At 74.6% G+C, this 113000-nt stretch carries 100 protein-coding genes and 1 tRNA gene (2 of these 101 cut by a window edge); 53 read left to right on the forward strand and 48 right to left on the reverse strand.

Annotation, left to right across the window (positions count from 1 at the left end; translation table 11 throughout):
* The 3 genes from ACFQH9_RS03240 to ACFQH9_RS03250 all read left to right on the forward strand — a co-directional run.
* Positions 1-554: the 3' portion of a TetR/AcrR family transcriptional regulator gene (locus tag ACFQH9_RS03240; RefSeq protein ID WP_379564002.1), read on the forward strand. Its footprint begins 115 nt before the window's first position; 554 of the gene's 669 nt are visible here — the last part of the coding sequence; its start codon lies beyond the left edge, outside the window; the stop codon is at positions 552-554.
* A 172-nt stretch (positions 555-726) separates the two neighbouring features.
* A complete protein-coding gene (locus ACFQH9_RS03245; protein ID WP_379564004.1) occupies positions 727-2082 on the forward strand; it encodes an MFS transporter in 1356 nt (451 codons plus the stop codon).
* 153 nt (positions 2083-2235) lie between these two features.
* Positions 2236-3318 carry an NADH:flavin oxidoreductase/NADH oxidase gene (locus ACFQH9_RS03250; RefSeq protein WP_379564006.1) on the forward strand — a complete coding sequence of 361 codons (1083 nt, stop codon included), beginning with the start codon at positions 2236-2238 and terminating at the stop codon, positions 3316-3318.
* 9 nt (positions 3319-3327) lie between these two features.
* Here ACFQH9_RS03250 and ACFQH9_RS03255 read toward each other — a convergent pair whose 3' ends face one another.
* Positions 3328-5283 (reverse strand): APC family permease, encoded by a 1956-nt coding sequence (locus tag ACFQH9_RS03255; protein ID WP_379564008.1) that lies wholly within the window; start codon positions 5281-5283, stop codon positions 3328-3330.
* Between the two features lie 822 nt (positions 5284-6105).
* Here ACFQH9_RS03255 and ACFQH9_RS03260 point away from each other — a divergent pair.
* Entirely contained in the window at positions 6106-7383 is a 1278-nt protein-coding gene (locus ACFQH9_RS03260) for an erythromycin esterase family protein (protein WP_379564010.1), read from the forward strand.
* A gap of 178 nt (positions 7384-7561) precedes the next feature.
* Here the strand turns inward: ACFQH9_RS03260 and ACFQH9_RS03265 are convergent, their stop codons facing one another.
* Positions 7562-8341 carry an SDR family NAD(P)-dependent oxidoreductase gene (locus ACFQH9_RS03265; RefSeq protein WP_379564012.1) on the reverse strand — a complete coding sequence of 260 codons (780 nt, stop codon included), beginning with the start codon at positions 8339-8341 and terminating at the stop codon, positions 7562-7564.
* Positions 8342-8555: 214 nt separating this feature from the next.
* Between ACFQH9_RS03265 and ACFQH9_RS03270 the strand changes: the two genes are divergently transcribed.
* Both ACFQH9_RS03270 and ACFQH9_RS03275 read left to right on the forward strand, forming a co-directional pair.
* Positions 8556-9575 carry an LLM class flavin-dependent oxidoreductase gene (locus ACFQH9_RS03270; RefSeq protein WP_379564014.1) on the forward strand — a complete coding sequence of 340 codons (1020 nt, stop codon included), beginning with the start codon at positions 8556-8558 and terminating at the stop codon, positions 9573-9575.
* A 28-nt stretch (positions 9576-9603) separates the two neighbouring features.
* Entirely contained in the window at positions 9604-10401 is a 798-nt protein-coding gene (locus ACFQH9_RS03275) for an alpha/beta fold hydrolase (protein ID WP_379564016.1), read from the forward strand.
* Here ACFQH9_RS03275 and ACFQH9_RS03280 read toward each other — a convergent pair.
* On the reverse strand, positions 10368-11042 hold the full coding sequence (locus ACFQH9_RS03280; RefSeq protein WP_379564018.1) for a TetR/AcrR family transcriptional regulator: 675 nt from the start codon (positions 11040-11042) through the stop codon (positions 10368-10370). The genes ACFQH9_RS03275 and ACFQH9_RS03280 overlap by 34 nt on opposite strands.
* Positions 11043-11112: 70 nt before the next feature.
* On the reverse strand, positions 11113-12744 hold the full coding sequence (locus ACFQH9_RS03285) for a PucR family transcriptional regulator (protein ID WP_379564020.1): 1632 nt from the start codon (positions 12742-12744) through the stop codon (positions 11113-11115).
* Between the two features lie 115 nt (positions 12745-12859).
* Between ACFQH9_RS03285 and ACFQH9_RS03290 the strand changes: the two genes are divergently transcribed.
* Positions 12860-13951 carry an LLM class flavin-dependent oxidoreductase gene (locus tag ACFQH9_RS03290; protein WP_379564022.1) on the forward strand — a complete coding sequence of 364 codons (1092 nt, stop codon included), beginning with the start codon at positions 12860-12862 and terminating at the stop codon, positions 13949-13951.
* Position 13952: 1 nt separating this feature from the next.
* The gene (locus ACFQH9_RS03295) at positions 13953-14360 is read left to right on the forward strand and encodes a nuclear transport factor 2 family protein (protein WP_379564024.1); all 408 of its coding nucleotides are present in this window, start codon (positions 13953-13955) and stop codon (positions 14358-14360) included.
* Between the two features lie 74 nt (positions 14361-14434).
* Here ACFQH9_RS03295 and ACFQH9_RS03300 read toward each other — a convergent pair whose 3' ends face one another.
* Entirely contained in the window at positions 14435-15991 is a 1557-nt protein-coding gene (locus ACFQH9_RS03300) for a long-chain-fatty-acid--CoA ligase (RefSeq protein WP_379564026.1), read from the reverse strand.
* Between the two features lie 91 nt (positions 15992-16082).
* Positions 16083-16586 (reverse strand): carboxymuconolactone decarboxylase family protein, encoded by a 504-nt coding sequence (locus ACFQH9_RS03305; protein ID WP_379564028.1) that lies wholly within the window; start codon positions 16584-16586, stop codon positions 16083-16085.
* A 50-nt stretch (positions 16587-16636) separates the two neighbouring features.
* Here ACFQH9_RS03305 and pdxR point away from each other — a divergent pair, with 50 nt between their 5' ends.
* Positions 16637-18058, forward strand: coding sequence for a MocR-like pyridoxine biosynthesis transcription factor PdxR (gene pdxR, locus ACFQH9_RS03310; protein WP_379564030.1), 1422 nt, complete (start codon positions 16637-16639; stop codon positions 18056-18058).
* A gap of 39 nt (positions 18059-18097) precedes the next feature.
* Here pdxR and ACFQH9_RS03315 read toward each other — a convergent pair whose 3' ends face one another.
* Entirely contained in the window at positions 18098-18571 is a 474-nt protein-coding gene (locus ACFQH9_RS03315; RefSeq protein ID WP_379564032.1) for a DoxX family protein, read from the reverse strand.
* A 111-nt stretch (positions 18572-18682) separates the two neighbouring features.
* Here ACFQH9_RS03315 and ACFQH9_RS03320 point away from each other — a divergent pair, with 111 nt between their 5' ends.
* From ACFQH9_RS03320 to ACFQH9_RS03330, 3 genes are all read left to right on the forward strand, one after another.
* Positions 18683-19615, forward strand: coding sequence for a DMT family transporter (locus ACFQH9_RS03320; RefSeq protein WP_379564034.1), 933 nt, complete (start codon positions 18683-18685; stop codon positions 19613-19615).
* 137 nt (positions 19616-19752) lie between these two features.
* Entirely contained in the window at positions 19753-19974 is a 222-nt protein-coding gene (locus ACFQH9_RS03325; RefSeq protein ID WP_379564036.1) for a hypothetical protein, read from the forward strand.
* A gap of 358 nt (positions 19975-20332) precedes the next feature.
* The gene (locus ACFQH9_RS03330; protein ID WP_379564038.1) at positions 20333-21430 is read left to right on the forward strand and encodes an LLM class flavin-dependent oxidoreductase; all 1098 of its coding nucleotides are present in this window, start codon (positions 20333-20335) and stop codon (positions 21428-21430) included.
* A gap of 4 nt (positions 21431-21434) precedes the next feature.
* On the opposite strand, the gene ACFQH9_RS03335 is transcribed toward ACFQH9_RS03330, so the two are convergent.
* From ACFQH9_RS03335 to ACFQH9_RS03345, 3 genes are all read right to left on the reverse strand, one after another.
* Positions 21435-22970 carry an FAD-dependent oxidoreductase gene (locus ACFQH9_RS03335; protein ID WP_379564040.1) on the reverse strand — a complete coding sequence of 512 codons (1536 nt, stop codon included), beginning with the start codon at positions 22968-22970 and terminating at the stop codon, positions 21435-21437.
* A gap of 93 nt (positions 22971-23063) precedes the next feature.
* Positions 23064-24014 (reverse strand): AurF N-oxygenase family protein, encoded by a 951-nt coding sequence (locus tag ACFQH9_RS03340; RefSeq protein ID WP_379564042.1) that lies wholly within the window; start codon positions 24012-24014, stop codon positions 23064-23066.
* 84 nt (positions 24015-24098) lie between these two features.
* Positions 24099-25253 carry a glycosyltransferase family 9 protein gene (locus tag ACFQH9_RS03345; protein WP_379564044.1) on the reverse strand — a complete coding sequence of 385 codons (1155 nt, stop codon included), beginning with the start codon at positions 25251-25253 and terminating at the stop codon, positions 24099-24101.
* 103 nt (positions 25254-25356) lie between these two features.
* Between ACFQH9_RS03345 and ACFQH9_RS03350 the strand changes: the two genes are divergently transcribed.
* Positions 25357-26880 carry an SIR2 family protein gene (locus tag ACFQH9_RS03350; protein WP_379564046.1) on the forward strand — a complete coding sequence of 508 codons (1524 nt, stop codon included), beginning with the start codon at positions 25357-25359 and terminating at the stop codon, positions 26878-26880.
* Positions 26881-27157: 277 nt separating this feature from the next.
* On the forward strand, positions 27158-27361 hold the full coding sequence (locus ACFQH9_RS03355; protein ID WP_379564048.1) for a hypothetical protein: 204 nt from the start codon (positions 27158-27160) through the stop codon (positions 27359-27361).
* Positions 27362-27476: 115 nt separating this feature from the next.
* Here ACFQH9_RS03355 and ACFQH9_RS03360 read toward each other — a convergent pair whose 3' ends face one another.
* The 6 genes from ACFQH9_RS03360 to ACFQH9_RS03385 form a co-directional block, all read right to left on the reverse strand.
* Entirely contained in the window at positions 27477-29081 is a 1605-nt protein-coding gene (locus ACFQH9_RS03360; protein WP_379564050.1) for an alpha/beta fold hydrolase, read from the reverse strand.
* 97 nt (positions 29082-29178) lie between these two features.
* Complete coding sequence (gene fahA, locus ACFQH9_RS03365; protein ID WP_379564052.1) at positions 29179-30375, reverse strand: fumarylacetoacetase; 1197 nt, start codon at positions 30373-30375, stop codon at positions 29179-29181.
* Positions 30372-31271 (reverse strand): hypothetical protein, encoded by a 900-nt coding sequence (locus ACFQH9_RS03370; protein WP_379564054.1) that lies wholly within the window; start codon positions 31269-31271, stop codon positions 30372-30374. The genes fahA and ACFQH9_RS03370 overlap by 4 nt, the downstream gene beginning before the upstream one ends.
* Complete coding sequence (locus ACFQH9_RS03375; protein ID WP_379564056.1) at positions 31268-32464, reverse strand: homogentisate 1,2-dioxygenase; 1197 nt, start codon at positions 32462-32464, stop codon at positions 31268-31270. The genes ACFQH9_RS03370 and ACFQH9_RS03375 overlap by 4 nt, the downstream gene beginning before the upstream one ends.
* Positions 32439-34112, reverse strand: coding sequence for an FAD-dependent monooxygenase (locus ACFQH9_RS03380; protein ID WP_379564058.1), 1674 nt, complete (start codon positions 34110-34112; stop codon positions 32439-32441). Before ACFQH9_RS03380 ends, ACFQH9_RS03375 begins: the two co-directional genes overlap by 26 nt.
* Before the next feature lie 32 nt (positions 34113-34144).
* Positions 34145-35104, reverse strand: a complete 960-nt coding sequence (locus ACFQH9_RS03385; RefSeq protein WP_379564060.1) for an MBL fold metallo-hydrolase — start codon at positions 35102-35104, stop codon at positions 34145-34147.
* Between the two features lie 776 nt (positions 35105-35880).
* Between ACFQH9_RS03385 and ACFQH9_RS03390 the strand changes: the two genes are divergently transcribed.
* Positions 35881-36060: a zinc transporter Slc39a7 gene (locus ACFQH9_RS03390; RefSeq protein WP_379564062.1), complete on the forward strand. Its 180-nt coding sequence runs from the start codon at positions 35881-35883 to the stop codon at positions 36058-36060.
* A gap of 33 nt (positions 36061-36093) precedes the next feature.
* Here the strand turns inward: ACFQH9_RS03390 and ACFQH9_RS03395 are convergent, their stop codons facing one another.
* Positions 36094-36492, reverse strand: a complete 399-nt coding sequence (locus ACFQH9_RS03395) for a DUF5313 family protein (protein ID WP_379564064.1) — start codon at positions 36490-36492, stop codon at positions 36094-36096.
* Positions 36493-36539: 47 nt separating this feature from the next.
* Between ACFQH9_RS03395 and ACFQH9_RS03400 the strand changes: the two genes are divergently transcribed.
* From ACFQH9_RS03400 to ACFQH9_RS03420, 5 genes are all read left to right on the forward strand, one after another.
* On the forward strand, positions 36540-37031 hold the full coding sequence (locus tag ACFQH9_RS03400; RefSeq protein WP_379564066.1) for a MarR family winged helix-turn-helix transcriptional regulator: 492 nt from the start codon (positions 36540-36542) through the stop codon (positions 37029-37031).
* 192 nt (positions 37032-37223) lie between these two features.
* Positions 37224-37982, forward strand: a complete 759-nt coding sequence (locus tag ACFQH9_RS03405) for an energy-coupling factor ABC transporter permease (protein ID WP_379564068.1) — start codon at positions 37224-37226, stop codon at positions 37980-37982.
* Entirely contained in the window at positions 37979-38302 is a 324-nt protein-coding gene (locus tag ACFQH9_RS03410) for an energy-coupling factor ABC transporter substrate-binding protein (RefSeq protein ID WP_379564070.1), read from the forward strand. The genes ACFQH9_RS03405 and ACFQH9_RS03410 overlap by 4 nt, the downstream gene beginning before the upstream one ends.
* Positions 38302-39042, forward strand: a complete 741-nt coding sequence (gene cbiQ / locus ACFQH9_RS03415; protein ID WP_379564072.1) for a cobalt ECF transporter T component CbiQ — start codon at positions 38302-38304, stop codon at positions 39040-39042. The genes ACFQH9_RS03410 and cbiQ overlap by 1 nt, the downstream gene beginning before the upstream one ends.
* Positions 39039-39902: an energy-coupling factor ABC transporter ATP-binding protein gene (locus ACFQH9_RS03420; RefSeq protein ID WP_379564074.1), complete on the forward strand. Its 864-nt coding sequence runs from the start codon at positions 39039-39041 to the stop codon at positions 39900-39902. Before cbiQ ends, ACFQH9_RS03420 begins: the two co-directional genes overlap by 4 nt.
* Positions 39903-40250: 348 nt before the next feature.
* Here ACFQH9_RS03420 and ACFQH9_RS03425 read toward each other — a convergent pair whose 3' ends face one another.
* The 4 genes from ACFQH9_RS03425 to ACFQH9_RS03440 all read right to left on the reverse strand — a co-directional run bounded on the left by ACFQH9_RS03425 (position 40251) and on the right by ACFQH9_RS03440 (position 44388).
* Positions 40251-41522 (reverse strand): MFS transporter, encoded by a 1272-nt coding sequence (locus ACFQH9_RS03425; RefSeq protein WP_379564076.1) that lies wholly within the window; start codon positions 41520-41522, stop codon positions 40251-40253.
* A 97-nt stretch (positions 41523-41619) separates the two neighbouring features.
* On the reverse strand, positions 41620-42993 hold the full coding sequence (locus ACFQH9_RS03430) for a sensor histidine kinase (RefSeq protein WP_379564078.1): 1374 nt from the start codon (positions 42991-42993) through the stop codon (positions 41620-41622).
* A gap of 88 nt (positions 42994-43081) precedes the next feature.
* Positions 43082-43780, reverse strand: a complete 699-nt coding sequence (locus tag ACFQH9_RS03435) for a response regulator transcription factor (protein ID WP_379564080.1) — start codon at positions 43778-43780, stop codon at positions 43082-43084.
* A 245-nt stretch (positions 43781-44025) separates the two neighbouring features.
* A complete protein-coding gene (locus ACFQH9_RS03440) occupies positions 44026-44388 on the reverse strand; it encodes a DUF1330 domain-containing protein (protein ID WP_379564082.1) in 363 nt (120 codons plus the stop codon).
* A 110-nt stretch (positions 44389-44498) separates the two neighbouring features.
* On the opposite strand from ACFQH9_RS03440, the gene ACFQH9_RS03445 reads away from it, so the two are divergent.
* The gene (locus tag ACFQH9_RS03445; RefSeq protein WP_379564084.1) at positions 44499-45242 is read left to right on the forward strand and encodes a GAF and ANTAR domain-containing protein; all 744 of its coding nucleotides are present in this window, start codon (positions 44499-44501) and stop codon (positions 45240-45242) included.
* 13 nt (positions 45243-45255) lie between these two features.
* On the opposite strand, the gene ACFQH9_RS03450 is transcribed toward ACFQH9_RS03445, so the two are convergent.
* Positions 45256-46257, reverse strand: coding sequence for a zinc-dependent alcohol dehydrogenase family protein (locus ACFQH9_RS03450; protein ID WP_379564086.1), 1002 nt, complete (start codon positions 46255-46257; stop codon positions 45256-45258).
* An 81-nt stretch (positions 46258-46338) separates the two neighbouring features.
* Positions 46339-47682, reverse strand: coding sequence for a PQQ-dependent sugar dehydrogenase (locus tag ACFQH9_RS03455; RefSeq protein ID WP_379564088.1), 1344 nt, complete (start codon positions 47680-47682; stop codon positions 46339-46341).
* Between the two features lie 123 nt (positions 47683-47805).
* Between ACFQH9_RS03455 and ACFQH9_RS03460 the strand changes: the two genes are divergently transcribed.
* Complete coding sequence (locus tag ACFQH9_RS03460) at positions 47806-50238, forward strand: HAD-IC family P-type ATPase (protein ID WP_379564090.1); 2433 nt, start codon at positions 47806-47808, stop codon at positions 50236-50238.
* A gap of 85 nt (positions 50239-50323) precedes the next feature.
* A complete protein-coding gene (locus tag ACFQH9_RS03465; RefSeq protein WP_379564092.1) occupies positions 50324-50794 on the forward strand; it encodes an amphi-Trp domain-containing protein in 471 nt (156 codons plus the stop codon).
* A 63-nt stretch (positions 50795-50857) separates the two neighbouring features.
* Here the strand turns inward: ACFQH9_RS03465 and ACFQH9_RS03470 are convergent, their stop codons facing one another.
* On the reverse strand, positions 50858-52168 hold the full coding sequence (locus ACFQH9_RS03470; RefSeq protein ID WP_379564094.1) for an acyl-CoA dehydrogenase family protein: 1311 nt from the start codon (positions 52166-52168) through the stop codon (positions 50858-50860).
* Positions 52169-52335: 167 nt separating this feature from the next.
* Here ACFQH9_RS03470 and ACFQH9_RS03475 point away from each other — a divergent pair, with 167 nt between their 5' ends.
* Together ACFQH9_RS03475 and rox are read left to right on the forward strand one after the other, a co-directional pair.
* Entirely contained in the window at positions 52336-53457 is a 1122-nt protein-coding gene (locus ACFQH9_RS03475) for an NAD(P)/FAD-dependent oxidoreductase (protein ID WP_379564096.1), read from the forward strand.
* A gap of 188 nt (positions 53458-53645) precedes the next feature.
* The gene (gene rox / locus ACFQH9_RS03480; protein WP_379564098.1) at positions 53646-55184 is read left to right on the forward strand and encodes a rifampin monooxygenase; all 1539 of its coding nucleotides are present in this window, start codon (positions 53646-53648) and stop codon (positions 55182-55184) included.
* Here rox and ACFQH9_RS03485 read toward each other — a convergent pair.
* Positions 55105-55722 carry a hypothetical protein gene (locus ACFQH9_RS03485; RefSeq protein ID WP_379564100.1) on the reverse strand — a complete coding sequence of 206 codons (618 nt, stop codon included), beginning with the start codon at positions 55720-55722 and terminating at the stop codon, positions 55105-55107. The two genes, rox and ACFQH9_RS03485, sit on opposite strands and share 80 nt — an antisense overlap.
* A 329-nt stretch (positions 55723-56051) precedes the next feature.
* Between ACFQH9_RS03485 and ACFQH9_RS03490 the strand changes: the two genes are divergently transcribed.
* On the forward strand, positions 56052-56411 hold the full coding sequence (locus ACFQH9_RS03490; RefSeq protein ID WP_379564102.1) for a carboxymuconolactone decarboxylase family protein: 360 nt from the start codon (positions 56052-56054) through the stop codon (positions 56409-56411).
* 414 nt (positions 56412-56825) lie between these two features.
* Positions 56826-57212, forward strand: a complete 387-nt coding sequence (locus ACFQH9_RS03495) for a VOC family protein (RefSeq protein ID WP_379564104.1) — start codon at positions 56826-56828, stop codon at positions 57210-57212.
* Positions 57213-57226: 14 nt separating this feature from the next.
* Here the strand turns inward: ACFQH9_RS03495 and ACFQH9_RS03500 are convergent, their stop codons facing one another.
* Together ACFQH9_RS03500 and ACFQH9_RS03505 are read right to left on the reverse strand one after the other, a co-directional pair.
* On the reverse strand, positions 57227-57781 hold the full coding sequence (locus ACFQH9_RS03500) for a dihydrofolate reductase family protein (protein WP_379564106.1): 555 nt from the start codon (positions 57779-57781) through the stop codon (positions 57227-57229).
* Positions 57782-57969: 188 nt separating this feature from the next.
* Positions 57970-58806, reverse strand: a complete 837-nt coding sequence (locus ACFQH9_RS03505; protein WP_379564108.1) for a LysR family transcriptional regulator — start codon at positions 58804-58806, stop codon at positions 57970-57972.
* A gap of 426 nt (positions 58807-59232) precedes the next feature.
* On the opposite strand from ACFQH9_RS03505, the gene ACFQH9_RS03510 reads away from it, so the two are divergent.
* From ACFQH9_RS03510 to ACFQH9_RS03540, 7 genes are read left to right on the forward strand one after another with little or no spacing between them, the layout of a single operon-like run.
* A complete protein-coding gene (locus tag ACFQH9_RS03510) occupies positions 59233-60606 on the forward strand; it encodes an LLM class flavin-dependent oxidoreductase (protein ID WP_379564110.1) in 1374 nt (457 codons plus the stop codon).
* 18 nt (positions 60607-60624) lie between these two features.
* A complete protein-coding gene (locus ACFQH9_RS03515; protein WP_379564112.1) occupies positions 60625-62157 on the forward strand; it encodes an ABC transporter substrate-binding protein in 1533 nt (510 codons plus the stop codon).
* Positions 62154-63197, forward strand: coding sequence for an ABC transporter permease (locus ACFQH9_RS03520; RefSeq protein WP_379564114.1), 1044 nt, complete (start codon positions 62154-62156; stop codon positions 63195-63197). The genes ACFQH9_RS03515 and ACFQH9_RS03520 overlap by 4 nt, the downstream gene beginning before the upstream one ends.
* On the forward strand, positions 63197-64045 hold the full coding sequence (locus tag ACFQH9_RS03525; RefSeq protein WP_379564116.1) for an ABC transporter permease: 849 nt from the start codon (positions 63197-63199) through the stop codon (positions 64043-64045). The genes ACFQH9_RS03520 and ACFQH9_RS03525 overlap by 1 nt, the downstream gene beginning before the upstream one ends.
* Positions 64032-64850: an ABC transporter ATP-binding protein gene (locus ACFQH9_RS03530; protein WP_379564119.1), complete on the forward strand. Its 819-nt coding sequence runs from the start codon at positions 64032-64034 to the stop codon at positions 64848-64850. Before ACFQH9_RS03525 ends, ACFQH9_RS03530 begins: the two co-directional genes overlap by 14 nt.
* Positions 64843-65700 (forward strand): ABC transporter ATP-binding protein, encoded by an 858-nt coding sequence (locus ACFQH9_RS03535; RefSeq protein ID WP_379564121.1) that lies wholly within the window; start codon positions 64843-64845, stop codon positions 65698-65700. Before ACFQH9_RS03530 ends, ACFQH9_RS03535 begins: the two co-directional genes overlap by 8 nt.
* A gap of 11 nt (positions 65701-65711) precedes the next feature.
* Positions 65712-66449, forward strand: a complete 738-nt coding sequence (locus ACFQH9_RS03540) for an alpha/beta hydrolase (protein ID WP_379564123.1) — start codon at positions 65712-65714, stop codon at positions 66447-66449.
* A gap of 20 nt (positions 66450-66469) precedes the next feature.
* Here ACFQH9_RS03540 and ACFQH9_RS03545 read toward each other — a convergent pair.
* Positions 66470-66544 (reverse strand) — tRNA-Ile (locus ACFQH9_RS03545).
* Between the two features lie 114 nt (positions 66545-66658).
* Here ACFQH9_RS03545 and ACFQH9_RS03550 point away from each other — a divergent pair.
* Positions 66659-67105: a YceI family protein gene (locus tag ACFQH9_RS03550; RefSeq protein WP_379564125.1), complete on the forward strand. Its 447-nt coding sequence runs from the start codon at positions 66659-66661 to the stop codon at positions 67103-67105.
* Here ACFQH9_RS03550 and ACFQH9_RS03555 read toward each other — a convergent pair whose 3' ends face one another.
* From ACFQH9_RS03555 to ACFQH9_RS03575, 5 genes are all read right to left on the reverse strand, one after another.
* Positions 67106-67543 (reverse strand): SRPBCC family protein, encoded by a 438-nt coding sequence (locus tag ACFQH9_RS03555; RefSeq protein WP_379564127.1) that lies wholly within the window; start codon positions 67541-67543, stop codon positions 67106-67108.
* A 15-nt stretch (positions 67544-67558) separates the two neighbouring features.
* Positions 67559-68383 (reverse strand): phosphoenolpyruvate hydrolase family protein, encoded by an 825-nt coding sequence (locus tag ACFQH9_RS03560; RefSeq protein WP_379564129.1) that lies wholly within the window; start codon positions 68381-68383, stop codon positions 67559-67561.
* The gene (locus ACFQH9_RS03565) at positions 68380-69576 is read right to left on the reverse strand and encodes a Tm-1-like ATP-binding domain-containing protein (RefSeq protein WP_379564131.1); all 1197 of its coding nucleotides are present in this window, start codon (positions 69574-69576) and stop codon (positions 68380-68382) included. The genes ACFQH9_RS03560 and ACFQH9_RS03565 overlap by 4 nt, the downstream gene beginning before the upstream one ends.
* Before the next feature lie 21 nt (positions 69577-69597).
* A complete protein-coding gene (locus ACFQH9_RS03570) occupies positions 69598-69861 on the reverse strand; it encodes a hypothetical protein (protein ID WP_232870221.1) in 264 nt (87 codons plus the stop codon).
* A gap of 220 nt (positions 69862-70081) precedes the next feature.
* Positions 70082-71344, reverse strand: a complete 1263-nt coding sequence (locus tag ACFQH9_RS03575; protein WP_379564133.1) for a DoxX family protein — start codon at positions 71342-71344, stop codon at positions 70082-70084.
* A gap of 101 nt (positions 71345-71445) precedes the next feature.
* Here ACFQH9_RS03575 and ACFQH9_RS03580 point away from each other — a divergent pair, with 101 nt between their 5' ends.
* Genes ACFQH9_RS03580 through ACFQH9_RS03590 form a run of 3 tightly spaced genes read left to right on the forward strand, consistent with a single transcriptional unit; the run spans position 71446 to position 74642 of the window.
* Positions 71446-72411: an ROK family protein gene (locus ACFQH9_RS03580; RefSeq protein WP_379564135.1), complete on the forward strand. Its 966-nt coding sequence runs from the start codon at positions 71446-71448 to the stop codon at positions 72409-72411.
* A 9-nt stretch (positions 72412-72420) separates the two neighbouring features.
* Positions 72421-74079 (forward strand): alkaline phosphatase D family protein, encoded by a 1659-nt coding sequence (locus ACFQH9_RS03585; RefSeq protein ID WP_379564137.1) that lies wholly within the window; start codon positions 72421-72423, stop codon positions 74077-74079.
* Entirely contained in the window at positions 74076-74642 is a 567-nt protein-coding gene (locus tag ACFQH9_RS03590) for a GNAT family N-acetyltransferase (RefSeq protein ID WP_379564139.1), read from the forward strand. Before ACFQH9_RS03585 ends, ACFQH9_RS03590 begins: the two co-directional genes overlap by 4 nt.
* On the opposite strand, the gene ACFQH9_RS03595 is transcribed toward ACFQH9_RS03590, so the two are convergent.
* Both ACFQH9_RS03595 and ACFQH9_RS03600 read right to left on the reverse strand, forming a co-directional pair.
* Positions 74614-75333: a TetR/AcrR family transcriptional regulator gene (locus ACFQH9_RS03595; RefSeq protein WP_379564141.1), complete on the reverse strand. Its 720-nt coding sequence runs from the start codon at positions 75331-75333 to the stop codon at positions 74614-74616. The two genes, ACFQH9_RS03590 and ACFQH9_RS03595, sit on opposite strands and share 29 nt — an antisense overlap.
* 366 nt (positions 75334-75699) lie before the next feature.
* The gene (locus ACFQH9_RS03600) at positions 75700-76488 is read right to left on the reverse strand and encodes a maleylpyruvate isomerase family mycothiol-dependent enzyme (protein WP_379564143.1); all 789 of its coding nucleotides are present in this window, start codon (positions 76486-76488) and stop codon (positions 75700-75702) included.
* Between the two features lie 89 nt (positions 76489-76577).
* Between ACFQH9_RS03600 and ACFQH9_RS03605 the strand changes: the two genes are divergently transcribed.
* The 5 genes from ACFQH9_RS03605 to icmF all read left to right on the forward strand — a co-directional run bounded on the left by ACFQH9_RS03605 (position 76578) and on the right by icmF (position 84999).
* On the forward strand, positions 76578-76964 hold the full coding sequence (locus ACFQH9_RS03605; protein WP_379564145.1) for a hypothetical protein: 387 nt from the start codon (positions 76578-76580) through the stop codon (positions 76962-76964).
* 320 nt (positions 76965-77284) lie between these two features.
* Positions 77285-77413, forward strand: coding sequence for a hypothetical protein (locus ACFQH9_RS03610; protein WP_379564147.1), 129 nt, complete (start codon positions 77285-77287; stop codon positions 77411-77413).
* A 233-nt stretch (positions 77414-77646) separates the two neighbouring features.
* Positions 77647-80457: an ABC transporter ATP-binding protein gene (locus tag ACFQH9_RS03615; protein WP_379564149.1), complete on the forward strand. Its 2811-nt coding sequence runs from the start codon at positions 77647-77649 to the stop codon at positions 80455-80457.
* Between the two features lie 73 nt (positions 80458-80530).
* Positions 80531-81634: a serine/threonine-protein kinase gene (locus ACFQH9_RS03620; RefSeq protein ID WP_379564151.1), complete on the forward strand. Its 1104-nt coding sequence runs from the start codon at positions 80531-80533 to the stop codon at positions 81632-81634.
* Between the two features lie 143 nt (positions 81635-81777).
* Positions 81778-84999 (forward strand): fused isobutyryl-CoA mutase/GTPase IcmF, encoded by a 3222-nt coding sequence (gene icmF, locus ACFQH9_RS03625; RefSeq protein ID WP_379564153.1) that lies wholly within the window; start codon positions 81778-81780, stop codon positions 84997-84999.
* 141 nt (positions 85000-85140) lie between these two features.
* Here the strand turns inward: icmF and ACFQH9_RS03630 are convergent, their stop codons facing one another.
* Positions 85141-85584 (reverse strand): MarR family winged helix-turn-helix transcriptional regulator, encoded by a 444-nt coding sequence (locus ACFQH9_RS03630; RefSeq protein ID WP_379564155.1) that lies wholly within the window; start codon positions 85582-85584, stop codon positions 85141-85143.
* Between the two features lie 79 nt (positions 85585-85663).
* Here ACFQH9_RS03630 and ACFQH9_RS03635 point away from each other — a divergent pair, with 79 nt between their 5' ends.
* Both ACFQH9_RS03635 and ACFQH9_RS03640 read left to right on the forward strand, forming a co-directional pair.
* Entirely contained in the window at positions 85664-86290 is a 627-nt protein-coding gene (locus ACFQH9_RS03635) for an FMN-dependent NADH-azoreductase (protein ID WP_379564157.1), read from the forward strand.
* Between the two features lie 79 nt (positions 86291-86369).
* A complete protein-coding gene (locus tag ACFQH9_RS03640) occupies positions 86370-87776 on the forward strand; it encodes an NAD(P)/FAD-dependent oxidoreductase (RefSeq protein WP_379564159.1) in 1407 nt (468 codons plus the stop codon).
* Here the strand turns inward: ACFQH9_RS03640 and ACFQH9_RS03645 are convergent.
* Positions 87745-88980, reverse strand: coding sequence for an MFS transporter (locus tag ACFQH9_RS03645; protein ID WP_379564161.1), 1236 nt, complete (start codon positions 88978-88980; stop codon positions 87745-87747). The genes ACFQH9_RS03640 and ACFQH9_RS03645 overlap by 32 nt on opposite strands.
* 67 nt (positions 88981-89047) lie before the next feature.
* On the opposite strand from ACFQH9_RS03645, the gene ACFQH9_RS03650 reads away from it, so the two are divergent.
* Positions 89048-89965 (forward strand): LysR family transcriptional regulator, encoded by a 918-nt coding sequence (locus ACFQH9_RS03650; RefSeq protein ID WP_379564163.1) that lies wholly within the window; start codon positions 89048-89050, stop codon positions 89963-89965.
* Positions 89966-89977: 12 nt separating this feature from the next.
* The gene (locus ACFQH9_RS03655) at positions 89978-90739 is read left to right on the forward strand and encodes a helical backbone metal receptor (protein ID WP_379564165.1); all 762 of its coding nucleotides are present in this window, start codon (positions 89978-89980) and stop codon (positions 90737-90739) included.
* On the opposite strand, the gene ACFQH9_RS03660 is transcribed toward ACFQH9_RS03655, so the two are convergent.
* Positions 90736-92193, reverse strand: coding sequence for an AMP-binding protein (locus tag ACFQH9_RS03660; protein WP_379564167.1), 1458 nt, complete (start codon positions 92191-92193; stop codon positions 90736-90738). The genes ACFQH9_RS03655 and ACFQH9_RS03660 overlap by 4 nt on opposite strands.
* Positions 92194-92542: 349 nt before the next feature.
* Here ACFQH9_RS03660 and ACFQH9_RS03665 point away from each other — a divergent pair, with 349 nt between their 5' ends.
* Entirely contained in the window at positions 92543-92959 is a 417-nt protein-coding gene (locus tag ACFQH9_RS03665) for an ester cyclase (protein ID WP_379564169.1), read from the forward strand.
* 70 nt (positions 92960-93029) lie between these two features.
* Here the strand turns inward: ACFQH9_RS03665 and ACFQH9_RS03670 are convergent, their stop codons facing one another.
* From ACFQH9_RS03670 to ACFQH9_RS03680, 3 genes are read right to left on the reverse strand one after another with little or no spacing between them, the layout of a single operon-like run.
* The gene (locus ACFQH9_RS03670) at positions 93030-94652 is read right to left on the reverse strand and encodes a GMC family oxidoreductase (RefSeq protein WP_379564171.1); all 1623 of its coding nucleotides are present in this window, start codon (positions 94650-94652) and stop codon (positions 93030-93032) included.
* Positions 94649-96187: an APC family permease gene (locus tag ACFQH9_RS03675; protein ID WP_379564173.1), complete on the reverse strand. Its 1539-nt coding sequence runs from the start codon at positions 96185-96187 to the stop codon at positions 94649-94651. Before ACFQH9_RS03675 ends, ACFQH9_RS03670 begins: the two co-directional genes overlap by 4 nt.
* Positions 96188-96203: 16 nt before the next feature.
* Positions 96204-97676 carry an aldehyde dehydrogenase family protein gene (locus ACFQH9_RS03680; RefSeq protein ID WP_379564175.1) on the reverse strand — a complete coding sequence of 491 codons (1473 nt, stop codon included), beginning with the start codon at positions 97674-97676 and terminating at the stop codon, positions 96204-96206.
* Between the two features lie 70 nt (positions 97677-97746).
* On the opposite strand from ACFQH9_RS03680, the gene ACFQH9_RS03685 reads away from it, so the two are divergent.
* Complete coding sequence (locus ACFQH9_RS03685; protein ID WP_379564177.1) at positions 97747-98532, forward strand: IclR family transcriptional regulator; 786 nt, start codon at positions 97747-97749, stop codon at positions 98530-98532.
* Between the two features lie 377 nt (positions 98533-98909).
* Here ACFQH9_RS03685 and ACFQH9_RS03690 read toward each other — a convergent pair whose 3' ends face one another.
* Complete coding sequence (locus ACFQH9_RS03690) at positions 98910-101345, reverse strand: GcvT family protein (protein WP_379564179.1); 2436 nt, start codon at positions 101343-101345, stop codon at positions 98910-98912.
* 8 nt (positions 101346-101353) lie between these two features.
* Complete coding sequence (locus ACFQH9_RS03695; protein ID WP_379564181.1) at positions 101354-101713, reverse strand: bifunctional 3-phenylpropionate/cinnamic acid dioxygenase ferredoxin subunit; 360 nt, start codon at positions 101711-101713, stop codon at positions 101354-101356.
* A gap of 839 nt (positions 101714-102552) precedes the next feature.
* Between ACFQH9_RS03695 and ACFQH9_RS03700 the strand changes: the two genes are divergently transcribed.
* A complete protein-coding gene (locus ACFQH9_RS03700) occupies positions 102553-103050 on the forward strand; it encodes an NADPH-dependent FMN reductase (RefSeq protein ID WP_379564183.1) in 498 nt (165 codons plus the stop codon).
* Complete coding sequence (locus ACFQH9_RS03705) at positions 103047-103433, forward strand: hypothetical protein (protein ID WP_379564185.1); 387 nt, start codon at positions 103047-103049, stop codon at positions 103431-103433. Before ACFQH9_RS03700 ends, ACFQH9_RS03705 begins: the two co-directional genes overlap by 4 nt.
* Here the strand turns inward: ACFQH9_RS03705 and ACFQH9_RS03710 are convergent.
* The 4 genes from ACFQH9_RS03710 to ACFQH9_RS03725 form a co-directional block, all read right to left on the reverse strand.
* Positions 103417-104085, reverse strand: a complete 669-nt coding sequence (locus ACFQH9_RS03710; protein ID WP_379564187.1) for a pentapeptide repeat-containing protein — start codon at positions 104083-104085, stop codon at positions 103417-103419. The genes ACFQH9_RS03705 and ACFQH9_RS03710 overlap by 17 nt on opposite strands.
* 569 nt (positions 104086-104654) lie before the next feature.
* Entirely contained in the window at positions 104655-104939 is a 285-nt protein-coding gene (locus tag ACFQH9_RS03715; protein WP_379564189.1) for a hypothetical protein, read from the reverse strand.
* A 61-nt stretch (positions 104940-105000) separates the two neighbouring features.
* Entirely contained in the window at positions 105001-106302 is a 1302-nt protein-coding gene (locus ACFQH9_RS03720; protein WP_379564191.1) for a D-arabinono-1,4-lactone oxidase, read from the reverse strand.
* Between the two features lie 6 nt (positions 106303-106308).
* Positions 106309-107913, reverse strand: coding sequence for a peptide chain release factor 3 (locus tag ACFQH9_RS03725; RefSeq protein ID WP_379564193.1), 1605 nt, complete (start codon positions 107911-107913; stop codon positions 106309-106311).
* A gap of 278 nt (positions 107914-108191) precedes the next feature.
* On the opposite strand from ACFQH9_RS03725, the gene ACFQH9_RS03730 reads away from it, so the two are divergent.
* Positions 108192-109772, forward strand: a complete 1581-nt coding sequence (locus tag ACFQH9_RS03730; RefSeq protein ID WP_379564195.1) for an AMP-binding protein — start codon at positions 108192-108194, stop codon at positions 109770-109772.
* Positions 109769-112978, forward strand: coding sequence for an acetyl-CoA carboxylase family protein (locus tag ACFQH9_RS03735; protein ID WP_379564197.1), 3210 nt, complete (start codon positions 109769-109771; stop codon positions 112976-112978). The genes ACFQH9_RS03730 and ACFQH9_RS03735 overlap by 4 nt, the downstream gene beginning before the upstream one ends.
* A gap of 13 nt (positions 112979-112991) precedes the next feature.
* Here the strand turns inward: ACFQH9_RS03735 and ACFQH9_RS03740 are convergent, their stop codons facing one another.
* On the reverse strand, positions 112992-113000 hold the end of the coding sequence (locus ACFQH9_RS03740; protein WP_379564199.1) for a uroporphyrinogen-III synthase. It continues 837 nt past the right edge of the window; only the last 9 of its 846 coding nucleotides appear in the window; its start codon lies off the right edge, out of view — the gene reads right to left on this strand; the stop codon is at positions 112992-112994.

Below are 113000 nucleotides of genomic sequence, written 5' to 3' on the forward strand. Positions count from 1 at the left end.
CGGGCGCACGGGTCGACGAGATCGCCGCCCGCACCCGCACGACCAAGCGGATGCTCTACTACTACTTCGGCAGCAAGGAAGGCCTCTACGTGGCCGTCCTGGAGCGCGCCTACCAGGGCATCCGCGCCCTGGAGCAGCAGCTCGACGTCGACCACCTCGACCCCGCCCGGGCGATGCGCGCGCTCGCCGAGCTGACCTTCGACCACCACGAGTCGCACCCCGCCTTCATCCGGCTGGTCAGCATCGAGAACATCCACCACGCCGAACACCTGCGGACCTCGCCGATCCTGCCCGGGCTGGCCGCACCCGCGGTCGACGTGCTCGGCGGGATCCTCGCGCGCGGACGCCGGGCCGGCCTGTTCCGCGAGGACGTCGACGCGCTCGACGTGCACATGGTGATCAGCGCGTTCTGCGTCTTCCGCACCGCGAACCGGCACACCTTCCAGGCCATCTTCGACCGCGACCTCCTGGATCCCGACCGGCGCGACCACTACCGGCGCATGCTCGGCGACCTCGTCCTGGAGTACCTCACCGCGCACGTCGGCAGGGCCTGACACGGGCTCGGCGCCGGCCCGGGAGACGCCCGCGCGACCGCCGGATGGGCCGTCAGGGGTTGACACCGCCGTGGAGCTAACTCACTATCCGGTACGTAACCAGGCGGTACATAAGCCGTCGCGACCGGTCCCGCTGTGTCGTGCATCGGAGCAACACTCCAGGGAGCCCCACGTGTCCTCACCGACCCTCGCCGCCCCGGCGGCCCAGCCGCGCAAGGCGGCGCTCGCCGCCTGGATCGGCAGCGCGCTCGAGTACTACGACTTCTTCATCTACGGCACCGCCGCGGCGCTCGTGTTCAACAAGGTGTTCTTCCCGGCCGAGAACCCGGCGACGGGCACCCTCCTGGCGCTGGCGACGTTCGGCGTCGGCTACGTGGCCCGCCCGGTCGGCGCGGTCATCCTCGGCCACATCGGGGACCGCTTCGGGCGCAAGCGCGTGCTGATCTGGACGCTGCTGCTCATGGGGCTGTCCACGATGGCGATTGGCTGCCTCCCGTCCTACGCCCAGGCCGGCACCGTCGCGCCCGTCCTGCTCGTGGCCTGCCGGCTGCTCCAGGGCCTCTCCGCCGCGGGTGAGCAGGCCGGCGCCAACTCGATGAGCCTCGAGCACGCCCCGGAGGGCCGGCGCGCCTTCTTCACCAGCTTCACCCTCGGCGGCACCCAGGCCGGGTTCATCATCGCCACGGCCGTGTTCCTGCCGATCGCGGCGCTGCCCGAGCCGGCCCTGCTGAGCTGGGGCTGGCGGGTGCCGTTCCTCGCGAGCGTGGTGGTCGTGGCGTTCGGCCTGGTCATCCGGCGTTCGCTGCACGAGACCCCGGTCTTCGAGACCGAGGTCGCGGACGGCGCGAGCGCCGCGAAGCCCGATGTGCCGCTCGTCGTCCTCTTCCGCGACCACTGGCGCGGCGTGGTGCGCGTCGTGTTCGCCTCCACGGTCGCCTCGGTGAGCACGCTGTTCAGCGTCTGGGCGCTGTCCTTCGCGGTGAACACCGTGGAGCTGCCGCGCACGGCCATGCTGTGGGTCGGCGTGCTGGCCAACGTCGTCGCCCTCGCGGCCATCCCGCTGCTGGCCGCCCTGGCCGACCGCGTCGGGCGCAAGCCGGTCTTCATCGCCGGCGCCCTCGGCAGCGGCCTGCTGCTCGCCGGGTACCTGTGGGCGATCTCGACCGGCTCGCTGGTCGCCGTGTTCGTGACGGGCATCGCGCTCTCCGGGGTCGTCTACAGCGCCGCCAACGGGGTGTGGCCCTCCTTCTACGCCGAGATGTTCCCGACGCGGGTGCGGCTGTCCGGCATGGCGATCGGCACCCAGATCGGCTTCGCGATCGGGGGCTTCTCCCCCACCATCGCCGCCGCGGTGGCGGGTCCGGGCGTGTCCGGGTGGGTCCCGGTCGCCGTCCTGGGCGGGGGGCTGTGCGTCGTCTCGGCCCTCGCCGCGGCGACCGCGCGGGAGACCTTCCGGGTCCCGACCCGCGAGCTCGGGCGCACGTCCCGCACCACCGGCGCCGGCGCCGCACGGGCCGCCACGGTCTGACCGCCCCCGCGTCGACGGGCCCGGATGCACCCGCGTCCGGGCCCGTTCCCCTGTGGTGCCCCTCGCAGTCGGGATCACGGCCACCGTCCCGGGGGTTGTGCGGCAGTGGCGGCCGCACCGGCCGTCGTCACCCCGCTCCCCCGGAGGTTCCTCGTGCCGTCCCTGTTCGACCCGATCACGCTGCGCGGGGTCACCGCGCCCAACCGCATCTGGCTGGCGCCCATGTGTCAGTACTCGATCGAGGCGCGCGACGGCATCCCCACCGACTGGCACCTCGTCCACCTGGGCGCCCGGGCCACCGGCGGCTTCGGGCTGGTGCTCACCGAGGCCTCCGCCGTCACCCCGGAGGGCCGGATCAGCCCGCAGGACGCCGGCATCTGGAACGACGACCAGGCCGCGGCCTGGGAGCGCATCACCGGCTTCCTGCACGCGCAGGGTGCCGCGACGGGCGTCCAGCTCGCGCACTCCGGCCGCAAGGGCTCGACCTCCGCGCCGTGGCGGGGTGAGGGGCCGATCGGCCCCGAGGACGGCGGCTGGACCGCGGTGGCGCCGTCGGCCGTCGCCTACCAGGGCTACGCCACCCCGCGCGCCCTGACCACGGACGAGATCGCCGAGACCGTGCAGGCCTTCGCCGCGGCCGCCCGCCGCGCCGACGCCGCCGGCTTCGACGTCGTCGAGGTCCACGCCGCCCACGGCTACCTGCTGCACCAGTTCCTTTCCCCGCTCGCCAACCTGCGCACGGACGCCTACGGCGGCTCCTTCGAGAACCGCATCCGGCTCGTCCTCGAGGTGGTCGACGCCGTCCGCGCCGCGCTGCCGGAGCGGAAGGCGTTGCTCGTGCGGCTCTCCGCGACCGACTGGGTCGACGGCGGCTGGACGGCCGAGGAGACCGTCGAGCTCTCCGCGCGTCTGGCCGCGCACGGCGTGGACCTCGTCGACGTCAGCTCCGGCGGCCTCGACGCCCGCCAGGACATCCCGGTCGGACCCGGCTACCAGGTCCCCTTCGCCCGCGACGTCCGCACGAAGGCCGGGATCGCCACCGGCGCCGTCGGCCTGATCACCGACCCCGGGGCCGCGCAGGCCGTGCTCGACGAGGAGGCGGCCGACGTCGTCCTGCTCGCCCGCGCCGCCCTGCGCGAGCCCGCCTGGCCGCTGCGCGCCGCCCACGAGCTCGGCCTCCCGGCCGCCGACGCGCCGTACCCGGCGCAGTACGCCCGGGGCGCCTGGCGGGCCTGATCCCCCCGCTCACCCCACGTGCACCGCGGGCCGGCGGCGCAGGTCGGGTTCGGCCTCGCGGAGGATCTCGCGGGTCACCGGCGCGACCTCGCCCTGGCCCGTGAAGAGGTAGCGGAGCAGGTGCAGCACGGGGTTGCCCTCGGTCCAGTCGAAGTAGACGTGCGGGGGCTTCCCGGTGACGTCGCGGAGGTGCAGCAGGAGGGCCGCGATCGCGTTCGGCGCGGACGGGGCCTCGGTGCACAGCACCCGGTACGGCCCGCGCTGCTCCCCGATCACGGACAGGGACGTCTCGAACTCCGACGGGTCGGTGATCCGGACCTCGACCAGCAGCACCTTCTCGGGGTCGGGGATGTTGTGGTCCTCGCGCTCCTCGGCGAGCTTCGCCCGGTACTCCTCGTCCCGGGCGGGGCTGGCGGCCTCGCCCGGGCGCGGCTCGTGCGCGACGAGCCGGACCGGGCCGGGGGCGCAGGAGTCGAGGAAGCCGCGGGCGGTGTCGTCGAGCGTGACCCCCGTGACCCGGAGCTCGAACGCGCGCACGACCCGGGAGGCGAACGAGACCACGATGATGCCGGCGATGAAGCAGGCGGCGATCTTCACGCCCTCCGGTCGCTCCACGACGTTGAGCAGGGTCGTGTAGACGAAGACCAGCGACACCACCGCGAAGCCGACGACGACGCGCCGGCGGCTCCTGCGCCGCGCCGAGAGCGTCACCGCGATGGCGGCCGAGGTCATCAGGACCAGGACGCCGGTGGCGTAGGCGCCGCCCTGGGCGTCGACGTCGGCGTCGAAGATCACGGTGACCAGGAACGCGATCGCGGTGATCACCAGGACCAGCGGCCGCACCGCCCGCGCCCAGTGCGGCGCCATGCCGTAGCGCGGGAGGTAGCGCGGCACGAGGTTGAGCAGGCCCGCCATCGCGGAGGCACCGGCGAACCAGAGGATCACGATCGTCGACAGGTCGTACACCGTGCCGAAGGCCGCGCCGAGGTCCTCGTGCGCGAGATAGGCCAGGGCGCGGCCGTTCGCCGCGCCGCCGGGGGCGAGCTCCGGGGCGGGGACGAGGAGCGTCACGACGACGCTCGACGTCACCAGGAACGTGCTCATCGTCAGCGCGGCGGTGGTGAGCAGCCGGCGGGCGCCGGCGATCCGGCCGGCCGGGCGCTGCTCCGTGTCGTCCGGCCCGCCCTTGATCAGCGGCATCACGGAGACCCCGGTCTCGAAGCCGGACAGGCCCAGCGCGAGCTTGGGGAACACGACCAGCGCCACCGCGACGGCCAGGAACGGGTTCGGGTACTGCACCGCGAGCAGGCGCGTCCAGTCGGCGACCAGGTGGGGTTCGGTCGCGATCCGCCGCAGCCCGTCGACGACCACGACGGCGTTGAGCCCCAGGTAGGCCGCCACCAGCACGACGGCGATCCGGATCGCCTCGCCGAAGCCGGCCAGGAAGACCACGCCCAGCAGGGCGAGCAGGAAGAGCGTGATCCCTACGTTGTGGCCGTCGAGGAGGTGGGCGACGAGCGGGTTCTCGACGACGTGCGCGGTCGCGTCGGCGGCCGACAGCGTCATCGTGATGAGGAAGTCCGTGGCGGCGAACCCGAGCAGGACCAGGACGAAGATCTTCCCGCGCCAGAAGGGCAGCAGCCGCTCGAGCATGGCGATCGAGCCCTCGCCGCGGGGGCTCTCCCGGGCCACGCGGCGGTAGACCGGCAACGCCCCGAGCAGCGTGACCAGCACCAGCACGACGGTCGCCAGCGGGCTCAGCACGCCCGCCGCCAGGACCGCGATCCCGGGCTGGTAGCCGAGCGTCGAGAAGTAGTCCACGCCGGTGAGGCACATGACCTTCCACCAGGGGTGCCGCTTCTCCGGCTCGGGCGGGTGGGTGTGCGGGCCCGGCCGGGAGGGCCGGGCCTCGCCCTGCAGCAACCAGCCGCCGACGCGGTGCCGGCCGCTCTCGATCACGCCCACGCCCGCAGCATCCCGTGGATCGGGGCACCGGGCCAGCGGGTCGACGATTCGTCCCGTTCCTGCGCGCGGATCGGACCAGGAGGCGAGGCCGACCTGCCGCACGCCTGAGGCTCACCCGCTCGACGCACTCGTCCGTTCGCCGAGGCCGGACGCGGCTCGGGTCACTCGTCGTCCGCATCCGGGACGCGCCCGGGCTCCGCACCCTCGCCCGCGCGTCGGCGGGCCACCAGGATGCTGCCGACGAGCAGGTCGTAGGCGCAGATGCCCACCACCCCACCGGTCAGCGGGCCGACGATCGGGATCCACCAGTACTGGTCGAAGTACGTTCCAGGGCCAGGGTGGGCGGTCGCAGCCGGGGTGGGCGCAGCCGCGGTCGCGGGCGGTGACCGCGCAGCGGAGCCCGTCGGGCAGGGTGCGGGTGAGCCGGCCGACGTCGAGGGGTTGACCGGCCCCGTCGAGCACGACCGGGACCACCCCGCAGTCGCAGGCCAGGTGGCGCAGCGCGGCCGGGCTCAGTGGCCCGGCGAACTCCAGCATCCCGGCCCGGGCGCGGGTTTCGAGGTCCCCGTGGGAACACGGCGGCCCCACCGCCCTGAACAACCTGGTCATGCTGTGCAAGGCCCACCACCGCCAGATCCACACCACCGACTGGGCGGTGCGACGCACTCCTTGCGGTGCGCGGAGCCGACCACCTGGCTTCGCCTCGGGAGTTGAAGGCTCTCACGCACTCCACCAGGCATACAGAGGACAACCCTCAATATCGAGGTTCAACGATACGGTTGAGGTGGTCGAGCGCTCCACCGCAACCCGGAAGGACCACGCATGACCACCGGCATCCCCGCCCCTCTCGCCGGCGCGGACAGCGACGACCACGCCGCCCTCGCCGACGCGGTCGCCGCACAGATCGCCGACCTGCCCCACGCGCCCCGGCTGCTCGGGCTCGGAGAGCCGCTGCACGGCGAGGAGGAGTTCGGCCTCCTCCGCAATGCCCTCTTCGGCGCGCTCGTCGAGCGGGCCGGCTTCACCACGATCGCCCTCGAGTCCGGCGCGTGGCACGGCCGGCTCGTCGACGGCTGGATCAACGGGGCGGAGGGCTCGGAGGACGACGTCCTGGCCGCGGGCTTCACCCACGGCTTCGGCGCCTTCCCCGCCAACCGCCTGCTGATCCGCTGGATGCGGGAGCAGAACCGGCACCGCCCGGCCACCGCTCGCCTCCGGTTCGCGGGCTTCGACGCGCCCACCGAGATGATGTCCGCGCCGAGCCCGCGCTCCCCGCTCCGCGTGCTGCACGGCTTCCTGCGCACCCACCTCGGTGGCGCCGACCTGCCGTCCTGGGACGGCCTGGACCGGCTGCTCGGTGCCGACGAGCCCTGGGAGAACGAGGACGCGGCGATGGACCCCGCCCGCTCGGTCGGTGACGAACCCCGGGTGCGGGACCTGCGGGCGACCACCGACGACCTCCGTCGGACGCTCGCCGGCGAGGTCCCCCGCCTCCGCCCCGAGGTCACGCCGGACGAGCTCGAGGAAGCCCTCCTCGCCGGTCGCACCGCCGCGGGCCTGCTCGCCTACCACCGGGCGATGGCGCGGCGCACCGACCACCCCGAGCAGCGCTGGGACCGCCTCGCCGCCCTCCGCGACACGATGATGGCCGAGAACCTGTTCGCGATCGCCGAGCACGGGCCGGCCCTCGTGTTCGGCCACAACCAGCACCTGCGGACCGGGACCACGGGGTTGACCCTCGGCCCGATGACGTTGCGCTGGCAACCCGTCGGGGCCCACCTCGCCGACCGGTACGGCAGGGGCTACCGGGTGATCGCCTGCGCCCTGGGCGAGGCCGCGCACCAGGGCGTCCCGGCGCCGCCGCCGGACACCGTCGAGGGCGCCCTCCACCGCGCACTGCCGCCCGGCCACCACCTCCTGGACGCGCCGGCGCTCCCGCGGGCCTCCGCGACCCGCCGCAGCGACAACCCGGCCTACGTCCCGCTCGACGACACCCTCCTCGACCACGTCGACCAGCTCCTGTTCCTCCACACCGTCGGCCCGCGCACCCCCACGCCCGGCAGCACGCCCCACCCCGAACCCGGGGGCGTGCTGCGGTGATCGAGGCCGGCACCGGCCCTGGCGTCCGCAGCAGGAGGCGGGTGGTGCTGGTGGCGGCCGTGGTCCTGGGGCCGTACCTGATCGGCCGGGGTGCTGGCCGTGCATTGCGGGCCCGGGCTCGTCGCGCTTGCGCTGGTGGTCGCGGCCGTGCGTCGACGCGTCCGGCACCGGGCGGATGTCAGTAGTTGCCCTTGGCCGACCACCCGCCGTCGACCGGGTAGACCTGCCCGGTCACGAACCGGCCCTCCCGGAACAGGTACGCCACCATCGACGCGATCTCCTCGGGCAGGCCGAGCCGGTCGATGATGTGCGCGCGGGCGTTGGCGGCCTTCATCTCCGGGGTGATGTCGCCGAGGATCGGGGTGTCGATCGTGCCCGGCGCGATGGCGTTGACCAGGACGTTGCGCGGGCCGTACTCGAACGCGGCCTGCTGGGTCAGCCCGATGACGCCGCCCTTCGCGGCCGAGTAGGAGGCGAGGTTCGGCAGCCCGCGCAGCGCGGCCAACGAGCTGATGTTCACGATCCGTCCGCCGCCGGCCTCGATCATCGACGGGATCACCGCCCGCATCCCGAGCCAGATGCCCTTGAGGTCGGTCGCGAGGACGTTGTCCCAGGCCTCCTCGGTCAGCCCGACGACGGTGTCCTCGCTCTGCATGTTCACGATGCCCGCGACGTTGGCCAGCAGGTCGACGCGGCCGTGCCGCTCCAGCACGCCGGCGATCCCGGCCTCCCAGTCGGCGGCGACCCGCACGTCGAGCTCGACGCCGACCGCCTGCCCGCCCTCCTTCTCCGCGAGGGCGACCGTCTCGCGGGTGTCCTTGATGTCCGCGCACGTCACCAGCGCGCCCTCGGCGGCCAGCCGCAGCGCGGTCGCGCGGCCGATGCCCTGCGCGGCGCCGGTGACGACGGCGACCTTGTCGCGCAGCGTGGCCTCCTGCAGCGGCGGAAGATCCGACACGACCTGCTCCCTTCGACGACCTCGTGATGACGACGGCGCCCGACGGTAGGAACCGCCGCGCGCGGCCGACAGGGCGGCGCCGCGGAGGTGTTGGGAGAGTCCACAGGACCCGTCCGGCCCGGTTGGGAACGTCGACAACGCCACGCGCACGAGGGGGATGACACCCCCGCCCCGCCCCGGGACGCTGCCCCGGCAGCCGACGAAGGGGGCACAGGTGGACGGGACGGGACCGGTCTTCGGGCTCTGGTACGACTTCCGCAACCCGGATCCGGAGCGGCCGTTCGGCTCCTTCTACCGCGAGGTCCTGGAGCAGATCGGCTGGGCGGAGCACAAGGGCCTGGGCTCGGTCTGGCTGACCGAGCACCACTTCTGCGCGGACGGGTACAGTCCCTCGCCCTTCGTGCTGGCGTCGGCGATCGGCGAGCGCACCGCGAACCTGCGGATCGGCACCAACCTGATCGTCTCCCCGCTGCACAACCCCGTGCGGCTCGCCGAGGACGCCGCCACCCTCTCGCTGCTCACCGGTGGCCGGTTCGACCTCGGCGTCGGGCAGGGCTACTGGGAGCGCGAGTTCGCGGCGTTCGGGCAGACCGTGCGCAACCGCCCGAGCCTGCTCGAGGAGGGCGTCGAGATCATCCGCCGGGCGTGGGCCGGGGACGACTCCGGCTTCGCCGGCAAGCGGTACAGCCTGCCCGCGGGGCTGGCGGTGACCCCGCAGCCCGAGACCGTGCCCCAACTCCTGGTCGGGGCCATGGCCGAGCCCGCGATCGCCCGCGCGGCCCGCATCGCCGACGGCTTCCTCTCCACCCAGAACGCCCACCAGCAGGCCTACCTCGACGCCGTCGCCGCGCTCGGCCGTCCGGTCGAGGAGGCCCGGATCTACGCCGGCCAGTGGGCGATCATCGCCGAGGACCCGGAGCGGACCTGGGCGCGGATCGGCGAGCACGCCCTCTACCAGCTCAACGAGTACATCTCCTGGGGCGCGTTCGGCCCGCCCGACGCGACCCCGCGCTTCACCGACCCGCAGCAGATCCTCGACGCGGGCGCCTACCAGCTGTGGGACGCCGACATCGCCGTCACCGAGCTGACCGCGCTGCTGCGCGAGCGCCCGCAGATCCGCGACGTGCACTTCTGGGCCCAGCTGCCCGGCGAGCCCGTCGACAGCGGCACCGAACGCATCGAGTACCTGGCCACGAAGGTGATGCCGCGGGTCCGCGAGCGCCTCGCGGGCTGAGCCCCCCGACCCCCGAGAAGGAGACGACATGGCGTACCTGGAGCGCGACGGCAAGCAGGTCTACTACGAGCACCACCGCGGCTCGGGCGGGCGCCCGGTCGTGCTGGTGCACGGCTGGGGTGCGACGAGCGAGTGCTGGGACACCACGCTGCTCGCGCTGCTCGACGCCGGCCGCGAGGTCGCGCTGATCGAGCACCGCGCCTGCGGGCGCTCGGACAAGGACTTCGACGACGTCTCCGTGGACGCCATCGCCTCGGACGTCGTCGCCCTGGTCCGGCACCTCGGCCTGGACCGCCCGGTGCTCAACGGCTGGTCGCTGGGCGGGGCGGTCGTGGTCGCCGCGGCGGCGGAGCTGGGCGACGAGATCTCCGGCGTGGTCCTGACCGGCGGGGCGAGCCCGCGGTACACCGCGACGGACGGCTGGCCGCACGGCGGCGCGCCCGCCGACACCGAGGCCGTGCTCGCCGGGCTGGCCGTGGATCGGCCGTCGACCTTCCGCGGCATCGCCTCGGCGGTGTGCGCCAAGCCGGTGCCCGACGACGTGCTGCAGGCCATCTGGCTGCAGTTCATGCAGACCGGCGCGCGGGCCGCCGACACGATGCGGGGGCTGATCGACCTCGACCAGCGCGAGCTGCTCGCCGGCCTGTCGGTGCCCGTGCTGTCGCTGCACGGCACGGACGACGCCTTCGTGTCGTTCTCGGGCGCGAAGGCGGGCATCGAGCTCTGCCGCGACGGCCGGCTCGTCGAGTTCGCCGGCGTCGGCCACGCGCCGTTCCTGGAGGACCCGGAGACCTACCGGGCCGAGCTCCTGCGCTTCCTGGCCTGAGCGGGGGCCGGAACCCCCGCCTCGCCCCCCACCAGCCGCAGTGCCAGCGCGGCGTACCGGGCGGCCAGCTCGTCGATGGCGAGCCGGCCGGCCGGTTCCCACCACTCGTTCGGCCCGTTGATCATGTCCAGCACGGCCAGCGCGGACAGCCGCGCGTCCTCGCAGGCGAACTCCCCCGCCGCGGTGCCCGCGGCCAGGAAGTCCCCGAGGGCGTGCTGGTAGCGGCGCCGGTAGACCTGCACCTCGTCGAGCTTCTCCGGTGACAGCGCACGCAGCTCGCGCCCGGCCACCCACCAGGCGTCCCGGTTGGCGCCGATGTGCCCCACGTGCCCGCGGACCAGCCGGGCGAGCCGCTCCCGGTACGTGCCCTCGGCCTCCAGGATGGGCAGCTGGTCCGCCACCAGGTCGCGGTCGACCACGTAGATCGACTCGAGGAGCAGCTCCTCCTTGCTCGCGAAGTGGTGGTAGAGCGAGGCGGCCTGGATGTCGGCCGCCTCGGCGATCGCGCGCATCCCCACGCCGTGGTAGCCGCGCTCGCGGAACAGCCGGCTCGCCACCGCCACCAGCTCGGCCCGCCGCGCGGCGGACCGCGGCCCGCGCGGACGGCCCGCCTGCGCCCGGGCCGCCTGTGCCTGGGTCACCGTGGATCCCTCCCCGTTCGGCCCCGCACCGGCGATCGGACCACGGGGGACCGGACCACGGCCCGGCGGATCACGCGCCCCCGCCCCGCGCCAGGTCGTCGACCTGCAGGGCGAGCTGGGCCGCCAGCAGGGCGTCGAACCGCCGCAGGTCGAGGCCGCCGACGTGCTCGATGCGGCCCAGCCGGTAACGGATGGTGTTCTCGTGCACCCCCAGCGCCTTCGCCGTGGCGCGGACCTGCGCGCCGCAGGCCAGGTAGTGCCGGAGCGTGTCGGTGAGGTCGCCGCCGGTCTCCGCGTCGTTACGGCGCAGCGGGCCGAGCAGCGTCTCGGCGAACCGGACGGCCACCGAGGTGCGCTCGCCGTTGACCACCAGCCGCAGGGTGCGGAAGTCCGCGGCGTCGAGCACACCGGGCCGGCCCCCGAACCCGGCGACGATGGCCTCGGCGTCGCGGCACTCGGCGTGGGCGGCCGGATAGTCCTCCACCCGTCGGCAGACCGCGGAGACGACGGCCCGGCGGCACCCGGTCAGCGGCCCGAGCCGGTCGAGCACCGCATCCAGCTGCGCCTTGACCCGCGCCTCGGGGGCGCTGCCGGCCGGCAGCCCGACGAGCAGGACCACGGCGTCGGGTTCGGCGATCGCCAGCACCGGCACCCCGAGCGCCTCGGCCACCACCGCGGAGGCCGGGGCGCGGCCGTCCCGGGCGCTGCGCCCGTCGGACACCGGCAACCGCACGAGCAGGTGCGGCCGGTCCACCTCCAGTCCCACGTGCGCGGCCATCCGCCGCAGGTCGTCCGGGGTGCGGGAGCCGCGCAGCAGCTCGCCGAGGACGTCGTCGCGGGCCTGCACCACGGCCTGCGCGCGCCGGGTCTCCGACAACGACTGCAGGGCCAGCACGGCCGCGGCGTACTCGACGACCACCGCGTCGGCCGGACCGAGCCGCCGCCCCGTCTCGACGACGTCGAGATACCCGGACACCTCCCCCTCGCCGACCAGCGCGGCGACCAGGTGCCGGCGCATCAGACCGGCGTCGGGCTCGGGGGGCAGCACCGTCGACGTGCGCTCCGGCCCCAGGTCGGCGAGCGCCGCGCGGACCCGGGCGGTGCCGGGCAGGAACGACGAGCCGTGCAGCACCGTGGGTCCCTCGGGCGCGCTCCAGCTCAGCGGCCGCAGCGCGGCGTCGAGCAGGGCCACGCCGGTGCCGAGCAGGTTCGCCAGCAGCGCGACCAGCGCGTCGCCCTCGGTCCCGCCGGCCACGGCCGCGGAGAGCCGCCGCTGCAGCTCCCGGGTCCGGGCCAGCTCCGCGAGCTCGCGGCGGCGCCGGGCGTCGACGCTCGCCTGGCGCTCCCGGCCGAGGATCGTCTCGGCGAGGCCGGCGTACGGGGCGGCGGCCGCGGCGTCCCGGTCCGCGGCGGTGTCGTCCGGCGGGTCGTCGGGCGGCCGGCCGCCGGTGGCGAGGCGCTCGACCTCCAGCACGCCGGCCACCTCGCCCTCGACGAGCAACGGCACCGCGGCGCTGGTGTACACGCCGCCCCGCGGCTCGCCGTCGGCGGCCAGGCGCACCAGGCGGCCGTCCGGGCGGCGGGCGTGCACCACGCAGCGTGCGGCGCCCAGCTCGGCGCGCACCGCCCGCGCGACCAGCGTCAACTCCGCCGTCACGTCCTGTTGCGGCGGCTCGGGGCGGACCGTTGTAGGACTCGCCATGGCTCTCCCTCGACGTCGTTGGTTCGGCAGGGCCCTGCGACTACCGTCACAATCTGCCTCCCTAACACTCGTTAGGCAAGAGTCGACGCGGGACGAGACACGGAAGGACGCCCACATGGATGTCGGTGTGCTGCTGGTGTTCCAGAACTGGCACGAGAACCTGTCCGACGGCGAGATGTTCCGGCAGGAGGCCGAGCTCGGCGTCCTGGCCGAGGAGTACGGCTTCGACTCCGTCTGGGCCGCCGAGCACCACTTCGACGACTACTCGATGTGCCCGGACAACCTGCAGCTGATGACCTACCTGGCCGCGCGCACCAGCCGGATCAAGCTGGGCACCGGCGCGGTGATCCTGCCCTGGAACAACCCGTTGCGGGTGGTCGAGAAGGCGATCATGCTCGACCACCTGTCCGGCGGACGGGTGCTGCTCGGGATGGGCCGCGGCCTGGCGAAGATGGAGTACGAGCAGTTCGGCGTGGACATGAACGAGTCCCGCCAGCGGTTCGACGAGGCCGCGCCGGTGATCGTCGCCGGCCTGCGGAACGGGTACGTCGAGAACGACGGGCCCTTCTACCCGCAGCCCCGGGCGACCGTGCGCCCCGGCCCGAACCCGGAGTACGACTGGACCGGTCGGATCTACGGCGTCGCGATGTCGCCGGACTCGGTGCCCGCCGTGGCCAAGGTCGGCGCCCGGATGATGACCTTCATGCAGTACCCGGCGGAGGTCCACGCCGAGTCGATCAACCGCTACCGCGACATCTACCGCGAGGAGCACGGCACGGAGCCGCTCCCGGTGCACACCCAGGACTTCGTGTACTGCCACGAGGACCCGGAGGAGGCCGAGAAGACCGCGCGCGAGTACCTGTCGCGGTACTTCCTGTCCGTGGTGAAGCACTACGACTTCGCCGGCAAGCACTGGCGCGAGACGAAGGGCTACGAGGCCTACCAGGTCGGCGCGGACATGATCCGGGAGGCCGGCATGGAGGCCGCGGCCGCCGGCTACGCCGACACCCAGGTCTGGGGCACGCCCGAGCAGTGCGTCGAGAAGTACAAGCACCGCCTCGAGGTGCTCGGCCCGCACCACCCGAGCATCGCGCCGTCGTTCGCCGGGCTGCCCTTCGACAAGGTCCGGGCCTCGCTGAAGCTGTTCGGCGAGAAGGTCGTGCCCGAGCTCAAGAAGCTCGGCGTCGAGGCTCCGGTGGGGGTCTGACGTGGGCGCGCTCGAGGAGGAGAACAAGAAGGTCGTCACCGAGTTCATGGAGGTCTTCTCCTCCGGTGACGTGAACGGGATCCTGGGCTCCCTGGCCGACGACGCCACCTGGTGGGTCGCCGGGAACATCCCCGGGATCTCCGGCACCAAGGACAAGGCGGGCTTCGGCGAGATGCTCGGCGGGATCGCCGAGGGCACGACGACCGGCGCCATCAGGCTCACGCCTCTGGCCTTCACGGCCGAGGGCGAACGGGTCGCGGTGGAGACCGAGTCCTACGCGGAGCTGAAGAACGGGCGGGTCTACAACAACCTGTACCACTTCGTCTTCACCGTCCGGGACGGCAAGATCAGCTCCGTGAAGGAGTTCCTCGACACCGAGCACACCACGGCGGTGTTCGTGGCGCCCTGACGCCGCTCCCTGGAGGAACGAACGGCACTTCCGCTCACGGCTGGTGAGCGGAGGTGCCGTTCGTGTATCCGGGGTCAGGCGTGGACGCCGGCGGACCAGTGCTCCCGCAGGGCGCGCTTGTCGAGCTTGCCGACGCTGGTGCGCGGCAGCTCGGCGGTCACCTCGACGCGCTCGGGCAGCCACCAGCGCGGCACCCGCTCCCCCAGCCGCGCCCTCAGCTCGTCGCCGGTCGCGGCCGAGCCGGGCTGCAGCACCACTAGCGCCAGCGGCCGCTCCTGCCAGCGCGGGTGCGGCACGGCGACGACGGCGGCCTCGGCGACCTCCGGGTCGGCCAGCAGCGCCTGCTCCAGGGCCACCGAGCTGATCCACTCGCCGCCGCTCTTGATCAGGTCCTTGGCGCGGTCGACGATCCGCATCCAGCCGTCCGGGTCGATGACGGCGACGTCGCCGGTCAGCAACCAGCCGTCGTCGAACCGCTCGGGGGCCTCGCCGAGGTAGTAGCCGGTGGCCACCCACGGCCCCTTGACCTGCAGCTCCCCCGCGGACTCGCCGTCCCACGGGAGCTCGCGGCCGGCGTCGTCGACGATCCGCCACTGCAGGCCGGGCAGCAGCCGGCCCTGGCTCTGCGTGCGGCGGCGGCGCTCCTCGCGGTCGGCGATCGGCCGGGGCGGGCGGGTGAAGCTCGCCATCGGGGACAGCTCGGTCATGCCCCAGCCCTGGTAGACCGGGATGCCGAGCTCCTCCTCGAGATCGCGGATCAGGGTGAGGCCGGGGGTGGAGCCGCCGAGCACCAGCGCGCGCAGGCTGCGCAGGTCGCCGCCGTGCTCGCGGACGTGCCGGAGGATGTCGACGGCCACGGTGGGGACCATCCCGACGTAGGTGACCTTCTCCCGTTCGATGATCCGGGCGATCTCGGCCGGCGTGGGGTGCGGCCCGGGCAGCACCTGCGCCGCTCCGGTCATGGTGGCCGCGTACGGGACGCCCCAGGCGTTGGCGTGGAACATCGGCACGACGTGCAGGACCGTGTCGGCGGCCGAGATCGCGTGCCCGTCGGCGAGGCAGGCGGCGAAGGTGTGCAGGTAGAGGCCGCGGTGGCTGTAGCCCACGCCCTTGGGCCGGCCGGTGGTGCCGGAGGTGTAGCAGAGGACGGCGAGGTCGTCCTCGCGCACGCCCGGCCCGCTGTCGTCCGGCGGCCCCTCCACCAGCAGGGCCTCGTAGGCGTCGCCGGTGTCGAGCACGCCCAGCTCGGGCTGGACGCCGTCGAGCAGGTGCCGCAGCTCCACGTCGGCGACGATCAGCCGGTCGTCGGCGTGCCCGACGATGTAGGCGATCTCCTCGGCCGACAGGCGCAGGTTGAGCGTGTGCAGCACGGCCCCGACCTGCGGGACCGCCGCGTAGAGCTCGAGGTGGCGGTGGTGGTTCCAGGCCAGGCTGGCCACCCGGTCCCCCGGCCGCACCCCGAGCCGGCGCAGCGCCCCCGCCAGCCGGTGGACCCGGTCGGCGTAGGCGGCGTAGTCGTAGCGCAGGACCTCCTCGCCGTGCGCGTACGCCACGATCTCGCGGTGGGGATGGTGCCGGCGCGCCCGGCGCAGGAAGTCGGTGATCAGTAGCTCGCCGGGGCGCGTCGTCATGACGTCAGGGTCCGCGGGCGGGCGGGGCCTGTCACCCGCCCGTGGCCGGCGGCTTGTGGGCTCCTTCAAGGTCGGCCCCGCGGCGGAGCGGTCAGCCCTGCTGCGCCCGGTAGTGGCCCGGGACCATCCGCGTGGACACGCCGAGGCGGTTCCAGGCGTTGATCGCCGTGATCGCGGCGACGAGCTGGGCCAGTTCGGTCTCGTCGAACCGTGCGGCGGCGCGCTCCCACACGTCGTCGGGCACGAACCCGTCCGTGAGCACGGTGATCGCGTCGGTCAGCGCGAGGGCCGCGGTCTCGCGCGGGGAGTAGAAGTGCGCCGACTCCTCCCAGGCCGACAGCTGCACGATCCGCTCGACCGACTCACCCTGCGCCAGCGCGTCCTTCGAGTGCATGTCCAGGCAGAAGGCGCAGTGGTTGAGCTGCGAGGCGCGGATCCTGACCAGCTCGACGAGGGCGGGCTCGAGGCCCTTCCCGGCAGCGGCGCCGAAGCGCGCCATGGCCTTGTAGACGTCGGGCACGAGCTCGGCGAGCACGAGCCGCGGGGTGTGCTCGGGGTTGCGGGTGGAAGCGGAAGTCTCCTCGGTGACGGTCACGGGAACGACGCTAGGCGCCGGCTGGCACACCGGTGTGGTCCACTTCCGGCATGGTTTCGCGGGCCACTTCGGACCTCCACCTCGATCTCGTGGAGGGCCACGGGGTGCGGAACGGCCTGATGGAGGCGGTGCGGGAGGCGGTGCGCAGCGGGCGGCTGGCCCCGGGATCACGCCTGCCGTCCTCCCGCTCGTTGGCCGCCGACCTCGGGCTGGCCCGCAACACGGTCGCGGAGGCCTACGCGGAGCTGGTCGCCGAGGGCTGGCTGACGGCCCGGCAGGGCTCGGGCACCCGGGTCGCGCCGCGCGCGGTTCCCGGCGGCCGCCCCGCGGACCCGGTGCGCCCGGAGCCGCCCGGCCTGGCGCGACCGGCACACGACCTGCGGCCGGGCCGGCCGGACGTCGCCGCCTTCCCCCGCGCCGCCTGGCTGCGGGCCGCGCGACGGACCCTGGCCGCGGCGCCCGACGAGGCGTTCGGCTACGGCGACGACCGCGGCCGGCCCGAGCTGCGGGCCGCGTTGGCCGACCACCTCGCCCGCGCCCGCGGGGTCCGCACGACCCCGGACCGGATCGTCGTGTGCGCGGGTGCGGTCCACGGGCTCGCCCTGCTCGCCGACCTGCTGCGGGCCCGGCGGGGAGGCCGGGTCGCCGTCGAGTCGCACTCGCTGCACCTGCACCGGGAGCTGCTCGACCGGCACGGGCTCGCGGTCGGCGCCCTGCCCGTCGACCACGCGGGGGCCCGCGCGGACCTGCTCGGCGACGAGGGGGCCGTCCTGCTCACCCCGGCCCACCAGTTCCCCACCGGGGTGGCCCTGCGGCCCGACCGCCGGGCCGCGGCGATCGACTGGGCGCGCGCCACCGGCGGGGTGGTGATCGAGGACGACTACGACGGCGAGTTCCGCTACGACCGGCGGCCCGTGGGTGCCCTGCAGGGCCTGGACCCCGAGCGGGTGGTGTACCTCGGGACCGCCAGCAAGGCCCTCGCGCCGGGGCTGCGGCTCGGCTGGCTGGTCCTGCCGGACGGCCTCGCCGCCGAGGTGGGACGGCTGGTCGCCGGGGAGGGCGGGACGCGGGTCCCGGCCGTGGAGCAGCTGGTCCTCGCGGAGCTGCTCACCTCCGGGGCGTACGACCGGCACGTCCGGCGGCGGCGGCAGGCCTACCGGCGGCGCCGGGACGAGCTCGTCGCCACCCTGGCGGCGCGGGTACCGGAGGTGGCCGTGCGCGGCCTGGCCGCGGGGCTGCACGCGCTGGTCGAACTGCCCGCCGGCGACGGGCCGCCCGGCGCGGCCGAGGCCGAGGCGCTGCGTTCGGCGGCCTGGCACGGCCTGGCGGTCGAGGGTCTGGGCCGCTTCCGCCATCCCGACGCCGCGCCGCGCCCGGACGCGCTGGTGGTCGGCTACGCCACGCCGTCGCCGTCGGCCTGGGCGGGTGCGCTGGAGGCGCTGTGCCGGACGCTCGCCCGGCCCGCCGGCTGACGGCGGGCGGGTTCGGCCGACTCCGCGGGGTCGGCGGGTTCAGTGCCGGCGGTGGGTGCGCACGTGGTCGAGGCTGTAGCGGCCGGCGCCGATCGCGCAGAGCAGCAGGAAGATCCAGCTGTACAGCGCGGCGGGCTCGCCCATGTTGTACAGCGGGTTCCACCCCTGCGGCAGGTGCATGGCGAAGTAGGCGAAGGCCATCATCCCGGAGAGCAGGAAGCAGGTCGGCCGCACGTACAGGCCGATCGCGACGAGCACCGCGCCGACGAGCTCGACCACCGAGACCCACCAGTAGAGCGTGAAGGGTGGCAGTCCCGTACCGGCGCCGTCGACGCCGCCGAAGGCGCCGAACCCGGCGACGGCGTGCACCGAGTACAGGAACCCGACGACGACCCGGAAGGCCAGCAGCACCAGCTGCGGCGCGGTCTCGCGCAGGCGGGTGGTCGCGGTGGCGGCGCCGGGGGCGTCCGTGGTGCGGCGGGTCAGGGCGCGGGTGGTGTCGAGCGTGCTCATGGCGGGTCCTCCGTCCGGTTCGTCAGTGCTGTCGTGGAGGTCGACCGGCCGCGCGCCGGGAAGTCATCGGCCGCGGTGGTTCGAGCACCGGCGGAACGGTTACCCGCACGCGTGGGCGCGGTTCTGGCGGTGGTGGCGGCGGTCCTCAACGCGGCCGCGTCCGTGCTGCAGCGCAAGGCCGCGCGCGACGAGCCGGAGGACCGGTCCTTCTCGATCGGGCTGCTGTTCGACCTGGTCCGGCGGCCCTCCTGGCTGGCCGGGATCGCCTGCGTGATCGTCGGGTTCCTGGTCCAGGCCGTGGCGCTGACGCTGGCCGGGGTCGCCGTCGTGCAGCCCCTGCTGGTGGCCGAGCTGCCGTTCACGGTGCTGCTGGCGGCGTGGGCGTTCGGCGCGCGGCCCGGGGTCCGGGAGTGGACGGCGATCGCGGTGCTCGCCGCCGGTCTGGTGCTGGTCGTCGTCGCGCTCGCGCCGCGCGGTGGCGACCCGGTCGCGGTGCCCGGCTGGACGTGGGCGCTCGGATCGGCGGGGGTCGCCGTGCTCGTCGGCGGGACGGTGGCCGCCGGTCGCGCGACGACGGGATCGCCGCGGGCCGGGTGGCTCGGCGTCGCGACCGGCACGGCGTTCGGCTACGTCGCCGTGCTCGTCGCGGCGGTGGGGGCGATCGCCGGGCGGGAGGGCGCGTCCGGGGTGCTCACCGCCTGGCAGACCTGGGCGGTGGTCGTGGTCGGACCGCTGTCGTTCTTCCTGCTCCAGACCGCGCTGCAGGCGGGCAGCCTGGTCGCCTCGCAGCCCGGCTTCACGCTGATGAACCCCCTCGTCGCGACGGCGTGGGGCGTGGTCGTCTTCGGCGAGCAGGTCCGCGGCGGCGCCTGGTACGCGATGGCCGCGGCCGGCGGCGCCGCGCTGGTCCTGGGCACGTTCGTGCTGGTGCACTCGCCGCTGCTCGGCGGGCAGGACGACCAGGACGACCCGGACGACCCGGACGACCCGGACACCCCGGGTGACGGGGGCGACCGGGGCGAGGAGACGGCGGCCGCGCGCTGAGATCCGTCCCCCGATCGCCCGACGCCGCGCTCCCCCGGCGGATCGGGTGCCGGGCCGACGGTGCCGGTGGCGGATCGGCGGGACCGTGTGTCCAGCGGGGAACGACCCCGTGGACCACCGGACCGAAAGGCACGGCTATGACCCTCACCCTGCCCCGCAGCCTGCACCGCACCGCGCGCCGCGCCGGGTCGCACACCGACCGCCCCGCCCGCCGCCGCAACCCCTTCCGGCTCGACCAGTTCCGCCCCGCCGCACCCTTCGCCGGGATCTTCCCGGTCGACCGCGACCGCGAGCGGGTGCTCGCCGACCTGCGCGCCCTGGGTGCGCCCGGCGACCTCGTCGCCCGTGCGCGCGTCTGACCCGCGCCCGCCCGATCCACGCTGTGGTGCCCTTCACGCTGCCGCCGACCACCCGGTCGTGGCTAGGGTGAGGACCACCCGGACCCGAGGACAGGAGGCCGCCATGACCGGTGTCCGCCTCGTCTCCCGTCGCTGGCTCGACGGGCTCGGCACGCCGCCGGGGCACTGTCCGCGCTAGTCGCGCACCGATTCGCCGCCTGATCCCCGCCGGATCCGCCGGCTCCGCACCGTCCGGCCCGCGCGCCGGCCCCGTCCCCGACGACCCGGGCCGGCCGCGCCGACCGCTGTGCACCCGACCCGTGCCCGACCCGTGCCCGACCCGCGCCCGACCCGCGCCCACCGTCGACAGGAGACCCCTATGCGCTTCCAGGTCCTCGACATCGTCCCGCACGCCCCGCACCCGGTCACCGGCGAGATCATCCCGGTGCACGAGCGGCTGGAGCGGGTGGTGGAGAACGCCGTGCTCGCCGAGCGGCTCGGCTTCGACTCCTACGCCGTCGGGGAGCGGCACGCCGGCGAGTTCGTCTCCTCCGCCCCGACCGTGCTGCTCGGGGCGCTCGCCCGGGCCACGCAGCGGATCCTGCTCAGCACCGGCGTCACCGTGCTGTCGCTGCTCGACCCGGTCCGCGTCGCCGAGGACTACGCGACCGTCGACCAGCTCTCGGGCGGGCGGCTCGAGATCGTGATCGGGAAGGGCAACGAGGACAAGCACTTCCCGCTCTTCGGCCTCGACCTGGCGAAGCAGTACGAGTACCTGACCGAGAACTACGAGCTGCTGCGCCGGCTGCTGCGCGAGGAGCGGGTGTCCTGGACCGGCGTGCACCACCACGACCTCGACGGCGTGACGACCTACCCGCGGCCCTTCGACGGCCCCTTCCGCATCTGGCACGGCTCGGCCACCTCCACCGCGGCCGTCGACCTGGCCGCGAAGTGGGGCGACCCGCTCTTCTCGGCCAACGCGCTGCAGCCGCGGGAGAACTACCTGGTCCTCATCGACCGCTACCGCGAGCAGCTCGAGGCGCACGGGCACGACCCCGCCGTCGGGTACGTCGGATCGGGCTCCGGCGGGCTCTTCCTCGCCGACACGGACGAGCAGGCGGTCGCCGAGTACCGGCCGATCTACGAGGCGCAGGCGGCCAAGCTCGCCGCGGCGCACGCCGGCGACCCGCGCAAGGGCAAGACGATGTCCTTCACGACGATCGAGGAGGCCGTCGCGCACGGCCCCGCACTGGTCGGGACGCCGGAGCGGGTCGCCGCGAAGATCCTCGACTACCACAAGTCCTACCGGCACGACGTCCAGTCGGTCTCGATCAACCCGGTGCTGCCCTACCCGCAGCAGCAGGAGGTGCTGACCCGGTTCGCCGAGGAGGTCGTGCCGCTGGTCCTGCGGGAGGTGTCGACGACGCTCTGGGGACCGCAGGACCGCGGCCGGGCGAAGGGGCTGACCCTCACCTGAACCGTCACCTCGCGGTGGCCGTCCGGCGCCGCGACCCCAGCAGCGGCAACGGGATCCGCCGCCGCCGGCCCTGCCGGCCGGGCAGCCGGCCCGCCGCGGCGTCGTCGATCAGGGCCTTGACGGTCTCCGCGGCGTCGGTGCGGTTCGCGCCGATGCCGCCGGTGGAGCCGCGCTTGATCCAGCCGACGACGTAGGTGCCGGGCATGCCCTCGACCCGGCCCTCCCGGTTCGGGACCGTGCCCGTGGCCTGGTCGAACGGCAGACCGGCGAGCGGCCGCCCGCGGTGGCCGACGGCCCGGACGACCAGCCCGGCGGGGATCTCCACCTCGCCGTCCGGGCCGGTCACCCGGACCGCCTCGACCTGGCCGGAGCCGGTGATCGCGGTGGGCGCCGAGTGGAAGCGCAGGACCAGCCGGCGCGGACCCCCCGTGGGCGGGGCCGACCAGTCGACGACCTCGCGGCGCGCCTCCTGCAGCAGCGCCGCGTGCTCGCCCGGCACGGCCTCGTCGATCGCCTTCCCGGTGCGCGGGTCGGCCTCGTCGACCACGACCTCCACGCCCTCCCGGCGCAGCAGCGCGAGGAGCTCGGGCCGGGTGTAGGCGGCCGTGTCCGGGCCGCGGCGGGCCAGCAGGACCACCTCCCGCACCCCCGAGCCCCGCAGCAGGTCCAGGGCCCCGCGCGCGATCGCGGTGTCCTCGAGGTCGGCGGGGTCCGCCGTGAGGATCCGCGCGACGTCGAGCGCCACGTTCCCGGTGCCGACGACGACCACCCGCCCCGACGACAGGTCGACCGCGCCGGGCGCGATCTCGGGGTGGCCGTTGTACCAGCCGACGACGGTGGTGGCGGGCAGGCTGCCGGGCAGGTCCTCCCCCGGCACGCCGAGCGACCGGGACTCCGACGCGCCCACGGCGTAGATCACCGCGTCGTGCTCGGCCGCGAGCCGCTCGGGCGTGACGTCCCGGCCCACCTCCACCCCGAGCCGCATCCGCAGCCGGTGGTGGCCGTGGTGGCGCGCGAACGTCTCGCCGATCCGCTTGGTCGACGGGTGGTCCGGGGCGACCCCGAACCGCACCAGCCCGCCCGCGACGGCGAGCCGGTCGATCAGGGTGACCCGGGCGTCGGTGTGCAGGAGCAGGTCCTGCACGGCGTACATGCCCGCGGGCCCGGTGCCGACCACCGCGACGTCGAGCGCCGGGAAGCCGGCCGGGATCGTGCGGTCGAAGGCGGGCGGGCCCCAGCGGTGGAACACGGGTGTGCGCTCCGCGTCCCCCACCGCCGAGGTCGGCCGGTCGGCGTAGAACTCCGCATTGACCTCCGCGTAGCCCTCGAGCGGGCCGCGCAGGGCGTCGACGGGGTGGATCGCGTCCACCGGGCACGCATCGGCACACGCACCGCAGTCGATGCACGACCGCGGGTCGATGTAGAGCATGTCGGTGGTGCCGAAGTCCGGCTCGTCCGGCGTCGGGTGGATGCAGTTGACCGGGCACGCCGCGACGCAGGACGCGTCGGTGCAGCAGGTCTGGGTGATCGCGTACGGCATCGCGGGAACCTGTCGTCGTCGGCGGTGGTCGAGGTCGGTCGGAGCAGGGTCGGAGCTGGGTCGGAGCAGGGTCGGAGCTGGGTCGGAGCAGGGTCAGAGCAGGTTCGCGCGGCGGTAGATCGCCCGCGCGGGCGGCGTGAGCAGCCCGGCCGAGCCGAGGAACTCCATGAGCCCGGCGCAGCTCGAGCGCAGCATCGCCTTGTGGTGCTGGTTGGCCCGCGCCTCGCGCAGCGCGCGCCTGCGGTCCAGCCCGGCCGCCTCGTACACGTCGTCGCTGACCATGCTGGTCACGATGTGGTAGGCGGCCCCGGCGATGACCACGGCGTCGGCCTGGCGGCGCAGCGCGCCCGCACCCCGCATCCGCTCGCGGACCTCGTCCCGGGCGAACTTCATGTGCCGGGACTCCTCGACCACGTGGATGTTGTTGATCGTGCGCACGAACGGGACCACGCGCTCGTCGCGCATCCAGTCCCGCTGCATCACGTCGAGGACCTCCTCGGCGACGAGGATCGCGGCGTAGGCCGCCTCGCCGCCGGCGAGCGCAGCGAAGGCCCGACCGAGCTCGACGACCGACCGCTTGGGCCGGTACGGCCGCGCGCCCAGCTTCGCCACGCCGCGCGCGAACATGATCGAGTGGCGGCACTCGTCGGCGATCTCGGTGAGCGCCCACTGGAAGGCCGGGTCGGTCGGGTCCTCGGCGTAGAAGTCCCGCAGCACCATCTGCTGCAGGATCATCTCGAACCAGATGCCGGTGCTGGCGACGGACGCCGACTCCTGCCGGGTCAGCTCGCGCTGCTGCTCCGGGGTCATCTCGTCCCAGTACGCCGTGCCGTAGAGCGTGCTCCACTCCGGGCTGGCGCCGTGGAAGCCGGTGTCCAGCGGGGTGTCCCAGTCGACCTCCCGGGCGGGGTCGAAGGACAGCATCTCCGACGACTGCAGCAGGCGGCGGGCGACGTCGGCGTGGTCGCCCTCGTCGGGAGGTCGGGTCGCGGCCCCCGCGGCGGGGCCGGTCGTGGTGCGGTCCAGGGCAATGGTGTCGTCCATGGTCGCTCCCTCGCGGATCGACGACGTGCTGGCGTTACCGGCGGTAACGTTACCGGTGGTAACACATGCCCGCAACCGCAGGGGTCACCCGTCCGCGTGATACGCCAGCAGCTCCCGGGCGTCGGCCTCGACGTCCTCGAGCGGCACGTCGGCGACGAGGGACTCCGCGTGCGTGCAGCCCTCGCCCCCGCCGAGCAGCGGCGCGCCGCAGCGCGGGCAGGCCGCGGTCCAGGACACGTGCGCGCGATGCCGGCTCCGGGTCAACGGCCCCGCGTTGACCACGTTCGGCCCCCAGAAGATCCCGACGGTGGGGGTGCCGACGGCGGCCGCCAGGTGCCGGGGGCCGCTGTCGTCGGCGACCACCACGGCCGCCCGCTCCAGGACGCCGACCAGCCCCGACAGTCCCTGCTCCCCGGCGAGCGCCCGGACCGGCGCCCGGATGCCGGCCGCCACCTCCGCCACGAGGTCCCGCTCGTGCGGCGACCCGACCACCACGACCGTCGCGCCGTCGTCCGCGAGCCGGCGGCCGAGCGTCGCGAACCGTCCGCCGGGCCACCGCCGCCGGGGGTCCCCCGCGCCGGGGTGCAGCACGACGACCGGCCCCGTGACCGGCCCCAGCGCCTCCGCCGCGGCCACCCGGTCGGCCTCCGTGACCGCCAGCCGCGGCTCCAGCCGAACGGGCGGTGCCCCGACCAGGGCCGCGACCTCGAGGAACCGCACGGCCTCGGCCTGCAGGTACACGTACGGCGCGGTGCGGTCGAGCGGCGGCGCCTCCGGCGCCCGCAGCCCGGCCGTCACCCGCGCGCCGACCCGGCGGACGAAGGGATTGGAGTACCCGCCCCCGCCGTGCAGCTGCAGGGCGAGGTCGATCGGGGGCAGCCCGGCGAGGAACGCGGCGATCTCCGCCTCGTCGACGGCCTCCCACGGGGCGGGTTCCCGGATCCCGCGGGTGCACGGGACCACCAGGACCCGGTCGACCGGGCCGGGCCGGTCCGTCATCAGCTCCGCGTGGATCGGCGCGCAGAGCAGGAGGATCTCGGCGTCGGGGTACGCGGCACGCAGGGCGTCGAGCGCGGGCAGCACGGCCACGAGATCGCCGAGCCCGCCCGCGCGCAGCACCGCGATCCGCCGGACGTCGGGCACCGGCGGGCCGGACCGCAGGTCGAGGCAGGGGTGGCTCACCGGGTACGCGCCCGGCTCGGAATCGGCGGCATGCCGGGGCACGTAGTCCTCCCGCACCCGTCCCAAACCTCACCCCGGACCTCACCACCCCCGACGTTTGTCCCGGCCGCGGGGAGGTACCGGGACCCGTCCCCGTCCCGCCGAGCGCCCCGGAGCCGCCGTGAGCCGACCGGAGCGGCAGCCCGCATCCGCCGGCACCATCCCCCGCGGGCACGTCTTCGCGGTGCAGGGGCGGATGGAGCTGCTGCGCCACGACGCCGCCGTGGTCCCCACCGGCCCCGCCCTGAGCATCTCCCCGGCGTGGCGGCCGCTGACCGGGGCGGACCCCGGCGTGCGGCGGCCGCGGACCTGGGGCCGCCCGGGGGTGCGGCACGCGCGCGCGGGCGAGGCGCTCTGGTTGCTCGACGTCGAGCGGCGCGACGACGCCGTCCTGTCCTGGCTGCTCGACGGCGTGCACGGCGTGCTCGAGGAGATCGCGTCGACCGGCACCCCGGCGGCGGGACGGGTGCTGCCACTGGTCGTCGTGCCCGTGGTGGGGATCGGCGCGGGCGGCTTCGGCGACGACCGCGGCGCGGTGATCCGCGGCCTGCTCGACGTGGCCGACGACGTCGTCCGGCGGCACGCGGTCGATCTCGCGTTCGTCACGCCGGACCCCGCCGTGCACGGCGCCGTGCAGCACCTGCGGCGGCTGCGCCACGAGTGGCCGCTGGACCCGGCGCTGCTGGAGTCCGCCGCCGGCCTCGCCGAGCAGGCGCGCCGCGGCGAGCTGGCGCTGTTCTTCGGCGCCGGGGTGAGCATCCCCGCCGGCCTGCCGAGCTGGGCCGACCTGCTGCGGGCCTGCCTGGCGGCCGCGCCCGACCTGGACACCGAGGACTTCGCCCGGCTGCACCCGCTGGACCAGGGGGAACTGCTGCGCCGGGTGCTCGGCGACCGGTTCGGGTCGGTCGTCGCCGAGCTCGCCGACGCCGACCGGCACGCGCTGGGGCACTCCCTGCTCGCCGCCCTGCACTGCCGCGAGGCCGCCACCACCAACTACGACCACCTCTACGAGCTGGCCGCCGCCGCGCACGTCGAACCGGTGGTGATGCCGTGGCGGACCCCGCGCGGCGGCGAACCCTGGCTGCTCAAGCTCAACGGCGACGTCGACCACCCGGAGAGCATCGTGCTGGCCCGCCGCGACTTCCTCCGCCAGGAGATGCTCGCCCGGCCGGCCGCGGCCGTCCTCGAGGCGATGATGCTGACCCGGCACCTGCTGATCGTCGGGGCCTCGCTCACGGACGACAACGTCCTGCGGCTGACCCACGAGGTCGCGGAGTTCCGCGCCGAGCACGGCGGCAAGGACCAGCCCTTCGGCAGCGTCCTCGACGTCGAGACCGACGGCGTGCGCCGGCAGCTGTGGGCGGGCGAGCTGGAGTGGCTGAGCATGCCCGGCCCGGACGTCGCGCACCGGTCGCGGGCCCTCGACGTCTTCCTCGACGCCGTGGCCGCGGAGGCGACGACCGACTCCTCCTGGGTCCTCGACGACCGGTTCGAGTCCCTCCTCGAGGACGGCGACGCCGAGACCGCCCGGCGGGCCCGCGCCCTGTGGGGCGCCCTCGGCGACCGCGAGCCCTGGGTGGCGCTGCGTGCCGAGCTGGAACGGCACGGCTCGGGCGACGAGCCCCCGGTACCGCACCACCGCTGAGAGACTCTTGAATCAACTGGTTGGCTCGTCCAGCGGCCCGGGATCGACCGGGGCGCGTCCGGTCGAGGAGCACGACCGCACCGCGCACGAGATCGCCCCGGACGCCGGCGTCACCGAGTTCTGATCCCGGACCGCGCGGACGTGCGTCGTGCTGCGCAGTCGTCGGGCACCTCACAGTGCCCGGACACGTCGTGCACAGCCCGCTCCTCGGTCCGGCCGCGAGGGTTCTCCCCGGCGCCGGACCCGGCGCCCGAGACGCTCCCCCACAGGAGGACCCGTGCACACACTTCCCCAGCTCGTCGACTACCTCACCGCCCACGGCGCCCCGGCGCAGCTCGTCGACCAGGTGAGGGGCCTGCAGCTCCGGCACGCCCTGACCGACCGGTCCTTCCAGGACCTCTGCACCCGCCTGGGCTGGCGGCCGCGCGGCGTGAGCGTCGCCGACGCCGTCGCCTGGGTCCGGCAGGGCGTCCGCGCCTGACGCCACCGCACGCGGCGGGGGCCGTCCGTACCTCCCGCAGCTCCTCGACACCTGGACGCTGAGGTCCGGCACGAGCGGTCGGACCCCGGGCCGGTCCCGTCCGGGTCGGCGCCGGCTACGACGTCGTGAACGGGGCCGGCGCCAGCCCGGACACGCAGCCGAGGTCCGGCCCGGCGAGCCGCTCGAGGAAGCTGCGCATCACGGCGACGCCGCAGGCCGGCGACCAGAGCAGGACGTCGTGGGCCGCGTCCGGGAAGGTCGACCGGGTCGCGGCGGGCAGGGTCTGCGCGACGAGGTCGGCGTTCGCCGGAGCGGTGACGGCGTCGAGCGCCCCGGCGAGGACCAGGACCGGCCGGTCGCTCGACACGGGGGTGCGCACCGACGGCGGGGCGGGTGGGATCGACCAGCGGGCGCAGTCGCCGACGAGGTACGGCGACTGCGGCACGAGCCGGAGCACCTGCTCCGGCAGCCCGGGCAGCGCGGCCCGCCCCCGGGCGAGCAGCGTGTCGGTGTCGACCGGGATCTCGCCGCAGAACACGCCGAACGTCAGCCCGTACGCCGTCACCCCGGTCGGGGGACGGTTGGCGAGCAGGGTGTCGGCGGCGATGCTCCCGTCGCCGCGGTCCAGGTTCGCGACCAGCGCGGGGAAGGCGGCGATGCCCCCCGGGGCCAGGCTCGCGACCACCGCGAGGTTGATCAGCTTGTACCCGTCGACGACCACCGGGACCGGACTGCCGGTCGCCGGGTCGGTCCGGGTGAGGGTCCGTGGCCGGGCGGTCAGGTCGCCGACGAGCCGGACGACGTCGTCGCGCAACGACGGGTGGTCGGCCCGGCAGGCGGGCTGCGCGGCGCAGGCGTCGGACAGGCCCGCCAGACCGGAGGCGGCCGACGGCCAGAAGTGGTCCGCGAGGGACTGCTGCGGCGGCAGCACCGAGTCGAGGACCACGCTCCGGATCCCGTCCGGATGGTCCCGCAGCGTCTGCAGGGCGAGGTCGGCGCCGTAGGAGACGCCGTAGAGGTTCCACTCCCCGATCCCGAGCGCCGTCCGCAGGTCGGCGACGTCGGCGGCGTTCTCGGTGGTGTCGAAGGCCGCCAGGTCCGCCGTGGCGGCGAGCCGGTCGCGGCACGCCCCCACGGCGTCGGCGCTGCGTTGCGCGGTCGCCGGGTCGAACGTGTCCAGCCCGACCCAGGCGTCGAGGAAGGCGTCGACCTCCGGGCACGCGAGCAGCGGCTCGGACTTCCACGTACCCCGCTGCTCCAGGAAGATCACGTCCCGGTCGGCGTTCCAGCCCGCCGCGATGCGGGGGACCGCGCCGATCAGGGCGCTCCCGCCGGGTCCGCCGGTGAGGTAGACGAGCGGATCCGGTCGGGGGTCGGGTGCGGTCGCCTTCGCGCGGGCCACCGCGAGCCGCACCGTCCCTCCGTCGGGCGCGGTCCGGTTCTCGGGCACGGTCAGGTACCCGCACTCCACCCCGGCCCCGAGGTCCAGCTGTGCCACCCCGGGGTAGATCGGGTTGGGGCACGGCGCGGCCGCGTAGGAGGCCGTGCCCGGCGCCGCCACCGCGGCCGACGCCACGGGCGCCACCCGCGCCGGGGCGGCCGGTGGGGCCGACGTGCCGGCCGGTGCCCCGCAGCCCGCCAGCACCACGAGTGCGGTCACGCTCCCGGTGAGGAACCCCGCCCGACCGGCGGTGAACCGCTGCGACCGTGCGATGGGCATCCCGCGGCTCCTCCGCCGGTTTCCTCGGGCGGCGTCCGGACCCCCCGCCCGGACGCCGCCCGCTCTGCGAAGATCCTCGGTCCGGTCCGTCCCGGCGTTAGCCCGGCGGCTGCGCCCGGTTCTCCTTCGCCGGGCGGATGGTGCCGCTGACCTCGCCGAACCCGATGCGGGTGCCGTTCGGGCCCGGCGCGGTGGCCGAGAGGGTCACCTCGTCGCCGTCGAGCAGGAAGGTGCGTTCCTCGCCCTTGACGACGACCGGCTCCTTGCCGCCCCAGGTGAGCTCGATGAACGCCCCGCGCTGGTGTCTGTCGGGTCCGGAGATGGTGCCGGAGGCGAACAGGTCCCCGGTGCGGGCCGAGGCGCCGTTGACGGTCATGTGGGCGAGCATCTGCGCCGGGGACCAGTACATCTCCCGGTACGGGGGCCGGGAGACCTGCTCGCCGTTCCACTCCACCACGAACTCGATGTCCAGGCCCCAGTCCTGGCCGCCGCGCAGGTACTCCAGGGGCTGCGGGTCCTGCCCGGGCAGCGGCACCCGCGCCGCCTCCAGCGCCGCCAGGGGCACCACCCAGGGGGAGATCGAGGTGGCGAAGCTCTTGCCCAGGTGCGGGCCCAGGGGCACGTACTCCCAGGCCTGGATGTCGCGGGCGGACCAGTCGTTGACCAGCACCGCCCCGAACACGTGCCGGGCGAACTCGTCCACCCCGATCCGGTCGCCGAGCGGTGAGCCGACGCCGACGAGGAACCCGAGCTCGGCCTCGATGTCCAGCCGCCGGCTCGGCCCGAAGCTCGGTGCGGGCTCGTCGGGGGCCTTGCGCTGCCCGCACGGGCGCACGATGTCGGTGCCGGAGACGACCACGGTGCCGGCGCGGCCGTGGTAGCCCACGGGCAGGTGCTTCCAGTTCGGCATCAACGGCTCGGCGTCGGGCCGGAACAGCCGGCCGAGGTTCGACGCGTGGTGCTCGGAGGCGTAGAAGTCCACGTAGTCGGCGACCTCGACGGGCAGGTGCAGCCGCACGTCGGCGGCCGGGTGCAGGGCCGTGTCCGGCAGGTCCCCGGCCACCAGCTGTGTGAGCCGCTCGCGGACCTGCGCCCAGCGCGCCGGGCCCTGGGCCATGAACGGGTTGAGCGACGCGGCCGCGAAGACCGGGTCTGCGAGGACCACGGACAGGTCGATCACGGTGTCCCCCAGCCGCGTCCCGACCCGCGGGCGGCCGTCGTCGACGGAGAAGATCCCGTAGGGCAGGTTCTCCACGCCGAACGGCGAACCGTCGGGGATCTCGACGACGCTCACGACGACGCTCCTTCCGGGACCGGGGCGGGGACGGGTGCGGTCAGCACGCCGAGTGCGAGGAGCTCGTCGCGCGGGTCGGTGATGCTGCAGGTGCCGAACGAGGTGAACGCCGCCCGGGCCCGGGCCACCCGGACCGGGTCCAGGCCGCGGACCAGTCCGGCGACAGTGGCGCCGTCGCGTTCGGCGAGCAGCGCGCGGGCTTCGGACTCGGTTCCCCCGGCGGCGAGGGCGTCGGTGGCCAGCAGCAGGGTGAGGAAGCCGTGCTGCTCGAACCCGGTCTCGGGGTCGGTGTTGCGCACGGCGTGGTGCAGCCCGGCGGTGGCCTTGAACGGCACCCCCGCCGTCACGACGGCCGCGACCGCCGCGGCCAGCTCGGCCTCGTCGGGATACAGATCCGCCCGGACCCCGCCGGTGCGGAACTTGGCCCGGTACCGGCCGTGCTCCCCGGAGGCCAGTGCGTCCAGCACCGCGACCCGGCGCGGATCGCGCGGCACCTCGACGAAGACGTCCAGGTCCCCGGCCCCGTCGAGCCCGGCGGCGAGCCGGTCGAGGAACGCGGGCGTGGCCAGGTCCTCGGGCATCGCGACCTCGACCGCGCGCAGCTCCACCGGTAGCTCCGCGCAGGCGCCCCGCACCGCCGGGAGATCCGCCGGCCCGCCGGGCAGGGTCACCGACAGCGGCAGGCGCGCCTCCCGCGGGAGCAGTGGTCCGAGCCCGGGCAGCGCGGACGCGGCCAGCACCAGTGGCCCGACCAGCCCGGCGTACCAGCTGTCCTGCCGGTCGCGGTACGCGCGCACCGCGTCGGGCAGCGGCGCGAGGCCGGGCGGGAAGACCGCGGCGTCGTCGCACAGCCCGGCGACGACGGCCGGTACGGCCCCGGCGATCCGGCCGGTCACGAGCCCGGTCCGCGCCCGGCCCAGGTCCAGGCGTAGGCGTCGTCCTCGGCGGCGATGCCGCCCTCGCCCAGCTCCATCGGCCGGAACGTGTCCACCATGACCGCGAGCTCGTCGAAGAACTCCACCCCCAGCGAGCGCTCGATCGCGCCTGGCTGCGGGCCGTGGCTGTGCCCGCCGGGGTGCAGGCTGACCGAGCCCTGCCCGATCCCGGAGCCCTTGCGCGCCTCGTAGCTCCCGCCGCAGTAGAACATGACCTCGTCGGAGTCCACGTTGGCGTGGTAGTAGGGCACCGGGACCGCCAGCGGGTGGTAGTCCACCTTGCGCGGCACGAAGTTGCAGATCACGAAGTTCTGCCCCTCGAACACCTGGTGCACCGGCGGGGGCTGGTGCACCCGCCCGGTGATCGGCTCGAAGTCGGCGATGTTGAACGTGTACGGGTACAGGCACCCGTCCCACCCGACGACGTCGAACGGGTGGGTCGGGACGACGTAGCGGGTGCCGACCACCCCGCGCGAGCCGCGGTGTTTGACCAGCACCTCCACGTCCGTGCCCTCGACCACGAGCGGCTCGGTGGGCCCGTGCAGGTCCCGCTCGCAGTACGGCGCGTGCTCGAGCAGCTGCCCGTAGCGCGACAGGTACCGCTTGGGCGGCGCGATGTGCGAGTTCGCCTCGATCACGTAGAGGCGCACCGGCTCCGAGCCGGTCGGGACCCAGCGGTGCGTGGTCGCCCGCGGCAGGAGCACGTAGTCGCCCTGCACCGCGTTCAGCACCCCGAACACCGTCTCCACGGTCGCGGTGCCGGACTCGACGTACACGCACTCGTCGCCCACCGCGTTGCGGTACAAAGGCGAGGACTCCCCCGCCGCCACGTACGAGATCCGCACGTCGCCGTTGCCCAGCACCAGCCGCCGCCCGGTCACCGCGTCCACGGCCTTCCAGTCCTCGCTGGCCAGCCGGTGCAGCTGCAGGTGCCGCGGCACCAGCGGCCGGTTCTCCCGGGTCGACTGGTCCGGCAGCTCCCACGCCGTGGCGTCGACGATCGCGGAGGGCACCCCGCTGTGGTAGAGCAGCGAGGAGTCCGAGGAGAACCCCTCCTCGCCCATCAGCTCCTCGTGGTGCAGCCCGCCCGCGGCGGTGCGGTGCTGGGTGTGCCGCTTGGGCGGAACGTCACCGAGTCGCCTGTAGAACGCCATCGCGGTTCTCCTTCCGGGTCGGCGACGGGCCGGCGCCGCGCGGCCGTGCGGCACGGGCCAGCGCCGCGGCGAGGTCGTCGCGTGTCAGGTGCGCCGGGCCGGCGACGACGGCGGCGACGTGGGCGTCCGGGCGGACGACCCACACCTCGTCGGGCCGGGCGGCCAGGGTGGTGGTGAGGGTGCCGTCGGGGTCGATCTCATCGAGGGCCAGGACCCGGACGGGGCCGGGTGCGGCGGCAACGGCCTCCCGGACGGCGGCGAGGTCGACGTCGGCGCCGGTCAGCAGCAGGAACCCGGCGCGGGCCAGGGCCCGGACCCGCCCGTCGGTCGTCGCCGTGGTCCGGACCGGTGCGTCGGGCAGCAGGACGCCCGGCCCGGCCGGCGGGACCTGGCCGCGCGGCGGGCGGCCGGCGAAGGGGCGCCGCGGGTCCGCCGTGGTCAGCGGGGAGTCGACGTACCAGAACGGCTCGGACAGCCGGCCCGAGTCGACCCGGCCGCGGGCCTCGGGGTCCGTCGCCGCGCGGGTGAGGACCTCGGCGCGGTGCCGCGCGCGGGCCTCGTCCGGCGGGACGAGGAAGTCCATGGTCGCGGTGGTGACCGCGATGTTCTCGACGGCCGCGGCGTGCCGCTCGGTGTGGTAGCTCTCCAGCAGCTCGTCGTCGGCCCAGCCGTGCCCGACGTAGGCGATCTTCCAGGCCGCGTTCTCCGCATCGCCGACCCCCGAGTTCAGCCCGCGGGCCCCGAACGGCGAGACGAGGTGGGCGGCGTCGCCCGCGATCAGGATGCGCCTGCACCGCATCCGGTCGACCACGCGGGAGTGGAAGCGGTACACCGACTTCCACACGATCTCGTGAGGCCGGTCGCCGATGATCGCGCGGATCCGCGCGTCCAGGGCCCCGGACGCGACCTCGACGTCGAGGTCGTAGTCCGCGGGGACCTGCCAGTCGATGCGGAAGGTCGAGTCCGGGCACGGGTGGATCAGCACCTGCCGGCCCGGGTTCCACTCCGGGTCGAACCAGAACCGGCGCTCGCTGGCCCAGCCGGGCAGGTCCGCGCGGATGTCGCAGATCAGGAACCGGTCGTCGAAGGAGTGCCCGTCGAAGCTCACCCCGAGCAGCGCGCGCAGCTCGTCGCTGCGGGCGCCCGCGCAGACGACGAGGTAGGAGCCGCGCAGCTCCCGGTCGTCGGCGAACCGGACGGTGACGCCGGAGCCGTCCTGCTCCACGTGGACGACCCGGTGGTCCCACCGCAGGTCGACCAGCGGCTCCGCGGCGATCCGCTCGTCGAGGATCTCCTCGGTGCGGGTCTGGGAGATGTTGACGAAGGGCGGGAACGCCGACCGGCCGGGGTCGGCGAACTCGACCGCGAACAGCTCCCGGTCGCGGTGGAAGGTGCGCGCCGTGGTCCAGGTGACGCCCTCGTCGGCGATCCGGCGGCCCGCGCCGACGGCCTCCCAGACGTCGAGCACGTCGCGCTGCTGACAGATGGCCTTGGACCCGACCCGGTCGCGCTCCGGGCGCTGGTCGAGCACGACCGTCGGCACGCCCCAGCGGGCCAGCAGCAGGGCCGTCGTCTGCCCGACCGGGCCCGCGCCCAGGACGAGCACCGGCTCGGCGGGCCAGGCGCCCGGCGGAACTGCGGTGGTCATCGGTACTCCCGTCGTCGCGAGTCCTGTGCGGGTCAGCCCTGCAGCTGCGCCCAGACCTCCTGGTCGCGCTCGGCGGTCCAGATGACCGGGCGTTCGACGCCGGACAGCTCGTCCCACAGCCGGGAGACGTCGAAGGGCAGGCAGTGCTCGAAGATCGGCCAGTGCCCGTAGTCGTCGACCAGGGCGGCGTGCGTGGCCTCGAAGGCCTCCTTCAGGGTGCCGCCCCGCTCCTGCACCGCGCCCACCTCGCGGATCATGACCTGCAGGAACCCGCGGGTCTGCTCGATCGCCGCGTCGACCTCGGCCCGGCCGCGGCTGACCGCGCCGCGCCCGCCGACCAGCTGCTCGGCCCCGAGCGCCTTCACCCGGTCCAGCGTCGCACCGGCCCAGTCGCGGTGGAAGGCGTCGCCCGTGTAGAGCGCGGCCTGCGCCTCGACAAGGTCGCCGGCGAAGAGGATCCGATGGCGGGGCAGCCAGGCGGTGATGTCGCCCTCGGTGTGCCCGCGGCCGTGGTACTGCAGCACCAGGTCCCCGCGGTCGCCGCCGAGGTCGATGGTCAGCCGGTCGGCGAAGGTCAGCGTCGGCCAGGTCAGCCCGGGCACCGAGTCCGCCGCCTCGGCCAGCCGCGGCATCCGCGCGAACTCGCTCTCCCAGTCCTGCTTGCCGCGTTCGGCCACCAGGTCCTTGGTGATCTCGTGGGACACGATCGTCTCCGCGTCGAAGGCGCTCGCCCCCAGCACCCGCACCGCGTGGTAGTGGCTCAGGACGAGGTAGCGGACGGGCTTGTCGGTGTGCTCGCGCAGCCTGTCCAGCCACTTGCGCGCGGCGACCGGGGTGGCCAGCGCCTCGAAGCAGACCAGGAAGTCCTCCCCCTCGACCGCCCCGATGTTCGGGTCGCCCTCCGCGGTCAGGGCGTAGACGCCGTCGGCGAGGACCTCGAGGGTCTGCTCCTTGGCCGCGGTGTCGGCGGAGGAGGCGAAGGGCTTGGCCATGGCAGCCGTCCTTTCGTGGAGAGCGGGACGGGAGGCACCACGGTGTGCATCGATGGCCCTTCCCGTCGTCGGGAGGTCTCGGGTCCCGACCGTCGCGAGCGACGATCAAAGGTTTGATTACCTGAGGGACGGTAGGGCCTCGACGCCGTGAGCGCCAGCACCGACGGGCGCTCCGACACCAATGGAGCAGTGGCGCACGCACCGCCGGAGCCGTCAGCCCCGCGGTCCCCGTCACGGTGCGTGGGGCAGGCGGGCGCGCTGCACACCCGCTCGGGCGCGACACGTCCGGGCAGACCCTCTACACCCGTCGTCGCGGTGTCGCACAGTCGCGGGGTGCGCGACACATCCCGTCGACCGGGTGTGAGGCGCCTGGTGGGGCGTGTCGCCGCACCCGCTCCCGTGGCGCGGTCCCCGCTCGGCACGACCCGACCGCCGAGATCGCGGTACGGACCCGAGATCGCGGTACGGACTTCGGGCCGGCCTCGCACACCCGCGGAGGCACGGCACACCCCGTCGACGGGATGTGGGAGCGATCTCCCGGGTGTGCGCCGGCGCCCCAGCCGGTGCGGCGCGCTCGACGGGGTGTGGCGCGTCCGACGGCGTGCAAGGCGGGGGGTGGGCTGTGCCGCCGGCGCGCAGAGCCCTCTCACCTGCACGAACGCGGCAACAGGAATGATCTGGAGACAGCGCCGCACCCGTTCCGCCCGGAGCCCGGGCGACCTACCGTGGCCTCGGCGGCGACCCGTCCGCACCGTCACCGACCGGGAGCGAGGACCATGAGCACCCCGCACGCGCACGAGCACAGCCACGGGCAGACCGCGCACACGCACGAGCACGTCGAGCACGACCACGAGCACGTCGAGCACTCGCACTCGCACACCCACGACGGCGAGACGCACGAGCACGCCCACGTGCACGACGCCGCCGCCGAGCAGGTGCACGAGCACGCGCACTGACCGGTCCCCGGCCGCGCGCCCGTGGGGCCCGGGTCAGCCCTCCTGCCGCCAGCGGGCGGCGTAGCGCTCCTCCTGCTCGCGCCGCTCGTCGGCGTGCGCCTCGTCGCGGACCGAGGCGGCGCCGCCCTGCGGGTAGCCGGCCTTGACCGCCCGGTGCTCGGCCGACTCGTACATGTAGGCGAACGAGTAGAAGTAGCCGATCAGCAGGCCGCCGAGCACCGCCATCGCGCGCACCCAGGACTCACCGGGGATGAACACGTAGAGCAGCACCGCGATCGGCGCCAGCTGGACGGTCGCGCGGGCGACGTGCCGCCACCGCCAGCTCGGCGCGGTCACGTCGTGCAGCACCCACTCCTTGTGCCGCGGGGGCAACCCGGCCCCGTACGCGTAGAGGAGCCATCGCAGCGGATTCGGCCTGACGATTCCGGACATCACCCTCACCCCAACACTTTGCGCACCAAGGATCGTACACTGGCCGCGTGGGTGACACGGGACGACGTGACGAGGGAGACCTCGCGACCGCCGACGGGACCGACCTGCTCAAGCTCGACCGGCAGGTGTGCTTCGCGCTGGCCGTGGCGGCGCGCAACGTCATCGCGCTGTACCGGCCGCTGCTCGAGCCGATGGGTCTCACGCACCCGCAGTACCTGGTGATGCTCGCACTCTGGGAGCGTTCGCCCCGCTCGGTCACGGACCTGAGCACCGCGCTCGCGCTCGATCCCGGCACGCTGTCCCCGCTGCTCAAGCGGCTGGAGGCGGCGGGCTACGTGACGCGGCGGCGGGTGGAGGGCAACGAGCGCATGCTCGCGGTCGGCCTCACCGCGGAGGGCCGGGCGCTGCGTGCCCGGGCCGAGCGCATCCCCCCGGCGATCATCGAGCGGCTGGGGATGCCGATCTCCGACCTCGAGCACCTGCACGCCGTGCTGACCGAGGTCATCGCGGCGACCAAGGCGACCCCGGACGGGGATTGACCCGCGCCCCGGCCCCACCTCCCACGTCGGTGGTGCGGCAGCGGATCGAGCTCCTGGGTCCGACCCCGACGGACGGCGCGACAGTGTGCGTGGCCGGGACCACATCTGAAGGAATGTTCAACCGTTGACCTGATCCACGCGCACGCCTTACCGTCCGACGGTCCGGGAGAAGGATCGACGGAGGAGCGGGACGTGCACATCGCCGAGGGCTATCTCCCACCCCTGCACGCCGCGGCGTGGGCCGTCGCCTCGGCCCCCTTCGTGGTGCACGGGGCGCGGGCGGTGGTGCACCGGGTCCGCGCGGACCCCGACTCGAAGCTGCTGCTCGGCGCGGCCGGCGCCTTCAGCTTCGTGCTGTCGGCCCTGAAGATCCCCTCGGTCACGGGCTCGTGCTCGCACCCGACCGGCACCGGGCTCGGGGCGGTGCTGTTCCGACCACCCGTGATGGCGTTGCTCGGGACGATCGTGTTGTTCTTCCAGGCCGTGCTGCTCGCGCACGGGGGGCTCACGACGCTCGGGGCGAACGTCTTCTCCATGGCGATCGTCGGGCCGTGGGTGGCCTACGGGGTCTACCGGCTCGTCCGGCGGGCGGGCGGCGGCCTCGGGCTCGGGGTGTTCCTCGCCGCGGCGCTCGGTGACCTGGCGACCTACTGCGTGACGAGCGTGCAGCTCGCCCTCGCCTTCCCCGACGCCCAGACCGGCATCGGCGGCGCCGTCGTGAAGTTCGGCTCGATCTTCGCGATCACCCAGATCCCGCTCGCGATCAGCGAGGGGCTGCTGACCCTGCTCGTGGTGCGGCTGCTGGTCCGGGTCGGCCCGGACGAGCTGCGGCGCCTCGGGGTGCTGCCCCGCCCGTCGGCCTCGTCCACCGGGGGGTCCACCGGGGGGTCCACCGGGGGGTCCACCGGGGGGTCCACCGGGGGGTCCACCGCGAAGGAGATCGGCGCGTGAAGCGCTCGACGCTGGTCAACTGGCTGATCGTGCTGGCGGTCGTGGCGCTCGCCGCGCTCCCGGTGCTGTTCGTGCAGGGCGAGTTCGGGGGCGCCGACGGCCTCGCCGAGGAGGCGATCACCGAGTCCCACCCCGACTACGAGCCCTGGTTCGGCTCGATCTACGAGCCGCCGTCCGGCGAGATCGAGTCCGGGCTGTTCGCGCTGCAGGCCGCGATCGGCGCGGGGATCGTCGGCTACTACTTCGGGGTGGCGCGCACCAGGCGCCGGCTCGCCCGCGACACCGCCCAGCCGGAACGCCCCGCCGCGGACCCCACCTGATGCTGCCGCTCGACACGGCGGCCTACACCAACCGCTGGCGACCGCGGCACCCCGGGGAGAAGGCGCTGCTCTCGCTCGGCCTGCTGGTCCTGACCCTGGTGCTGCCGACGTGGCCGGGGGCGGCGCTCACCGGCGGCGTCGCGCTGGTGCTGGTGCTCGGCCCGGCCGGGCTGGCGGTCCGGGTGCTGTGGCGGGCGGTCCGGGTGCCGCTCGGATTCGTGCTGACGGGGATGCTGCCGCTGCTGGTGTCGCTCGGCGGCGACCCGTGGCTGCGCTGGGAACCCGCCGGTCTCCCGCAGGCCGCACAGCTGGCCGGCCGCGCGGTCGCCGCCCTGCTGTGCCTGCTGCTGTTCGCCGCGACGACCCCGCTCGCCGACCTGCTGCCCCGGCTGAACCGCCTCGGGGTGCCGCCCGCGGTCACCGAGGTCGCCGCGCTGACCTACCGCTTCCTGTTCCTGCTGCTCGAGTCCCTGCGGGCGGTCCGCGACGCGCAGGCCGGCCGGCTCGGCTTCCGGACCTGGCGCACCTCCTACCGCTCGCTCACCGGGCAGGGCGCGGCCGTCTTCGTGCGCGCCTTCGACCGGGCCCGACGGCTGGAGCAGGGGCTGGCCTGCCGTGGCTACACCGGCTCGCTGCGCGTCCAGGCGCAGGCCCGCCCGCTCTCCCCCGCCTTCGTCGCATCGACCTGCGTGCTGCTCGGCGCCGTCGTCGCGGCCACGGCCCTGCTCACCGCGCGATGAGGCCGCCGATCCTGCGGGCCGACGGGCTGGTCTTCGGCTACGAACCCGACCGCCCGGTGCTCACCGGGGCGACCCTGGACCTCCACGAGGGCCACCGCCTCGCCGTGCTCGGCCCCAACGGCGGGGGCAAGACGACGCTGTTCCGGCTGCTGCTCGGCCTGCTCGCGCCGGGCGAGGGCCGGGTGCTGCTCGACGGCGAGCCCGTCCGCCGCGACCGCCGCGGCCTGACCCGGCTGCGCGAGCAGGTCCAGCTGGTCCTGCAGGACCCCGACGACCAGCTCTTCGCCGCCGACGTCGCGCAGGACGTGTCGTTCGGCCCGCTCAACCTCGGCCTGTCCCCCGCCGAGGTCGGCGTCCGGGTCGACGCGGCGCTCGCCGCGCTGGGCATCGCCGACCTCGCCGACCGCCCCACGCACCTGCTGTCCTTCGGGCAGAAGAAGCGCACCGCGATCGCCGGGGCCGTGGCGATGCGCCCGCGCCTGCTGGTGCTCGACGAGCCGACCGCCGGCCTGGACCCGGCCGGCGTCGAGGAGCTGCTCGCCACCCTCGACGAGCTGCACCGCTCCGGCACCACGGTCGTCCTGTCCACCCACGACGTCGACCTCGCCCACCGCTGGGCCGACGAGGTCGCCGTCGTCGCCGAGGGCCGGGTGCGGGTGGCCCCGGTCGACGAGGTGCTCGGCGACGCCGAGCTGCTCCGCTCGGCGAGGCTGGGCCCGGCGTGGGCGCCGGGGGTCCACCGGCTCCTGCAGGCCCTGGGCGCGCCCGCGCGCCCGCGCACCCCGGCCGAGCTGTACGCGGCGCTCGCCGACCTCGGTGTCTCCGTATCCGTCTCGCCCGGTCCGTCACCGGGACGCTGACCAGGGTCCCGACCGGACCGGAGTGGCCTCCGTCCTCCCGCGGCGGGCCGTTGGCCCCTGCTGACCACGTGCGGGACGGGGGACCGTCGGCCGGCGGACCCGACCGGCCAGGTCGGCCTCCCGCGGCGGAGCACGAACGGGGCGCCCCCCGTCCGGCTCCGGGCCCGGTCGCCTCGTCGGGCGACCGGGCTGAGTCGCGCCGACCCGTTGCACACCCTGCGTGACCCGACAGGGCCGAACGACGGAGACGGGCCGGGCGGCCAGGGGGCGACGCCGCCCGACCCGTCACGCTCCGTATCGCCCAGGTCGCTCGCGGTGTTACCGGCCCCGACGGCTCCTCTTACGCGGTCATTTCCGCACCGGCCGGCCGGCGGCCGCGGCGATCCCGACGACGGCGAGCACGACGGCCAGCGCCCCCAGACCGGCGGCGACCGACGCGGCCGCGGCCACCGCCCCGAGGAGCAGCGGCCCGCCGGCGTCGCCCAGCTCGCGCCCCACCTCGGCCGAGCCCATGGTCTGGCCGAGGCGCTCGGGCGGCGACGACGCGGCCAGCGAGGCGAAGGCGACCGGGGTCGCGACGCCGACCCCGAGCCCGATCACGACGGCCGACGCCACCAGCGCCCCGATGCCCGTGACCGTCGCGGCCAGGACGAAGCCGGCGACGAGCAGGGCGAACCCGGCCGCCAGGGCGGTCCGCGTGCTCAGCCTCCCGCGGTCGTGGGCCCGGCCGGCCCGCGGCTGGACCAGCGTGGAGGAGAGCGCCAGGCAGGCCACGACGGCACCGGTCACGATCACGCTCAGTCCGGCTGCCGTGCCCAGCGCGGGCAGGAACCCGACGGCGGTCGCCAGCGCCGCGGTCGTCCCTGCGAGCGCCGCGGTCGGGCGCAGGAACGCCGGTGCGCCGAGCCGGCGGGCGAGGTCGGCCACCGTCTGGCGCTCCCGCGGCAGCGGCGGGAGCGCGGGGACGGCCAGGGCCACCCACACCGTCACGACCGCGGCGATCGCGGCGAGGAGGACGAACAGGGCCGTGAACCCGGACAGCGCGATCACCACCCCGCCGAGCAGCGGGCCGCCCGTGTAGCCGAGGCCCTTCCACGCGCCGTAGGAGCCGAAGACCCGGCCCTGGCGGCCGCCGGAGCCCAGCCGCCCCACCATCGCCCCGGCGGCCGGCGAGAAGGCCGACGCGGCCGCCCCCTGCCCGAGCCGTGCCACGGTCAGCGCCACGGCGGAGCCCGGCCCCGACGCCATCCCTCCGAGGAGCGCCACGAGCGCGTAGCCGAGGGACACCACGGCGAACGCGGCGAGGCCGCCCAGCAGCACGCGTCGCGGGCCCCACCGGTCGGCGAGCGAGCCGAACACCGGCTTGAGCAGGACCTCCGCACCGTCGTACACGGCGAGGACCAGGCCGAGGGCGAGCACGGACAGCTGCCCCGACCCGGTCTCCGCGCCGGCGCCGGTCGCGACGGCGTGCGAGCCGAACGCGGTGACGAACCCCGCGGCGTACAGCGGCAGGAGCACGGCCCGGCGGGGTCCGGGCCCGGCGGGCGGGGCGCCCGCCGCCGGGGCGCCCGCGGTCGCGGTCTCCCGGCCGTCGCCGGGCTGGGCGGGGGTGTCGGCCATGCGCGACGGCGTTCCCTTCCTGCGTCGGCCCACACGGGACGGTGGGCCGGGAGCGGGGCCGACCGTACTGGTGGGGTGGCCGGTGCGGGAGACCCGCTCAGCCGCCGTCGCGGTCGTCCAGCGGCAGGAACAACGTCATCACCGGCGGGCTCTCCCGCGAGACGACCACCCGGCCGCCCTGGTCCCCGGCCAGCCGGGTGGCGAGCGGGAGGCCGATGCCGGTGCCCGTGCCGAGGCCGTCGGGCGGCGCGCCGGGGCCGGGCGGGCGGCCGCGCTCGGGCTTGCCGTTCGCGAACCCAGGCCCCTCGTCGCCGACGTCGACGGCCACCGCGTCGCCGACCTCGCGCAGCCCGACCCGGACGGCGCCCTCGCCGTGGCGCACGGCGTTGTCCAGCAGCACGGCGAGGACCTGCTCGACGGCGGTGCGCGAGCCCACGACCGCGGGCACCCCGTCCGGCTCTCCGCTCCCGTCGAGGTCGAGCTCGAGGCTCCGCCCCTCCGCGGCCAGCCGGGGCCGGTAGGTCTCGGCGACCTCGTCCAGCACGGCGGGCAGGTCGACCGGGCCCCGCCGGTCGCCGCCCCGGGCGCGCGCCAGCCTCAGCAGCTCCTCCACGGTGCGGGTCAGCCGCTCGGTCTCCGCGACCGCGGCGTCGAGGGCGGTGCCGACGTCGGCCCCGGGGTGCGCGCGGGCGTCCGCCCGGGCGTTCTCGAGGCGCAGCCGCAGCGCCGCCAGCGGTGTCCGGAGCTGGTGGGACGCCTCGGCGGAGAAGGCCCGCTCGCGGGCGAGGAGGTCGTCGAGCCGGGCGGCGGTGGTGGTGAAGGCGCCGCCGAGGGCGTCCACCTCGGCGAGTCCCGCCCGCGCCGGCCGCACGCTGAAGTCGCCCTCGCCCAGCCGCCCGGCCAGGACGGCCAGGTCCTCCAACGGCTGCGCGAGCCGCCGGGCCTGCCGCCGGGCGATCACCCACGCGGCGGCCAGGACGAGCGCGGCCAGACCGAGCATGCCCAGCCAGAGCGGGACCAGGGCCGTGTAGACCGCCGAGACCGGGTGCGCGGCGCGGACCGCACCGACGATCTCGTGCTCGCCCATCACCGGGACGATCGCGACCAGGTCGCCGCCCCGCTCCGCGACCCGCGGGCCGCCGCCGGCGAGCACGGCCATGACGTCCCGGTCGGCGGTCGGGGCGCCGTCGCCGACCGCGAGCAGGCCGTCGGCGTCGAACAACGCGAGCGACGTCCCGGGCGGCTCCGCCACGGGCAGCACGGCGGGGATCCGGTCGTGCGCGAGGTCGGTGAGCACGGCCGCGGCGGTGAGGTCGGCGAGCCGCTGCAGCGCGACGCCCTCGTCGGCCACGGCGTACCGGGCGAGCCCGAGGCCGAGCGGGACGCCGAAGAGCGCGACGGCGATGGCCGCGATCGCCACCGACAGCGAGACGATCCGGGTGCGGACGCGCGCGGCACCTTTCACGGTCACCCCCCAGCCCCACCGTCACCCCGGCCCCACCGTCACGCCCGGCCCCGCGGAGCGACCACCCGTCGTCGACGTCGCGGAGGGCTGCAGGCTAGGACGTCGGCGGCTCGAGGCGGTAGCCGTGCCCGCGCAACGTGTGGATGCGGGGCAGTCGGATCCCGGCCGGGAACCCGGACAGCCGCCGGCGCAGCGCCGCGACGTGCACGTCCAGTGTCTTGGTGGAGCCGCCCCAGTGGTCGTCCCACACGTCGGCCATCAGGGTGCGGCGGCTCAACGCGGCCCCGGCGTCGCGGACCAGCCGTTCCAGCAGGTCGAACTCCTTGGCCCGCAAGGTCACCTCGCGCCCGGCCACGAGCAGGCGACGCTCCCGCAGGTCGAGCTCCAGGTCACCGAGGCGCACGGGATCGCCCGGCGAGCCGGGCCGCACCCGGCGCAGGTGGGCGCGGACCCTGGCGAGCAGCTCCTCCCGCCGGACGGGCTTGGTCAGGTAGTCGTCGGCGCCGGCGTCGAGCCCGACCACGACGTCCATCTCCGCGCCCCGCGCCGTGAGGATGACGACCACGGCGTCGGTGGGCAGCGCCCGCAGCGAGCGGCAGACCCGGATCCCGTCGATGTCGGGCAGGCCGAGGTCGAGCAGGACGAGGTCGATCGGCTTCCCCGCGCCGGCGTGCTCGAGCGCGGTGCGGCCCGTCCGGGCCCACACCACCTCGTGCCCGTGCTGCGCGAGGCTCTCGACCAGGCCCTCCCCCAGGCCCCGGTCGTCCTCGACCAGCAGGATGTGTGCCCCCACGAGGCCATCATCCCCGGTCGCGGCCGGTTCGCCGGCGGATTGTGTGGCCGAGCTGAGAGGCCGGTTAGCCGACGGCAAAATCTCGCCCGGCGGGGCCGGCAGGTCTTGCCCACGCCCCCCGCTCGTCGTACACACGGACCTGGTGGAAGGTTCCCCCCGTCCACCTGACGGGCCGGGCGCCGCCCCCCAATGATCGTGCGGCCCCGGCCCCACGACCTCCGTGCCCCGGGCCCGTCCCGGCCCGGTCAGCCGGCGGGTGTGGTCGGCTGGAGCACGGCCTCGACAAGCGCCTCGGTCCGCAGGTGCGTGCCCTTCTGGTACTCGGGGTCGCGCACCATCTCGGAGAACGCGCGGCGGCTGGGGTAGTGCACGAGCAGCACCGCGTCCCAGTCCTGGCCCGCCTCGGCGACGACGGGGGCGTGGCCGTACCCGAAGTAGACGACCTCGGCGCCGAACCGGGCCGACGTCGCGCGGAAGTGGGCCACGTACTCGTCGTAGCGGGCCCGGCCGCCCTCGGCGAAGCGCAGCAGGTTCAGCATCGTGACGGGTCGGTCGGGCGCCTCCGCGAGGAAGGCCTTCATGTCCGGGCCGGTGGGGTCGACTGCCATGGGGTCAGTGTGGCGGATCGTCGGCGGGGTACGAGGTGAGCGACCAGGCGAGCACACCCGGGCGAGATGCGTACGCTCGGTGGGCACCGCCGGCCAGCAGGAGGGACCCCATGTCGGAGCACGACCGGTACGACGAACCCGGGCCGCCCGCCCCGCTGGTCGCCGAGTTCGTCGCCCTCGCCGAGAAGCTGCTCGACGCGCCGACCGTGCAGGACGTGCTCGAGCGCATCGCCGAGGCGACGCTGCGCGTGGTGCGGGGGGCCGACGTCGTCAGCGTCTCGCTGCGCTCCCGGGACGGCACGCTCGACACCCCCGCCACGACCGACCCGGTCGGCGTCCGGCTGGACGAGCTGCAGAACGAGCTGGACGAGGGCCCGTGCCTGGACGCGAGCCGGCTGCCGGGGATGGGGATCGCGTTCTCGCCCGACCTGCCCGGCGGGGAGGTCTTCCCGAAGTGGGGCCCCGCGGCCGCCGAGCTCGGGATCGGGAGCGTCATGGCGGTCGGGCTGTTCCCGGCGCAGGACCCGCCGCGGATCGGGTCGCTCGACATCTACTCGCGGCGCACGGGCGGCCTCGACGAGGCCGACCGGGACGCCGCGCTGGTCCTCGCCGCCCACGCCTCCACGGCGGTCGCGGGCTCCCTCGCCACGAGCCGGGCCGAGCTGCAGGTCACCCACCTGAGCGAGGCGGTGCGCAGCCGCGACGTCATCGGGCAGGCCAAGGGGATCCTCATGGAGCGCCGCGGCGTCGACGCCGAGGAGGCCTTCGCGATCCTGCGCTCGGCCTCCCAGTCGCTCAACGTCAAGCTCGCCCGCATCGCGGAGACCCTCACCCAGCGCCGCGGCGAGCTCTGACCGATCCGGATCCTCAGTCGGGCAGCAGCACGGCCGCGCCGGTGATCCGGTCCCCCGCCAGGTCGGCGAGGACCCGGTCCGCCGTGGACAGCGGGCGCGGGTCCACGGTGGGCCGCACGCCGAGCGCGGCGGCGAGGCGGAGGAACTCCTCGCCGTCGGCCCGGGTGTTGGCCGTGACGCTGCGCAGCTGCTTCTCCCGGAACAGCTCGCGCTCGTAGTCCAGCGCCGGGACGTCGGTGAGGTGGATGCCGGCGATCGCCAGCGTGCCGCCGGCGTCGAGCGCCCGCAGCGCGACCGGCACCAACCCGCCGACCGGGGCGAAGGTCACCGCCGCGTCCAGGGGTTCCGGCGGCATCGCCTCCGCCGGACCCGCCGACGCCGCCCCGAGCGCCAGCGCGAGTTCCCGCGCCTGCGGCGAGCGGGTCAGCACGTGCACGGCCGCGCCCTGCGCGATCGCCACCTGGGCCACCACGTGCGCCGAGGCCCCGAACCCGTAGATGCCCAGCCGCCCGCCCGGGGGCAGCTCGGCCCGCTTCAGCGCCCGGTAGCCCACGATGCCGGCGCACAGCAGCGGGGCGGCCGTGGCGTCGTCGAGCTGCGCCGGCAGGGCGTAGGCGTAGGCCTCGGGGACCACGGCGTACTCGGCGTACCCACCGTCGGCGTCCCAGCCGGTGAACCGCGCGTCGGGGCAGAGGTTCTCCCGCCCGGTCCGGCAGAACCGGCAGCGCCCGCACGTGCCGCGCAGCCAGGCGATACCGATCCGGTCGCCGACGGCGAACCGGCGCGTCCCCGTGCCCAGCGCGTCGACCACCCCCACGACCTCGTGGCCCGGCACCGTGCCCGGGTGGTGCGGGCCCAGGTCCCCCTCGGCCAGGTGCAGGTCCGTCCGGCACACGCCGCAGGCCGACACCCGCACCCGCACCTCACCCGCGCCGGGCTCCGGGTCCTCCCGGTCCACGCGGACCAGCGGGGCCGTCACGATCGGGCCGGGCCTGCCGACGATCCACGCCTTCACCCGGCCAGCATGCCGCGCGGCGGCGCCGTCGTCACCGCCCCGGAGGGGCGCCGTCGTCACCGCCCCGGAGGGGCGCCGTCGTCACCGCCCCGGAGGGGCGACCCGGTAGACCGCCCCGGCCTCGTCGTCGGTGACGTAGACGGCGCCGTCCGGGCCGGTGACCGCGGCGACCGGGCGGCCCCACCGGGAGCCGTCGGCGCCCTGGAAGCCGCCGACCAGCGTCTGCTGCGGCCCCAGCCCGCCGGCGCGCCAGGGGAAGAACGACACCTCGGGCGCGCGCGGCGGCGAGGCGTTCCACGAGCCGTGCACCCCGACCAGGGCGCCGCGGGCGAAGTCCCCGGGCAGCCCGCCGTCGACGAAGGCGAGACCGAGCGGCGCGGAGTGGCCCGGGAGCGCCTGCTCGACCCGCGGCAGGGCGGCGCAGTCGAGCGCGGCGCCGTCCGGGTTGGTCTGCACGTCCCGGGTGAACGGGACGTGCGTGAGGTCCTGGGCGGAGCCCGGCACGCCGGGCTCCACGTCCGCGTCCGGGTTGCAGTACGGCCAGCCGAGGTTGCGCCCGGGCGTGAGCCGGGCCAGGGCCTCGGCCGGGTGGTCGCGCACGTACTCCTCGATCACCTCCCCCCGCGCGGACCCCGACGTCTCGCCGTACGGCCGGTCGTACGGGTACCGGATGTTGTCCCGGTTGTTCACCGCGGTCCACACCGACCCGTCCGGGGCGATCGCCAGCCCGGTCCCGTTGCGGACCCCCACGGCGAACGGTTCGGGCGCCCCGCCACCGGGCGGCACCCGCAGGATCGACGCCCGCGGCGGGACCGCCGTGAGGTCCGCGACGGAGATGTTGGCGGTCGAGCCGACCGACACGTAGACGGCACCGTCCGGGCCGACGGCCACGCTCTTGAGCGCGTGCCCGTACCGGCCCCGCAGCTCGGGGCTCTTCGCGCTCGGCAGCCCGAGGGCGACGGGGCGCGGTGCCCCGGTACGCCCGTCGGCGTAGGGGTACGCGTCGACCCGGTCGCTCTGCGCCACGTACAGCGTCGCCCCGGCGAACGTCAGGCCGTGCGGCTGGTCCAGCCCGCGCAGCAGCTCCGTCTCCGACGCCGTGCCCCGCCCGTCGGGCACCAGGCGCACGACCCGGCCCTCCTCGGGGACCGAGACCAGCAGCGCGCCGTCCGGGGCCCACACGGCCAGCCGCGCGGAGGGCACACGGGCGAACACCGACATCGCCCAGTCCGGCGGCACCAGCGCCTGCCGGGGAACGTCCAGCGGCGCTGTTCCCAGGCCCTCCGGCACGTGCACCGTGACCGGCACCAGGCCCGCCGGCGCCGCCGCGGTCGGCGCCGGGGAGGGCCCGGCCCCGTACCCGCCGGAACACCCGGCCAGCAGGACCGCCGCGACCAGCAGGAGCACCCAGCGGGACGTTCGCATCGACAGCCCTTCCCCCGACCGGCAACCGGACTTATCGTCGCCCACCGGACGTCGGCTCGGCGTAACGCCGCCCTCGTGCGCTGCGAGGACGGCCAGGACGCCGACGCGAGGGCGGGGGGACGCGTGGAGGACCTGATCGGTCGCGGCACGGTCGTAGAGGCCCCCCTGGGCGAGCGCGGCCTGACCGCCGCGGAGGTCGCGGAGCGGATCGCCGCCGGGCGCACCAACGCGGTCGACGACCGGACCAGCCGCAGCGTCGGCCAGATCGTGCGGGCGAACGTCGTCACGCCGTTCAACGGCCTGCTGTTCGCGCTCTTCCTCGTCATCGCCGCCACCGGGCGCTGGCAGAACGGCCTGTTCGGGCTGGTCATCGTGGCGAACACCGCGATCGGCGTCGTCCAGGAGGTGCGCGCCAAGCGCACGCTGGACCGGCTCGCCGTGCTCAACGCGCCGCACGCGCGCGTGGTCCGCGACGGCGAGGTGGCCGAGATCGAGGTGGCGGACGTCGTCGCCGACGAGCTGCTCGAGCTGCGCTCCGGCGACCAGGTGCCCGCCGACGGCACGGTCACGGCCTCGGCCGGGCTGGAGGTCGACGAGTCACTGCTGACCGGCGAGTCCGACCCGGTCGCGAAGGTCCCCGGCGACCAGGTCCGCTCCGGGTCCGTCGTGGTCGCCGGGCAGGGCCGGTTCCGGGCCACCGCCGTCGGCGCCGAGGCCTACGCCAGCCGGCTCACCGCGGAGGCGAAGAAGTTCACGCGGGCCCCCAGCGAGCTGGTCTCCGGGACGAACACGCTGCTGCGGTGGATCTCGGTGATGATGCTCGTCGTCGCGCCGCTGCTGGTGTGGAGCCAGTTCCGGACGAGCGACGCCGACACCTGGCAGGACGCCGTGACCGGGACCGTCGCCGCCCTGGTCGGCATGGTGCCCGAGGGCCTGGTGCTGCTGACCAGCCTCGCGTTCATGCTCGCGGCGGTGGCTCTCGCCCGGAAGCAGACCCTCGTGCAGGAGCTGCCGGCGGTGGAGGTGCTGGCCCGCGTCGACGTCGTGTGCCTCGACAAGACCGGCACGCTCACCCACGGCGACATCGTGTTCGACCGGCTCGTCCTCCCGGCCGCGGCCGACGCGCTCGCCGAGGCCGAGGTGCGCGAGGCGCTCGCCCTGGGCTGCGCGGAACCGGGCACCAACGCGACCGCGGCCGCGCTCGCCACCGTGTTCACCGCGAGCTCCTGGACCGCGACGACGGGCGTCCCCTTCTCCTCGGACCGCAAATGGTCGGCGGTCACCGCCGGCGAGCACGGCACCTGGGTGCTCGGCGCACCCGAGATGGTCCTCCCGGAGCCCGGCGACCCCGGGTCCGTGGACCTGCTGGCGATCGCCGCGAAGACCGCGGAGGAGGGGCGGCGCGTGCTCGTCCTCGCGCACGCCGGGTCCCCGCCCGACGGGCACCTGCTCCCGGCGGCGCTCGAGGCGCGGGCGCTCGTCGTGCTCGCCGAGCGGATCCGCGAGGACGCCGCCGACACCCTGCGCTTCTTCGTCGAGCAGGGCGTGTCCCTGCGGGTGATCTCGGGCGACAACCCGCGCACCGTCGGCGCGGTGGCCACCGCGGTCGGCCTGCCCGGCATCACCGCCGCGGGGGATGCCGTCGACGCCCGGACCCTGCCCGAGGACCCCGACGCGCTCGCCGACGTCCTCGAGGAGAACCCCGTCTACGGCCGGGTCACGCCCCAGCAGAAGCGGGCGATCGTCGGGGCGCTGCAGCGCCGCGGCCACGTCGTCGCGATGACCGGCGACGGGGTCAACGACGCGATGGCCCTCAAGGACGCCGACATCGGGGTGGCGATGGGCAACGGCGCGGCCGCCACCCGGGCGGTCGCGCAGCTCGTGCTGCTCGACGGCCGGTTCGCGCACCTGCCGGCGGTCGTCGCCGAGGGCAGGCGGGTGATGGCGAACATCGAGCGCGCGGCGAACCTGTTCCTGGTCAAGAACGTCTACTCGCTGCTCATGGCGCTGGTCGTCATCGCCACCGCGGCGGCCTACCCGCTCGCGCCCATCCAGCTCACGCTGATCTCGGCCGTCACGATCGGCATCCCCGGCTTCGTCCTCGCGCTCGCCCCCAACCGGCGGCGCTACGTCCCGGGGTTCCTGCACCGGGTGCTGTGGTCGGCGATCCCGATCGGCGTGGTGATCGGGACGGCGGCCTACTCCGGCGACCGCACCGTCCGTTGGCTCGAGCCCGCGGGCGGGCTGGTGGCCGGGCAGACCGTGGCGACCGTGACGGTGCTGGTCGCCTCGCTGTGGGCGCTCACCCTGTTCGCCCGGCCCCTCACGCTCTGGAAGGTCGGTCTGGTCGGCGGGCTCGCCCTGGTCGTCGTGGTGATCCTGGCGGTGCCCGCCCTGTCGCACACGGTGTTCCTGATGGACGTCACGTGGCTGCGGGTGGGCGTCGGGGTGGGCCTCGGCGCCGTCGCGGGCCTGCTCATCGAGCTCGTCGGGCGCGTCGTCCGGACCCGGTCCGCCGCCGTCGAGCCGCTCGGCGCGACCACCCGGAACGGATGACGAGCTCCGGGCCCCCGCTCCCGACACTCCACGCAGACGGCACCGGGGGCCTGCCCGGGAGCCGCGTCCGCGAGGGGAGAAGGCGATGTCCGACGTCGAGGTCACCTACGCGGAGCCGGTGACGCGCAAGGAGACCGCCCGCACGCTGTCCGCGCTCGCTGCGGCGCTCGGCGACGCGGGCAAGGTCGAGCTCACGCTCGGGCACACGCGCATGACGGTGCGGGTACCGGACGAGGTCCGGTGCAAGGTCGAGGTGGAGATCGACGGCGACGAGGTGGAGTTCGAGGTCGAGCTCCGCTGGTCGACCCGCGAACGGGCGCGCCTCGGCCGCCCGGAGGCGCCCGGCGAGGAGAACGGGGGCCGCCGGCAGGACGGCGACGGGGCCGAGCCCTCGCCGGACGCCGCCCGGTCCGACGCCTCCGAACCCGAGCCCGCCGAGCCCGAGCGCACCGAACCCGAGCGCACCGGGCCCGAGCGCACCGGATCCGAGAGCGCCGGGTCCGAACCCGAGCCCGCCCGGCGCTCGTCCCCCCGGCGGAAGGCCGGGGCCCGCTGACCCCTGTCCCGGCCGGCCGCGCGGCCGGCCGGGACAGGGCGATCAGCGGGCGTCCCGCGGAGGTCAGACGACGACGGTGTCGATCTCCTCGTGGTGCTTCTCGAACTTCACGTACTCGTCCTCCATGATCGCCCGCGGGTTGAACAGCGGGTCGGCGAGGATGCCGTGGACGCGACGGCGCTGCATCCCCATGTTGCCGCCGTCGTAGATGGGCAGCACCGACGCCTCCCGGAGGAGCTTGCCGAAGCCGCTGGCCCGCTCCAGGCTGTTCACCCCCACGATCTGCATGCACTTGTACACGCAGTCGAACATCAGCTCGGTGACCTGGATCTTGTTCATCGCCCCGACCAGCTCGGCGTGCTGGTCGTGCTTGTCGAGGTAGTCGGCCGCCCGCCAGGAGAAGTACCGGCCCATCTCGATCTTCCCCGCGACGTCGCCGAGGACGTAGCCGACGTTCTGGAAGCCGATGATCGGCTTCAGTGCACCGGCGGTGTTGTTGCGGGCGAAGTCGAGCGCCATCTCGTAGGCGGCGCGGGCCATGCCGACCGCCGCGATCGCCGCGATCGGGCCGGACCAGGCGAAGTTGCGGTTGATGACCAGGTCGCCGTTGCCCTCCGCGCCGGGCAGCAGGTTCGCGACCGGGATGCGCGCATCCTCGAAGACGATCTCCGCGTTCGAGGCGAGGCGGTGGCCGGTCTTGTCGAGGGTCCGGTAGGTGACGCCGGGCGTGTCCCGCTCGAGGACCAGGGCCGAGAGCCCCTGCGTGCCACCCTTGTCGGGGTCGGTGCGGACGATCATCGTGCCGGCGTTGACACCACGCTCGTCCCACCCCGCCGACGACGGCCAGTACTTGCGGCCGTTGACGACGAACTCGTCGCCGTCGCGGACGGCCGTCACCCCGACCCCGGCCGGGCGCGGCAGCGGGATGTCGAAGTTCGCCGTGCCGGACGGGTTGCCCGGCGGCTCGCTCGCGGTCCACCCGCCCAGGTACTCCCCCGTCGGGTCCGAGGTCGCGGCCCGCAGGAACCTCTCCTTCTGCTCCTCGGTGCCGTACCAGGCGATCGGCATCAGGCCGAGACCGTTGCACAGGACCGTGCAGGCGAAGCCCGGGTCGACGACGCAGAGCTCCTCCGCCGCGACCGTCAGGTCGACGCACGACACCCCGCCCCCGCCGTACTGCCTCGGCAGCATGCACATCGCGATCCCGGCCTTGTACGCCTCGACGTAGGCCGGCTTGGTCATCTGGAAGCCCTTGAGCGGGTCCGGCTCCGCGTCGGCCTCGGCGACGATCGGCTTGAGGACGTTCTCGGCGAACGCACGGACCTCGTGCTGCAGCTTCTTCTGGTCGTCGGACATCGTGAAGTTGATGGTCATCGGAACTCCGGATGGCATCGGCCGTGCTCGGTACTGGTGGTGATCGCCTGCTCCGCGAGCGGAGAGGGCGGACGACGCTACGCCGCGGATCTCCGTGTCCCTAGGTTCGAAAGCCCCTCGCGCGGTGACTCCCGAGGTGTTGCGGGCCTGCACGGCGAGGAGGGGACATGTCCGACGGCCACCGGACCTTCGTGGTGATCGGCGGCGGTGTGCTCGGGCTCTCGACCGCCCGCCGGCTGGCCGCGACGGGCGCGCGGGTCACGCTCCTGACCGAGGGGCCGCTCGCCGACGGGGCCTCCGGGCGGTCGCTGTCCTGGCTCAACTCGGCCGCCATCCGGGACGCCGGCTACCACGCGCTCCGGATGCGGGGCGTCGACCGCTACCGGGACCTCCTCGCCGAGGAGGGCGGCGCGGCCGGCCGGTGGCTCGTCTTCGGCGGCGGCCTCACCTGGCGCTCACCCGGGCAGGAGGCCGACCTGCAGGCCGTTCTCGACCATCAGCGGTCGGTCGGCTATCCCGTCCGCCGGATCGGCCGCGACGAGGTGGCCCGGCTCGTGCCCGGCGTCGAGCCGGCGGCCGTGCCGGAGGCGGGAGCCCTCCTCAACCCGGACGAGGGCTGGGTCGACCTGCCGAGCCTCGCCGGCCTCCTGGCCCGGCAGGTGGTCGCGGCGGGCGGCGAGGTGCGCACCGGGTGCGGACCGGTCCGTGTCGATGTCCGCGAGGGACGGGCGACCGGGGCGGTGACCGCCGACGGGCAGCGCTTCGCCGCCGACGGCGTCCTGCTGGCCACCGGCGCCGCCGTCCCCGGCGCGCTCGCCGAGCTCGGTGTCCGGATCCCGGAACGGAGCCCGCTCGCAGTGCTCGTCCGGACCGAGCCCGTCGACACGCCTCTCCGGGCGGTGCTGAACGTGCCCGGCGTGTCGCTCCGGCCCGCGCCGGACGGCGGGCTCGCCGTCGACGCCGACTGGCCGACCGAGCACGTCCGGGACACCGGATCGGGCCACGAGGTCGCCGACGACGTCGTCGCGGACCTCCTGGACAGGGCGGGCGCGGTGCTCGCGGGCCGGCCCGCGCTGACGGCGCGCCGGGTCCACGTCGGCCCCAAACCCGTTCCCGGGGACGGCCGCCCGGTCCTGGGCGAGCTCGCCGCCGTGCCGGGCCTCACGGTCGCGTTCACGCACAGCGGGGCCACGCTCGCCCTGGTCGTCGGCGAGCTGCTGGGGGACGAGATGAGGACCGGGAACCGGTCCGAGCTCCTCGCGAGCTTCCGCCCGGAACGCTTCTCCTGACCGACCGGCAGGGGTGGCGAGGCTTCCCGCCACTCTCACCGTACAGCGCACCGAGGGCCTTGCGGCAAGGCCCGGGTCACGCCGCAGAATCGTCGGTCGGCGCCGGGAGCTGCGGAAACGAGGGACCGGCGGCGGACGTGTCCCTGATGGGGTCTCGCGGTACCCGGAACCGCGCGGGGGGAGTCGACGTGATCGACGTGATCGTCGTGGGCGGCGGGCCGACCGGCATGATGCTGGCGGCCGAGCTGCGCCTGCACGGCGTGCACGTGCTGGTGCTGGAGAAGGAGGCACGGCCCGCGCCGTTCGTCCGCTCGCTCGGGCTGCACGTGCGCAGCATCGAGGTGATGGCCCAGCGTGGCCTGCTCGAACGGTTCCTCGCGCACGGCCAGCGCCACGAGGTCGGCGGCTTCTTCGCCGGCATCCCGGTGCCCTGGCCCCGGCTCGACAGCGCCCACGGCTACGTCCTCGGCGTTCCGCAGACGACCACGGACCGGCTGCTGGAGGAGCACGCCGCCGAGGTCGGCGCCGAGATCCGGCGCGGCCGCGCGCTCGTCGGGCTGGGCCAGGACGCGGACGGCGTGACCGCCGAGCTGGCCGACGGCACCACGCTGCGCGCGCGCTTCCTCGTCGGCTGCGACGGCGGCCGCAGCACGGTGCGCACGCTGCTCGGCATCGGCTTCCCCGGCGAGCCCACCACGGTCGAGACGCTGCTGGGCGAGATGGAGGTGGCCGCGCCGGCGGAGACGGTGGCCGCCGTGGTGGCGGAGGTCCGCCGCACGCAGCAGCGGTTCGGCCTGGGGCCCGTCGGCGACGGGGCCTACCGGGTGGTCGTCCCCGCCGCGGGGGTCACCGAGGACCGCTCGGTCCCACCGACCCTCGAGGAGTTCCGGGCGCAGCTGCGGGCGGTCGCCGGCACCGACTTCGGCGTGCACTCCCCGCGCTGGCTGTCCCGCTTCGGCAACGCCACGCGCCAGGCCGAGCGCTACCGGGCCGAGCGCGTGTTCCTGGCCGGCGACGCCGCGCACGTCCACCCGCCGACCGGCGGGCAGGGCCTCAACCTCGGCATCCAGGACGCGTTCAACCTCGGCTGGAAGCTCGCCGCGGAGATCGCCGGCTGGGCGCCGGAGGGCCTGCTCGACACCTACGAGGCCGAACGCCACCCGGTGGCCGCGGACGTGCTGGACACCACCCGCGCGCAGATGGAGCTGATGTCCACAGAGCCGGGCCCCCGCGCCGTGCGCCGGCTGATGGCCGAGCTGATGACCTTCGAGGAGGTGAACCGCCACCTGATCGAGAAGATCACGGCGATCGCGGTCCGGTACGACCTCGGCGGGGACCACGACCTGGTCGGCCGCCGGATGCGGGACGTGCAGCTGGAGAAGAGCCGCCTCTACGAGCTGATGCACGGCGGCCGCGGGTTGCTGATCGACCGGACCGGCCTGCTCTCGGTCGCGGGCTGGGCGGACCGGGTCGACCACGTCGTCGACGTCGGCGAGGAACTGGACGTGCCCGCGGCCCTGCTGCGCCCGGACGGCCACGTCGCGTGGGTCGGCGAGGACCAGCAGGACCTGCTGACCCACCTCCCCCGGTGGTTCGGCGCGGCCGCCACCCCACCCCGCAACGGCCCCTGCAGTCGGACCGACGCTCTCACTTCGGACGCTCGTCGTCTCGCCCGTGCGGGCCGGAGCCCGTGCCGGCCTCCGCGGGACGGAGGGGAACCACCCTGACGGCGAGATCCCGCAGCGTGCGGTAGGCGCGCCGATCCCGGCGGTAGTACCACAGGTCGTAGATCAGCAGGTTGATCGGTACCCACAGGACCACCCAGGCGACCGTCTGCAGCCCGGTCGACAGGGCGTCCTCGATCGAGCCCGGTTCCGTCGTCCCGAGGACGCCGACCGAGCCGTTGATGAACAGCACGGCGAACAGCCCCCACAGGAGCGTGCGGATCCCGAGCCGCCGGACGCCGTCGAGGTCGTCGTCCAGTACGGCGATCCGGCGGCGGCACTCCCGGGCCAGGGCGGCCCGGACATGTCCCTCGAGGCCGGGCGTGAGGACCTCGCCCGGCAACCCGACGGTCACCCGCAGCGTGGCCCTCCGCGCGGCGCGCTGAACCGCCCGCACCATCACCTCGAGGCCGGGTCGCGGGTCGTAGCCCTCCAGCTCCGGGGCGAAGGGGTCGAGCCGCGGAGCCTCGAACAGGTGCTCGATCCGCCGCATCGGCAGGTACAGGGTGACCTCGCGCGGTCGGCGACGCCAGAGCCTCATGATCCGACACTAGCCGGTCGGACAGGCCGGATCGTCGCGCCGGGAGAGCCGGGACCCCGCCGGAAGCCGAGCCCTGCTCGGGCTCCCGGCCACGGCGGTTCCCGTCGGCGCAGGGCGGGGCGCGGGTCGTCCGTGTCCGCGATCTCCCTCGAGATGCGTCCGACGGCGAGGGATGTGGCTGTTCGGCACGCCGGGCCGAGCGTCCGGCGCGCGGGACGCGGGTCGAACGACGCCCTGTGTCCCGTCCCTCCGACCGGGGTGGCGCGGCGGAGCGCCGGACGAGACTCGACCTGTCGGAAGCAGGTCCCGCCGAGGACGCGGAGGTCGGAATGGGACACCACGAGCACGGAGCGGCGGTGCGGGACGACCTGCGCGAGCTCGGTCGGGAGCTGCGCCGGGCGATTCCGGCGGTCTACCGCGGCTACGCCGGGTTGCACGAGGCCGCGCTGGCCGAGGGCGCTCTCGACCGGCGCACGAAGGAGCTCATCGCGCTCGCGATCGCGGTGACCCGGGAGTGCGACGGCTGCATCGCCTCGCACGCGCAGGGCGCGGCCGCCCAGGGCGCGAGCGAGGCCCAGGTCGCCGAGGCGCTCGGCGTCGCGATCCTCATGAACGGCGGGCCGGGAACGGTCTACGCCCCGCGCGCCTTCGACGCCTTCCGCGAGTTCGCCGCGGCGTCGACCTCGTGAGGACTGCACGCTGTGCGACGCCTCCGTGATCGAGGTCGGCGGGTCCCTTCCGCCACGGCTGTGGGTGCGTGAGAACGCCGCGTGGGGCCGGAGAAGACTCCGGCCCCACGCGGTGACCGCTCGCGTGCTCCCCAGCCGACGAGCGGTGAAGTGTTCCGGTCGCCGTCGAGGTCCGACCCGGACCACCCAAGCATCCAGCGGCGGGGCGGCCCCTTCCCGGGCCCAAAGCCCTGAGACCGGGGGCCGAAGGCCCACGTCCGTGGTCCCGGCTCGAGGACACGAGGCATCCCGCAAAGGACTTGAGCTGAACCACGGTCGAGGTTCTAGCGTTGTCGCCAGATCGCCGGCGGCCGGCGCCACCGAGCCGCTGCCGGCGGCCTCCGACCGGCGCGGACCGACGAGGGGACAAGGATCATGGCCGTCGAGCTGAACCACACGATCGTCGCGAGCAAGGACAAGGTGGCCGGGGCGGAGTTCCTGGCAGAGCTGCTCGGCCTGCCCGAGCCACAGCCGTTCGGGCCGTTCCAGGTGGTGACATTGGCCCACGGACTGAGCCTCGACTTCGCCAGCACGGACGAGGACGTCCATCCCCAGCACTACGCCTTCCTCGTCACCGAAGCCGAGTTCGACCAGATCCTCGCCCGGATCACCGACCAGGGCATCCGGTACTGGGCCGAGCCGCACCCGCCGCACCGGGAAGGCGAGATCAACACCAGGGACGGTGGTCGGGGTCTGTACTTCGCCAGCCCGGACGGCCACTACCTGGAGATCCTGACGCGCCCCTACGGCAGTGGCGGCTGAGCACCCGTGCTGCGTCAAGCGATCCTCTCGTAGCGCAGGTACACGGTGCCGCCGCGGAAGGCGCGCTGCTCGACCAGCCGCAGCCGCAGGTCGACGCCGAGCGGGACGTAGGGCTTGCCGCCGCCGGTGAAGGCCGGCACCACCCGCGGGCGGAACTCGTCGATCAGGTCCAGCAGCGACGCGGCCAGACCGGCGCCGCCGACGGCCAGGGCACCGTCGGTCTCCTTCTTGAGCCGGACCACCTCCTCGATCGCGTCGGCGCGGCGCACCAGCCGGCACCCGGGCGCGACCGAGGCCAGCGAGTCGGAGAACACGATCCGCGGCGTCGCGGCGTACAGCTCCGCGAACTCCGCCTCCGTCTCGGGCCCGTCGGCCCGCTCCGGCGCCGTCCAGAACTCCTCCATGACCTCGTAGAGGCCGCGGCCGAACAGGAACGCCGCCGTCTCGCGGGTCTCCTGGTTGGCGAAGCGGTGCACCTCCTCGTCCGGCTCCGAGAAGGCGATGCCGCCGGCCGGGTCCTCGATGTAGCCGTCGAGGGAGATGCTCATCGAGTAGCTCAGAGTTCCCATGGGCCGGTAGACCGCCCGGCGCACCCGAACTCATCGTCGGCGAGCCTGGACGAGCACCGAGATCGACGTCCGGTCTCCCGGGGTCGCCGGTCCGGCCCTTGCGCACCCCGGGCGTGCCGGGGCTTCTACGTCGACAGACCGAGCCGCGGCCGTTGTCCGGACATTCGCCGGCCGATCGAAAGGACCGGTCAATCGATCAGTGCGGTCCCGACGGCGGCGGCCACGCCCGCGAGCGTCTCGGCCGGCATCCCGACCCGGCAGCGCACGGACATCGGCAGGGCGGGGACGGGCGGCAGGTCGTCGCGGCGGACCAGGCCCTCGGGGATGCTGTCCATCGTCGCCAGCAGGGCGACCCCCAGCCCCGCCCGAGCGGCCGCGAGCACCCCGGCGAGGTAGGCCGCCTCGCAGGCCACGGTGACCGGGCGCGCCGCCGCGGCGAGGGTGGTCAGGGCACGGTCGCGCACGGCGCAGGGCTCGTCGAGCGCGACGAGCGGGAGCGGACCCTCCGGTGGCCGCCACCCGGGCGCGGCGAACCAGTGCAGCTCGAGCTCGCCCGCGTCGGCGGACCGGTCGTCGACGGCCTCGCCCATCACCAGCGCCAGGTCCAGGTCACCGCGGTCCAGCGCGGCGCGCAGGTTCACCCCGCGATCGAGGCGGTAGCGCACGTTGCCCCCGAGCACCCCGGTCAGGCGCGGGAGCAGCAGGTCCGCGGCGTGCTCGGTGGAGCCGAGGGTCAGCGACGCCGGGGCCGGGGCCGAGAGCCGGGCGAGCACCTGGTCGTGCAGCGCGAGCATCCGGCGCGCCTCGGGCAGCAGCACCTCTCCGGCGGCGGTGAGCCGCGATGCGCGTCCCACTTTGCGGAACAAGGACTGGCCACAGGCGGCCTCCAACCGCCGGACGTGGTGGCTCACGGTCGGCTGGCTGACGTGCAGCACCTCGGCGGCGCGGTGGAACCCACCGTGGTCGCAGACCGCGACGAAGCTCCGCAGCGCGACGACGTCGAGCGTCCGGTTCGGGGCGGTCACGGCATGAGTCACTGCGCCAGTGCAGCACGACCGATAGAGCTTGCCTATCGACTGTGATCGGATTCCCGAGTTGGACGTTCCGCGCGGCGGAGTGTCACGATTCTGGACGTGACGAGCGACGAGCAGCGCGTGGCGCACCCCCGCGTGGGTGGCGTCCCTGCCGTCGTGATGACCTTCCGTGTCGCGGCCCCCCGGCTGACGCGCCGGCTCGCGGTCGATCTCGGCCGCACCTCGACCGCGACGTGTCGTCGCGGGCCGCGCCGTGTCTGATCCCTGCGCCTGATCGCAGACCTGTTCCACCCCGTCGGCCCCGCCGTGTTCCGCGGCGGACGGCCTCGAGAAATCCGCGCGCCCGTCACCCCGTCGTCCCCGCCTCACGAGGACGCGGTCGGCCGTGCGCGCTCCACCCCGTGAGAGGACCGACCCATGGGTCGACAGTTGAAGCTCGGCGCCGTGCTGATGGGCGTCGGTGGCCCCGGCCAGCACGACGTCTGGCGCCATCCCGAGATCCCCGGTGACGCCAGCGTGGACATCCGCTGGTACACCGCCCGTGCCCGGCAGGCCGAGGACGCGTTGTTCGACCTGGTCTTCATCGTGGACAGCCAGTTCATCACGCCCGATTCGCCGCCCCACTACCTGAACCGGCTCGAGCCGCTGACCCTGCTGTCCGCGGTCGCGGTGTCCACCACCCACATCGGGCTGGTCGGCACCCTCACCACCAGCTACAACACCCCGTTCAACCTCGCGCGGCGGCTCGCCTCGCTGGACCTCATCAGCGGCGGCCGGGCGGGGTGGAACGTCGTCGCCACCGGGGACGGCGGCACCGCGGCCAACTACAGCCGGGACGAGCACTACGACTACCCGTCCCGGTACGGCCGCGCGCTGGAGTCCGTGCAGGTCTGCCAGGGCTTGTGGAACTCCTACGAGGAGGACGCGTTCCCCCGCGACCGGGAGACCGGCGTCTTCCTCGACCCGACGCGCCAGCACCGCCTCGACCACGTGGGCGAGCACTTCCACGTCCGCGGCCCGCTGAACATCGTCCGGTCCCCGCAGGGCCAGCCGGTGATCTTCCAGGCCGGTGACTCCGACGAGGGCCGCGACCTCGGGGCGACCGTCGGCGAAGGGATCTTCACCCACTCCGCGACGATCGAGCAGGGCGTGGCGTTCGCCCGGGACATCCGCAGCCGGGCGCGGGCCAAGGGCCGCAACCCCGACGAGATCGTGATCATGCCGGGGATCACCCCGGTCATCGCGGACACCGACGCCGAGGCCCGGGCGATCGAGCAGGACACCCGGCTGAACAAGGACTTCGCGAAGACCCTGGCGCAGTTCGGCCGCCCGTTCGGCTGGCACGACTTCAGCCGCTACGACCTCGACGCCCCGTTCCCGGAGCTCGGCGACCTCGGCAACGACAGCTTCCGGACGCAGGCGGACCGGATCAAGCAGGTCGCGCGCGCGGAGGGCCTCACCCTGCGCGAGACCGTGCACCGGTTCAGCACCTCGACACCGGCGCCGTTCGTCGGGTCCCCGGTGACCGTGGCGGACCGGATCCAGGAGTGGTTCGAGGCCGGCGCGCTGGACGGGCTGAACGTCCACGTGACCGTGCCGAGCGAGTTCGCCCGCTTCACCGACGAGGTCCTGCCGATCCTGCGGGACCGCGGGGTGGTCCGGTCCTCGTACGAGGCCACCACCCTGCGCGGCAACCTCGGGTTGCCGATCCCCCGCAACACCCATGCCGTCGCGCGAGAGCGCGCAGACGTCACAGCGCGCGAGCGGGCCTCCGTTCGCGTCCCCGCCTGATCCCGGAGACCCACACCCATGTCCCGCCTCATCCGGCTCGCCGCCGCCGTCGCCGTCCTGGTCGTCACCCTGGCCGGCTGTGCGGGGGCCAACGCCGGCGCCACCTCGCAGACCCTCAAGTGGGGCTTCAACCTCCCCACCAGCTGGGACCCGGTCACGTCCAGCACGGGCAACGACATCAACACGATCAGCCTCGTCTACGCGTCGCTCACGCAGCTCGACGAGAAGGGGACGGCCGGGCCCGGCCTGGCCGAGTCCTGGACCTACAACGCGGACGGCACCGCGGTGACGTTCGTGCTGCGGCCCGGGCTGACGTTCACCGACGGCACCCCGCTCGACGCCGACGCCGTGCGGCAGAGCCTGCTCCGCGGCAAGACGCAGGAGAACTCGCTGCTCAAGGACCAGCTGGCGACGATCTCCGACGTCACCGCCGACGATCCGACGCACGTCACGCTGCACCTCGCCGCGCCGGACTACCAGGTCCCGAACCTGTTGGCGGGCAAGACCGGCGCGATCGTCAGCCCGGCCGCGTTCACGAAGGATCCCGGCGCGATCCCGACCGCACCGGTCGGAGCCGGCCCGTTCAAGTTCGAGAGCTTCGTCCCCGAGTCCAAGGCCACCCTGGTCAAGAACCCCGACTACTGGGACGCGGCCGACGTGAAGATCGAGCGACTCGAGCTCACCGCCGGGACCGACCCGACCTCCGTCATCGCCGCGGTGCAGTCCGGCGCGCTCGACGTCGCGACGATCACCGGCCGGCAGGTCGAACAGGCCAAGGCGGCCGGCCTGGAGGTCGACGTCGTCGACTCGTTCACCGTCAACCAGGTCGACGTGCACTCCGGGCTGGCACCGCTGACCGACCGCCGCGTCGTCGACGCCCTCAAGTACGCCGTCGACCGGCAGGCGATCATCGACGTCACCAACGGGGGCATCGGGAACGTGACCTACCAGCCGTTCCCACAGGGCTACGTCGCCTACAACCCGGCCCTGGACCAGGCGTACGCCTACGACCCGGCGAAGGCGAAGTCGATGCTCGCGGCGGCCGGGTACGCACCCGGCAGCCTCTCCCTCACCGTCACCGTGAACTCCGTCGCCCAGTCCACGGCCGAGCTGGTGCAGCAGCAGCTCCAGGCGGTCGGGGTGAACGCCACGATCAAGGTCGTTCCGCCGGGATCGTCCACCTGGCAGCAGGAGGTCTACCTGGGACGCAGGGCGCAGTTCGCTCTCGACGGCACCGTCGGCCGCGAGTCGCCGGTGCAGAACCTCGGGGTGGTCTACGGGCCGCAGGGGCTGATGAACACCTCCAAGGAGGCGTCCCCGGAGTTCCTCGCCGCGCTCGACGAGGTACGCCGCACCCCGCTGGACGACCCGCGCTACCCGCAGGTCCTGCAGCACGCCGTCGAGCTCGGCGTCGAGATGTCCCCCAGCTTCTCGCTGGGCACCAGCCCCCGCATCGCCGTGCGCAACCCGCGCGTCTCGCCCCTGCCGCACTTCCTCTCGCAGTACCGCTGGGAGGGCGTGACGGTGGCCGCGCCCGGGAGCCGGGCATGACGGCTCAGCTGACCGAACCGCTCACCGCCGGGCCGACCCTCACGACCCCGGTCGCGCCGCAGCCACCGGCCCGCCGGCGCCCGGGTCTCGCGCTCCTCGCCTGGCTCGGCCGGACACTGGCCGTGACCGTCCCGGTGTTCCTGCTCGCCACCCTGGTGACCTTCCTGCTCGGCGCGTTCAGCGGGCTGAGCCCGGCAGGGCGGCTGCTCGGGGACGCCGCGACCCCCGAGGACGTGGCCCGGGTGAACGCGCAGCTGGGCCTCGACCGGCCGGTGCTGGTGCAGTACGTCGACTGGCTCGGCCACGTCGTCCGCGGCGACCTCGGCACCTCCTGGCTCAACGGCGTCGGCGTGGCCGAGCAGATCGGCCAGCGGCTCGAGGTCTCCCTGTCGGTCGCCGGGTTCTCGCTGCTCATCGGAGTCGTCGTCGGCACCGCTCTGGGCGTGCTCGCCGCGGTGCGCCAGGGCAGCTGGGCAGACCGGGCCGTGACGGCCTTCTGCACGCTGATCTCCACCCTGCCCCCTTTCGTCGTGTCGATCGGGTTGATCGTGGTGTTCTGCGTGTTCTTCCCGCTGTTCCCCTCGGCGGGCTACGTCTCGCCGACCGAGGACCCGAGCGCGTGGCTCACCCTGATCACGCTGCCCGCGATCGCGCTCTCGCTGGACGCGGTGTCCGACATCGCCCGCCAGCTCCGCACGGGGCTGGTGGCCGCACAGCGGGAGAACTACGTCGTCGGGCTGGTCGTCCGCGGCCTCCCGCCGCGGCGCATCCTGCTGCGTCACGTGCTGCGCAACGGCTCCGGGCCCGCCCTGTCCGTCCTCGGTCTGCGCGTGCCGATGCTGATCGGCGGGGCCGTGGTCACCGAGAGCATCTTCGGGATGGCCGGGTTCGGCCGGTTCGCCGCGGACGGGGCCGTCCGTGGGGACGTGCCGGTCGTGCAGGGCACGCTGGTCGTGGCGATCGTCGTCGTGCTGCTGTTCAACCTGCTGGTCAATGCCGCGCTGGTCCGGCTGCGCCCGGCCGCCCAGCGGGGGTCGTGATGAAGGCCGTGTTGCGCCACCGCATCGGCGCCGTGTCCGTGACGTTCCTGGTGCTCGTGGCCCTCCTCGCGGTGTTCGGCCCGCTGCTCGCCCCGCACGACCCGCTGCAGCAGAACCAGGGCGCTCTGCTGCAGGGGCCCTCCCCGCAGCACCTGCTCGGCACCGACAACCTCGGGCGCGACGAGCTGTCCCGGCTGCTCGCGGGGTCGCGGCTGTCCCTGCTCGCGGCGCTCGAGGCGGTCGTCGTCGGGCTGGTGCTCGGTACCGTTCCCGGCCTGCTGTCGGTCTACCTCGGCCGTGCGTTCGAGTGGACGACGCTGCGGGTCATGGATGCGTTCGTGACGCTGCCGTTCCTCGTCTTCGCGGTCGCCATGACCGCGCTGCTGGGCAACGGGCTGACCCAGGCGATGCTCGCCGTCGGGATCCTCGTGTCGCCGGCGTTCTACCGGGTCACCCGGGCCGCGGCGTTCCCGGTGGTGGGCTCGCAGTACGTCGAGGCCGCCCGGCTGGCCGGTGCGCCCGCCTGGTTCGTGCTGCGCCGCCACGTCTGGCCCAAGGTGCTGCCCGCCGTCGCCGTGACCACCGCGGCGACGCTGGGCAGCAGCCTGGTCATCGTGTCCTCGCTGACCTTCCTGGGGATCGGGATCCGGCCGCCGGAACCCACCTGGGGCGGGATGCTGGCCACCTCGCTGGAGTACCTGTTCCAGCGGCCGACCGCGCCGCTGGCGCCGGCCCTGCTGGTGATCCTCACCGTCGGGGCGTGCAACGGGCTGGCCGACACCCTGCGGGACGTGACCGGGGTGTCGCCGCGGACGTCGCGGAAGGAGAAGGCCCGTGCCGCTGCTTGAGATCCGGAACCTCGCCGTCAGCCTCGGTCCGGGGCACCTCGACGAGCCGCTGGTCTCCGGCGTCGACCTCGCGCTGCCCCGCGGCGGCACCCTGGGCATCGTCGGGGAGTCCGGCAGCGGCAAGTCGCTGACCTGCCGCTCCGTGCTCGGCATCCTCCCGCCGGAGCTGCACACCGGCCCGGACACCTCGATCCGGTTCGACGGCGTGGAGCTCACCGAGCTGGATGCGACGGGCTGGCTGCCCTACCGCGCCGACCGCATCGGCGCCGTCTTCCAGGACCCCGGCTCCTACCTGGATCCGTCCGTCCCCGTCGGGCGCCAGCTCGCCGAGGTGCTGCGGGTCCGCGGCGGGCTGCACAAGCGGGAAGCCCGCGACCGGGCCCTCGAGCTGTTCACCGAGGTCGGGCTGCGCGAGCCCGCCCGGGTCGCCGGGCAGTACCCGTTCGAACTGTCCGGCGGCATGCTGCAGCGGGTCCTGATCGCCATCGCGATCTGCCGGGACCCGGACCTGCTGATCGCCGACGAGGCGACCACCGCACTCGACGTCACCGTCCAGGCCGAGGTGCTCGACCTGCTCGCCGACCTGCGGGAACGGCACGGGCTCGCGCTCGTGCTCGTGTCCCACGACCTCGCCGTGGTCGCGCAGGTGTGCGAGGAGGTCGTGGTCATGCGCTCCGGGCGGATCGTCGAGCGCGGCGCCGCGGAGCAGGTCCTGCGCGCGCCGCAGCACGAGTACACCCGCTCGCTCGTCGAGGCGCACGCCCGCTTCGGCATCGAGCACGTCCGGGAGGCCCACCGTGTCTGACCTGGTGGAGGTCCGCGATCTCGCCGTGTCCCTCGGCCGCGGGCGGGCCCGGCGGGAGATCCTGCACGGGGTCGATCTCACCGTGCGGCCAGGCGAGATCCTCGGGCTGATCGGCGAGACCGGGTCGGGGAAGACCACGCTGGCCCGCAGCCTGCTCGGGCTGAACCGCATCGACCGCGGCACCGTCTCGGTCACCGGGACGGACGTCGGCGGCCTCCGCGGCGGGGCCCTGCGGGCGTTCCGGCGCGCCGGCTCCGTGCAGTACGTCTTCCAGGACCCGCTGCAGAGCCTGGACCCCGACCTGCCCCTCGGCCGCTCCGTCGGAGAGGCCCTCGAGGTGCGCGGCTCGTCGCAGATCGCGGACCGGGTCGCCGAGGCGCTGGTGCGGGTCGGGCTCGATCCCGCACTCGCGGCCCGGCGCCCCGCCGAGGTGTCCGGCGGCCAGCGTCAACGCGCCGCGATCGCCCGCGCGCTGATCACCGAACCGCGCCTGCTGCTCTGCGACGAGCCGGTCAGCGCGCTGGACGCGAGCAGCCGCACCGCGGTCCTGGAACTGCTCCTGCGGCTGCGGGACTCCGGCCCGGGGCCGGAGGCCGACGGAGCCGGCGGAGTGGGCGGGCACCGCGTGGGGCAGCTCTTCATCTCCCACGACCTCGGCTCCGTCGCCGGCGTGACGGACCGGATCGCCGTGCTCTACCACGGCCGGATCGTGGAAGCGGGCCCCACCGCGCAGGTCATCGGCGAGCCCACTCATCCCTACACCCGGCTGCTCGTCGGCTCCGCCCCGACGCTCGACGGCGCCGGACTCGACCGCACCGCCCGGGCCGCCCTGCGCGCCCAGCTCGTCTGAGAGGAACAATCATGACCGTCTCCCCCGCCGCGGTGCCCGTCGTCGCCTCCTGGCGCGAGCCCGAGGCCGTGGCCACCCGCGGCACCGTCCTCGTCGTCCCCGGCCGCGGTGAACACGCCGGCGTCTACGAGCGCTTCGGGCGCCGGATCGCCGCCGACGGCTACCGGGTCTGGGCCGTCGCCGACCCGACGGCCGACCCCGGCCGCACCGAGCACCAGGTCCGGGCGCTGCTGGAGTCCGGACCGGACTCCGACACCGGCCCGCACCCGCGCGTCCTGGTCGGCTCGGACGCCGGCGCGCTCTTCGCCGCCGGGCTCGCGGCGGACCTGCCCGGCGTGGCCGGACTCGTCCTGGCCGGTCTCCCCCTGGGCCGCGGCCCCGCACCCGAGGACGAGATCACGGCGCGCACCGCCTGCCCGGTCCACCAGGCCCGGCTCCGGGACGACGACGGCGTGCGGCACGGCGCCCTGGAGATCCCGCCGCCCGCCGAGTGGATCTCCCGGGCGGATCCGGCGCGCGTCCGCGTCCCCGTGCTGGGACTGCACGGGGAGGCGGACAGCATCGCCCCGCTCGACGACGTCCGCGGCTGGTACTCCGGCCTGGACGACGTCGAACTGGTCACGGTCTCGGGCGGACGGCACGACGCCCTCAACGACGCCACCCACCGGAGCGCCGCGGCCACGCTGGTCCTGTTCCTGGAGCGGCTCCGCGCCGGCGTTCCCGCCCTCGTCCGCCGAGAGGTGCTCTGACCGTCGCCCGAGCCGGAGAGTGGGGCAGGTCGGGCTCGAACCGACGACCTGACGGATTATGAGTCCGCTGCTCTGACCAACTGAGCTACTGCCCCTCGGGCGACAGGCTAGCGGCCGGGCCCGAGTGCGCGGCGCCGCCCGTGCAGTGCACACGCCCGAGCGGCTGACGCGTGGAGCGCGACCGGCCGTCGCTCGGTGCGCGAGCCGCGGTGCAGCAGCAACCTTCACTACGGTCTCTCGTTGAAGCTTCAACTGGAAGGTCGCAGGTCACCGCGGGCGAGATCACCGTGCAGCTCGCCACGGTGGAGAGCGACCAGGCGCGCCGGGACGACCGGTTCACCGGGAACATCATGAACGTCGCGGAGTACCCGACCGCGACCTTCCGGCTCACGGAGCCCCTCGACCTCGGGGAGGGCTGCACCGGTGGCGACCGCGCGACCGCGGACGCCACCGGCGAGCTGACCGTGCGCGGCGCCACCCGGCCCGTCACGTTCCCGCTCACCGCGGTCCGCAACGGCACCGGGATCGACGTCTCCGGCTCGGTCCCCGTCGCCTTCGCCGACTTCGGCATGACCCCGCCCAGCATCGGCGACTTCGTGAAGGTCGACCCGACGGGTCAGATCGAGTTCCTGCTCACGCTCGCGCCCGCGAGCTGATCAGGCCAGCTTCTTGCGCAGCCCGTCGATGCCGCCGGCGTAGACGCCCTGCGCGAAGGTGCGGTCGAGCTCCTCCTCCTGCCCCGCGTCCGCGTCGTACTCCGACCACCACTCGACGAACGACTCACCGGTGTCGGTGACCGGGGCGACGCGGACCGTGGAGACGTAGCGGCGCGCGTCGAAGGGGTTCGCGCCGGTGAAGGCGTAGGTCAGGGTGCGGCCGGCGTCGTCCATCGCGAGCAGCTTCTCGTCGAAGGGGTCGCCGCCGTCGGCGAGGGTCAGCCTGCGCACGGCCCCGACCGCCCCGTCCGTGCCCTCGACGATCTCGCTCTTCGCGACCGCGGGCAGGAAGTCGGGCAGGCCGTTGAAGGCGCGCAGCAGCGCCCAGACCTGGTCGGCGGGGGCCTTGACGACGCCACTGGCATAGGGACGGGGCATGGTCACTCCAATGTGTCAGAGGGCGTTCTTGAAAGCGCGGGTCTGCTCGACCAGCGCGGTCTCGGTGGGCAGGCGCTCCATGGAGGAGGCGCCGTAGAACCCGTGGCAGGCCTTCGTCCGGCCCAACACGTACGCGGCGTCCTCCGGCATGGCGATCGGGCCGCCGTGGCAGAGGACCAGCACGTCGTCCCGCTCCTCGAGCGCGGCGGCGGACCACTCGTCGATCAGCGCGACGCAGTCGTCGAGCGACTTCGCGGTCTCCGCGCCGATCGAGCCGCCCGTGGTCAGGCCCATGTGGCACACGACGACGTCGGCGCCGGCCCGGGTCATCGCGCGCGCGTCCTCGGCGGAGAAGACGTAGGGCGTGGTGAGCAGGTCCTGGGCGCGGGCCGCCGCGACCAGCTCGACCTCCAGCCCGTACCCCATGCCCGTCTCCTCGAGGTTGGCCCGGAACACGCCGTCGATCAGCCCGACGGTCGGGAAGTTCTGGATCCCGGCGAAGCCGAGGTCGGCCAGCTCGCGCAGGAAGCGGTCCGTGAGCATGAAGGGGTCGGTGCCGTTGACGCCGGCCAGCACCGGGGTGTGGCGCACGACCGGCAGCACCTCGGCGGCCATCTCGACCACGATGTCGTTGGCGTTGCCGTAGGCGAGCAGCCCGGCGAGCGAGCCGCGCCCGGCCATCCGGTAGCGGCCGGAGTTGTAGATCACGATGAGGTCGATCCCGCCGGCCTCCTCGCACTTGGCCGAGAGCCCGGTGCCCGCGCCCCCGCCGACGATCGGCTCGCCGCGGCGCGCCATCTCCTGGAACCGCTCCACCAGCTCGGCCCGGCGGAACCTCATGCCGTCACCTCCCGCTGCACCTCGCGCCAGGCCGCGACGACGGCGTCGGCGAACTCCGGATCGTTGATCGCCACCGGAACCCTCCGCAGGACGGCGCGGTGCTCCAGATCGGACTCCAGGGCGGCGAGCAGCGCGGCGTCGGCCTCCGGGTCGTGGAACGGCTGGCCGGGCACGTCGAGCAGCGAGACCCCGCCGGTCGGGACGAGGAACAGCGCGGGCCCGGTGAACGCGTTGATCTTGCGGGCGAGGAAGGCGCCGATCTCGGCGTTCTCCTCCGGGGTGGTCCGCATCAGGGTGACCTGCGGGTTGTGCTCGTAGAAGAGCCGGTCCGCGAAGCGGGCCGGCACCGTGTCCCGCGGGCCGAAGTTGACCATGTCGACGGCGCCGACCGAGCCGACGTACGGCACGCCGGTGCGGGCGATCGCGTCGAGCCGGTCCTCCCCCGCCGCCATGACGCCGCCGACCAGCAGGTCGGCCACCTCGGTGGTGGTGAGGTCGAGCACGGAGGAGACCAGGCCGTCGTCGACGAGCTTCTCCATCGCCTTGCCGCCCGTCCCGGTCGCGTGGAAGACGAGTGGGTCCACCTCGCTCCCCAGCCGCTCGACGACGGCGGTGACCAGCGGCGTCGTCACGCCGAACATGGTCAGCCCGACGGCCGGCCGGTCCTCCCCCGCCGGGATCTCGCGGGTCATGGCCCCGGCGAGCATGTGCGCGGCGTTGCCCAGGACGAGCCGGGAGATGCGGTTGAGGCCGGCCACGTCGGTGACCGAGTGGAGCATCGCGATGTCGGCGGCCCCGACGTACGGTGCGGTGTCGCCGGACGCGACGGTCGAGACCATCACCTTGGGCACGCCGACGGGCAGTGCGCGCATCGCGGGAGTGACCAGCGCGGTACCGCCGGACCCGCCCAGGCCGAGCACGCCGCCGACCTCCCGGGCCGGCAGCCAGCGCTCCAGCGCGACGGCCATCGCCGCGACGGCGCTGCCCCGGTCGCCGGTGAAGACGGCGCCGGCGCCGTCGGGGTGTGCCGCGGCCACCTCGGCGGCGGGCACGTCCGCCCCCGCGGCGCTCTTGTCGGAAGTGGACACGTCCACCGAGGTCACGGCCAGGCCCGCGGCGCGGAGCAGCTCCGCGACGTGGCGCAGCTCCGCGCCCTTGGTGTCGTGCGTGCCGATCACGTACGCAGGACCCATTCCCGGAGTCCTACCGCACGATCACTCCTCGCGCAGCCGGTACTCGCCGCCGTGCCCGGCGACCTCGTACAGGTCGTAGTGGTGGACGATCTTGGGGCCGCCGTGCAGGTGGACGTGCCGGACGACGGCCGGCGCCTCCTGCTCGGCGGGGCGGGTGCGGACCCGGCCGTCGAGCGGGCCGCCGACGAACCAGTAGGTGTCGGGCGGGGGCTCGTCGGCGGGGTCCGGCCGGGGCGTCCGGGCGGCGACCCAGTCGTCCCAGTCCTCCTCCGAGGCTGCGGGCATCCGGCCACGGTACGTGACCGTCCGGGGACGTCGCACGGTCGGCGGGATCACGGAGCGGCCGCACAGCTCCCGACTCGCGGTGCCGGAACTCCCGACTCGCGTAGTCCGGGGCCGGCACGCGGAGCGGCCCCGCCACCGGGACAGGCGTCGGTGGCGGGGCCGTGAGCGTCGAGCTCGAGCCCGTGGATCGAGCGGGATCAGGCGGGCGGGCTCAGCGGGATCAGGCGAGAGCCTTGGCGCGCTTGCGCGCGTCCCGGGCGATCCCCTCGACGGCCTTCGCGCCGGCGGCGGAGGCGGTCGTGCCGGCGTCCGCGGCGCGGTGGGCCACGTCGCTGCCGAACTTCGACACCTGCTCACCGGCCTGCGCCGCCAGCGCGGTCAGCTGGTCGACGTAGCCCGGCGCCTTCTTGCGGGCCTGCTTCGCGGCCCGGTGGGCGGCCTTCTCCCACTCGGCGCGCTTCTTGTCGGCCGCCTTCTCCCACTGGGCCCGCTTCTTGGCCGCGGCCTTCGTCCACTCGTCGCCCTTCTTGTCGGCGAGCTTCTCCCAGGCCCTGCCGCGCTTGTCGAGCTCCTTCTGCCAGGCCGCGCTGCGCTTGTCGACCTCCTTGCGCAGCGCCGCACCCCGCTTCTCGGCGCGCGCCGCCGCCTTCGCGGCCCGCGTCGACAGGTCCTCGCCCCACTCCGAGGCGCGGTCCGAGGCCGTGGCCCCGAGCGCGGTGGCCGCGGCGCCCAGGGCGGCGGCGCGCTCCGCGGCGACGGTGCTCAGCTCCGCGGCGCGCTCCGCGGCGATGGTGCTCAGCTCCGCGGCGCGCTCCGCGGCGACGGTGCTCAGCTCCGTGGCCCGCGCCTTCACGACCGGCGCCTTGTCCGCGACGGTGGCCGACAGCGAGTTCGAGAGCGCGGACGCCTTCCCGACCAGGTCCGACCCGGTCGACGAGCCCGACCCGCCGAGGCCCGAGACCAGCCCGGACACCGAGTCGGTGGCGGTGTGCGCGGCCCCGGAGATCGCCTCGGCGCGCTTCTCCAGCGCCGCTGCGGCGGCCTCGGCGGCCTTGCGGCTGCGCCAGGCGACGGACGGCTTGCCGTGGGTGTCGGCGGCGGCGATCATCAGGCCGCCGAGCAGGCTGACGTTCTTCAGGAAGTGGATCTGCTGGGCCTGCTTGGCCTCCGGGTCGCTCTCCTCCCAGAAGCGGTGCGCGGCCAGGGTGGTCGGGATCAGGGTGGCGGCCAGCGCGGCCGACGAGGTGCGGGGCATCTTCCCCAGCGCGAGCAGCGTCCCGGCGGCGACCTTGACGCCGGCCTCGACCTTCACCAGCGTCTCGTCGTCGGGGCGCTTGTCCAGCGGGGAGATCTCCACGGCCTTGTCGATCGCGGGCGCGGCGTAGTCCAGGACGGGCTTGGCGGCCTCGGCGTGCGCCTGGGGTTGACGCAGCGCGTTGATTCCGCCCGAGATGAAGATGGCGGCCAGCATGGGACGGGCCACACGACGCAACAGAGGCATGGGGCCGCGTTCCCCGTGCCCGCGCGCGGCAAACACGGGGGTACCGCTGGCGGGCGACCCCCCACGTTCGGAATCATGCCGGGGTGGCGAGACACGCGATCGGGTTGGACATCGGCGGCACCAAGGTCGCGGGCGCCGTGGTGGCCGAGGACGGGACGGTCGTCGAGGAGCTGACCGAACCGACTCCCGCGACCTCGGACGCGACGACCATGTCGCGCCTGCTGCTCGGCATGATCGACACGTTGCGGAGCACGAACCCGGAGGTCGCGGCGGTCGGTGTGGGCGCGGCGGGCACCGTCGCGTGGCCGAGCGGGCGGATCCTGTGGGCGCCGAACAACGCCTACCGGGACTGGGCCGTGCGGGCCGAGATCGAGGAGGCGACCGGCCTGCCCGCGGTCGTCGACAACGACGCCAACGTCGCCGGGCTGGCCGAGGCGCGCCTCGGCGACACCCTCCACAAGGAGATGGTCCTGGTCACCGTCGGGACCGGGGTGGGCAGCGGGATCGTGCTGGGCGGGCGCATCTACCGCGGCCCGCACGGGCTCGGCGCCGAGCTGGGGCACATCATCGTGGACCCGGACGGCCCGCCCTGCGGCTGCGGCAACCACGGCTGCCTCGAGTCGCTCGCCTCGGGCACCGCCCTGACCCGCACGGGCCGGGAGGCCGCGGCCGCCGAGCCCGACGGCCTCATCGCGCGGCTGGCCCGCGAGAAGAACGCCGAGGTCACGGGCCAGATCGTCACCGAGGCGGCGCTGCAGGGCGACCCGACGGCGCGGCGGCTGTTCCAGACCCTGGCCCGCTGGCTCGGCATCGGCATCGCCTCGGTCACCACGATCTTCGAGCTCGACGCGGTGGTGATCGGCGGCGGCGTGGTCGAGACGGGCGAGCTGCTGCTCGCCCCGCTGCGCGAGGCGGCCGCCGAGTTCGCCTACGCGAAGACGGTCCGGCCCCTGGTCCCGGTCCTGCCGAGCAGCTTCGGCAGCGCCGCGGGCAAGATCGGGGCCGCCCTGCTCGCGCTCGACCACGCGGACGACCCGGCCACCCGTTAGCGTGCTCGGGTGACCCTCCTCCTCGGCCCCGTCCTGCGGCACGTCGGCGAGACCACGGCCGTCGTCTGGGTGCAGACGGCGGCGCCCGCCACGGTCGAGGTCCTCGGCAGCAGTGCGCCCACCTTCGAGGTCGCGGGACACCACTTCGCGCTGGTCGTGGTGACCGGGCTCGAGCCGGACTCGCGGATCCCGTACGAGGTGCACGTCGACGGCGAGCGGGCCTGGCCGCTGCCGCACAGCCCGTTCCCGCCGAGCGTGATCCCCACCCGCGGGCCGCGCACCGCCGGGAGGGCGCGGATCGTGTTCGGCTCCTGCCGGTACGTCAAGCTCTCCGACCGCAAGCAGGCCGCGCTCTACGGGCTCGACGCGCTCGACGCCTACGCGGCCCGGATGGCCGGCGCCCCCGCCGAGGAGTGGCCCTCGGCGCTGCTGCTGCTCGGCGACCAGGTCTACGCCGACGAGCTCACGCCGCAGACCCGGCGCCGGATCGCCGGGCGCCGGGACCGCCACCCCGACTGGCCGGACGACGAGATCGTCGGCTTCGACGAGTACGTCGGGCTGTACCGGGACTCCTGGATCGACCCGGAGATCCGCTGGGTGATGTCGACCGTGCCGACCGCGATGATCTTCGACGACCACGACGTCCGGGACGACTGGAACACCTCGGCGACCTGGCGCGCGCAGATGGCCCGCACGCCCTGGTGGCGCGACCGCATCCGCAACGCGCTCGCCTCGTACTGGGTCTTCCAGCACCTGGGCAACCTCTCCCCCGAGGAGCTGGCCGAGAACCCGGAGTGGACGAAGGTGCAGGCCGCGGAGGGCGACGTCTGGCCGTTGCTCAAGGACCTCGCCGACCGCGCCGACACCGAGGTCGACGGCAGCAAGGGCCTGCGCTTCAGCTTCCGCTGGGACATGGGCCGCAGCCGGCTGGTGATGATCGACTCCCGCAACGCGCGGATCCTCGACGGCGGCGAGCACCTCATGCTCGGCGACCACGAGTTCTCCTGGGTGGAGGAGCAGGCCACGGAGCCGGGCGCCGCGGGCGGCGAGGTCGACCACCTGCTGCTCGGCACCTCCGTGCCCTGGCTGCTCGCGCCCGCCCTGGGCGACCTGGAGACGGTCAACGAGATCGCCGCGGACCGCCCCGGGCTGCGCGGCCGGATCGGCGAGGCGATCCGGCAGGCCGCGGACATGGAGCACTGGCCGGCCTTCCGGTCCTCGTTCGACCGCCTGACCGCACTGGTCGGACGGGCCGCCCGGGGTGTCCCGGGCCGGCAGGCGCCGGCGACCGTGACGGTACTGTCCGGTGACGTGCACCACAGCTACACCGCCCGGGCGGAGCTGCCCGGCGTGCCCGCCGGCGCGGCGCGCGTCCACCAGGTCGTCTGCTCCCCGGTGCACAACCACGTGCCCGGGGCCGTCCGGGCCGCGTTCCGGCTCGCCTGGTCGAGGCCCGCCGCCGCGTGGGCCCGGGCCTGGGCCGCCCACCACGACGCCCCGGCACCCGGCCCGGTCTGGGACCGGGTCGGCACTCCCCTCTTCGGCAACCACATCGCGACCCTGCTCGTCGACGGCAGGCGCGCCGAGGTGATCTTCGAACAGCCCCGGTCCGCCGCCGCGCTCGACGAACGGGCCCGCGTCACCCTCAGCGCGGAGGACCACGCATGAGCATGCTCGGACACCCCGGACCCGGCGCCGTGCCGCTGCGCGGCGACGAGCCGCCCGGGACGGACGGCACCGGGGCGCTGGCCGGGCAGACCGTGGTGCTGCGGCCGACCGAGCCGCGGCACGTCGGCGAGTTCCTGCAGATCCTGCAGCACCCCGAGGTGGCGCGCTGGTGGGCCGGCTACGACCTCGAGCGCGTGCGCCGCGAGCTGCTCGGCCCGCACTGCTACGCGGTCGAGGCCTACCGCGAGACCGTCGGGCTGATCATGTTCCACGAGGAGGAGGACCCCGACTACCGGCACGCGGGCATCGACGTCGCCCTGCACCCCGACGCGCACGGGCAGGGCCTCGGCGCCGACGCCGTGCGCACCCTGGCCCGGCACCTGTTCGACGTGCGCGGGCACCACCGGATCGTCATCGACCCCGCCGCGACGAACGAGCGGGCGATCCGCAGCTACGAGCGGGTCGGCTTCCGGCGGGTCGGCGTGATGCGCAGCTACGAGCGCGGCGGCGACGGCACCTGGCACGACGGGCTGCTCATGGACCTGCTCCCCCAGGACCTGTAGCCAGCGCGGCCAGGCCGTTCACCAGCAGCTCGAGGCCGAACCGGAACCGCTCCTCGTCCGTGCCCGTGGTCAGGTGCGGCAGCAGGGAGACGAAGGTCGGGAACCGGTCGGCGGGGAGCGCGGCGAAGAACTCCTGCATCTGCCGGGCCTGGTCGTCCCACTGGCCGTGGCCCTCCTCCCGCTGGGCCCGCATCGACCCCTCGACGGCGCTCGCGCTGACGTACAGCCCCACGACGTCGGCGGACCACGCCGCCGCCTGCTCCGGCACGCCTCCCAGACGCAGCAGCTCCAGGGTCGTCTCGGTGACGCGCAGCGCGTTCGGCCCCAACGGGACCGACCCCAGGGCGGCGCGGGCGATGTCCCGGTAGCGCATCAGCGCGGCCCGCGAGTCCACCCACAGCTGCGTGACCTGCTCCCGCCAGCGCCCCGGGTCCGGCTCGGGCAGCGGGATCTCGGCGGCGACCTCGTCGAAAAGCAGCTCGACGAGCTCGTCCTTGTTCGCGACGTGCGCGTAGAGCGAGGCCGCGCCGGTCGACAGCTCGGTCGCGACGCGGCGCATGCTCACGCCGTCGATCCCCTCCTTGCGCAGCACCCCCATCGCGGCCTCGACGATGGCCTCCCGCGACAGGGAGCGCCGCACCGGCTGTTTGCGCGGGGTGCGCCAGGGCGGCTCGGGCAGGTCGTGCTCCACGGCTCCGATTCTATTTGACACGAACACCGTTCGTGAGTAGAACGGCGTTCGTTCCGAACGCTGTTCGTCGAAGGGGTCTCGCGGGCGATCACCGGCGGGACGGTCGTCGGCCTGGTGTTCCTCGCCGGCATGACGGGGCTGGTCCGGGTGCTCCTGGTCCGGGTGCTCGGGCTCCACCTGCAGCTCGGGCTCGGCTTCACCCCGCCGCAGGCCGCGGGAGGACCGCCGGGCTTCCGGGTCGTGCTGGTCGAGGTGGCCGTGACGACCGTCGTCGCCGGCGCGCTGACCGTGCTCCTGCCCCGGCGGGCCGGGACGACGGGCCGGCGCCGGCGGAGGCGCCGGAGCCCGCCGCCGTCCGACCCCGGCTCAGAAGGGGGTGGCGGCGAGCCAGCCGTCGAAGGCGGACCGGTCGCCGAACACCTCCAGGCGCGGGTCGTCGACGGGCAGCCGGCGCAGGGTGGCGAGGTAGAGCACGGCGGCGGGGCCTCGCACCGCGACGGTGCCCTTGGCGTGCCCGTGCTCCCAGACGATCCCGGCCCGCTCACCCACGCCGTCGGGCCGGATCGTCCACTCCCCCGCCGCGCCGAGGTCGCCGTCCGTGGCGTGCAGGTGCAGCGTGCCGCCCTCGGGCAGCAGCGTCCGCCCGCGGCGGGCGGCGACCAGGTCGAGCCACTCGGACAGCCCGTCCGCGGCCAGCGCCGGGTCGAGGTCGCTGTCCTGCCCCAGCGCGAGCTGCGCGTCCGCCCGGTGCGCGGTCTCCTCGTGCAGCCGCCGGCGGATCCACCAGGCGGCGGGCTTCGGCCCGGTGAAGGTCCAGACGGGGGCCTCCGGCCCGACGGCGTCGACGGCGTCGAGCACGGCCTGCGCGCTCTCGCGCAGCCACGCGACGGTCCCGTCGAGGTCCGCGGGTGGCTTCCCGCCGGGGACCTGGCGCGGGTCGAGCGCCTCCGTGACGCGCTCGCTGATCATGGTGGCCGCCCAGCGGTGCCCGCGGCCGACGTGGCGCAGCAGCTGGGTCAACGTCCAGCCCGGGCAGGTCGGGATCTCGGTGCCGTGGTCGGCGGTGCGCACCAGCTCGGCGAGCCGGGCGTTCTCGCCCAGGAGGGCGGCGCGGACGTCGAGCGCGGGGGCGGTGGGGGCGGCGTCGCTGCTCATGGTCCGCGAACCTAACCCACCTCGACGCGGGCACCGCCATGTTCCCGACCGCAGGCATGATCCCCGACCGCGCGGGGTAACCGATCACCATGGCGCCCGAGCATCACGACTGGACGCGCCACGGTGCGGGACGATCCCTGCTGTGGTGGCCGCTCTCCTCGTTCGTGCTCATGGCGGTCTTCCCCGACGCCGGGATCCTTCCCATCGTGCTGTCCGGGGCCGCCCTCGCCCTCGTCGGCGCCACGGGCGCCGTGGCGGCCCGGGTGCTGCGCCGGCGAGTCCGGGCCCGGCGCGCCGCCGGGGCGCCCGCCGCGCTCACCGCGGCCACGGGTGTCGAGGTCGTCGAGGCCGTCGGGGCCGAGGTCGTCGGCACGGTCAAGGAGACGGTGTCCGAGATGAGCGACGCCGTGTCCTGCGCCGTCGAGGAGGCGGTGGAGTCCGTCGTCGACCCCGTGGCGGAGCGCCGCGCGGCCTGAGCCTCGCACCTGCCCCCGCCGCGGATCCCGCCGCGGCCTGCCGGAGCGTGACCGCAGGAGGAGCCGGGCGTTCCGGGAGCTCCGTCGTGACGGCATTCACACCACGCACTCCGGCGATCCGACGCGGCCGGTGATCGATCACGACCGGATCACATCACTCGTTCGTGGCCCGCTCGCCCGGTCGCCCCACACCGCTCGTTCACCCGCTGTTTAATCCGATCGAGTGGCGTGTCGAAAACGTCGCAACCTCTTTCGCTCTCGCGCTTTAGGCGGGATACGCGGTGCGAAGAGCGCCGCGTCCCCGGAAGAGGAGAAGAGAGATGGACCCCTTCACTCTGCTGTTCCCCGGTCACGGTGGCCCGAAGAAGCCGAAGAAGCACGACGAGTGCTCGCACTCGAAGAAGTCGTGGAGCAAGTCGCACGGCAAGAAGCTCAAGAAGCACAAGTGACCCCGGTGCTCTGAGAGCGATGTTCGTGCGGCGGCCCCTCCCGCGCTGCGGCGGGAGGGGGCGCCGCCTTCTTCCGCTCCTCCGCCCTGCTGTCCCGCACCACCCGCTCGCCCCCTGTTCCGGCCCCCGCACTCCCCCGATCCCTCCCGGACCACCGGAGGCACGTGACGATGCCGTCCCCCACCGCCCGTCACCGCGCGACGAGGCGCGGATCCCGCCGTGCGGCCCGACCCGTGGCCGAGGCCACCGAGGTCACCGAGCCCACGGAGGCCACCCCACCGGAGGCCACCCCGACGGAGGCAACGCCGACGGAGGCAACGCCGGCCGCCGAAGGCTCCGGGGGCCCCGGGGCCCCCGCGCCCGCGGCGACCGAGGCCGGTCGAGCGCCCGAGGCCGATGTCGCCCCGGTCACCCCGGCCACCGCGGTCACCGCGGTCATCGACCTCACCGCGGTCACCGACGTCACCGCGGTCACCGACGTCACCGCGGTCACCGCGGTCACCGGGTCCGCCGGACCGGCCCCGACCGCCGAGCCGCTGCCGGCGCCCGAGCCGACCCCCGAGCCGTTCCCGGCCGTGACGGTCGAGCCGCGCGGTGAGGCCACCGACGCCGACGCTCGCCGCGTCACCGGTACCGGTGCCGGGCCCGACGTCGAGCCCGCCGCAGTCGCCGTCGCCGGGGCCGGGGGCGAGCCCGACCGCGTCGGCCCGCTGCGCGACGCCGGCCGCCTGCTGCCCGAGGCCCCCCACCTGACCGTGCGGCAGATCTTCCGCCGCTTCTGGCCGCACACGGCGGGCTTCCGCGGCTGGTTCGCGCTCGGCCTGTTCCTCTCCGCACTCAGTCCGCTGGCGATCGCCGCCAGCCTGTGGCTGTTCAAGATCCTGATCGACGACGTCCTGACGCCGCAGGACTACGCGTTGCTGCCGTGGGTGATCGGCGCCTATCTGGTGATCTCCGTCGTGGGCGGGGTGATCGACTATTTCGACTCCTACGTCTCCGCCTGGGTCGGCGAGCGATTCGTCCTCGGCCTGCGCACCCACGTGTTCGCACACCTGCAGCGGCTCTCGCTGGGGTTCTTCGAACGGCGCCAGCTCGGCGACGTGATGTCGCGGTTGTCGAGCGACATCGGCGCGATCGAGGAGCTGATCCTGACCGGCGTCGCGGTGGCCGTGACGTACGGCGTCCAGGTGGTCGTCTTCACCGCGTTGCTCTTCTTCCTCAACTGGCAGCTCGCCCTGATCGCGGTCGCGGCCGCCCCGGTGTTCGGCCTGGCGTCGCGCTTCTTCGCCCGCCGGATCAAATCGGCCTCGCGGGAGAAGCGGCGGCGCACGGGCGGGATCGCGGCCGTCGCCGAGGAGAGCCTCGGCAACGTCGCCCTCGTCCAGGCCTACGGCCGGCAGGCGAGCGAGACCGAGCGCTTCCACCGGGAGAGCCGCGGCGCCTTCGCCGCGCAGATGGTGGCGGTGCGGCTCAAGTCGCTGTTCGGGCCGCTGGTCGGGATGCTCGAGGTCGTCGGTGTGCTGACCGTGCTCGGCGTCGGCATCTGGCAGATGACCCGCGGCAACCTGACGCTCGGCGGCCTGCTCGTCTTCACCGGCTACCTGAGCCAGCTGTTCGGGCCGGTCCGCGGTTTCGGCGAGATGGGCACCACGATCTACGCCGCCGCGGCGGGGGCCGAGCGCGTCATCGAGCTGCTCGACGAGAAGCCCCAGGTCACCGACCGTCCCGAACCGGTCCGGATCGAGCGGGCCCGCGGCGACCTGCGGCTCGAGGACGTCACCTTCACCTACCCCGGCACGACCGGGCCGGCGCTGGAGCGGGTGTCGATCCTGGTCCCGCGGGGCCACACCGTCGCGGTGGTCGGCCCGAGCGGCGCCGGGAAGACGACGCTGACCAAGCTGCTCCTGCGCTTCTACGACCCGGACACCGGCTCGGTGGTCCTCGACGGCCACGACCTGCGCGAGCTCGCGCTGGCGGACGTGCGGCGCAACGTCGCGGCGCTGTTGCAGGAGACGCTCGTGTTCGACGGCACGGTGCGCGAGAACATCCTCTGGGGCCGGCCCGACGCGAGCGAGGCCGAGATCGTCGAGGCGGCGCGGGCCGCGGACGCGCACGAGTTCATCACCGCCCTGCCGGACGGCTACGACACCCGGGTCGGCCAGCGCGGCCGGTTGCTCTCCGGCGGGCAGCGGCAGCGGTTGGCGATCGCGCGGGCGATGGTCCGCGACGCCCCGGTGCTGATCCTCGACGAGCCGACGACGGGGCTCGACGCCGCCGCGACCGAGCGGGTACTCACGCCGCTGCGCCGGTTGATGGCGAGCCGCACCACGCTCGTGATCAGCCACAACCTGCTGACGGTGACCGAGGCGGACCAGATCGTGTACCTCGAGGGCGGCCGGATCACCGCCACCGGCCGGCACCGCGAGCTGCTCACCCGCAGCCCCGGCTACGCCGAGCTCTACCGGCTGCACCACCCCGGGGAGGAGTCCGCGGCCGAGCACCTGCCGGCGGCCCTGCGGGACGACCTCGCCGAGCTGTCCGCGCTCGACGAGCTCGACGCCGACCTGGAGGCCGAGTTCGGGGAGGCGCTCACGGCCTCGTGGCCGGCCGACCCGTGGGCCGAGACCACGGTGCTGCCGGCCTTCCGGACCCCGGGCCCGCACGTCGGGCTGTCCGAGCTCGCCCCGGTGTCGGGGCCGGAGGCGCTGTCCCGCTGGGCGCTGCCGGCCCGCCGGACGTCGGTCGTCGAGCCGCTGCCGGACCCGGTGGCGGAGCCCGCACCGGGACCGGAGGCCGCACCGACGGAGCGCTTCGCCGCCGTCGACCGGAGCTCCGAGGTGCCCGGCGGGCGGCATCGCGCGAGGATCGGTCGCGTGGGCTTCGACGGTGCGGTGTTCGACGGTGTGGGGGTCGACGGTGTGGGAGTCGACGGTGTGGGGGTCGACGGTGCGGACCTCGACGGAAGGTGCGGGACGGAGAGCCGGGAGGCCGAGGTGTACGGCGTGACGACCGGGTGGAGCGTGCGGCGCGGCGGTCCGCGGTGACCGATCGCCGGGTCGCCCCGCGTCCGGGCCGGTGGGGAAGCCGGCCCGGGCCGGGCCGTCGCGGGGCCGCGCGATGAGTGCGGCCGCCCTGGAGCCGGATCCCCGCCGGGATCCGGCTCCCGGCGGGTTCCGGGAGGTGCAGGCCCGCCGGGCGCGCGGCCGGACCGCCGGGGCGGCGGAGACGACCCGCCGCCACGCCCGGCGCGCGCCCGCGGGCCCGGTCGAGGAGCCGGCCCCCGCTCCCGAGCCGGTGGCCTCGGACGTCGACGCGACGGCCGAGCCGTCCGAGCCGTCCGCCGATCTCGACGGGCCCGCCCCGCTCGCGCCCGGCCGCGAGGTCGCGCCGGGGTACACCGTGGTCCAGCACCTGCGCCGCGGCGAGGACTACGACACCTACGACGCGTGGAGCGCCGTGCACCACTGCCACACGGTGGCGAAGGTGCTCCGCCCGGACCTGGTGGGCGACGTCCGGACCCGGCGGGGGCTGCTGCGCGAGGCCAAGCTGCTGCGCGCGCTGCGCCACCCGTACATCGTGCGGCTGCTGGACCTGGTCGACGAGCGCGGCCCGAACCCGGTGATGGTGCTGGAGTCGCTGCCGGGCGGCACCCTGTCCGACGCGCTCGACAGCTACGGCCGCTTCCCGGAGGCGGCGCTCGCGCACCTGGGCCAGCAGCTCGGCGCGGCGCTGCGGTACCTGCACGAGCACGGCCGGGTGCACTGCGACGTCAAGCCCAGCAACATCGTGGTGAGCGCCGGCGTGACCCGGGTGATCGACCTGGCGCTCGCCCGCGCGCCCGGCCCGGCACCGGCGGAGGTCGGCAGCGCACGGTACATGGCCCCCGAACAGATCCTCGGCGGGATCGTCACCCCCGCGACGGACGTCTGGGCGGTCGGCGTGGTCCTGCACGAGGCCGCGACCGGCGTCCGGCCCTTCCCCGACGGGGTCGCGGACCCGGAGCAGACCGGCTCGCACAGTCTCTCCCGGACCGACTCCACGCACCCGCGGGCGGAGCTGGGCCGGCTCTACCCGCAGCTGCGGGGGCCGGCCCCCCGGCTCCGGTCCCGACGGCGGCTCCCGGTGCGGGTGGCGAGCGTCCTCGACGGCTGCCTGCTCACCGATCCGGCCTCACGCCCCACGCTGGCCGAGGTGCACACCGCCCTCGACGCCCTCCTCTGAGGGGGCCGGCGGCGGGGGCGGCCAGGGATTCACGGGCCGCTGACCTGGGTAAACATCGTCCGACGGACATCACATCACGATCTCTTGCAAGCCCGATACTAGGACGTCAAACTAAATGTGTCCGTCGTCGTGCAGGAGGAACCGTGGGCGAGCTCAGCGCCGATCTCTACGTGCCGAAGAACCCCATCCGCTTCGTGACGGCCGCGAGCCTGTTCGACGGGCACGACGCGGCGATCAACATCATGCGGCGGATCCTGCAGCGGCAGGGCGCCGAGGTGATCCACCTCGGGCACAACCGCTCCGTCGACGAGGTCGTCACCGCCGCCATCCAGGAGGACGTCCAGGGCGTCGCCATCAGCTCGTACCAGGGCGGGCACGTCGAGTACTTCTCCTACCTGGTGGAGCTGCTGCGCGAGCGCGGCGCCGGGCACGTCAGGGTCTACGGCGGCGGGGGCGGCGTGATCGTCCACGAGGAGATCGAGCTGCTGCACTCCCGCGGCGTCTCGCGCATCTTCTCCCCGGACGACGGCCAGCGCCTGGGCCTGCCCGGGATGATCAACCTGATGATCCGGGAGTGCGACACCGACCTCACGGCCGAGCCCCCGGCGTCGTACGACGGCGTGTTCACCGGCGAGACCGCGACGCTGGCCCGGGCCCTGACCCTGGCCGAGTCCGGGAAGCTGCCGGCCGAGGTGCTGGAGCGGGTGAAGGCCTCGGAGAAGCAGGTCCCGGTCCTGGGCATCACCGGCACCGGCGGCTCCGGCAAGTCCTCGCTCACGGACGAGCTGGTCCGCCGCTTCCGGCTCGACCAGGAGGACAAGCTCCGGATCGCGGTGCTGGCCGTGGACCCGACCCGGCGCAAGGGCGGCGGCGCGCTGCTCGGCGACCGGATCCGGATGAACGCGCTGAAGGGCGACCAGGTCTACTTCCGCTCGCTGGCCACCCGCGGCAACGACGGCGTCATCCCGGAGAATCTCGGCGACGTGATCTCGGTGCTCAAGGCGGCCGGGTTCGACCTGGTCGTCGTGGAGACGCCGGGCATCGGCCAGGGCGACGCCGGCATCGTGCCCTTCGTCGACCGCTCGCTGTACGTGATGACGCCGGAGTTCGGCGCCGCGTCACAGCTCGAGAAGATCGACATGCTGGACTTCGCCGACGTCGTGGCGATCAACAAGTTCGAGCGCCGCGGCGCTGAGGACGCCCGCCGCGACGTGGGGCGCCAGCTCGTGCGCAACCGCGAGGAGTTCGGTGCGAGCTGGGAGGACATGCCGGTGTTCGGCACCTCCGCCGCCACCTTCAACGACGACGGCGTCACCGCGCTGTACCAGGAGCTCGGGCGCCTGCTCGCGGAGAACGGCCTGACGCTGCACGAGGGCCGGCTGCCGAAGGTGGACCGCAAGACCTCCACCGAGTACGCCGCGGTGATCCCGCCGGAGCGGGTGCGCTACCTGGCCGAGATCGCCGAGACGGTGCGCGGCTACCACGCCGAGACCGAGTCCGAGGCCACCAAGGCCCGCGTCCGCCAGCACCTGCGCACCGCGCGCGAGCTGGTCGGCGAGCCGGTCGACGACGCCCTGCAGAAGGCCGAGCGGGACCTGTCGGGCGAGGCCGCGCAGCTGCTGGACACCTGGCCGCAGGTCGTCGAGGACTACTCCGGCGACGAGCTCGTGGTGAAGGTCCGCGACAAGGAGCTGCGCACCCAGCTGACCCGGGAGACCCTGTCGGGCAACAAGGTGCCGCGGGTGTCCCTGCCCAGGTACACCGAGGACGCCGAGCTCCTGCGCTTCCTGCGCAAGGAGAACCTGCCCGGCAGGTTCCCGTTCACCGCGGGCGTGTTCCCGTTCAAGCGGGAGGGCGAGGACCCGGCCCGCATGTTCGCCGGCGAGGGCGACCCGTTCCGCACCAACCGCCGGTTCAAGTACCTGTCGGAGGACTCCGAGGCCAAACGGCTGTCCACGGCGTTCGACTCGGTCACCCTCTACGGGCACGACCCGGACACCCGCCCGGACATCTACGGCAAGGTCGGCACGTCCGGCGTCTCGATCGCGACGCTGGACGACATGAAGGAGCTCTACGCGGGCTTTGACCTCTGCTCGCCCACGACGTCCGTCTCGATGACGATCAACGGCCCGGCGCCGACGATCCTGGCGTTCTTCCTCAACGCGGCGGTGGACCAGCAGATCGACAAGTTCCGCGAGGAGGAGGGCCGCGAGCCCGACGAGGCCGAGCGCGAGGAGCTGACCGCCTTCGCCTACGCGAACGTCCGCGGCACGGTGCAGGCCGACATCCTCAAGGAGGACCAGGGCCAGAACACCTGCATCTTCTCCACCGAGTTCTCGCTCCGGATGATGGCCGACATCCAGGAGTGGTTCATCCAGCACAAGGTGCGGAACTTCTACTCGGTGTCGATCTCCGGCTACCACATCGCCGAGGCCGGGGCGAACCCGATCAGCCAGCTCGCGTTCACGCTGTCCAACGGCTTCACGTTCGTGGAGAGCTACCTGGCGCGCGGCATGGACATCGACGACTTCGCGCCGAACCTGTCCTTCTTCTTCTCCAACGGCATGGACGCCGAGTACACGGTCATCGGCCGGGTCGCGCGGCGGATCTGGGCCATCGCGATGCGGGAGCGCTACGGCGCGAACGAGCGCTCGCAGAAGCTGAAGTACCACGTCCAGACCTCGGGCCGGTCCCTGCACGCGCAGGAGATGAACTTCAACGACATCCGGACCACGCTGCAGGCCCTCTGCGCGCTCTACGACAACGCGAACTCCCTGCACACCAACGCCTACGACGAGGCGATCACCACCCCGACCGAGTCCTCGGTGCGGCGCGCGATGGCGATCCAGATGATCATCAACCGCGAGTGGGGCCTGTCGATGAACGAGAACCCGCTGCAGGGCTCGTTCATCGTCGACGAGCTGACCGACCTCGTCGAGGAGGCCGTGCTCGCCGAGTTCGACCGGATCGCCGAGCGCGGCGGCGTGCTGGGCGCCATGGAGACCGGCTACCAGCGCGGCAAGATCCAGGACGAGTCGATGCTCTACGAGCACCGCAAGCACACCGGTGAGCTGCCGATCATCGGCGTGAACACCTTCCGCAAGCCGGAGGCGGACGAGGAGCCGGTGGAGATCGAGCTGGCCCGCGGCACCGAGGCCGAGAAGCAGTCCCAGCTGAGGCGGCTGGCGGACTTCCAGGCCCGGCACAAGTCCGAGGCCGAGCAGGCGATCCGCCGGCTGCAGGACGTCGCCACCGGCGAGGGCAACGTGTTCGACGAGCTGATGCGCGCCGCCCGGGTCTGCTCGCTCGGGCAGCTCACGGACGCCTTCTTCGAGGTGGGGGGCCAGTACCGCCGCAACATGTAGTGCGGCTGCACCTCCCCCACCCCGTCGCCCCGCACCGTGGTCGGTGCGGGGNNACACCTTTTCCACGCCCCAGGAGCGAGCGGCACTCCCGCTCGTTCCTGGTGAGCGGGAAAGCCGTCCGCCGACCGCCGGCCCGTTGGCTCAGCGGGCGTGCGCGGCGAGGACGCGCTGCAGGGCGGCGGCGATCGTGTCGCGTTCCTCGGCCGTGAGGTGGTCGGCGAAGTGCTTCGCGATCCCGTCGAGGTAGCCCGGCGCCGCGGCGCGCAGCCGCTCCCGGCCCGCGGGCGTCAGGACCGCCCAGCTCCCCCGCCGGTCGGCCGGGTCCTGCTCGCGCACGACGAGCCCCGCCCGTGCCAGCTCGTCGACGATCCGGCTCACCCGGGAGCGCGACACCACCGCCCGCTCCCCCAGCTCCTGCATCCGCAGCCGCCGCTCCGGTGCCGAGTTGAGCTCGAGCAGCACGTCGTACCAGGTCATCGGCATGCCCTGGGCGCGCTCCATGTCGCGTTCCAGCTCGCGGAGCACCGCGGCGTGGGTGCGCAGGAGGGCGGCCCAGGCCGCCACGCCCGCGTCGTCGGGATCCATGCGGGCAGCATAGCTTGTGCGTGCGCACGCATCGTGGTTACTATGTGCGTGCGCACGCACTTCCATTGGAGGAGTTCCCATGACCCGCCTGCTGCACGTCGCCGCCTCGCCCCGCGGTGCCGCCTCCGAGTCCCTCGCGATCGCGAGCACCTTCCTGGACGTCTACGCCGAGACGCACCCCGAGGCCGAGATCACCCACCGCGACCTCTGGGACGGCACGCTGCCCGCCTTCGGTCCCCCGGCGGCCGCGGCGAAGATGGCGGTCTTCGCCGGCCGGGAGCCCGAGGGCGAGGGCGCGGCGGCGTGGGCCGCGGCCGTCGCCGAGTTCCGCCGGTTCGACGCGGCCGACCGCTACCTGTTCAGCGTCCCGATGTGGAACGCCGGGGTGCCCTACGTGCTCAAACAACTGATCGACGTGATCAGCCAACCCGGCCTGGTGTTCGGCTTCGACCCGGAACGGGGGTACACCGGGCTGCTGCAGGGGAAGAAGGCGGCCGTGGTCTACACCAGCGCGGTCTACGGCCCCGCCCGCGGACCGGCGTTCGGCCGCGACTTCCAGTCCACCTTCTTCACCGACTGGCTGCACTGGGCCGGGATCGAGGAGGTCGAGGAGATCCACTTCCGCCCGAACCTCGTCACGGACGACGCCGCGACCGCCCGCGACGCCGCCCACGCCCGCGCCCGCGAGCTGGCCAAGACCTGGTGACCCATGAGGGCGGCGCTCTCGCTCACGCGGCAGGAGCGAGAGCGCCGTTCGCTCGTCGAGGGACGGGCAGGTCGACGGCATGCCCCCGCCTCCCGCCGGGTACGCGTGGACGAGCGACTCGAAGGGGGAGCACATGGCGCGGCCGAAGGTCGTGGTGGTCGGCGGCGGGTTCGGCGGGGTCTACGCGGCCCGTCGGCTCGCCGAGGCGGACGCGGACGTCACACTGCTCGACCGGACCACGACCTCGCTGTTCCAGCCACTGCTCTACCAGTGCGCCACCGGCCTGCTGTCCGAGGGACAGATCACGACCCCGCTGCGCACGCTGATGCGCCGGCACCGCAACGTGCGCGTGGTCCTCGGCGAGGCGTGCGACCTCGACGCGACAGCGCGGGTCCTCACCGCCCGCCGTCCGGACGAGACGACCTTCGAGCTGCCCTACGACCAGCTGATCGTCGCGGCCGGGATGCGCCAGTCCTACCTCGGCCATCCCGAGTTCGCGGTGCACGCGCCGGGCATGAAGACGATCGACGACGCCCTGGCCATCCGCCGCCGCGTCCTCGGAGCGTTCGAGATGGCCGAGACGCTGCCGGACCCGAGGGACCGGGCGGAGTGGCTGACCTTCGCGGTGGCCGGCGGCGGCCCGACCGGCGTCGAGCTGGCCGGGCAGATCCGCGAGCTCGCCCTGCACGCCATCGAGCACGAGTACCGGCACATCGACCCGCGCGAGGCGCGGGTGGTGCTGTTCGACGGCGGGGACCGGGTGCTGAAGTCCTTCGGCCGCAACCTCACCGCCAAGGCGCAGGAGGCCCTGGACGAGGTCGGCGTCGAGACCGTGTTCGGGGTGCACGTCACGGACGTCGACGAGCGCGGCGTGGTCACCACCGCGAAGAAGCCGGGGCCCGACGGCCGGCGCGAGCAGCGGCGCTACGACGCGCGCACCGTGCTGTGGACCGCGGGCGTCGAGGCGGTGCCGTTCCTGCAGGTCGTCGCCAAGGAGACCGGGGCGACGCAGGACCGGCAGGGCCGGATCCCCGTCGAGCCGGACCTCACCGTCGCGGGACATCCGGAGATCCGCGTGGTCGGCGACGTCATGAGCCTCGACGACCTGCCCGGCGTCGCCGAGGTGGCGATGCAGTCCGGGCGGCACGCCGGCGAGGACGTGCGGCGCGTCCTGGCCGGGCGGCCGACGCGACCCTTCCGGTACCGCGACCTCGGGAACGCGGCCTACATCTCCCGGCGCCACGCGCTGCTGGAGAAGGGCCGGGTGCGGGTCGACGGGTTCGTCGGCTGGGTGCTCTGGGGCGCGATCCACATCGCGTTCCTGGCGGGCGTGCACAACCGGTTCACCACCCTGCTGAACTGGGCGACCGCGCTCGCCGCGAACCGGCGCGGGGAGCGGGCCTACCCGCTCGGCGAGCCGACGACCGCCGAGCGGCCCTACGACCGGGAGTACGTCAGGCCGGACTCGGGATCCGGCGCAGGGTGAGGGCCAGGGCGAGCGCGCCGGCGAGCAGCACCGTGAGGTAGCCGACGACGCCGGTCCAGCCGGCGTGGTCGAACACCACCCCGCCGACCGTGCCGCCGACGCTGCTGCCCGCGTAGTAGCCGAACAGGTACAGCGACGAGGCGATGCCCGGCGAGCCCTCGGCCAGCATCGACGAGCGGCGCCCGACCCAGCTGCTGGCGAGCGAGTGGCCGGCGAAGAACCCGACGGTGACCAGGAGCAGCCCGGCCAGGACCGTCGGCAGCCAGGCCGGCGTGGTGAGCCACGCGCCGGCGGCGGCGACCGCGATACCGATCCACATGATCGTGCGGCGGCCGAACCGGTCGCCGAGCCGGCCCGCGGCCGTCGACGCGTAGGAGCCGGCCAGGTAACCGAGGAAGATCAGCGCGACGAGCGCCGCGGGCAGCCCGAACGGGGCGCGCAGCAGCCGGAAGCCCAGGTAGTTGTAGACGGTCACGAACGCGCCCATGAGCAGGAAGCCGATCCCGAACAGGCACAGCAGGCCCGGGTCGCGCAGGTGCCGCAGGATCGGCACGCCGAGCTCGCCGAGGCGGACCCGCGGGGCGGCCGGCGCGAGCGACGGCGGCAGCAGCAGCCGGAAGGCGACGGTGCAGGCCAGCGACACGAGCCCGACGGCCAGCAGCGCGACCCGCCAGCCTGCGACGTCGGCGACCGCGGTCGCGATGAGCCGGCCGGAGAGCCCGCCGATGGTGTTGCCGGCGATCAGCAGACCCACCGCACCGCCGAGGTGCCGCGGCGCCACCTCGCGGGTCACGTGCGACATGGCCAGGGCCGGCAGCGCGGCGAGCGCGATCCCCTGCAGCGCCCGGATCCCGACGAGCACCCCGAAGGTCGGGGCGAGCGGGGCCAGCAGGCCGAGGACCGCCGAGGCGGCCAGCGCGACGGTCATCACCCGGGCGCGCCCCCAGGCCTCGGCGACCGCGGACAGCGGCACGACCGCGAGCGCCAGGGTCAGCGTGGTCGCCGAGAGCGCCAGGCTGGAGGTCCCCGAGGAGACGCCGAACTCGTCGGCGAGCGTGGGCAGCAGCCCCTGCACGGCGTAGACCAGGACGAAGGTCGCCAGCCCGGTGCACCACATCGCCAGCCCGAGCCGGCGGTACCCCGGGCTGCCGCGCTCGTGGCCGAGCGCGGGCGGGGTGGCGGGGGCAGGGGCGGTCGTCGTCATCGCTCCCGACCGTACGAGGCGGGCGAGCATGCGTCCAATGCATCTTGACCAATGCCATGATGCACAGATGGATGAGTCGGTAGTCCTGACCGCGCTCGCACCCCGCCTGCGCTGGTTCGTCGCCGTCGGGCGGACGGAGCACGTCACGCAGGCGGCGGACGAGCTGGGTGTGCCGCAGTCCACGCTCTCCCGCGGGATCGCCCGCCTCGAACGGGAGCTGCGGACCTCGCTGTTCGTCCGCAGCGGCCGGTCGGTCCGGCTCACCCGCGAGGGCCGGCTGCTGCTGCGTTACGCCGAGCGCGCCCTCGCCGAGCTCGCCACCGGTGCCCGCGAGCTGGCCGGCGAGGTCGACAGCGTGAGCGGCCGGGTCACGCTGGCCTTCCTGCCGACGCTCGGCGCCGAGGTCGTCCCGCGGGTGATCGGCGAGTTCCGCGCACGCCATCCCGGCATCCGGTTCGACCTGGTCCAGGACGCGCACGCGGTCCTGCTGCAGCGGCTGCGGGCCGGGGAGGCCGACCTGGCGCTCACCTCCCCGCTGCCCGAGGAGGCCGGGCTGGCCGCGCAGCCCCTCGGCGAGGAGGAGCTGCGGCTCGCGGTGCCGGCCGACCACCCGCTCGCCCCCCGCGCCGAGGGCATCCCGCTGGCCGACGCGGCGGGCGAGGCGTTCGTCGGCTTCCTGCCGGGCTACGGCCTGCGCACCATCGTCGACGCCTGGTGCCGGGAGGCCGGGTTCACCCCGCGGCTGGCCTTCGAGGGCGGCGACACCGCGACGCTGCGCGGGTTCGTCGGCGCGGGTCTCGGTGTGGCCCTGCTCCCGGTGTCGCACCGGGAGCCGCCGCCCGGCGTCGTCGAGCTCCCGCTGACGAGCCCGCGCACCAGCCGGGTGATCGGCGTGGTGTGGCCGCGGGACCGGCCGGCCAGCGCCCCGGTCCGGGCGTTGCGCCGGTTCCTGCTGAACCGGGACGCCCCGCTGTTCCCGGCATGAGAGGCTCGGCGCATGGTGATCGACGACGAGGGCCGGGAGGTCGAGGTCCCGGCGGGGGTCGAGCGGATCGTGTCGATCGTGCCCTCGCTGACCGAGGCGGTCGGGGCCACGGACCGCTCGCGGCTCGTCGCCGCCACGGACTGGTGCACCCACCCCGCGGACCTGGACGTGCCGCGGGTGCGCGGCACCAAGAACCCCGACGTGGAGGCGATCGTCGCGCTCGAGCCGGACCTGGTGCTGGCCAACCAGGAGGAGAACAAGCCCGGCGACCTGCAGCGGCTGCGGGACGCGGGCCTCGCGGTCTACGTGACCGACATCCGGACGGTCGACGGCGGGCTGGACTCCCTCGGCCGCATGCTCGCCGCCTGCGGGTTCGACGAGCCGGCGTGGCTCGCCGAGGCCCGCCGGCTGTGGGCGGCCCTGCCGGAGCCGGCCGAGCGGCGCCGCGCGGTGGTGCCGATCTGGCGCAAGCCCTGGATGGCGTGCGGCTCGGACACCTTCACCGGTGCGGTGCTCGCCCGGCTCGGCGTGGACAACGTGCTCGCCGGCTCCCCCGAGCGCTATCCGCGGTTCGACCCGGCCGACCTGCCCGCGCACGATCTCGTCGTGCTGCCGGACGAGCCGTACCTCTTCACCGCCGCCGACGGCCCGGAGGCCTTCACCGCACCGTCCGTCCTGGTCAGCGGGCGGTTGCTGACCTGGTACGGGCCGAGCCTGGTGGAGGCGGCGCGGGTGCTGCCCGAGGCCCTGGGCGGCCGGGAGCGGCGCGGTTAGGAGGCCTGCGGGAGGCGGGCCTCCCGCAGGGCGCTGCGGCGGATCTTCCCGGCGTCGTCGCGCAGGGGGTCGGCGGTGAGCTCCACGGTCCGCGGCACCTTGTACGGGGCGAGCCGGCCGCGCACGAACTCGCGCAGCTCCTCCTCCCCCGACTCCCCCGGCTCCTCGCCCGCCACCTGCACGATCGCGTGGACCACGTTGCCGTAGTCCTCGTCCGGCAGGCCGATCACCGCGGCCGAGAGCACCGCGGGGTGCTCGCACAGCGCGGCCTCGACCTCCGCCGGGTACACGTTCGCCCCGCCGACCAGGATCATGTCGGTCTGCCGGTCGGCCAGGTAGAGGTAGCCGTCGGCGTCGAAGGAGCCCATGTCCCCCAGCGACTCCCACCCGTCGCGCTCCCGGGCCTCGGCGCCGATGTAGCGGTAGGTCGGCGCCTCCCCGTCCGGCCGCATCCAGATCTCACCGACCTCGCCCGGCGGCAGCTCGCGGAAGTCCTCGCCGCGCACGCTCATCCGGCCGCGCTGCACCCGCCCGACCGAGCCGGGCCGCGCCAGCCACTCCCGGCCGTCGATCATGCAGTTGGCCTGCGCCTCGGTGCCCGAGTACAGCTCGACGACGGTCTCCGGGCCCACCCAGTCCAGCCAGCCGCGCTTGACGTGCGGCGGGCAGGGTGCGCCGACGTGCAGCACGGTCCGCAACGACGACAGGTCGGCGGCCTCGCGGACCGCCGCGGGCAGCCGCAGCATCCGGCCCATCATCGTCGGCACCACGTACAGCCAGGTCGCCCGGTGCGCGGCGACGAGGTCCAGCGCGCGGGCGGCGTCGAACCGGCCCATGAGGACGACGTGGTGCCCCTGCAGCAGCGCCATCAGCGAGAACATGTACGGCGCGTTGTGGTAGAGCGGCGCGGTCGACAGGAACACCCCGTCCCGGTCGATCCGCAGCAGGGGCGCGCGGGCGAGCACGGCCTCCACGCTCGCCTCCTGCCCCGCGACGATCAGCTTCGGGCGTCCGGTGCTGCCACCCGAGGTCGGCGCCTTCCACGAGGGGCCGACGACGTCGGGCAGCGGCGTGGCGTCGCCGGCGGACAGGTCCTCGTCCCCGGTCAGCCACGGCCGCCCGTCGCCGGGGTCCAGGCCCACGACCAGGGCCGGATCGGCGAGCCCGACCAGCGCGGCGAGCTCCGCGGGCGGGAGCCGGTGGGACAGCGGCTGCGGCACCGCCCCGAGCTTCCACGCCGCCAGCGAGCACTCGACGTGCCGGATCCCGTTCGGGAGCGCGATCGACACGAAGTCGCCGTACCCGACCCCGAGCGCGGCGAAGCGGCGGGCGAGCCGGGTGGAGCGGTCGTCGAGCTCGCGGCGGGTCACAACGCCGTGCTCGTCGGTCAGCGCGGGGCGGTCCGGCCCGGCCGCGGCGAGCTCGCGCAGCCGGACGGCGAGGGCGGTACTCATGCGCAGGCCTCCCCCCCGACGGGCAGTGTGACCGGTTCGCCGGGCGGCGTCCCGGTGAGAGCGTCGGCGCGGGAGTGCGCCGGGTGGCGCAGGTGGGGCCGGAGAGCGTGGGCAGGCATCTCCGCGAGCATCGCCCACCGGCTCGTGTGCGGCAAGGTCGCCGAGGGCGTGCCGAGCCCCGACCACACCACCGATCCGTCCCGTACCGGTACCGATCGTGCCGCGACGCCCTCCTCGGGGCTTCCGCCCCTCCCGATCGGCCGCCGGGCACGGTCCCTCGGCCCTGTCGGCCGCCGGCGCGGGCTCCCTAGCGTGGGCGCGCCCTGTCCGGATCCCGGAGGAGACGACGATGGACCTGAGGACGACGTTCGACCGCCTGACCGACGCCTGGAACGCCCACGACGTCGACGGGTTCGTGGCCCCGTTCGCCGAGGACTGCGAGCTCACGCTGCCCGGTTTCGACGCCAAGGGCCGCCAGGGACTGCGCGACTTCTGGGCCGAGAACGAGAAGGCCTTCCCCGACAACCAGGTCGTCGTGCACCGCACCTACGTGGACGGCGACACGGTCGTCGAGGAGTCGCTGTTCCGGGGGACGAACACCGGACCGCTGGGCAACCCCGACGGCACGGAGACCCCGCCGACCGGCGCCCGCATCGAGGTCCCGTTCGCGGCCGTCTACACGGTGCGGGGCGACGAGGTCGTCCGCGTCCGGATGTACTGGGACCAGCTGGACATGCTGGCCCAGCTCGGCCTGCTGCCGGAGTAGAGGATCGTGCCGCGCGCCGCCGAGGAGCCTCGTCGAGCCGTCGCGGGCTCCCCCACGGCGCGCGGCGGCCCTACCGGCTCGCCTTCAGCAGGTCGGCGCACTTCTCGCCGACCATCATCGTGGTGATGTTGGGGTTGATCGCGGGCAGGAAGGGCAGCACGGAGGCGTCGGCCACCCGCAGGTTCTCCACCCCGCGCACCCGCAGCTGCGGGTCCAGCGGCGCCCTCGGGTCCGTCGCCGGGCCCATCTTCACCGTGCAGGCCGGGTGGTAGACGGTGTTGTGGGTCTTGACGACGTAGTCCTCGATCTCGTCGTCGCGCACGGCCTCGGGCCCCGGCGCCAGCTCGCGGGCCACCCACTCCTTCAGCGCGGGCTGCTCGGCGATCCGCCGGGCCAGCCGGATGCCCTCGGTCATGACGCGCATGTCGTGGCCGTCGGGATCGGTGAAGTACCGCGGGTCCACCCGGGCGCGGTCGCGGAAGTCCCGGCTGCGCAGCCGCACCGTGCCCCGCGACCGGCCGCGCGTGACGTTCGGGGTGAGGCAGAAGCCGTTGTCCGTGGTCGGGTAGCCCCAGCGCACCGTGTTGAGGTCGAACGGCACGGAGCCGTAGTGCATCATCAGGTCCGGCCGGTTCAGCCCCGGCAGCGTGCAGTGGAACAGCCCGATCTCCCACCACTGCGTGGACCGGGCGACCATCGGCCGGCCCGCGTCCCACATGACCAGGCCCTCGACGTGGTCGTCGAGGTTGCCGCCCACACCGGGGGCGTCGACGAGGACCTCGACCCCGAACTCCCGGAGGTGCTCGGCGGGGCCGACCCCGGAGAGCATCAGCAGCTTGGGCGTGTCGATCGCGCCGGCGGAGAGGACCACCTCGCGGTTCGCCCGCACGATCTCCCGGCCCGGTCCGATGCCGCGCTGGTACTCCACGCCCGTGGCCCGGGTGCCCCCAGGACTGTCCGGGCTGAAGAGCACGCGGGAGGCCCAGGAGTCCGTGCGGACCTCGAGGTTCGGCCGGGTGTCCATGACCGGGTGCAGGTAGCTGACCGACGCCGACGCCCGGGTGCCGTCCGGGAACGAGTTGATCTGGAAGAAGCCGGCGCCCTCGGTGATCGTGACGCCCTCGTTGAACCGCACCGTCGGCAGCCCGACGGCCGCGCACGCCTCCAGCACCGCGACGCCGCACGGGTCGTCCGGCGGGATCTGCATGATGTTCACGGGCCCGGAGCGGCCGTGGCCGTGGTGGGCGGGTCCGCGCCACTGCCCGTCGTTGGTCTCCAGCCGGCGGATCAGCGGCCAGCACTCGTCGGCCGACCAGCCCTCGCAGCCCAGCGCCGCCCACTCGTCGAGGTCCTCGCGCGGGGTCCAGAACGCGATGCAGGAGTTGTGCGAGGAGCAGCCGCCGAGCACCTTGGCCCGGGCGTGCCGCAGGAAGGAGTTGCCGTGCTCCTGCGGCTCGACGAGGTAGTCCCAGTCGTAGCCGGAGTCCAGCAGGTACATCCAGTCCTCGAGGCGCAGGACGGCCGGGTCCCCGACGTCCGACGGGCCGGCCTCCAGCAGGCACACCGTGACCGACGGGTCCTCGGACAGCCGGGCCGCGAGGGCGCAGCCCGCGGAGCCCCCGCCGACCACGACGTAGTCGAACGTGCCGGTCTCGCCGGCACCCGGCGCCTCCCCGATGTGGATCCCCGTCACGGCAGCTCCCCCTCCATCTGTTCCATCTGCTGGGCCATGTGCTCGGGCAGCGTGCCGAGCTGGTGGCGCCCCTTGAGCCGGAACCACACGAGCCCGACCAGCGCGACCGCCCCGATGAAGAGGAACGCGATCCAGCGCACGACGCCCTCGCCGTAGACGTCGGCCCGCGGCCAGGCCAGGTTCAGTGCCATCGCCGCGCCCCACAGCACGGCCAGGACGTTGATCGGCAGGCCGAGCCTGCCGAGCGAGAAGTAGCCGCCGGTGGCCCCCTCGGGCCCGGGCCACTGCCCGCGGAACCGCTTGACGAGCATCGGCACCGTCACGAGCAGGTACGCCAGGTAGATCATGATGACCGCGACGCTGGTGACCGCGGTGAAGATCGCCGGCGTCCCGATGTTCACGGCCAGGATCAGGACGGCGACGACGCCGATGAGGATCGCCGGGATGACCGGCGTCTTGCGCTTGGGGTCGATCCGCGCCAGGCGGGCTCCGGCCGGCAGCGCGTTGTCGCGGGCCATCGCGAACATCAGCCGGATGCCCGCGGTGTGCACGGCCAGTGCGCAGACGGTGATCGCGACGACGATGCAGACCAGGAACACCTTGCCGAGCGGGCCGCCGAGGGCCTGCAGCACGATGAGCTGGAGACCGCCCGACGCCATCCCCAGCTGCGGGTCGTCGAGGTCCGGCGCGGCCAGGATGCCGAACAGCAGGATGCATCCGCCGATGACGAAGGACGCGATCACGGCGCGGAGGATCGCGCTCGGCGCCGTCTTGCGCGGGTCGACCGTCTCCTCGCCCAGCGAGCTGGCCGTGTCGAAGCCGTACATGACGTAGGCCGAGGCGATGGAGGCCACCAGGAACACCGCGAAGTAGCCGCCGGGCTGCCCGGCACCGATGTCCTTGGTGTCGAAGAAGACCGACGGCGGGTTCACGACGTTGATCGCGAGGATGACCACCAGCAGGATCGCGGCGATCAGCTCGATGAACACGCCCGTGCTGTTGATCCGCGCCATCAGCTTCACGCCGAACGCGTTGACGAGCGTCGTGAACAGGATGAGGATCGCGCCCCAGATGACGGCGCTGTACCCGAAGTCCGTCGTGTCGCTGCCGTCGCCCACCAGCTGGAAGCCGGACCAGATCTGCGGCAGCGTGACCTGGTAGGCCAGCACCACGGCGGCGAGGGTGACCACGGACGCGGTGAACATCATCCAGCCCGCCAGCCACGAGACCGTCGGGCCGGCCAGGCGCTTGGACCAGTTGTAGACCGACCCCGCGACCGGGTAGCGGCCGGCGAGCTCGGCGAAGCAGAGCGCCACCATCAGCTGGCCGACGAACACCATCGGCCAGGACCACCAGTACACCGGCCCGCCGAGCCCGAACCCGAAGTAGAACAGCTGGAAGGTTCCGGTGAGGATCGAGATGTAGCTGACGCCGGCGGCGAAGCTCGCGAACTTGCCGATGCTGCGGTCGAGGGACTGGCTGTAGCCGAACTCGGAGAGTCCGTGGTCGTGCTGCTCGTGCTCGGTGGTGCTCACCAGGCCTCCCGGCGGATCAGCCCTTGAACCACCCCTGCGGCGCGGGGGCGGTGTTGTGCCAGACGTGCTTGGCCTCCTGGTACTCGTGGAGACCGGCGTGCCCGAGCTCGCGGCCGTTGCCGGACCGCTTCATCCCGCCCCACTCCGCACCGGGCACGTACGGGTGGTAGTCGTTGATCCACACGGTCCCGTGCCGCAGCGCGGACGCGACCCGGTGCGCCCGGCCCATGTCCCGGGTGAACACCGCGCCGGCCAGGCCGTACTCGGTGTCGTTGCCCAGCTCGATCGCCTGCGCCTCGGTGGTGAACCGTTCCACGGTGAGGATCGGGCCGAAGGTCTCCTCCCGGATCACCCGCATGTCCCGGCTGACGTCCGTGATCACCGTGGGCAGGTAGAAGTAGCCCTTGGCCAGCGCGGGGTCGTCCGGCCGGGCGCCGCCGCAGACGACCGTCGCGCCCTCCTCCCGCGCCGACGCCACGAAGCCCTCGATCTTCGCCCGGTGCGTCTCGGAGACCAGCGGCCCGACCTCGACGCCCTCCTCCAGACCGCTGCCGAGACGGATCCGGGCGGCGCGGCGGGCGATCTCGGCGACGAGGTCGTCGTGCAGGGGGTCCTCGACGATCAGCCGGGCGCCCGCCGAGCAGACCTGCCCGGAGTGCAGGAACACCGCGAGCATCGCGTAGTCCACGGCGAGCTCGAAGTCGGTGTCGGCGAAGACGATGTTGGGGTTCTTGCCGCCGAGCTCGACCGCGGTGCGCTTGATCGTCTCGGCCCCGGCGCGGATGATCGCCCGCCCGGTCGCGAGGCCGCCGGTGAAGCTGACCAGGTCGACGTCCGGGTGGCCGGTCAGCGGGGCGCCGACCGTGGGCCCGTCGCCCAGCACGATGTTCACGACGCCGGCCGGGACCCCGGCCTCCTCGCACAGCTTCACGAGGTGGACCGAGGTCAGCGGCGTGACCTCGCTCGGCTTGATCACCACGGTGTTGCCGGCGGCCAGCGCGGGCGCGACCTTCCACGACAGCTGCAGCAGCGGGTAGTTCCAGGGCGTGACCAGCGCGCACACGCCGACCGGCTCGTGCACCACCCGGCTGACGACGGCCGGGAGCCCGGTCTCGACGAGCCGTCCGGCGTCCTTGTCGGCGAGGTCGGCGTAGTAGCGGAAGACCGCGGTGACGTCGTCGACGTCGATGCGGCTCTCGGTCAGCGTCTTGCCGGTGTCGAGGGTCTCGGTGTGCGCGATCTCCTCCTTGTCGCGGACCAGCAGGTCGGCGATGCGCCGGAGCAGGGCGCCGCGCTGCGGGGGCTCCGTGGTGCGCCACGGCCCGGAGGTGTCGTCGAACGCCCGACGCGCGGCGGCCACGGCACGGTCCACATCGGCCGCCGAGGCCTGGTCGACCGACCGCACGACCGAGGCGTCGAAGGGGTTCACCACCTGGGCGGAGCCACCCGTCCCGGAGGTCCACCGGCCGTCGATGAAGAGGTCAGGCACGGCCGGAAGCGTGCTCCGAACCCCGTACAGGGTCAAGCAGACCGGGCATACCCGCCCCTATAGTTCCGTCATGGGCAACACGGATCGCCCGCGGGACGGGGGCGTGCAGTCCGTGGACCGCGCCATCACCGTCCTGGAGATCCTGGCCCGCCGCGGGGAGGCCGGGGTCAGCGAGGTGGCCGTCGAGCTCGACGTCCACAAGTCGACCGCGTTCCGGCTGCTGGGTGCGCTGGAGGAGCGGGGGCTGGTCGAGCAGGCCACGGACCGCGGCAAGTACACCCTCGGGTTCGGGCTGATCCCGCTGGCCGGGGCCGTCTCCGGGCGGCTCGACGTCACGCGGCTGGGCCGGGAGTCCTGCGAGCGCCTCGCCCAGGAGTTCGGCGAGACCGTCAACATCGCCGTGCTCCAGGACCGCTACGCCGTCAACGTGCACCAGGCCCGCGGGCCGTCGACCGTCCTGACCTACAACTGGATCGGCCGCATCACCCCGCTGCACTGCACCTCCAGCGGCAAGGCGCTGATCGCCTGGCTCGACCCGGCCGACCTGAACACGCTGCTCAAGGACGTGCTCGAGCACCCGGAGCCGTTCACCGAACGCACCCTGACCGCGCGCGACGCGGTCGAGGCCGACCTGCGCCGGGTCCGCGACACGGGGTACGCGGTCGTCGTCGAGGAGTACGAGATCGGGCTCAACGCCGTCGCGGCCCCGATCCGGGACCAGACGGGCCACGTCGCCGCCGCGCTGTCCCTCTCCGGCCCGAGCTACCGCCTCCCGCCGGAGCGCCTCGAGGACCTGGCCCCGCCCGTCGTCACCGCCGCCCGGGACATCAGCCGCAGGATGGGCTGGTGGGAGTAGGGCGGAAGGAGCACCAGCGCTGTTCGATCATGGGTTCACCGCACCGGTACTGATCGAAGGGGGCGCCCACCGCACCAGGTCGAAAGCAGGCCGGCTGCGACCGCTGCGGAGCCGCGGAAGACCACCGGCCGGCCCGGAACCCCGGTCCGGACCTCGACGCTCGCCGTGGCGCGAGGGTGCCGAGCACCGGACGATCTTCGCGGGGTTTCGGGGAGATCGCGTGGGACGATCAGCACGCGCCGCTCGGCCGAGGTGGGTGTGAGCACTTCCCGATGTTGGAAGGCCTCACCCCGCCGTACTCAACGCCTCCGCCGCCCGTGCGCGGTCGGTGAAGGTCCAGCCCCACCGACCGCGCACGGGGGCGTGTCAACGCGCGGTCACGGGCGGAGCCGCTTCCCCTCGGGGTCGAACAGGGGCTCGGCGGCGACCACACCGGGCAGCCGGGCACCGAAGTACTCGACGGCCACCGGGGTGCCCGGGGCGGCGAGGTCGGCGGGCAGCCAGGCGTAGGCGATGCCGGCGTCGATCGTCGGGCCGTAGGCGGCGCTGGTCACGAACCCGACGGGGGTGTCCCCGGAGTAGACCGGCTCGGCGCCCAGGACGACGTCCGTCGGCTCGTCCATGACCACCGGGACCAGCCGACGGCGGGGTTCCGCGGAGACCGCCGCCGCACCCGGGTACTCCCCCGGCTTGACCGCGAACCCGAGGCCGGCCTCGAGGGGCCGGTCCTCGCTGGTCATGTCCACGCCGCTGGCCCGGTAGCCCTTCTCCAGGCGCAGGCTGGTGAACGCGTGCCGTCCCGCGGCGACCATCCCGTGCCCGGCGCCGGCCGCCCAGAGCGTGTCCCAGAGCGCGAGGCCCTGGTCGGCCGTGGTGTAGAGCTCCCAGCCCAGCTCGCCGACGTAGGACACGCGCAGCGCGAGCACCGGGACCGCGCCGACGTGGATCCGGCGGGCCCGGAAGTAGCCGAACGAGAGGTCGTCCGTGCTCACCGACGACAGCACGTCCAGGGCCCGCGGGCCCCACAGCCCGACGCCGCAGGTCCCCGCCGTCACGTCGCGCACGGACACCCCGGGCGGGGCGAGGCGGCGCAGCCGGTCGACGTCCACCTCGCCGTTGGCCCCGACCTGGAACAGCTCCTCGCCCAGCCGGGTCACGGTGAGGTCGGAGAGCACGCCGCCGGCCTCGGTGAGCATCAGGGTGTAGACGACCCGGCCCACCGCGACGTCGACCTCGTTGCTGGTCAGGCCGTCGAGGAAGGCGCAGGCGCCGGCCCCGGCGACCTCGACGCGGGTCAGCGGCGTCATGTCGTACAGGGCGACGCGGTCGCGCGTCGCGAGCGCCTCGGCCCCCGCGATCGGCGACCAGTGCCGCGAGGCCCATTCCCCGCGGCCCGGGATCCGCGCGACCTCGGGCAGGCCGGCGTTGGCCTCGAACCACAGCGGCCGCTCCCAGCCGCCGATCTCGGTGAACACCGCCCCGAGCTCCTGCTGGCGCAGCTGGAAGGGGCTGGTGCGCATCGGGCGCGGCCCCGCCGGCGGGTCGAGCGGGTGCGCGATGTCGTAGACCTCGACGAAGTTCCGCGCGGCCCGCTGCGCGACGTAGGCCGGCGCGCGCTGGGCCTCGGTGAAGCGGTTGAGGTCGCAGGCGTGGACGTCGAGCGACGGGTGCCCGTCGACCAGCCACTCCGCCAGCGCCCGCGCGACGCCGCAGGAGTGCGTGACCCACACGGCCTCGGCCACCCAGTAGCCGCGCAGGTCGGGGTGCTCGCCGAGCAGCGGCATGCCGTCCGCGGTGAAGGAGAACACGCCGTTGAAGCCGTGCTCGACCTCGACGCCCTGCAGGGCGGGCAGCAGCGCCTGCGCGTCCGCGAAGGCCGGCGCCCAGTCCTCCGGCGTGAAGTCGAGCGACGACGGCATCGCGGTGTGCGTCGGCAGGTTCGCCGGGTCGACCGGGATCGGCCGGTGGGCGTAGGAGCCGATGCCGAGCCGCTCGCCGTGCTCGCGGAAGTAGAGGTCGCGGTCCTGGTGACGCAGGATCGGCGCGACCGCCTCCTGGGCGCCGCGGTCCCGCAGCCCCGGCACCGGGGTGGTGCGGGCGTACTGGTGCGCCATCGGCAGCAGCGGGGTGGGCAGGTCGACCAGGGCCCCGGTCAGCGGCCCCCAGAACCCGGTGCACTGCACGACGACGTCGGCCGGGAAGACCTCCTGGCCCCGGCCGCCGCCGGCGGCGGCCGACTCCGTCCGGGCCCCCGTCACCCGGCCCTTGTCGCGCAGCACCTCCACCACGCGCTGCTCGCCGAGGAACCGCGCGCCGCGCGCGATCGCGCGCCGGGCCTGGGCCTCGACGGCCCGCGGGGCCTTCGCCAGGCCGTCGGTCGGGATGTGCAGACCGGCCAGCACGCGGTCCGCGGGCACGAGCGGGTGCAGCGCGGCGCACTCCTCCGGCCCGACGACCGTCGACTCCACGCCCACCGAGCTCAGGTACCCGTGCCGGCGCCACAGCTCGTCGACGCGGGCGGGCTCGGTGGCGACCTCGAGGCCGCCGACCTGGTTGAAGCACCACTGCCCGTCCAGGTCGAGGGAGGACAGCTTCTCGACGGTGTACCGGGCGAACCGCGCCAGCGTGCGCGAGGGGCTGGCCTGGAAGACGAGTCCCGGCGCGTGCGAGGAGGACCCGCCGGGCAGGGACAGTGCACCCCGGTCCAGCACGGTGACGTCGGTCCAGCCCCGCCGGGTCAGCTCGTCGGCCACCGCGGCGCCGACGACGCCGGAGCCGATGACGACGACGCGGGGTGATGCCGAGGTGGTCACGGGGCGGTTCACGAGGCGGCGAACCGGCGCACGCCCGCGGGCAGGTGCGGGATCTTGTCCGACAGCTGGACGTAGACCGCGCCGTCCTCGATCACGACCGTGTGCGTGCGGACCGGGTACCGCGCGACGAGGCCGTCCGCCTCCCCGGTGCGCAGGTCGAAGATCGCGGCGTGCAGCGGGCACTCGACGGCGCAGTCCTCGACGAAGCCGTCGGCGAGCGAGGCGTCGGCGTGGGTGCAGGTGTCGTCGACGGCGAAGAGCTCGCCGTCGTCCGTGTGGAAGAGCGCGACCGGCGGGCTGCCGGGGAGGTCGGTGAGTCGCAGGGCGGCGCCGCGCGGGAGATCGGCGAGCTGGCAGGCGAAGTTCATGGGCCGCGTCCTCGGATGCCGGGCTGACAGGCGGGGGGCTGTGCGTACTGCGGAACGTGCAGCACCACGCGCAACACGGTGCGGCCCGACACCACCCACTGTCAAGGGTTGGACGACATGCGTGACGGAGATGTCCGGATTCGACCCGAGCCGGAAACACCCCGATGATCGGGACTGGGCCGAACGGCCGCAGGGTGGCGCCGCGGCTCGACCACCCGGGGCCACGAGACCGGTCCCTTCGCGCCGACGGCGGTGAACAGCGGGTCCGGCCGGTCGACGAAGTCGACGTCGATCTGCTGGACGTCGGCGTCGACCGGGAGGACCGCGGGAAGGAGGAGAGGGGCCGCGGCCGGAGCGAGGGGCTGCGGACGGCCGCGGGACGCGGGAGGAACGGACCGGGAGGCCCGCCCGGCCGGTCGACGGGCCGGGCGGGCCGGCCGGCGTCAGCGGGCGCGGCGGCCCCGGTTCCAGCCGCCGAGGATGCCCAGGGCGTCGAGGAGGCCGGCGCTGAACTTGCCGAGTGCGCGTCCGAGGTTCTTCAACTGCGTCTCCCGAGATACGTACGGACTGGGGGCGGACACCACACGGTCTCAAACGGGTGACGGGCGTGCACGGGTGGGCCACGGCCGGGTCAAGGCCGTGACCCGGGGCCGACGACCGGACGACGCCGCTGCTCACCCGGGGCGCGGGCGCGCACGGACCCCCTGCGCCGGGCCGGGTCCGGCGGTTCGGGGCCGTGCGGTGGACGCGCGGGGTCGATCGGTGGGCGGCGCGCGCGGGGCGGCCGGGATGGAATGCTGAGCCGAGGCCCCCCCCCGAGATCGAGAGCAGGAGCGCACGTGACCGTCACCGTCGTCGTCGGCAACCCGAAGCCCGCCAGCCGCACCCTCCAGGCCGGCACCGCGCTGGCCGAGAAGCTCACCGGCGCCGCGCCCGACCACGTGATCGACCTCGTCGAGCTCGGCCCGGGCCTGCTGGGCTGGGGTGACGAGGCCGTCGCCGCGGCCGTGAAGACCGTGCAGGAGTCCGCGCTGGTGGTGTTCGCCAGCCCGACCTTCAAGGCCACCTACACCGGCCTGCTCAAGCTCTTCCTGGACCAGTTCGCCGGCGGCACGGGGCTGCAGGACGTCGTGGCCGTGCCGCTGATGCTGGGCGCCGGGCCGGGGCACGCCATGGCGCCCGACCTGACCCTCAAGCCGGTGCTGTCCGAGCTGGGCGGCACGTGCGCGCTCCCGGGTCTCTACCTCATCGACGCGACCTGGTCGGAGGGGCCGGAGCTCGCGGACTACGCCGAGCGCTGGAAGCCGGTGGCGACCGCCCTGATGGCGCTGCGGTGACCGATGCCGTCCACGATCCCGCCGTGCAGGCCCTCCGGGAGCTGGGCCGCCAGCTCGACCGCACGATGGCCGACCTCGGCGAGGCCCGCCGGCGGGTCGACCAGCTGGAGCAGCTGCGGGCCCGCGGGCTGAGCTGGCACGAGATCGTCACGCAGGAGGAGCGCCCGCTGGTGGTCGAGGCGCTCACCCGCGCGCTCGACGACCTGGGCACCGTCGGCGGCCGGTTCCGCCGGGAGGAGGCGCGGGCGCTGCAGCGCGAGGAGGTGTCGATCACCCGGATCGGCAAGCTCTTCGGGGTCAGCCGGCAGCGTGTGTCGGCGATCCTGCACGAGACGCCCCGGTCGCCCCGGCCGTCGGGCGGCGGTGTCAGCGCCGCTCGGTGATCTCGACGCCCACCGCGGCGAGCAGCAGGGCCCCGACCGGCACGAGCTGGTCGGGGCCGATCCGGCAGCCGCGCAGGGCGAGCGGGCCGCGCAGGGCGTCGACGGTCGAGCCGTGCAGGTCGGTGCCGGCCAGCCGGGCGTCCTCCAGGGAGGCCTCGCCGAGGTCGCAGCGCAGGAAGGCGCAGTCGCGGGCGGTGAACCGGTAGAGATCGGCGCCGCGCAGCGACGTGTCCTCGACGTGCAGGAACGTCCCGGTGGCCATCCGGAACCGGGCGAGGTCGGCGCGGCAGCCGGAGATCCGGACGTCGTTGAGCCCGGCCCCGTTCAGCTCGGCGCCGGTGAACCGGCAGTCCGTGAACGTGACGCGGGTGAACACGGCGTCGTCGAGCACCGCGCCGGAGAGGTCGCAGCGGTGGAACTCGGTGTCGCGGCAGTGCAGCCCGCTCAGGGTGCGCCCGCCGAGGTCGACGCCGGAGAACCGGCACTCGTGCAGCCGAAGGTCCGCGACGTGCTCCGGCAGGACCAGGTCCGGCCCGGCCTCGACCCCGTCCCACAGGTCCCCGGTCTCCGGCGGCCCGGTCGCCGGGTCGTACGACGACGGGAGGTCGGGCGGGTCGGGCTGGGTCTTGGCGGTTCGGGTCCTGCGGGCCACACCGCGACGCTACCGGGGCGGCCGTCCGCGCCGGGTGGTCCCCGCAGCGGGCCCGGCGGGAGCGTCTGCTCTCACGCCACCGCGACGCCCGCTCGGGCCGGTCGGCACGCCGGCTCGGGCCCCCCGTCAGACCGGCTCGGGCCCGGCACACCCGCCCGAGCCCTGCACACCTGCCCGAGCCGCCCTCACACCCGCCCGAGCCCTGCACACCCGGCCGAGCCCGGCACACCCGCCCCGGCCCCGCACACCTGCCCGGGACCGCCCTCACACCGTCGAGGTCGGCGGCACAGGTCGTCGACGGGGTGTGCGGGGCTGGAACGGGTGTGAGGACGCAGGAGGCGGGGGTCGGCAGCGCCGGCACCTTCGAGACCCGCGGCGCCCGATCCACCTGGCCGGCGCACGAGGCCCAGGATCGCGACGGCGCCTCGACCACACCCGAACCGGCGCGACACACCCGGTCGACGGGCTGTGCGACGCGGGCTCCGGGTGTGGGTCCGCGCTTCGACGGGTGTGCGGCTGCGGCGCTGCGGGGTGCTGCTGCTCGGGTGGCCCCTTGTGGAGACGGCCCGTCAGCGCCGGCGGGCGGCCCGGCGGTGCCGCAGCACGGCGAGCGGCCGGACGAGCAGGGCGGCCACGCAGAGGCCCAGCACGACGGCGGCCGGGGCGCCGGCCGCGACGGCCGCGAGGAGGCCGCCCGCGAGCACCACCATCACCACCGCGGCGACCACCGCGAGCCGGACGGACGGCTCGGTCGCGCCGCCGAGGCCGACCCGCCGGGCGGGGCGGGCGGACGGTGCCAGGCAGGCCCGGCGGAGCACCCGGAACTCCCGGACCACCGGCCTCGCGTTAGCCATGTCTAACTGCTACCCCTGGCCACCCCTACCGAACAAGGGAAATCTCAATTTCGGACACGTCTCACAGCCCGGGAACGCCCAGCACACGGTCCAGGTAGGCGTTGCGGAAGCGGCCCTCGGGGTCGAGCCGGTCCCGGAGCGCGACGAAGGCGTCGAAACCGGGATAGAGCGTGCGGAGCTGCTTGGCCGTCCGGCTGTGCAGCTTTCCCCAGTGCGGGCGCCCGGCGAGCGCGGCCATCACCGACTCGACGGCCCCGAAGTACGCCTCGTGCGGCCGCCCGCGCGCGACGTGCACGGCGAGGTAGGCGGTGTCGCGGCCGGCGGCCGTGGACAGCGGGATGTCGTCGGCCGCGGTGACCCGCACCTCCACCGGCACCGTCACGTCCCCGCCGTGCCGCACCGCGGCCGCCCGCAGTCCGGCGAACGCCTCCCCCAGCGCCGCACGGGGCACGGCGTACTCCATCTCCAGGAAGCGCACGCGCCGCGGGCTGCAGAAGACACGGTAGGAGCGGTCGACGTACTCCGGCGCGGCCATCCGCCCCGCCATGAGCCGGTTCAACCGGGGCACCAGCGCCGGGACGCGCGCGCCCAGCCCGCAGGCGGCTGCGAACCCGGCGTTGCCCAGCAGCTCGTCGCCCACCCACTCGGCCGCCCGGCCACGCCGAGGCGCATCCAGGTCGGTGCGGTTGTTCCGTTTCAGCACCGCGAGCTCGGTGTGCGGGAACCAGTAGAACTCGACGTGGTCGTTCGCGGCGGCGAGCCCGTCGAGCCCGTCGAGGACCTCGGCCAGCGGCAGCGCCCGCTCCACCGCGTGCAGCCGGAACGCGGGGACGGTCTGCAGGGTCACCGCCGTGAGCACGCCCAGCGCGCCCAGCCCGACCCGCGCGGCGTACAGCACCTCCGGGTTCTCGTCCGGGGTGCAGCGCAGCAGCGACCCGTCGGCCAGGACCATCTCCAGGCCGCGGACCTGCGCGGCGATGCCCCGATAGCCGGCGCCGGTGCCGTGCGTGCCGGTGGAGATCGCGCCGGAGATCGTCTGCGCGTCGATGTCGCCCAGGTTCGGCAGCGCTCGGCCGTGCTCCCACAGGAGCGCGTTGAGCGCGCGCAGCGTGAGCCCCGCGGGCACCGTCGCGAGGCTGCCGTCGAGGGTCACCGACGGGGTCGAGGGCGGCCGGATCGCGACCCCGTCGGGCACCCCGATCCCCGTGAACGAGTGGCCGCTGCCCACGGCCTTGACCCGCAGCCCCTCCCGGGCCGCGGCCTGCACGGCCGAGGCGACCTCGCCGGCGTCGCGCGCCTCGACGACCCGGGTCGGCCGGGCCCGCTGGTTGCCCGACCAGTTCCGCCAGGTCGCCGCCGGCACGGCGGCTCAGTCGACGGTGCCCGCGAGCAGCGGCTCGAACGGGACGTCCGGGAACTTGCGGATCACCACGTCCATCCGCCACTTGTTGCTGAACACCGCCAGCCGCACCCCGTCGCTGCGGGTCAGCACCTCGCACTCCGACTGCGTCGAGAGCGCCTGCTCGCCGGCCTCGTCGGTGACCCGGGCGACCTGGTAGGGCAGGTGCTCCAGCGTGATCGGGGCGGAGAACTCGGACGCCATCCGCGCGGCCACGACGTCGAACTGCAGGGGGCCGACGGCGGCGAGCACCGGCGCCTGGTCGCCGCGCCGCTCCGAGCGCAGCACCTGGATCACGCCCTCGCCGTCGAGCTGCTCGATGCCGCGGCGGAACTGCTTGCTCTTGCCGGCGTCGGCGCAGCGGGCCACGGCGAAGTGCTCGGGCGCGAAGCTGGGGATGGCCGGGTAGTGCACCGGGTCCGCGGCGTAGAGGGTGTCCCCGGGGCGCAGCGCGTTGGCGTTGACCAGGCCGACGACGTCGCCGGGGAAGGCCTCCTCGACGGTCGTGCGCTGGCTGCCGAACACCGACTGCGCGTACTTGGTGGCGAAGGGCTTGCCGGTGGCGGCGTGGGTGAGCACCATGCCGCGCTCGAAGCGCCCGGAGTGGATGCGCAGGAAAGCCATCCGGTCGCGGTGCGCCTTGTCCATGCCTGCCTGGACCTTGAAGACCAGGCCGGAGAGCGGGGCGTCGAGCGCACGCGGGCGGCCCTCGGCGTCCTCCCGCTCCGACGGGGGCGGGGCCAGCTCGACCAGCGCGTCGAGCAGCCGGGCGACGCCGATGTTCGACAGCGCCGCCCCGAACAGGACCGGCGTGGCGGTGCCGGCCAGGAAGTCCTTCTCGTCGAACTGCGCGCCGATCTCCTCCAGCAGGGCGATCTCGTCCTGCGCGGTGGCCCAGAACTCCGGCTCCTCGGCGGCGATCACCTCCGCCGGCACGACCTCGGCGCTCGCCCGGGTGGCCCCGCCCGCGGCGCGGGTGTAGCGGGTGAACTCCCCCGTTGCGACCTCGATCAGCCCGCGCAGCTCCCCCGCGACGCCGAGCGGCCAGGTGACCGGCATCGGCCGCAGCCCGATCGTCTGCTCCACCTCGTCGAGCAGCTCCAGCGGCTCGCGGCCCGGCCGGTCCCACTTGTTCACGAACGTGATCACGGGGATCTTCCGGGACCGGCAGACGTCGAACAGCTTGAGGGTCTGCGGCTCGAGGCCCTTGGCGGCGTCGAGCAGCATCACGGCGGCGTCGACGGCGGCGAGCACGCGGTAGGTGTCCTCGGAGAAGTCGCCGTGGCCCGGGGTGTCGAGCAGGTTGACGACGGCGTCGGAGTACGCGAACTGCAGCACCGCGCTGGAGACCGAGATGCCGCGCTGGCGCTCCATCTCCATCCAGTCCGAGGTGACGCCGCGGCGGCCGGACTTGCCGTGCACCGCACCGGCCGAGTCGATCACCTCGGCGTGCAGGGCGAGCGCCTCGGTGAGCGTGGACTTGCCGGCGTCGGGGTGGCTGATCACCGCGAACGATCGCCGCCGCCCGGCCTCCGCGAGCACGTCCCCCGCAACGGCCGATCCGACCTGCACCACCTGCGCACTCCCTCCGCCGCGGCCCCGTGGCACGCGCCGTGATCCAGGGTAACCGCCGGTCAGGGGTGCCCGGCGGGCGCGGGGACCCGGCGGGACGTGTCGTCGCGCACCGGTCGGCCGGTCCGGGGCCTTCCGCTCCGGGGCCCTCCCCCCGCGTCGGGAGCCGTGCACCGCACCCGCCGACACGACGACCTCCGTCCTCGCCGGCTCCCTGAACGGCCGTTCGGCTGTTAGGGTCCAGCGATGTGACATAGACGTCACATTCGAGGAGGCTGCTCATGCCGGCACTGCCGTCCCCCGCGCTCCGGACGGTCGGGTTCGCGTTCGACCGTGTCCTCGACCGGTCGCCCGACGCGCTCGCCCACGTCGACGCGACCGGCCGGTACACCTTCGCGGAGGCCCACGCCCGCGCCCTGCGGATCGCCGGCGGGCTGCGGGCGCTGGGCGTCGGCCGGGGCGACGCGGTGGCGCTGCTGCTGGACAACACCCTGGACCTCGTGCACACCTGGCTCGGGCTGTCGCTGACCGGCGCGGTCGAGGTCCCGGTGAACACCGCCTACAAGGGCCGCTTCCTGGCGCACGTGCTCGACGACTCCGCGGCGGAGACCCTCGTCGTCGAGGAGGCCTACCTGCCGCGGCTGGCGGCGGTCGCCGGGGAGCTGACCCGGCTGCGCACGGTGGTGGTGCGCGGCACGGGCACGCTGCCGGGGTTCCGGACGGTGCCGTTCGACGAGCTGCTCACCGCCACGCCGGTGGCGCCCGAGCCGGTCACCGGCCGGGACCTCGTCGCGATCATGTACACCTCCGGCACCACCGGGGCCTCGAAGGGCGTCCTGACCTCGCACGCGCACGCCTACACCTACGCCTCCCGGGAGGACTTCCTGCCGCCGGGGCCCGAGGACCGGGTGCTCGTGACGCTGCCGCTGTTCCACCTCGCCGGGCAGTGGGCCGGGGTGTACGGCGCGCTGATCCACGGCTGCCGGTGCGTGGTGGAGCCGGGCTTCTCCGTCTCCCGGTTCTGGGACACCGTCCGGGCCCACGGCATCACCCTCACCGGCATGCTCGGCACGATCGCCCAGCTCCTCGCGCAGGCCCCGCCCCGCCCGGACGACCACGACAACCCGCTGCGCCAGGCCGGGATGTCGCCGCTGCCCGGCGACGTCGACGCCTTCCGCCGACGGTTCGGCGTCGAGGCCACGACCGCCTACGGGATGAGCGAGATCGGCTGCGTGATCCTCGGTCCACCCGACCGGATCCGGCCCGGGCAGGCGGGGTTCGCCCGCGCCGGTTACGACCTGCGCGTCGTCGACGAGCAGGGGCGTGACGTCCCGCCCGGGCAGGTCGGCGAGCTGGTCGTGCGGCCGGAGGTGCCGGAGACGGTCATGCTGGGCTACCACGGGCTCCCGGAGAAGACCGCCGAGATGTGGCGCGACGGCTGGCTGCACACCGGCGACGCGTTCACCGTCGACGAGGAGGGCCGCTACTACTTCCGGGACCGGCTCAAGGACGCCCTGCGCAAGGGTGGCGAGAACGTCTCCTCCATGGAGGTGGAGCGGGTGCTCGACGAGTTCCCGGCCGTGGCCGAGAGCGCGGTCGTCGCCGTGCCCTCCGAGCTGGCCGAGGACGAGATCAAGGCCGTGGTCGTGCTCCGCGAGGGGCACGCGTTCGACCCGGCGGAGCTGATCGCGTTCTGCGTGGAGCGGATGCCGTACTTCATGGTCCCGAGGTACGTCGAGGTCGCGGACGCGCTGCCGCGGACGCCCACGCAGAAGGTGCAGAAGGCGGTGCTGCGGGACCGCGGGGCCGACGGGGCCTGGGACCGGGCCGCCGCCGGGATCGTCGTCGGGAGGCGCTCGTGACCGTCCTGCTCGTGGCCAACCGCGGCGAGATCGCCGTCCGGATCGTCCGGGCCGCCGCCGACCTCGGGTACACCACCGTCGCGGTGACGACGGCCGACGAGCCGGGGGCCCTGCACGCCGAGCTGGCCGACCGGCGGGTGCCGCTGCCCGGCACCGGCACCGCCGCCTACCTCGACGCGGCCGCGCTCGTCGCCGCGGCCCGCCGGGCCGGGGCCGACACCGTCCACCCCGGCTACGGCTTCCTCGCCGAGGACCCGGGCTTCGCGCGGGCCTGCGCGGAGGCCGGGCTGACGCTCGTCGGGCCGGGTCCCGAGGTGCTGGAGACCTTCGGGGACAAGGTGCGCGCCCGGGCGGCCGCCGCGGCCCGCGGGCTGCCGGTCCTGCCCGCGGCGGACGGGCCGGTCGACCTCGCCGGGGCCCGCGAGTTCCTGGCGTCCCTCGGCCCCGGCGCCGCGGTGATGGTCAAGGCCCTGGCGGGCGGCGGCGGGCGCGGCATGCGGCCGGTGCACACCCCGGACGAGCTGGCCGGGGCGCTGGAGCGGTGCCGGTCGGAGGCCGCGCAGGCCTTCGGCGACGGGCGGGTCTACGTCGAGCGGCTGCTCCCCCGCGCCCGGCACGTCGAGGTGCAGGTCGTCGGGGACGGCTCCCGGGTCGTCGCCCTCGGCGAGCGGGACTGCACGCTGCAGCGTCGCCGGCAGAAGCTCGTGGAGTTCGCGCCCAGCCCGTGGCTCGGCGACGACGTGCGGGCCCGGCTGCCGGCCCACGCCCGGGACCTGCTGGAGGGCTACCGCGGGCTGGGCACGGTGGAGTTCCTCGTGGCCGGCGACGAGATCGCGTTCCTGGAGGTCAACCCCCGGCTGCAGGTGGAGCACACGGTGACCGAGGAGGTCACCGGGGTGGACCTGGTCGAGGCCGCGCTGCGGATCGCGGCCGGGGCGACGCTCGCCGACCTCGGGCTCGACCCCGACGAACCGCCGGTACCGCGCGGGCTGGCCGTGCAGGCCCGGGTGAACACCGAGACCCTGCTGCCCGACGGCGGCGTGCGGCCGGGGATGGGCGAGCTGCGCCGGTTCCGCCCGCCCGGCGGCCGCGACGTCCGCGTCGACACCCACGGCCACGCCGGCTACGTGGTCGGCCCGCGGTTCGACTCGCTGCTGGCCAAGGTCGTCGTCACCGAGCCGGGCGGCGACCTGGCCCGGCTGCTGCGCCGGCTCGACCGCGCCCTCGGCGAGTTCGACGTGGCCGGGCCGCCGACCACGATCCCCGCGCTGCGCGCGCTCGTGGCCCGGCCGGAGCTGGCGGAGGGGCGGATCCACACCGGCTTCGTCGAGGAGGTCCTGCCCGCGATCGCGCCGGAGGGGCCCACCCCCGGCGCCGACGGGGACGCCGGCAGGGACGACACGGACACCGGCAAGGTCCTCGCGCCGATGGCCGGCGTGGTGGTGGCGGTCGAGGCGGCGCCCGGCGACGCGCTGGCCCGCGGGCGCACCGTGCTCGTCCTCGAGTCGATGAAGATGGAGCACCTGGTCACCGCCCCGGCCGACGGCGTGCTCGGCGAGATCGGCGTGACCGTCGGCGACGTCGTCGACGAGGGCTCGGTGCTGGCCGACTTCACCCCCGGCGAGCTCGACGCGGCCGCGCACGCCGCCGACGAGGAGGTCGACCCGGACGCGGACCGCCCCGACCTCGCCGAGGTCCGCCGGCGCCGCGGGTTCGGGCTCGACGAGAACCGGCCCGCGGCCGTCGCGAAGCGGCGGCGGACCGGGCACCGCACCGCCCGGGAGAACATCGCCGACCTGTGCGAGCCCGGGTCGTTCGTCGAGTACGGGGCGCTGACGCTCGCGGCGCAGGCCCGCCGCCGCCCGCTCGACGACCTCGTCGAGAACACCACCGGGGACGGCATGGTGACCGGCATCGGCGTCGTCGACGGCCGCCGGTGCGTGGTGATGGCCTACGACTACATGGTCCTGGCCGGCACCCAGGGCAAGCGCAACCACGCCAAGACCGACCGGATGATCGACCTGGCCGAGCGCGGCGGGCTGCCCGTCGTGCTGTTCGCCGAGGGCGGCGGCGGGCGGCCCGGCGACACCGACACCGCCCAGGTCAGCGGCCTCGACGTGCCGACCTTCCGGGACTTCGCGCGGCTGTCCGGGCGGGTCCCGCTGATCGGGGTCGTCTCCGGCCGGTGCTTCGCCGGCAACGCCGCGCTCGCCGGCTGCTGCGATGTGCTGATCTCCACGGAGGACGCGAACCTCGGCATGGGCGGGCCGGCCATGATCGAGGGCGGCGGCCTCGGCGTGGTGGCGCCCGAGGACATCGGGCCCATGACGGTGCAGACGGCCAACGGCGTGGTCGACGTGCTGGTCCGCGACGAGGCCGAGGCCGTCCGGGTCGCCCGCCGCTACCTGCGGTACCTGCGCGAGCCGGACCTTCCCGGTGGCGCCCCCTGCCCCGACCAGCGGCTGCTGCGCCGGGTCGTCCCGGAGAACCGCCTGCGCGCCTACGACGTCCGGGCCGTGGTCGAGGGGTTGTTCGACACCGGCAGCGTGCTGGAGCTGCGCCCCCGGTTCGGGATCGGCGTGCTCACGGCGCTGGCCGAGCTCGACGGGCGTCCGGTCGGGGTGCTCGCCAACAACCCCCACCACCTCGGCGGCGCGATCGACTCCCCCGCGGCGGACAAGGCGGCCCGGTTCCTGCAGCTGTGCGACGCCCACGGCCTCCCGGTGCTCTCGCTCTGCGACACCCCGGGGTTCATGGTCGGCCCGGCCTCCGAGGAGACGGCGACCGTGCGGCACTTCTCCCGGATGTTCGTGGCGGGCGCGAACCTGTCGGTGCCGGTGGTGGCACTGGTGCTGCGCAAGGCCTACGGGCTCGGCGCGATGGCCATGCTGGGCGGCAGCATCAAGGCGCCGTACGCGACGTTCGCGTGGCCCACGGCCGAGTTCGGCGGCATGGGCCTGGAGGGCTCGGTCGACCTCGCCCACCGCAAGGAGCTGGCCGCCATCCCCGATCCGGGGGCGCGGGCGGCCCGCCGGGCGGAGCTCATCGCGGCGCTGTACGAGCGGGGCAAGGGGCTGAGCGTGGCCTCGGTCTTCGAGGTCGACGACGTCGTCGACCCCGCCGACACCCGCGCGCTGCTCGGGGCGACCCTCGATGCCGCCCCGAAGCGGCTCGGCGAGCGGCGCCCCTTCGTCGACACCTGGTGAGGTCGCGGCCCGGTCAGGGCCG

The sequence above is a fragment of the Pseudonocardia lutea genome, from assembly GCF_042658055.1.
Taxonomy (GTDB): Bacteria; Actinomycetota; Actinomycetes; order Mycobacteriales; family Pseudonocardiaceae; genus Pseudonocardia; species Pseudonocardia lutea.

What these genes read in the sequence shown, in the direction of transcription:
- ACFQH9_RS03525 (WP_379564116.1), top strand. Translation starts at nt 63,197, where the DNA reads ATGAAGGCCGTGTTGCGCCACCGCATCGGCGCCGTGTCCGTGACGTTC.
- ACFQH9_RS03590 (WP_379564139.1), top strand. Translation starts at nt 74,076, where the DNA reads ATGAGCATGCTCGGACACCCCGGACCCGGCGCCGTGCCGCTGCGCGGC.
- ACFQH9_RS03655 (WP_379564165.1), top strand. Translation starts at nt 89,978, where the DNA reads ATGGTGATCGACGACGAGGGCCGGGAGGTCGAGGTCCCGGCGGGGGTC.
- ACFQH9_RS03605 (WP_379564145.1), top strand. Translation starts at nt 76,578, where the DNA reads ATGGCGCCCGAGCATCACGACTGGACGCGCCACGGTGCGGGACGATCC.
- ACFQH9_RS03685 (WP_379564177.1), top strand. Translation starts at nt 97,747, where the DNA reads ATGGGCAACACGGATCGCCCGCGGGACGGGGGCGTGCAGTCCGTGGAC.
- ACFQH9_RS03520 (WP_379564114.1), top strand. Translation starts at nt 62,154, where the DNA reads ATGACGGCTCAGCTGACCGAACCGCTCACCGCCGGGCCGACCCTCACG.
- ACFQH9_RS03260 (WP_379564010.1), top strand. Translation starts at nt 6,106, where the DNA reads ATGACCACCGGCATCCCCGCCCCTCTCGCCGGCGCGGACAGCGACGAC.
- ACFQH9_RS03315 (WP_379564032.1), bottom strand. Translation starts at nt 18,571, where the DNA reads ATGAGCACGCTCGACACCACCCGCGCCCTGACCCGCCGCACCACGGAC.
- ACFQH9_RS03335 (WP_379564040.1), bottom strand. Translation starts at nt 22,970, where the DNA reads ATGCCGTACGCGATCACCCAGACCTGCTGCACCGACGCGTCCTGCGTC.
- ACFQH9_RS03470 (WP_379564094.1), bottom strand. Translation starts at nt 52,168, where the DNA reads ATGACCATCAACTTCACGATGTCCGACGACCAGAAGAAGCTGCAGCAC.
- ACFQH9_RS03290 (WP_379564022.1), top strand. Translation starts at nt 12,860, where the DNA reads ATGGATGTCGGTGTGCTGCTGGTGTTCCAGAACTGGCACGAGAACCTG.
- ACFQH9_RS03445 (WP_379564084.1), top strand. Translation starts at nt 44,499, where the DNA reads ATGTCGGAGCACGACCGGTACGACGAACCCGGGCCGCCCGCCCCGCTG.
- ACFQH9_RS03490 (WP_379564102.1), top strand. Translation starts at nt 56,052, where the DNA reads ATGGGACACCACGAGCACGGAGCGGCGGTGCGGGACGACCTGCGCGAG.
- ACFQH9_RS03440 (WP_379564082.1), bottom strand. Translation starts at nt 44,388, where the DNA reads ATGGCAGTCGACCCCACCGGCCCGGACATGAAGGCCTTCCTCGCGGAG.
- ACFQH9_RS03465 (WP_379564092.1), top strand. Translation starts at nt 50,324, where the DNA reads ATGTCCGACGTCGAGGTCACCTACGCGGAGCCGGTGACGCGCAAGGAG.
- ACFQH9_RS03565 (WP_379564131.1), bottom strand. Translation starts at nt 69,576, where the DNA reads ATGGGTCCTGCGTACGTGATCGGCACGCACGACACCAAGGGCGCGGAG.
- ACFQH9_RS03715 (WP_379564189.1), bottom strand. Translation starts at nt 104,939, where the DNA reads ATGGCTAACGCGAGGCCGGTGGTCCGGGAGTTCCGGGTGCTCCGCCGG.
- ACFQH9_RS03485 (WP_379564100.1), bottom strand. Translation starts at nt 55,722, where the DNA reads ATGAGGCTCTGGCGTCGCCGACCGCGCGAGGTCACCCTGTACCTGCCG.
- ACFQH9_RS03635 (WP_379564157.1), top strand. Translation starts at nt 85,664, where the DNA reads ATGACCCGCCTGCTGCACGTCGCCGCCTCGCCCCGCGGTGCCGCCTCC.
- ACFQH9_RS03695 (WP_379564181.1), bottom strand. Translation starts at nt 101,713, where the DNA reads ATGAACTTCGCCTGCCAGCTCGCCGATCTCCCGCGCGGCGCCGCCCTG.
- ACFQH9_RS03650 (WP_379564163.1), top strand. Translation starts at nt 89,048, where the DNA reads ATGGATGAGTCGGTAGTCCTGACCGCGCTCGCACCCCGCCTGCGCTGG.
- ACFQH9_RS03375 (WP_379564056.1), bottom strand. Translation starts at nt 32,464, where the DNA reads ATGGCGTTCTACAGGCGACTCGGTGACGTTCCGCCCAAGCGGCACACC.
- ACFQH9_RS03600 (WP_379564143.1), bottom strand. Translation starts at nt 76,488, where the DNA reads ATGAGCAGCGACGCCGCCCCCACCGCCCCCGCGCTCGACGTCCGCGCC.
- ACFQH9_RS03285 (WP_379564020.1), bottom strand. Translation starts at nt 12,744, where the DNA reads ATGGCGAGTCCTACAACGGTCCGCCCCGAGCCGCCGCAACAGGACGTG.
- ACFQH9_RS03340 (WP_379564042.1), bottom strand. Translation starts at nt 24,014, where the DNA reads ATGGACGACACCATTGCCCTGGACCGCACCACGACCGGCCCCGCCGCG.
- ACFQH9_RS03510 (WP_379564110.1), top strand. Translation starts at nt 59,233, where the DNA reads ATGGGTCGACAGTTGAAGCTCGGCGCCGTGCTGATGGGCGTCGGTGGC.
- ACFQH9_RS03330 (WP_379564038.1), top strand. Translation starts at nt 20,333, where the DNA reads ATGCGCTTCCAGGTCCTCGACATCGTCCCGCACGCCCCGCACCCGGTC.
- ACFQH9_RS03390 (WP_379564062.1), top strand. Translation starts at nt 35,881, where the DNA reads ATGAGCACCCCGCACGCGCACGAGCACAGCCACGGGCAGACCGCGCAC.
- ACFQH9_RS03515 (WP_379564112.1), top strand. Translation starts at nt 60,625, where the DNA reads ATGTCCCGCCTCATCCGGCTCGCCGCCGCCGTCGCCGTCCTGGTCGTC.
- ACFQH9_RS03475 (WP_379564096.1), top strand. Translation starts at nt 52,336, where the DNA reads ATGTCCGACGGCCACCGGACCTTCGTGGTGATCGGCGGCGGTGTGCTC.
- ACFQH9_RS03645 (WP_379564161.1), bottom strand. Translation starts at nt 88,980, where the DNA reads ATGACGACGACCGCCCCTGCCCCCGCCACCCCGCCCGCGCTCGGCCAC.
- ACFQH9_RS03560 (WP_379564129.1), bottom strand. Translation starts at nt 68,383, where the DNA reads ATGAGGTTCCGCCGGGCCGAGCTGGTGGAGCGGTTCCAGGAGATGGCG.
- ACFQH9_RS03420 (WP_379564074.1), top strand. Translation starts at nt 39,039, where the DNA reads ATGAGGCCGCCGATCCTGCGGGCCGACGGGCTGGTCTTCGGCTACGAA.
- ACFQH9_RS03275 (WP_379564016.1), top strand. Translation starts at nt 9,604, where the DNA reads ATGGCGTACCTGGAGCGCGACGGCAAGCAGGTCTACTACGAGCACCAC.
- ACFQH9_RS03300 (WP_379564026.1), bottom strand. Translation starts at nt 15,991, where the DNA reads ATGACGACGCGCCCCGGCGAGCTACTGATCACCGACTTCCTGCGCCGG.
- ACFQH9_RS03630 (WP_379564155.1), bottom strand. Translation starts at nt 85,584, where the DNA reads ATGGATCCCGACGACGCGGGCGTGGCGGCCTGGGCCGCCCTCCTGCGC.
- ACFQH9_RS03425 (WP_379564076.1), bottom strand. Translation starts at nt 41,522, where the DNA reads ATGGCCGACACCCCCGCCCAGCCCGGCGACGGCCGGGAGACCGCGACC.
- ACFQH9_RS03570 (WP_232870221.1), bottom strand. Translation starts at nt 69,861, where the DNA reads ATGCCCGCAGCCTCGGAGGAGGACTGGGACGACTGGGTCGCCGCCCGG.
- ACFQH9_RS03360 (WP_379564050.1), bottom strand. Translation starts at nt 29,081, where the DNA reads ATGCCCATCGCACGGTCGCAGCGGTTCACCGCCGGTCGGGCGGGGTTC.
- ACFQH9_RS03385 (WP_379564060.1), bottom strand. Translation starts at nt 35,104, where the DNA reads ATGGCCAAGCCCTTCGCCTCCTCCGCCGACACCGCGGCCAAGGAGCAG.
- ACFQH9_RS03660 (WP_379564167.1), bottom strand. Translation starts at nt 92,193, where the DNA reads ATGAGTACCGCCCTCGCCGTCCGGCTGCGCGAGCTCGCCGCGGCCGGG.
- ACFQH9_RS03495 (WP_379564104.1), top strand. Translation starts at nt 56,826, where the DNA reads ATGGCCGTCGAGCTGAACCACACGATCGTCGCGAGCAAGGACAAGGTG.
- pdxR (WP_379564030.1), top strand. Translation starts at nt 16,637, where the DNA reads ATGGTTTCGCGGGCCACTTCGGACCTCCACCTCGATCTCGTGGAGGGC.
- ACFQH9_RS03610 (WP_379564147.1), top strand. Translation starts at nt 77,285, where the DNA reads ATGGACCCCTTCACTCTGCTGTTCCCCGGTCACGGTGGCCCGAAGAAG.
- ACFQH9_RS03665 (WP_379564169.1), top strand. Translation starts at nt 92,543, where the DNA reads ATGGACCTGAGGACGACGTTCGACCGCCTGACCGACGCCTGGAACGCC.
- ACFQH9_RS03640 (WP_379564159.1), top strand. Translation starts at nt 86,370, where the DNA reads ATGCCCCCGCCTCCCGCCGGGTACGCGTGGACGAGCGACTCGAAGGGG.
- ACFQH9_RS03325 (WP_379564036.1), top strand. Translation starts at nt 19,753, where the DNA reads ATGACCCTCACCCTGCCCCGCAGCCTGCACCGCACCGCGCGCCGCGCC.
- cbiQ (WP_379564072.1), top strand. Translation starts at nt 38,302, where the DNA reads ATGCTGCCGCTCGACACGGCGGCCTACACCAACCGCTGGCGACCGCGG.
- ACFQH9_RS03395 (WP_379564064.1), bottom strand. Translation starts at nt 36,492, where the DNA reads ATGTCCGGAATCGTCAGGCCGAATCCGCTGCGATGGCTCCTCTACGCG.
- ACFQH9_RS03380 (WP_379564058.1), bottom strand. Translation starts at nt 34,112, where the DNA reads ATGACCACCGCAGTTCCGCCGGGCGCCTGGCCCGCCGAGCCGGTGCTC.
- ACFQH9_RS03540 (WP_379564123.1), top strand. Translation starts at nt 65,712, where the DNA reads ATGACCGTCTCCCCCGCCGCGGTGCCCGTCGTCGCCTCCTGGCGCGAG.
- ACFQH9_RS03620 (WP_379564151.1), top strand. Translation starts at nt 80,531, where the DNA reads ATGAGTGCGGCCGCCCTGGAGCCGGATCCCCGCCGGGATCCGGCTCCC.
- ACFQH9_RS03500 (WP_379564106.1), bottom strand. Translation starts at nt 57,781, where the DNA reads ATGGGAACTCTGAGCTACTCGATGAGCATCTCCCTCGACGGCTACATC.
- ACFQH9_RS03555 (WP_379564127.1), bottom strand. Translation starts at nt 67,543, where the DNA reads ATGCCCCGTCCCTATGCCAGTGGCGTCGTCAAGGCCCCCGCCGACCAG.
- ACFQH9_RS03730 (WP_379564195.1), top strand. Translation starts at nt 108,192, where the DNA reads ATGCCGGCACTGCCGTCCCCCGCGCTCCGGACGGTCGGGTTCGCGTTC.
- ACFQH9_RS03455 (WP_379564088.1), bottom strand. Translation starts at nt 47,682, where the DNA reads ATGCGAACGTCCCGCTGGGTGCTCCTGCTGGTCGCGGCGGTCCTGCTG.